This is a genomic window from Salmonella sp. NW645 (assembly GCF_051703725.1).
GTDB classification, from domain to species: domain Bacteria; phylum Pseudomonadota; class Gammaproteobacteria; order Enterobacterales; family Enterobacteriaceae; genus Salmonella; species Salmonella enterica.
In genome coordinates this window covers 460,409-575,751 of sequence record NZ_JAMMKR010000002.1, presented here as the reverse complement: position 1 = coordinate 575,751, position 115,343 = coordinate 460,409, and the positions used below count along the sequence as shown (strand labels likewise).

The window sequence follows — 115,343 nt, the reverse complement described above, 5'->3', positions numbered from 1 at the left end:
ATCCGGCCACCCTGCTCGCGCAGCTTTAATGGTGGCGTCTACTTCAGTCGGATGATGGCCATAGTCATCCACCAGCATCGCCGTCCCGGCTTTACCATTCACCGGCTCAAGCGGGAACTCGCCGAGGAAGTCAAAACGACGCCCGGTCCCCTGGAAGCTTTCCAGCGCGCGCAGGATAGCGTCATCGGCGATGCCTTCTTCGGTCGCTACCGCCACTGCCGCAGCGGCATTCAGGGCATTGTGGCGACCCGGCGCATTCAACGTGACATGCAGATCCGGCATTCCCTGGCGCAACAGCGTAAAGTGCCCCTGCGGCCCTATCTGCTGATAATCTTCTACACGGACGTCAGCATCCTCGCTAAAGCCATACGTCGTGGTCTGACGCCCCACCCGCGGCAGCAGCTCGCGGATGACCGGATCGTCGACGCACATTACCGCGCGACCGTAGAACGGCAGGTTATGCAGGAAGTTAATAAACGTCTGCTTTAAATTTTCAAAGTCGCCATGATAGGTATCCATATGGTCGGCTTCGATGTTGGTGACGATCGCGACCATCGGCTGCAAATGCAGGAAGGATGCGTCGCTCTCATCTGCCTCGGCAATCAGGTAACGACTATGGCCCAGACGCGCATGAACGCCTGCGGCTTTCACCAGTCCGCCATTCACGAAAGTCGGGTCCAGCCCCGCTTCGGCATAAATACTGGACACCATCGCGGTCGTTGTGGTTTTTCCGTGCGTCCCGGCAATGGCGATGCCGTGGCGAAAACGCATCAGTTCCGCCAGCATTTCCGCACGGCGAATAACCGGAATACGCGCTTCATGCGCCGCGACAATTTCCGGGTTATCCGCGGAAATTGCGCTGGAAACGACGACCACGCTGGCATCACGCACATTTTCCGGACGATGATTAAAGAAAATCGTCGCCCCCAGGCTCGTCAACTGCTGGGTCACCGGATTCGGCGCTAAATCGGAACCACTGATCTGATACCCTTCATTGGCCAGAACTTCGGCAATACCGCCCATACCAGCACCACCGATGCCGACAAAGTGAATGTGCCGAACGCGACGCATTTCGGGCACGATGGAACGCAGTTTTGCCAGTTGTTGTGTATTCATTCTTTACGCCATTAACTCCAATACCCGCCATACTTCAAATTGCAGATGCGTTGGCTTGCCTGCAACCCAAATTATTGAGGGTAGAAAAACCCTGCGATGCAAAAGGCACCGCCACAAATTATGTCCGGGCAACCCGGCTGACTTCACTGGCGACGCGTTCGGTAGCATCCGGAATGGATACCGCGCGGGCACGCTCCGCCATGGTTAACAACGCCTCGCGCGACCACCCCGCCAGGGTGTCGGCGACAGCCTCTACAGTAAACTGCGGCTGCTCAAAAATCTTAGCTGCGCCGGCGTTTTCTAACGGCAGCGCATTCCAGTACTGCTGCCTGTCTTTATGCTGAAACGGCACAAATATCGCCGGTAATCCGGCGGCGGCGATCTCGCTCACCGTTAAAGCGCCGGAACGACATACCACCACATCCGCCCACGCATAGGCGGCGGCCATGTCATCGATAAATTCCGTTACCTTATGCTGCGGTTGTCCCGCCCCGGCATATGCCTGCTCTACCGTGAGCTGCGCGCCTTTTCCGCTTTGATGCCAGATTGTAACCGTATCGCCCAGTCTGGCGGCAACCTGCGGCATCGTCTGGTTCAGGACTCGCGCCCCCTGAGAACCGCCGACCACCAACACGCGAATCGGGCCGTCACGACCGGCCAGACGCACCTGCGGCAACGGCAACGCCAGTACGTCGGTACGCACCGGGTTACCCACCACTTCCGCGTTCGGGAACGCACCGGGAAACGCCTGCATCACCGTGGTCGCGATTTTGGCCAGCCACTGATTGGTTAGTCCGGCGATACCGTTTTGCTCATGCAAAACGACCGGAATACCCAATGACCAAGCAGCAAGACCGCCGGGGCCGGAAACATAACCGCCCATTCCCAGTACGACATCCGGCTTAAACCGCTTCATGATCGCCCTCGCCTGCCGCCAGGCGTTAAAAATCCGCAGCGGCGCCGCCAGAAGCGCTTTTACGCCTTTACCGCGCAGACCGGAGATCCGAATAAAGTCAATGTCGATGCCATGCTTCGGCACTAAATCCGCTTCCATACGATCGGCGGTACCCAGCCAGCGAACCTGCCAGCCCTGGGCCATTAAATGATGCGCAACGGCCAGTCCCGGGAACACGTGCCCGCCGGTACCGCCCGCCATCACCATTAACCGCTTCGGTTGACCACTCATCGAGAACCTCGTGTAAACGCCTGCGCTTTTTCCAGACGCGTTTCATAATCAATACGTAATAAAAACATAATGGCCGTCGACATAATCAACAGACTCGACCCGCCATAACTGATCAGCGGCAGCGTAAGACCTTTGGTCGGCAGCATCCCCGCGGCCGCGCCAACGTTTACCAGCGCCTGGAAACTAAACCAAATACCGATAGAACACGCTAAAAATCCGGAAAAACGGTGGTCAATCTCCAATGCCTTACGGCCAATCGACATCGCGCGAAAAGCGACGAAGAATACCATTAAAAGCGCCAATACCACACCGATATAACCCAGTTCTTCCCCAATAATGGCGAAGATGAAATCGGTGTGCGCCTCCGGCAAATACTCCAGTTTCTGCACCGAATTCCCCAGCCCTTGCCCCCATATCTCACCGCGACCAAAAGCCATCAGCGACTGCGTCAGCTGATAACCGCTGCCGAACGGATCTTCCCAGGGATTCCAGAACGAGGTAACGCGGCGAATACGATACGGTTCGGCGAGGATTAACAGAATCACCGCCGAGATGCCCATCCCGATAATGGCGATGAACTGCCATAATTTCGCCCCGGCGAGAAACAGCATCGCCAGCGTGGTGACAAACAGTACGACCACCGTCCCGAGGTCAGGTTGCGCCAGCAGTAACACCGCCAGCACCAGAATCACGCCCATTGGTTTTAAAAAGCCGCGCAGGTTATTTCGCACCTCATCAACCTTACGCACCAGATAGTTCGCGAGGTAGCAGAACAGCGACAGCTTGGTAAACTCCGCAGGCTGAATACGCAGCGGCCCCAGCGCAATCCAGCGCGACGCCCCGTTGACCGAGCTCCCGACGACCAGCACGATAAGCAGCATAATGATCGACGCTATCAGCATCGTCGTGCTGTATTTTTGCCAGAAGGTCATGGGCAAACGTAGCGTGACCATCGCCAGACAAAATGCCAGGAAGATATAGAGCGCATCACGTTTGGCAAACAAAAACGGATCGTTCGCCAGGCGCTGCCCGACTGGCATGGAGGCCGACGTCACCATGACAAAACCAATCGCCGCCAGCCCGAAGGTCAGCCATAGCAGCGTGCGGTCATACATGATCAGACTGTCGGCGTCTTTATCGCGCGAAGCCATCACCCAGCCTTTAAGCGCCGCAAACAGCCAGGCCAGGAGGCCAAAGCCTGGTACGCGCGGCATTCTCAGACGGGGGAGAGATAAACGCATCAACCTAACTCCTTCGCCAGACGGGTAAAGACATCGCCCCGTTGCTCAAAATTTTTAAACTGATCGAGGCTGGCGCAGGCGGGCGACAACAGCACCATATCACCCGGCTGAACGCGCGGCGCCAGCAAACGCATCGCCTCTTCCATCGTCTCAGTCTGTTGGGCGATTTCCGGACGCAGTGCGGCAAGCTGCGCGCCATCGCGCCCAAAGCAATACAGGCGGATACGATCGCCGGTCAGATAGCGCGCCAGCGGAGAAAAGTCTGCCGACTTACCGTCGCCGCCCAGCAGCAGATGTAGCGTACCGTCCACATGCAAACCGTTTAGCGCCGCTTCGGTACTGCCGACGTTGGTCGCTTTCGAGTCATTGATCCAACGTACGCCGTTATGCTCCAACGCCAGCTGGAAGCGATGCGCCAGACCGGTAAATGTCGTCAACGCCTTCAAACTGCTGGCGCGCGGCAGACCTACGGCATCCGCCAGCGCCAGCGCCGCTAACGCATTGGTATAGTTATGCTGACCGGAAAGCTTCATCTCTTTCACGTTCAGCACCTTCTCGCCTTTGACTCGCAGCCAGGTTTCGCCCTGCTGACGATTAAGGTGATAATCACCCATATTGACGCCAAAGCTGACGCATCGTTCATCGGCCCCGCGAACCGGCATCGTCAACGCGTCATCGGCATTCACTACGCACACTTTCGCCTTCTCGTAGACGCGCAGTTTCGCCGCCCGGTACTGTTGCAAACCAAACGGATACCGGTCCATATGATCTTCAGTGACGTTGAGCACCGTTGCCGCCGCCGCTTGCAAACTTGAGGTAGTTTCCAGTTGGAAACTGGATAATTCCAGCACGTACAATTCGCGATCGGCATCCAGCAGCATCAGCGCCGGAAGACCGATATTGCCGCCAACACCGACATTGACGCCCGCCGCCTTCGCCATCTCGCCCACTAAGGTGGTCACGGTGCTTTTGCCGTTCGAGCCGGTGATGGCCACAATCGGCGCTTGCGCTTCGCGGCAAAACAGTTCGATATCGCCAACAATTTCCACTCCAGCGCTGGCGGCAGCGCTAAGAGAGGGATGCGCCAGAGCAATACCAGGGCTGGCGACGATTAAATCCGCCGCTAAGAGCCACTCGTCGTTCAGGCCGCCAACGTGACGCTCAACCTCTTGCGGCAGCTTATCCAGACCCGGCGGCGTCACGCGAGTATCCATCACCCGCGGCGTGACGCCGCGGGCAAGGAAAAAGTCCACGCAAGAGAGTCCGGTTAAGCCCAGACCAATAATGACGACGTTTTTGTCCTGGTAATCAGCCATGATTAACGTACCTTCAGCGTTGCCAGGCCAATCAGCACCAGCATCAGCGAAATAATCCAGAAGCGCACAATCACGCGCGGTTCCGGCCAGCCTTTCAGTTCATAGTGGTGATGGATAGGCGCCATACGGAAAATACGCTGTCCGCGTAGTTTAAAGGAACCCACCTGCAGGATGACCGACAGAGTTTCCACCACAAAGACGCCGCCCATGATCACCAGCAGAAATTCCTGACGCAGCAGCACGGCGATAATGCCCAACGCGCCGCCCAACGCCAGCGATCCGACATCGCCCATAAAAACCTGCGCCGGATAGGTGTTAAACCACAAGAATCCTAATCCCGCGCCGACAATCGCCGTACAGACAATCACCAGCTCCCCCGCATGGCGTAAATACGGAATATGCAGGTAATTGGCGAAGTTCATGTTCCCGGTCGCCCAGGCCACCAGCGCAAAGCCGGCGGCAACGAAAACAGTCGGCATAATCGCCAGACCATCAAGCCCGTCGGTCAGGTTTACGGCGTTACCCGTACCGACGATGACAAAGTAGGACAGCAAAATGTAAAACAGCCCCAATTGCGGCATAACATCTTTAAAGAACGGCACCACCAGTTGGGTCGCGGGCGTGTCTTTCCCGACGAGATAAAGCGCAAAGGCCACGCCGAGCGCGATAACCGACATCCAGAAATATTTCCAGCGCGCAATCAGCCCTTTGGTATCTTTCCGCACCACTTTGCGATAGTCATCGACAAAACCGATAATGCCGTAGCCGATCAATACCACCAGCACGCACCAGACGTACGGGTTAGACGGGTAAGCCCATAACAGAACGGAAATCACAATCGCCGTAAGGATCATGATGCCGCCCATCGTCGGCGTACCGCGTTTACTGAAGTGCGATTCCGGGCCATCGTTACGTACCACCTGGCCAAAAGAGAGTTTTTGCAGACGAGCGATCATACGCGGGCCCATCCATAAAGAGATGAACAGCGCGGTCAACAGGCTGACGATGGCGCGAAACGTCAGATAAGAAAAGACGTTAAAGCCGGAATAATATTTGACCAAATGCTCGGCCAGCCAAACTAACATGAACCTTTCTCCTGTAACGCATGAACCACATCTTCCATCGCGGCGCTGCGTGATCCTTTCACTAAAATAGTCATCATTGGTTGCTCCTGAAGCAGAGCGTGTAAACGCGCAATGAGCGCGGCTTTATCGGCAAAATGTTCGCCGACGCCGCTGGCGTGGCTGATAGCCTGACTGAGTTTTCCGGTGCTTAACACGCGATCAATACCCGCCGCTTTTGCGGCCTCGCCAACCTGGAGGTGGCACGCTTCGCTTTCTGCGCCCAGCTCGGCCATATCGCCTACCACCAGCACGCGGTAGCCGGGCATTTCAGAAAGGACCTGCACAGCGGCGGTCATCGAACCGACGTTGGCGTTATAAGCGTCATCCAGTACCAGTTGGTTTTCACTTAGCTGAATCGGGAACAGACGCCCGGGTACAGCTTTTAACGCCGCCAGCCCTGCTTTAACCGCCGTCAGCGTCGCCCCCACCGCCATTGATAAAGCAGCGGCCGCCAGCGCGTTGGCAATATTGTGCCGCCCCGGCAACGGCAGCAGCACATCAATGCTGCCCATCGGCGTTTGCAGGGTAAATTCGGTACCGTGTGACGTCACGTGGATATTCGCAGCGGTAAAGTCGCTGTTTGCCGCATTCGGCGAAAAGCGCCACACCTGACGATCGCCAATAATGCTTTGCCAGTTCAGCCAGTCATTATTATCGGCATTCATAATCGCGATACCGTTCTCAGGCAAACCGGTATAGATTTCGCCTTTCGCTTTCGCCACGCCGGCCAACGAGCCGAAACCTTCCAGATGCGCCGCCGCCAGGTTATTGACCAGCGCCGCTTCCGGGCGCGTCAGGCTAACGGTCCAGGCGATTTCTCCCTGGTGATTAGCGCCTAACTCGATTACCGCATAGTCATAATCATGGTTTAAGCGCAGCAGCGTTATCGGCACGCCGATGTCGTTGTTAAAATTGCCTGCGGTATACAAAGTATTTCCGCACTGGCTAAGAATCGCGGCGGTCATCTCTTTGACCGAGGTTTTGCCGGACGAACCGGTTAACGCCACCACCCGCGCCGGTACCTGCATACGTACCCAGGCGGCCAGTTGGCCAAATGCCTGACGCGTGTCTTTTACAATCACCTGCGGAAGATCGATATCCAGAGGACGACTGACCAGCAGGGCGCCAGCGCCGTTCGCTTTTGCTTTATCAGCAAAATCATGCGCATCAAAGCGTTCCCCTTTCAGCGCCACGAACAGGCATCCCGGCGTCACTTTCCGTGTGTCGGTAATGACCGTATCGAGCGTGAGATCCGCCCCGCGGTGTTCGGCGCCAAGGACATCGGCAATTTTGCTGAGCGTTACGCTAATCATGCGATCACCCCCAGCAAACGCGCTGCGGTCACGCGGTCTGAATAATCAAGACGCTGCGTGCCGACAATCTGGTAATCCTCGTGCCCTTTACCTGCAATCAGCACAACGTCATTGTCTTTTGCCTGCATAATGGCATTGGTTACCGCCTCAGCGCGGCCTTCCATTACCCTGACCTGCCCGGCGTCCAGCATTCCGGCCAGAATATCGTTGATAATGGCGCGCGGCTCCTCGGTACGCGGGTTATCGTCAGTCACCACGACGATATCCGCGAATTCTTCGGCAATGGCCCCCATGAGTGGGCGCTTACCTTTGTCACGATCCCCGCCACAGCCAAAGACGCACCACAATTTTCCGGCGCAGTGCAGGCGCGCCGCCTGCAACGCTTTTTCCAGCGCATCCGGCGTGTGCGCGTAATCCACCACCACCGTCGGTTTGCCTGGCGCAGTGAACACTTCCATCCGCCCGCAAACCGGCTGCAAACGCGCGGCGGTTTTCAGCAAATCCGTTAACGGATAGCCCAGCGCCAGTAGCGTCGCCAATGCCAGCAGTAAGTTGCTGACGTTAAACGCGCCCATCAGGCGGCTTTCGATTTCGCCTTCACCCCAGCTTGAAGCAAAACGAATCGTCGCTCCGCGGTCGTGGTACTCCACCGCCTCCGCTTTCAGCCAACGACCGTGACAGTTAGGGTTGATATGCCCTTCCATTGATACCGCGACCGCATCGGGTAGCGACGCCAGCCAGCGGCGTCCAACTTCATCATCGGCGTTGACGATTGCCTGACCGTGATGGTGGGTGGAATAAAGCATCCATTTTGCCGCCTCGTAATGCGCCATATCGCCATGATAGTCGAGATGGTCGCGGCTCAAATTAGTAAACACGGAGGCGGCAAATTTCAGCGCCGCCACGCGATGCTGCACCAGGCCGTGAGAAGAAACTTCCATCGCGCCGAAGGTCGCGCCCTGCGCAACCAGGCTGGCCAGCACATGCTGAACATCCACAGCGGAACCGGTTGTGTTCTCCGTCGGGATCACTTTACCCAACAGTCCGTTACCTACCGTCCCCATCACTGCGCTGGTTTCGCCGAGCAACTGGCTCCACTGCGCCAGTAGTTGGGTGGTGGTGGTCTTGCCATTGGTCCCGGTCACCGCCACCAGACGCATGTTTTCAGATGGCTCATGGTAAAAGCGGCCCGCCAGCGCAGATAAACGCTCATTGAGCTGGCTGAGATAGACGACCGGTACGCCGTGCATTTCGCGAATCTCACCGTCGCTCGCCTCGTCTTTCGCCTCTGCAATAATGGCAGCTACGCCTTGCGCTATCGCCTGCGGGATATATCGACGCCCGTCCGCCTGATGACCCACCACTGCCACAAAGAGATCGCCCGCCGCAGCCACACGGCTGTCGAGCGTCATCTCTCGCAGTTCTCGCGCGGGTAGTCCAGCCACCCACGGAGCAAGAAGGTCGCGCAAATTACGATCTGCCACCTGTTCCCTCGCCTTGATTAATTACGAATTCATTTTTTTCGCCCGTTGTCAGCGCGTCCGGTTCGATGTTCATGGTGCGCAGAACGCCGCCCATGATGGCACCAAATACCGGCGCGGAAACGGCACCGCCGTAGTATTTACCCGCCTGCGGATCGTTGATGACAACCACCAGCGCGAAGCGCGGCTGACTCGCAGGCGCGACGCCTGCTGTGTAAGCAATGTATTTGTTGATGTAGCGACCGTCCGGCCCCACTTTTTTCGCCGTACCGGTTTTAATCGCGATACGGTAGCCTTTAATTGCCGCCTTCACGCCGCCGCCGCCCGGCAGCGCCACGCTTTCCATCATATGCACCACGGTGCGTACGGTGGATTCAGGGAAGATGCGTTCGCCGGGTACAGGCGGATCAACTTTGGTAATCGACAGCGGGCGATAAATGCCATAGCTGCCGATCGTTGCATAGACTCGCGCTAACTGTAACGGCGTTACCATTAGCCCGTAGCCGAAAGAGAAGGTGGCCCTCTCTATGTCGGACCACCGTTGTTTTTGAGGATATAAGCCACTGCGTTCTCCGACCAACCCCAAATTGGTCGCCTTTCCTAGCCCAAAACGTGAGTAAGTATCTACTAACGCTGAGGACGGCATCGCTAACGCCAGTTTGGATACACCGACGTTACTCGACTTCTGCAGAACCCCGGTCAGGGTTAATTCGCTGTAGCGCGCCACGTCTTTAATTTCGTGGCCGTTAATTCGGTATGGAACGGTATTCAACACCGTATTTTCGTTGACGATACCGCGCTGAAGCGCGGTCATCACCACCATCGGCTTAACCGTAGAACCCGGTTCAAACACGTCGGTGATGGTACGGTTACGCATCGCGTCTTTCGGCGTACCGGCAAGGTTGTTGGGGTTATAGGAAGGGCTATTCGCCATCGCCAGTACTTCACCGGTATTGACATCGACCAGCACCGCGCTACCGGATTCCGCCTTGTTAAACGCCACCGCGTTGTTCAGTTCGCGGTAAACCAGCGCCTGTAAGCGTTCATCAATGCTTAACGCCAGGTTGTGCGCTGCCTGACTGTCAGTGGAGGAGATATCCTCAATCACGCGACCATAGCGGTCTTTACGCACGATTCGCTCGCCAGGCTGGCCGGTAAGCCACTTATCAAAGCTCTTTTCAACGCCTTCAATCCCCTGACTGTCGACGTTGGTAAAACCGATGAGGTGAGCGGTTACTTCTCCTGACGGGTAGTAGCGGCGGGACTCTTCACGCAAATGAATCCCCGGCAGTTTGAGTTTTTTGATGTAGTCCGCCATGTCAGGATTTACCTGGCGCGCCAGATAAATAAAACGCCCTTTCGGGTTGGCGTTGATACGGGCAGAGAGCTGATCGAGCGGAATATTGAGCGCAGTAGAAAGCGCTTTCCAGCGATCGCCGACGCTGATGCCGCCGGCGTCATGAACTTCTTTCGGGTCGGCCCAGATCGCCTTAACCGGTACGCTGACCGCCAGTGGACGCCCGGAACGGTCGGTAATCATACCGCGTGAGGTGGAGACTTCCTGAACACGCAGCGAACGCATATCGCCCTGACGCACCAGCATATCCGGGGCGATAATCTGTAGCCACGCCGCGCGTCCAAGTAAAAAAACCAGCGCCAATAAAATACAGCCGCACAGCAACGCAAAACGCCAACTGATGAAGTTGGTCTGTTCTTCCTGGCGCTTCGATTTTTGCGTTTTTGCCGCTGCTTTCATGCGTCGCGTTTATCCTTATTTTTGCACTACGATATTTTCTTGGGACGGATCAACATGCTGCATTTGCAGCTTTTCCGTTGCGATCCGCTCCACCCGGCTGTGATCGCCGAGCGCATTTTCTTCAAGGATCAGGTTGCGCCATTCAATGTCCAATGCATCGCGCTCCAGAACCAGTTGTTCACGCTGCGCGGTGAGTAAACGAGTATGGTGCGCCGTCGTGACCACCGTCACCGCCGTTAAAATGATGCAAATGAACAAGCAGAGTGGCAGCTTCCCGAACCGCAAAAGATCGTCACCGATCACGCCAGGCAAGGCATGGCGCTCGTTGCTTCCTATCGATCCCTTCACTTTGCTTAGGGCTTCTGTCACTCTGCTGATCATGCGTTCGTCCTCTCTGCGATACGCAGAACTGAACTACGGGCCCGAGGATTTTCAGCTACCTCTTTTTCACCCGGCATCAACTTGCCTAACGCTCGTAACTCACGACCGCCCAGTTTTTTGAGCTGCGCTTCCGTCATCGGTAATCCCGCCGGTACCTGCGGACCGCGGCTTTGCTCACGCATAAAGCGTTTCACAATACGGTCTTCCAGCGAGTGGAAACTGATGATTGAAAGCCGCCCGCCTGGGGCCAGTACGCTGAGCGAGCTTTTTAGCGCCTGCTCTATCTCCTCCAGTTCACTGTTTACCCAGATGCGCACCGCCTGGAAGGTACGGGTCGCGGGATGTTTGAATTTGTCTTTTACCGGGGTCGCCGCCGCAACCACTTCCGCCAGATCTTTGGTGCGGGTCATCGGCTGTTCGCGATTGCGCTCAACAATGGCGCGAGCAATACGTTTGGCAAAACGCTCCTCGCCGAATGTTTTCAGCACCCAGGCGATATCCGCCTCCTCCGCCGTTTGTAACCACTCGGCGGCAGACTGGCCGCGCGTCGGGTCCATTCGCATATCCAGCGGACCGTCGCGCATAAATGAAAAACCGCGCTCCGCATCGTCAAGCTGCGGAGAAGAGACGCCAAGATCGAGAAGGATCCCGTCAATCTTGCCGGTAAGCTCGCGCTCGGCTACATAATCAGCCAGCGCGGAAAAAGGTCCATGAATGATGGAGAAGCGAGGATCATTAATGGTCTGCGCAACGGCGATCGCCTGCGGATCGCGATCGATCGCCAGCAAGCGCCCCTCTTCGCCCAGTTGCGAGAGGATCAGGCGCGAGTGGCCGCCGCGACCAAATGTGCCATCAATATAGATACCATCCGGACGAATATTCAGCCCATTAACGGCTTCATCCAACAGTACCGTAGTGTGTTTAAAATTTTCCATCATCTTATAGAGACAAGTCCTGCAGCCGCTCCGATAACGTTTCGGTAGCTGACTGTTCAGCGTCGATATCTTCCTTGACCTGTTGATACCAGGTCGTTTCATCCCACAGCTCAAATTTGTTGAACTGTCCAACCAGCATCACTTCTTTCGTCAGTCCGGCATGTTGCCGCAGAACTGGCGCGATCAGTAATCGACCTGCACCATCCATCTGACATTCGCTGGCATGGCCCAACAGTAAACGCTGTACGCGACGTTCTACCGGGTTCATGCTCGACAGACGAGATAACTTTTGCTCAATAATTTCCCATTCAGGCAGGGGGTAAAGCAGCAGGCATGGGTGATGGATGTCAATGGTACATACCATTTGACCGGTAGCGCTCTCGATCAGTTGCTCCCGATAACGGGTCGGCACGGTCAGGCGCCCTTTACTGTCGAGATTGACTAACGTTGCCCCCCGGAACATGCCAGTCTCACCCCTTCTTACCACTTTATCCCACAAATTCCCACTCGAAGGAGTTTACGGAGCGGAGGAAAAGCTTGTCAAGCAAGTCACAACGCTTACCGAAGTAAAAAAGCCAATGTTTACGGCGAATATCTGCGTTGATTAATTTCCACCCAGCGTGCAAGTCAAATTAACGTTATGAATATTTGTAAGAAAAAAACCAAAGACCCACCGCCGTTTAAAACGGACTCAATATAATCCGAGAAAAATATAAAGTGTCAGTTTGCGACGCGAGCGGCATTTTAGGACATATTGCTCCGTGTTAACAGTGCCTGTTTAACGTGTGCAGCGCCTGCTATACCAGCGCCTACGAGCGACTGTCGCGCCAAAGACAAAAAGTGGCTGTTAATTCGACGATTTCTTGCCTGCTTGTAACAAAACAAGACAAAAGAAAAGACTCGTTACGTCTTAATTAGTGGAATATGGACGATTTCGGACAAAAGAAAGGTAATAAAAAAGAATTTTCGGATAATTTTAAGGAATAATCTTAATTATTTGAGGGATATTTTTACTGATACGCATTTGTTTGACGGCGGCAGAAGAGAGAGTCTTTCACCGCCGGTCCTTTAGCTACGGCTCAGAATGCCGCGACGATACAGGTTTCGCCGAATACGCGTTAAGCCGGGTTTCGGTTTACGCGGTTCATCAAGACTTGCCAGCACAATCTCCAGCACGCGTTCCGCGACATCACGATGACGCTGCGCCACCGCCAGTACCGGGCATTGCAGAAAATCCAGCAGCTCATGATCGCCGAAGGTCGCAATCGCTAAATCCGAGGGCAGTTTTCCATCGCGCCGCAGCGTAACGTCCATCACGCCCTGTAATAGCGCGAACGATGTCGTAAAGAGCGCCTGCGGCATAGGATGCGTTTCCAGCCATTTCTCAAACAACTGCGCGGCGGCTTCGCGCTCATAGCTGTTGGCATATAAGAAATTCACCTCCCGCGGATCGTCTTTCCATGCGGTGCGGAACCCCTGCTCGCGCAGGAAACTGACAGACAACTCCGGCAGCGCGCCCAAATAAAGCACCGTTTCCGCCGGGAATTTACGCAGCTCTTCCGCCAACATCTCGGCATCATCCTGATCGGCGCCGACCACGCTGGTGAAATGTTCGCGATCCAGCGCGCGGTCGAGCGCGACGATGGGGAACGGATCGTTGGCCCAGCGCTGATAGAAGGGATGCTCCGGCGGTAACGAAGTTGAAACAATGATTGCATCCACCTGGCGTTGCAAAAGGTGCTCAATGCAGCGCATTTCGTTATCCGGCTGATCTTCAGAACAGGCGATCAGCAGTTGGTAGCCACGCTGGCGTGCCTGGCGCTCAAGATAGTTTGCGATACGGGTGTAGCTCGTGTTTTCAAGGTCCGGGATCACCAGACCAATGGAACGTGTGCGTCCAGCACGCAGCCCGGCAGCCACAGCGTTAGGATGGTAATTGTGCTCACGCACTACCGCCATGACTTTTTCTACGGTTTTGTCGCTCACGCGGTATTGCTTTGCTTTACCGTTTATAACGTAGCTTGCAGTTGTGCGCGAGACACCGGCCAGCCGAGCGATTTCATCCAGTTTCACAATTGCCCCTTGTGTAAATTGTACAAACCATAACCTTTATGTCGGCATGGGTTAAAATCGTTAACATCTAAGCGCAGTTTGATCACTCCGGCAACCGCTTTTATTCCGGGTTACCACGGATTTCGCAAAAAAAAGCCCAACCGGTGATATTGGGTTGGGCGATAATTCCTGTTGGCTGATATCCGGCAAACCTGCCAGATGGCGTTACGCTTATCGGACCTGGGCCAGATATCAGCCTGTTGGCCGGATAAAATGCAATCGCGTCGTCATCCGGCGAATCTGCTCAGCGCATAATCTTATCGCCGCGCGAAAGCCCGACGACGCCTGAACGCGCCACTTCAACAATTTTCGCCACGTCGCGCAGCGAGGCCAGAAAAGCATCCAGTTTATCGCTGGTACCCGCCAGTTGAACGGTATACAGCGTTGGCGTAACGTCAATAATCTGACCACGGAAAATTTCCGTATTACGCTTCACCTCTTCCCGTCCGTAGCCGCTGGCCTGGATTTTCACCAGCATGATTTCCCGCTCAACGTGCGCTCCCTGTCCCAGCTCGCTGACGCGCAGCACATCAACCAGCTTGTGCAGTTGCTTTTCAATTTGCTCAAGCACTTTTTCATCGCCTACCGTCTGGATAGTCATGCGCGACAACGTCGGATCGTCCGTCGGCGCGACGGTCAGGCTTTCAATATTATATCCGCGTTGCGAAAAGAGGCCGATAACCCGCGATAACGCCCCAGATTCGTTTTCCAGTAATACCGATAAAATCCGGCGCATCATCAGGTCCTCTCCGTTTTGCTTAACCACATTTCGTCCATCCCGCCCCCGCGAATCTGCATCGGATAGACATGCTCGCTGCCATCAACGGTGACATCGACGAACACCAGTCGGTTATTACGCACATGCTCAAGGGCTTCGCTGAGTTTACTTTCCAGCTCATCCGGACGGTTAATCTGCAGCCCAACATGGCCATATGCTTCCGCCAGGCGCACAAAATCCGGTAACGACTGCATATAAGACTGAGAATGGCGACCGGAATAGATCATATCCTGCCACTGTTTCACCATCCCCAGATAACGGTTGTTCAGGTTCAGAACCAGTACCGGCAGTTCATACTGTAAGGCTGTCGACAGCTCCTGAATGTTCATCTGTATACTGCCATCGCCGGTCACGCAGACCACCATTTCTTTCGGCAGGGCCATTTTAACGCCCAGCGCAGCCGGTAGGCCAAAACCCATCGTGCCGAGCCCGCCGGAATTAATCCAGCGACGTGGTTTATCGAACGGGTAGTAGAGGGCGGCAAACATCTGGTGTTGTCCTACATCGGACGTCACGTAAGCGTCGCCCTTCGTCAGACGCCAGAGGGTTTCAATCACCGCCTGGGGTTTAATGCTTTCGCTTTCCGCGTCATATTTCAGGCACTGACGGGCGCGCCAGATCTCTATCTGCTGCCACCAGTCACGAATATCATCCTGCGGCTGAGACGGCGCATCCTGCGCCAGTAGCTCCAGCATTTGTTCCAGTACCAGGCGGGCATCGCCCACCACCGGGATATCAGCGTTAACCGTTTTGGATATGGACGTCGGGTCAATGTCGATGTGTAATACCGTCGCGTTCGGACAATATTTAGCGAGATTATTCGTCGTGCGGTCGTCAAATCGAACGCCAACAGCGAAAATCACGTCGGCGTTATGCATGGTCATATTGGCTTCATAAGTGCCATGCATTCCCAGCATTCCTAACGACTGGCGATGAGTAGCAGGAAACGCGCCCAGTCCCATTAATGAAGAGACCACCGGCAGGTTAAAGGTTTCAATGATGTGGCGCAGCGGCGCATAGCAGGCCGCGCTTATCGCCCCTCCCCCAACATAGACCACCGGTTTTTTTGCCGACGCCAGCGTTTGCAAGGCACGCTTAATTTGTCCTTTATGTCCTGATGTTGTGGGATTGTAAGAGCGCATACTGACCGTTTCCGGCCAGACATACGGCATTTTTTTCGCCGGATTCAAAATATCTTTCGGCAAATCCACGACCACCGGCCCAGGACGTCCGCTTGCCGCCAGCCAGAAGGCCTTTTTAAGCACCAGGGGAATATCTTCCGTCTGTTTGACCAGGAAGCTATGTTTGACCACCGGTCGGGAAATCCCCACCATGTCGCACTCCTGAAAGGCATCATAGCCAATCAATGAGGTGGCGACCTGGCCGGAAAGAATCACCAGCGGAATGGAATCCATATAGGCCGTAGCAATCCCGGTAATCGCATTGGTCGCTCCCGGTCCGGAAGTCACCAGCACCACGCCAACGTCGCCAGTGGCTCGCGCCAGGCCATCCGCCATATGCACCGCGGCCTGCTCATGACGCACCAGCACATGATCGATCCCTCCAACGGTATGTAGCGCATCATAAATATCAAGCACTGCGCCTCCAGGATAGCCGAACACCTGCTTTACGCCTTGATCGATAAGCGATCGGACGACCATCTCGGCTCCAGACAACATCTCCACGGCTTGCCTCCACTTTATACCTGTCATCACGGTTTGACGGACACCTTAACCGCTCGCTATCACGCCTGGCAATTGGGTGGAATGACGTAAAGATGGGGAAGGTTAGAATAATCAGGAGGCAAGAAGAGAAGAAATGGAGAAATACTCCGTCTGAATCACACCAGGTAATAAATAATCGCTTATAAATGCAGACTTACAGCAATTCATCTATTTTTCACAGCGACGAAAAGAATCGCTCACCGTTAATTCAGCATAAAATTTTTGATATACGATAAAAAGCAGAATAAACCAGAATTTGTTTCTGATTTATTCTGCCCGGTTTTATCGCTTACAAACAGAAACTAATAAATCTTCCATCCATTGGTGCCCTTTATCACGCCCAGCCGCTTCATGCCAGGAAAGGTAGCATGTCCGGCTATTCAGTTTTAAAGGCAACGGCAATATTTGCAGATCCAGCGATTCCGCAAACTCTTCCGCCAGCCAGCGCGGGGCAATAGCGACCAAATGCGTCTGCGAAACCACGTTCAGAACGCTGATAAGCGCCATGCCCTGATAAGCCACGCTCGACTGTTTATCCGCCGTGTCATACCACGGCTGACTAAATGACGCATAACGATCGAGAGAAACAACCGCATGTTGTTCATTATAAACATCGCCTTCCAGTAGCGGGCCGCTAATACGCGGGTGTTTACGGCTGGCGACTAAAACCATTTCATCTTTAAATAGCGGTACGCTGGTAAACTCAGGGCGACGGAATTCTTCATAACTAATAACGAACTCGGTTTCCTGATAGCGTAACTGATGCTCAGTATTCTGATTCAACGACGCTTTAAAAACGACATGAATATTTGGCGCAATTTTTTCTACACGATTATAAATCTGTGACGTCAGGATATTATCCAGCGGACTGCACACGCAAAGATTGAATACACGTTCGCTGCTGGTCGGCTCAAACCCCGATCCCGGCAATTCATTTTGCACCAATTGCAACGCCTGACGGACTGAACCAAATAACTGAAATGCACGGGCAGTCGGCTGAATTCCTCGTCCATATCGAACAAAAAGTTCGTCATTAAACATAACCTTCAGACGCGCTACGGCGTTACTAACCGCAGGCTGCGACATTCCCAGCGTGTGGGCGGCGCGCGTAATATTCTGCTCTTGCATTACCGCATCGAACACGGTCAATAGGTTCAAATCAACCATGCGAAGCTGTGGTTTGCCCATATCTAAAAGATGCGGCTTTTCGGTTTTGACCTCTGGCATATTTAACTCCACTGTCACGCTTAACTCCCTTTTTCTGGCTGAAGGCAGAAATAATTCCTGAAAATATGATTTACCATGCATATAAAATAAGAAAAAGGGAAAGCGTTAAAATTCGGAAAACATAAAGACGCTGACAGAGACAAATAGAATGCCAGCGCAAGCGTAATGTGTCCTGAGTCACACCATTGCGATTCATAATGTTTAAATTACGCAAGCAATATAACCATAACTATGGCGAATACACAATCATACACCAAGTGAATGATCATTTAAGTTTCAATTAAATGTTTATATTATTAATAGCTAAAAAGTTAACATTAATTTATCAATAACTTTATCCTTATCCATTAAGTAAACAAGGTTATTTATTAAAATATAAAATAAATCAAAAAGATAAACCAAACCTTTAGCATACCTTTAACAGGCCATTCCCCTAACCAATTTGCAAACAAAAATGCCTAAATATTTCAAACAATGAAAAGTATGAATGTCCACTCGTTCTTTTATCCTTTATTGGACGCGCAGCCCAGCACAATTAGCTAAAGTACGTATCCGGATATGGTCAACAAAATGCAATGGCGACAGAAATCAGAGTTGACATTAAACGGCATATCCAGTACCACTAAAAGCATATCGCATTCGCTGGAGCTGAATTAATGTCACATATCGTTCGTTTCACTGGGCTACTACTACTCAACGCATTTATTGTGCGCGGTAGACCGGTGGGCGGCATTCAACATTAAGTCAGCTCGAAGTCAAACAAAACCCGCGCCGTTGCGCGGGTTTTTTTATGCCTGACGCAAGGCGCCCCTGGAGACAAGGACCACATCATGAGCCAGCAAGTCATTATTTTTGATACGACCTTACGCGACGGCGAACAAGCGTTACAGGCCAGCCTGAGCGCGAAAGAGAAGCTGCAGATTGCCCTGGCCCTTGAGCGCATGGGTGTTGATGTCATGGAAGTGGGCTTCCCGGTCTCTTCTCCGGGTGATTTTGAATCTGTCCAAACCATCGCCCGCACCATTAAAAACAGCCGCGTTTGCGCCCTGGCGCGTTGTGTAGAAAAAGACATCGACGTCGCGGCACAGGCGCTGAAGGTCGCCGACGCGTTTCGCATCCATACTTTTATCGCCACCTCGCCAATGCACATCGCCACCAAGCTGCGCAGCACGCTGGATGAGGTCATCGAACGCGCGGTATACATGGTTAAGCGGGCGCGTAATTACACTGATGACGTGGAGTTCTCCTGCGAAGATGCTGGCCGGACGCCTGTTGACGATCTGGCGCGCGTGGTGGAAGCCGCTATAAACGCCGGCGCGAGAACCATTAATATTCCCGATACCGTGGGCTATACCATGCCGTTTGAGTTCGCGGGAATCATTTCCGGCCTGTATGAACGTGTCCCCAATATCGACAAAGCTATCATCTCCGTTCATACCCACGACGATTTAGGGATAGCAGTAGGCAACTCGCTGGCGGCAGTACATGCGGGCGCGCGTCAGGTTGAAGGCGCGATGAACGGTATCGGAGAACGTGCCGGTAACTGCGCACTGGAAGAAGTGATCATGGCGATTAAAGTGCGCAAAGACATCATGAACGTACACACCAACATCAATCACCACGAAATCTGGCGCACCAGCCAGACCGTCAGCCAGATCTGTAACATGCCGATCCCGGCCAACAAAGCGATTGTCGGCAGCGGCGCTTTCGCCCACTCTTCCGGCATCCACCAGGATGGCGTCCTCAAGAACCGCGAAAACTATGAAATCATGACGCCAGAGTCCATCGGTCTGAACCAGATACAGCTGAACCTGACCTCCCGCTCTGGCCGTGCCGCCGTGAAACATCGCATGGAAGAGATGGGTTACAAGGACACAGACTACAACATGGACCACCTGTACGACGCGTTCCTGAAGCTGGCGGACAAAAAAGGCCAGGTGTTCGACTATGACCTGGAAGCGCTGGCGTTTATTAATAAACAGCAAGAAGAACCAGAGCATTTCCGTCTGGATTACTTCAGCGTGCAGTCCGGCTCCAGCGATATCGCCACTGCTTCCGTGAAGCTGGCCTGTGGTGAAGAGATCAAGGCCGAAGCGGCGAACGGCAACGGCCCGGTCGACGCCATCTATCAGGCGATTAACCGCATCACTGGCTACGACGTTGAGTTGGTTAAATACGACCTGAACGCCAAAGGCCAGGGCAAAGACGCGCTGGGTCAGGTCGATATCGTCGTGAACCATCATGGTCGCCGCTTCCACGGCGTCGGGCTGGCGACGGATATCGTCGAATCCTCCGCCAAAGCGATGGTGCACGTACTGAACAATATCTGGCGCGCAGCCGAAGTTGAAAAAGAATTGCAACGCAAAGCTCAAAATAAAGAGAACAACAAGGAAACCGTGTAATGTCGAAGAACTATCATATTGCCGTACTGCCGGGCGACGGTATCGGCCCGGAAGTCATGGCGCAAGCCCTGAAAGTTATGGATGCGGTACGCAGCCGTTTTGATATGCGTATCACCACCAGCCACTATGACGTCGGCGGTATTGCTATCGACAATCATGGTCATCCACTGCCGAAAGCCACCGTTGAAGGGTGCGAGCAGGCGGATGCCATTCTGTTTGGCTCCGTCGGCGGCCCGAAATGGGAAAATTTGCCCCCGGAAAGCCAGCCGGAGCGCGGCGCCCTGCTGCCGCTGCGCAAACATTTCAAATTATTCAGTAATCTGCGTCCGGCGAAACTGTATCAGGGACTGGAAGCATTTTGCCCGTTGCGCGCCGATATCGCCGCTAACGGTTTCGATATCCTGTGCGTGCGCGAGCTGACCGGCGGGATCTATTTCGGACAGCCAAAAGGCCGTGAAGGCAGCGGTCAGTACGAAAAAGCCTTTGATACCGAAGTTTATCACCGCTTTGAGATCGAGCGCATTGCCCGTATCGCCTTTGAATCGGCGCGTAAACGCCGCCGTAAAGTCACCTCTATTGATAAAGCCAACGTACTGCAAAGCTCTATCCTGTGGCGTGAAATCGTCAATGATGTCGCGAAAACGTATCCCGATGTGGAACTCGCGCACATGTATATCGATAACGCCACCATGCAGTTGATTAAAGACCCGTCGCAGTTTGACGTACTGCTGTGCTCTAACCTGTTCGGCGACATTCTGTCCGACGAATGCGCCATGATCACCGGCTCAATGGGGATGTTGCCCTCCGCCAGCCTGAACGAGCAAGGGTTTGGCCTGTATGAACCGGCTGGCGGCTCCGCGCCGGATATCGCCGGGAAAAATATCGCCAATCCAATTGCGCAGATCCTGTCGCTGGCGCTGCTGCTGCGCTACAGCCTGGATGCCAACGATGCGGCAACGGCCATTGAACAGGCGATCAATCGCGCATTAGAAGAGGGTGTTCGCACCGGCGATTTAGCCAGGGGCGCTGCCGCAGTCAGTACCGATGAGATGGGCGATATTATCGCCCGCTATGTCGCAGAAGGGGTGTAATCATGGCCAAAACGTTATACGAAAAATTATTTGATGCCCACGTGGTCTTTGAGGCGCCAAACGAAACGCCGCTGCTGTACATCGACCGCCACCTGGTGCATGAAGTCACCTCTCCGCAGGCGTTTGACGGTCTGCGCGCGCACCATCGTCCGGTACGTCAGCCAGGGAAAACCTTCGCCACGATGGATCACAACGTCTCGACGCAGACTAAAGACATTAATGCTTCTGGTGAAATGGCGCGTATCCAGATGCAGGAGCTGATTAAGAACTGTAACGAGTTCGGCGTCGAGCTGTATGACCTGAATCACCCGTATCAGGGCATCGTCCATGTGATGGGGCCGGAACAGGGCGTCACCCTGCCGGGCATGACCATCGTCTGCGGCGACTCCCACACCGCCACCCACGGCGCGTTTGGTGCGCTGGCCTTCGGCATCGGCACTTCTGAGGTAGAACATGTACTGGCGACGCAAACTCTGAAACAGGGGCGCGCTAAAACCATGAAGATTGAAGTCACGGGCAACGCCGCACCGGGCATTACCGCCAAAGACATCGTGCTGGCGATCATCGGTAAAACCGGCAGCGCCGGCGGCACCGGGCACGTGGTTGAATTTTGCGGCGACGCTATCCGCGCGCTGAGTATGGAAGGCCGCATGACGCTGTGCAATATGGCGATTGAGATGGGCGCCAAAGCCGGTCTGGTCGCCCCGGATGAAACCACTTTTAACTACGTAAAAGGGCGTTTGCACGCGCCGAAGGGCCGCGATTTTGACGAAGCCGTCGAGTACTGGAAAACGCTGAAAACCGATGACGGCGCGACCTTTGATACTGTCGTCACCCTGCGAGCAGAAGAGATCGCGCCGCAGGTGACCTGGGGCACGAATCCGGGCCAGGTGATTTCCGTCACCGACATCATCCCCGATCCCGCCTCTTTTAGCGATCCGGTTGAGCGCGCCAGCGCCGAAAAAGCGCTGGCTTATATGGGCTTACAGCCGGGCGTACCGTTAACGGACGTTGCTATTGATAAAGTCTTTATCGGCTCTTGTACCAATTCGCGTATTGAAGATTTGCGCGCGGCGGCGGAAGTCGCCAAAGGGCGCAAAGTCGCGCCTGGCGTGCAGGCGCTGGTGGTGCCGGGTTCAGGTCCGGTGAAAGCGCAGGCGGAAGCGGAAGGTCTGGACAAGATCTTTATCGAAGCAGGATTTGAATGGCGCTTACCGGGCTGTTCCATGTGCCTGGCCATGAATAATGACCGCCTGAACCCGGGCGAGCGCTGCGCATCCACCAGCAACCGTAACTTTGAAGGCCGTCAGGGCCGCGGGGGTCGCACGCATTTAGTCAGCCCGGCGATGGCCGCCGCTGCCGCCGTTACCGGCCACTTCGCCGACATTCGCAGCATCAAATAAGGAAACTACCATGGCAGAGAAATTTACCCAGCATACCGGCCTGGTTGTCCCACTGGATGCCGCCAACGTCGATACCGATGCAATTATCCCTAAACAGTTTTTGCAAAAGGTTACGCGCACCGGTTTTGGCGCCCATCTGTTTAACGACTGGCGTTTCCTGGACGAAAAGGGCCAACAGCCAAATCCGGAATTCGTGTTGAACTTTCCGGAATATCAAGGCGCGTCGATACTGCTGGCGCGGGAAAACTTTGGCTGCGGCTCGTCACGCGAGCACGCGCCGTGGGCGTTGACCGATTACGGCTTTAAAGTGGTGATCGCGCCAAGCTTCGCCGACATCTTCTACGGCAACAGTTTCAATAATCAACTGCTGCCGGTAACCCTGAGCGACGTACAGGTCGATGAGCTGTTTGCCCTGGTGAAAGCCAATCCGGGCATTAAATTTGAAGTGGATCTGGAAGCACAGGTGGTGAAAGCAGGCGATAAGACCTACAGCTTTAAAATCGACGACTTCCGCCGCCACTGCATGTTGAACGGTCTGGACAGCATTGGGCTGACGCTACAGCACGAAGACGCGATTGCCGCCTACGAAAATAAACAACCGGCATTTATGCGGTAACCCTTCACGCCTTACCGGGCCTACAGGTTATGCAATATCACCCGGTTGCCATTATATTCTGTAGGCCTGATAAGCGTAGCGCCATCAAGCTCCGGGTTACTCATCAGTCGCTCATGCCGGGGATATTCCGGCATTTTTTATACGATTTTTACTCGCCCGGTCACCACCTGCGTGACCACAGAAACAGCCGAAATAAAAAAAGCCAGCAGGTATTATCTGCTGGCGGGTGATTTTAGGCTATCGCCTACACCAATACTCAGTCACACATGATGTCTGCAATTGGCTTCAATCGGTCGCCTCCCACTGCATCAGTTCCGCGAGCATTTTTAAGCGCTGCGGCGCGCTCAGGCAAGCCAGCCAGGACGTTTTTTCCGTCGCGGCAAAATATCTCAACCAGAACTGGTGCATAGTGACCTCTTCCTCTTGCTTCATCGAAAGATATTATTGGCCTAATATAGGGATAATAAAATTGCTGAGTTTTTCATCGGAGTTCCCCTTTTATGCCCTCAGGTCGCCTGCAACAACAATTTATCCGTCTCTGGCAATGTTGTGACGGTAAAACGCAAGACACCACGCTTAATGAGCTGGCGGATCTGCTGAACTGTTCGCGTCGCCATATGCGTACGCTGCTAAATACGATGCAGGCGCGCGGTTGGCTAACATGGGAAGCCGAAGTTGGACGCGGAAAGCGTTCGCGTCTGACGTTCCTGTATACCGGACTGGCGCTGCAACAGCAGCGGGCGGAAGACCTGCTGGAACAAGATCGAATCGATCAACTGGTACAACTGGTCGGCGATAAAAGCGCTGTCAGGCAAATGCTGATTTCCCATCTGGGACGCAGCTTCCGCCAGGGGCGGCATATTCTGCGGGTTCTTTACTATCGTCCGATGCACAATCTCCTGCCGGGAACCGCATTACGTCGCTCGGAAACTCATATTGCCCGGCAAATTTTCAGTTCGCTCACGCGGGTAAATGAGGAAAACGGGGAACTGGAAGCGGACATTGCGCACCACTGGCAGCAAATTTCCCCTTTACTGTGGCGCTTCTACCTGCGCCCCGGCATTCATTTTCATCATGGCCGCGAGCTGGAGATGGAAGATGTCATCGCCTCGCTGACGCGTATCAATACGCTTCCGCTTTACTCGCACATCACAAAAATAGATTCCCCTACCGCGTGGACGCTGGATATTCATCTTTCCCAGCCGGATCGCTGGTTGCCGTGGCTGCTGGGCCAGGTCCCGGCGATGATTTTGCCGCGGGAGTGGGAAACGCTGGCTAATTTCGCCAGCCACCCAATCGGCACCGGGCCTTATGCCGTGCGGCGTAATACGCCGAACCAGCTCAAGATACTCGCCTTTGATGACTACTTCGGCTATCGGGCGTTGATAGACGAAGTGAACGTCTGGGTACTGCCGGATATCAGTGAAGAACCGGCCTGCGGCTTGATGCTGGAAGGGCCGATACAAGGCGGTGAAAAAGCGATAGAAAGCCGACTGGAAGAGGGGTGCTATTACCTGCTATTCGACGCCAGAACGCCGCGCGGCGCGCATCCGCAGGTCAGAGAATGGGTAAGCCACGTCCTCTCCCCCACCAATTTACTCTATCATGCCGATGAACCGCTACAGCAGCTCTGGTTCCCGGCCTATGGGCTTTTACCGCGCTGGCATCACGCCCGTCCAGGCCCGGGCGAAAAACCCGCCGGTCTGGAAACCCTCACGCTGACCTTCTATCGCGAACACATTGAGCACCGGGTTATCGCCCGTATCATGAGCGCGCTTCTGGCTGAACATCAGGTGCATTTGCATATTCAGGAGATCGACTACGATCAATGGCACGCCGGCGAGATCGAAAGCGATATCTGGCTCAATAGCGCTAACTTTACGCTGCCGCTGGATTTCTCGCTGTTCGCGCACCTGTGCGAAGTACCGCTCTTGCAGAACTGCATTCCGCGCGACTGGCAGGACGACGCCGCGCAGTGGCGCGCTGGCGAGATGAACCTGGCGAACTGGTGCCAGCAACTGCTGGCCAACAAAGCGATTGTGCCGCTGATCCACCACTGGCTGATTATCCAGGGACAGCGCAGTATGCGCGGGCTGCGCATGAATACCCTCGGCTGGTTTGATTTTAAATCGGCGTGGTTTGCGCCGCCGGACCCTTAAAAGCCAGCTCTTAATTGCTGCCCGGCAACAAAATCACTACACTAACGCCGAACTCAACGGGGTGCCGCGCTCATGCGCGCGCTGAGAAAATACCCGTCGAACCTGATCCGGATAATGCCGGCGAAGGGATTTGAGGCTACCTCTCAAGTCCTTTGCCACTCTTTAACTGAGGTGCAAAGTGTTAAAAAAATATCTTCCGCTTTTACTCCTGTGCGCGGCGCCTGCTTTCGCCAAACCCGTTCTCACCGTCTATACCTACGACTCGTTCGCCGCCGACTGGGGGCCAAGCCCGGCGGTGAAAAAAGCGTTTGAAGCCGATTGCAACTGCGAGCTGAAACTGGTGGCGCTGGAGGATGGCGTTTCGCTGCTCAACCGCCTGCGGATGGAGGGGAAGAACAGCAAAGCCGATGTGGTGTTGGGGCTGGACAATAATCTGCTGGAAGCGGCCACGCAAACTAAACTTTTTGCCAAAAGCGGCGTGGCGAATGAAGCGGTCAAGGTGCCCGGCGGCTGGAAAAACGACACATTTGTGCCGTTCGATTACGGCTATTTCGCCTTTGTCTACGATAAAAGCAAGCTGAAAAATCCGCCGAAAAGCCTGAAAGAACTGGTCGAGAGCGATCAAAAATGGCGGGTGATTTATCAGGATCCGCGTACCAGTACGCCAGGGCTGGGGCTGTTACTGTGGATGCGCAAAGTCTATGGCGATAACGCGCCGCAGGCCTGGCAAAAACTGACGGCCAAAACGGTGACGGTGACGAAAGGCTGGAGCGAGGCCTACGGTTTATTTCTGAAAGGTGAAAGCGATTTGGTGCTCAGTTACACCACCTCTCCGGCGTATCACATTATTGAAGAGAAGAAGGACAATTACGCCGCCGCGAACTTCAGCGAAGGCCATTACTTACAGGTAGAAGTCGCGGCGCGTACCGTCGCCAGTAAGCAGCCGGAACTGGCGGAGAAATTCCTCAAATTTATGGTTTCTCCGGCGTTTCAGAACGCCATACCCACCGGCAACTGGATGTACCCGGTAGCGGACGTCGCCTTACCCGCAGGGTTTGAATCATTGGCCAAACCCGCCACAACGCTGGAATTCACGCCGCAACAAGTGGCAGCACAACGCCAGGCATGGATTAGCGAATGGCAACGCGCCGTCAGCCATTAATTCCCGGCTGGCTGATTCCGGGGCTGTGCGCCGCCGCGCTGATGATAACCGTCGCGCTGGCGGCCTTTCTGGCGCTTTGGCTGAACGCGCCGGCGGGCGCGTGGTCGACAATCTGGCGGGATAGCTACCTGTGGCATGTGGTGCGCTTCTCATTCTGGCAGGCGTTTCTGTCCGCAGTGCTGTCTGTGGTCCCGGCGGTTTTTCTCGCCCGCGCGCTTTATCGACGCCGTTTTCCTGGGCGTCTGGCGCTGCTGCGTCTGTGCGCCATGACGCTGATTCTGCCGGTACTGGTTGCCGTGTTCGGCATTCTTAGCGTGTATGGCCGTCAGGGCTGGCTGGCCTCGCTGTGGCAAATGCTGGGGCTTCAGTGGACATTCTCCCCCTACGGCTTGCAGGGTATTTTACTGGCGCACGTCTTTTTTAACCTGCCAATGGCGAGCCGTTTGTTGCTGCAATCGTTGGAAAGCATTCCCGGCGAGCAGCGCCAGCTCGCCGCCCAGCTCGGTATGCGCGGCTGGCATTTTTTCCGTTTTGTCGAATGGCCGTGGCTGCGCCGCCAAATTCCGCCCGTCGCGGCGCTGATTTTTATGCTCTGCTTCGCCAGTTTCGCAACGGTTCTGTCGCTCGGCGGCGGTCCGCAGGCCACCACTATCGAACTGGCTATCTTTCAGGCGCTTAGTTATGACTACGATCCCGCCCGCGCGGCGATGCTGGCATTAATCCAGATGGTCTGCTGCCTGGCGCTGGTACTGCTAAGCCAACGGCTGAGCAAAGCGATTGCGCCGGGGATGACGCTGACGCAGGGTTGGCGCGATCCTGACGATCGTCTCCACAGCCGTCTGACGGACGCCTTATTAATCGTGCTGGCGCTGCTGCTGCTGCTTCCGCCGCTGGTCGCCGTGGTGATCGATGGCGTCAACCGCAGCCTGCCGGAGGTGCTGGCGCAACCCATTCTGTGGCAGGCTGTCTGGACATCGCTACGCATTGCGCTGGCGGCGGGCGTTCTGTGTGTGGTGCTGACCATGATGCTGCTGTGGAGTAGCCGCGAGCTACGCCAACGCCAGCAACTATTCGCCGGACAAACGCTGGAACTCAGCGGGATGTTGATCCTCGCGATGCCGGGGATCGTGCTGGCGACAGGCTTCTTTTTACTGCTCAATAACAGCGTTGGCTTACCGGAATCCGCCGACGGCATCGTGATTTTCACCAATGCGCTGATGGCAATCCCCTACGCGCTAAAAGTCCTGGAAAACCCAATGCGCGATATTACCGCCCGTTATGGAATGCTGTGCCAGTCATTAGGAATTGAAGGCTGGTCGCGGTTAAAGGTCGTGGAACTGCGGGCGCTGAAACGTCCGCTGGCGCAGGCGCTGGCGTTTGCCTGCGTACTTTCTATCGGTGATTTTGGCGTCGTCGCGCTTTTCGGCAATGACAATTTCCGCACGCTGCCGTTTTATCTGTATCAGCAGATCGGCTCCTACCGCAGCCAGGACGGCGCGGTGACCGCGCTGATACTGCTGCTGCTCTGCTTTACGTTATTTACCCTCATAGAGAAACTACCGGGCCGACATGCTAAAACTGATTGATATCACCTGGCTTTACCATCATTTGCCGATGCGTTTTACGCTGGCGGTAGAACGCGGCGAGCAGGTGGCGATTCTTGGCCCCAGCGGCGCGGGGAAAAGCACGTTGTTGAATTTAATTGCCGGTTTTCTTGCGCCTGCCAGCGGTACGCTACTGATTGCCGGCGACGATCATACGCTTACGCCGCCCTCACGCCGTCCGGTCTCAATGCTGTTTCAGGAGAATAATTTATTCAGCCACCTGAATGTACAGCAAAATATCGGTCTGGGGCTAAACCCCGGGTTAACGCTCAACGCCAGCCAGCGGGAAAAACGGGACGCTATCGCACGTCAGATGGGCATTGAGAGTCTGATGGCGCGTTTGCCGGGCGAGCTGTCCGGCGGCCAGCGTCAGCGGGTAGCGCTGGCGCGCTGCCTGGTACGTGAACAGCCAGTACTGCTGCTGGATGAACCGTTCTCCGCGCTCGATCCCGCACTGCGTCAGGAGATGCTGACGTTGGTCAGCGATATCTGCCGCGAGCGACAGCTCACGCTGTTGATGGTCTCGCACAGCGTGGAAGATGCGGCGCGAATTGCGCCCCGGTCAATCGTCGTGGCCGACGGACGCATTGCGTGGCAAGGCAAAACAGACGAGCTACTAAGCGGTCAAGCCAGCGCCTCAGCGCTATTGGGCATCAAATCCTATATTTTGTAGGCCGGATAAGGCGAAGCCGCCATCCGGCAAAGGAATCGTTAGTAACCCACAACTTTGCGCAGAATATCGATATATACCGGCATCAGCGGGTGGCGAATCAGCACCACCAGCGCGACCACGCCGATCCCGAGCGTCAACGGCGCCAGATACAGCAAACGGCTGCGGGGGAGATACGCGGTTAAACGATCGACTGCCGCTTTGCCGCTGCGCCACAGCCGCCAGCATAGCCAGCCTCCGACCCACAGCAGCAACGCCGTCGCCAGCAGCAGCCATTTGAAATCTCCGCTCTGCATATCGGAAGGAATATCGATTGCCGCTCCCGCCAGAATACCCGGCAGGAAATAAAACGGCGGCCACAGCAAACAGCCAATCAAGTTCGGCCCAATAAATTTCGCCACGGGAAGATCCAGCATCCCTGCCACCATCGGCACCAGCGGCCTCGTCGGGCCGACAAAACGTCCGACCAGGATCGTGAACATACTGTGCTGATGCAGCGCGTGTTCGGTTTTATCCAGCAGCGACTTGTTCTTTTTCATAAAAGACCAGCGGTGTAGCGGCTTTTTAAAGCGCCACCCCAGCCAGAACGAAATCCAGTCGCCCATCAGACAGCCGATAATACCCACCAGCCAGGCATGCCAAAAATTGAGCTCGCCGCTGCCGATAAGCGCGCCCAGCCCCGCCATCAGTACCGTACCGGGTAAAATCAACCCCACCAGCGCCAGCGATTCCAGGAAGGCGACCAGCAACACGGCGATAAGCGAATACAGAGTGGATTGGGTGATAAAGTGTTCCAGCAGTGCTTGCATAGTGTGTCCGTCAGCGTGATGAAGCAGGGATTCTGCTTACCCCGCCCCCCTTCGTCAAGCCGTCAATTATCCGAATAGTTACGGCTTATGACATCTTTGTGGACACATCATTCACTTTTTATTCACATCCGGCCCTGAACTCGCTAGGACTTGCCCCGGTGCATTTTTTAAATACCCGCGAAAAATAGAGCTGATCGTCAAATCCAACATTGCGCCCAACGGTCGCTATCGGCATTCGCGTGGTGCTAAGCAGGAGTTTCGCCTGGCTGATACGCTGATCTTCGCGCCAACTCAATACGCTAATGCCTAACTGCTGGCGAAACAGATGCGATAACCGGGAGGGCGACAGGCAGACATGCTGGGCGACGCTGGCGATATCAAAATGGCTGTCCGCCAGATGGTCGCTGATATACTGGCAGGCATCGCGCACACGGCTATCCATCGGCGGATGCAACGACTCATTAATTACCGCCATACGTCTGAGCAACAACTGCTCCAGCAGATTGATCGCCAGTAGCTCAGAATAGCGGCCTTCCCCTTGCCCGGCGCTGATGATCTGCCCGAACAGTTCGCTGAAATGCGGCTGGCGCGCCTCGTCCGGGCGGAAAAATCCTGTCTGGGCAAAGATTGTCGGCCAGGTCAGCCACTCCTGCCAGTAGGCGCGGGGTCGGAAGTAAACCCACTGGTGATACCACTCGCTGGCGTCCGGATGCCGTCCATAGTGATGAATCTCGCCCGGCGGAAACAATAATATATCGCCAGGCCGACAGACAAACTGCTCGCCATTATTATTAATGACGCCTTCTCCGCGGATGGTCAGGTTAAGAATATATCCCTTCATGCCCAACGGACGATCGATAAAAAAATCCAGATATCCATTCGCTTCAATCGGCGTCAGCCCGGCGACCAGATGGGCATTAAATGAATATCCCGGCAATAGCGGATCATTTTGCGTTTCAGCCATGATTTATCTACCCCCCGATGTTCAGAGAAGAAACAAATTGTCCATATTGACCAGGACGACAGTGCTTACGTCTCCGCAAGACTTTGCGCTTGATGAAAGCACGTATCAACCCCGCTTGTGAAAAGCGCTTTGTAACAAAAGCGGACAGTTCAGGCGATAAAATTAAGTAACAGAAGTGTCTATAACTATGGCTGGAATGTCCACATTGAATATTTGCACAGCGTCACACTTTGCAAAGCATTAGCATTTTTGTCCATAAGATTAGCGAATCCTGCCTGACGGTTTTTGCCGCGACTCTCTACTGTTTCTCCATACCTGTTTTTCTGGATGGAGTAAGACGATGGCAATTGCAATTGGCCTCGATTTTGGCAGTGATTCAGTGCGCGCTCTGGCAGTGGACTGCGCCACCGGCGACGAGATCGCCACCAGCGTAGAGTGGTATCCGCGCTGGCAAGAAGGCCGTTATTGCGACGGCCCGAACAACCAGTTCCGTCATCATCCGCGCGACTACATGGAGTCAATGGAGGCCGCGCTGAAAGCCGTTCTGGCACAATTAAGCTCCGCGCAACGCGCAAATGTCGTTGGCATTGGCGTTGACAGCACCGGTTCTACGCCAGCGCCGATTGACGCCGACGGTAACGTCCTGGCGCTGCGTCCGGAGTTCGCCGAGAACCCGAATGCGATGTTTGTGCTGTGGAAAGATCACACCGCCGTGGAAGAGGCCGACGAAATCACCCGTCTGTGCCATAAGCCTGGTAAGGTCGACTACTCCCGCTATATTGGCGGCATTTACTCCAGCGAATGGTTCTGGGCGAAGATTCTGCACGTCACCCGTCAGGATAGCGCCGTCGCGCAGGCCGCCGTCTCGTGGATTGAGCTGTGTGACTGGGTGCCGGCGCTGCTTTCCGGCACCACTCGCCCGCAGGATATCCGCCGTGGCCGCTGCAGCGCCGGGCACAAAACGCTGTGGCATGAAAGCTGGGGCGGCCTGCCACCCGCGAGCTTCTTTGATGAACTCGATCCGTGCATTAACCGTCATCTGCGCTACCCGTTATTTAGCGAAACCTTCACCGCCGATCTGCCCGTGGGCACCCTGTGCGCCGAATGGGCGCAGCGCCTCGGCTTGCCGGAAAGCGTAGTGATTTCCGGCGGCGCGTTCGACTGTCACATGGGCGCGGTCGGCGCGGGCGCGCAGCCCAATACGCTGGTAAAAGTCATCGGCACGTCTACCTGCGACATTCTGATTGCGGATAAACAGAGCGTCGGGGATCGCGCCGTGAAAGGCATTTGCGGTCAGGTTGATGGCAGCGTGGTGCCGAACTTTATCGGTCTGGAAGCGGGCCAGTCCGCTTTCGGCGACATCTACGCCTGGTTTAGCCGCGTGTTGAGCTGGCCGCTGGAACAACTTGCCGCGCAGCACCCGGAACTGAAAACCCAGATTAACGCCAGCCAGAAGCAGCTACTGCCAGCGCTCACCGACGCCTGGGCGAAAAATCCGTCCCTGGATCACCTGCCGGTGGTGCTCGACTGGTTTAACGGTCGCCGCACGCCAAACGCTAATCAGCGTCTGAAAGGCGTCATTACCGATCTCAATCTCGCCACCGACGCGCCAGCGCTGTTTGGCGGTCTGGTCGCTTCAACCGCCTTCGGCGCGCGCGCCATTCAGGAGTGTTTTACCGATCAGGGTATCGCGGTCAATAACGTGATGGCGCTTGGCGGCATCGCCCGTAAAAATCAGGTCATTATGCAGGTCTGCTGCGACGTACTGAATCGTCCGTTGCAGATCGTCGCTTCCGACCAGTGCTGCGCATTAGGCGCCGCTATCTTTGCCGCCGTCGCTGCGAAAGTCCATGCCGATATTCCTGCCGCCCAGCAAAGCATGGCGAGCGCGGTAGAACGCACTCTGCGCCCCCGCCCTGAACAGGCTCAACGCTTCGAACAGCTTTACCGCCGCTACCAGCAGTGGGCGCTAAGTGCAGAACAACATTATCTTCCGACTGCCGCGCCGGCGCCAACGACCCCGGCCAATCAGGCAATCCTGACTCATTAAGGACACGACAATGACGATTTTTGATAATTATGAAGTATGGTTTGTGATTGGCAGCCAGCATTTGTATGGCGCAGAAACCCTGCGTCAGGTCACCCAACATGCCGAGCATGTGGTCAACGCACTGAATACCGAAGCCAAACTGCCATGTAAGCTGGTATTAAAACCGCTGGGCACCTCGCCGGATGAGATTACCGCTATTTGTCGTGACGCCAATTATGACGATCGCTGCGCGGGGCTGGTGGTCTGGCTGCACACCTTCTCCCCGGCCAAAATGTGGATCAACGGGCTGAGTATCCTTAACAAACCACTACTGCAATTCCATACCCAATTTAACGCCGCCCTGCCGTGGGACAGCATCGATATGGACTTTATGAACCTGAACCAGACTGCGCACGGCGGCCGCGAGTTCGGCTTCATCGGTGCGCGGATGCGCCAGCAGCACGCGGTCGTCACTGGCCACTGGCAGGATAAAGAGGCCCATACGCGTATCGGCGCCTGGATGCGCCAGGCGGTCTCTAAACAGGATACTCGCCAGCTAAAAGTCTGCCGCTTCGGCGACAATATGCGTGAAGTCGCAGTGACTGACGGTGATAAAGTGGCCGCGCAAATCAAATTTGGCTTTTCGGTCAATACCTGGGCGGTCGGCGATCTGGTGCAGGTGGTGAACGCAATTAGTGACGGCGATATCAACGCTCTGATTGACGAGTATGAAAGCAGCTATACCCTGACGCCCGCCACCCGGATCCACGGCGATAAACGCCAGAACGTGCGGGAAGCGGCGCGTATTGAACTCGGTATGAAGCGTTTCCTGGAACAGGGCGGCTTCCACGCATTCACTACTACCTTTGAAGATTTACACGGTCTGAAACAACTCCCGGGTCTGGCCGTACAGCGTCTTATGCAACAGGGCTACGGCTTTGCGGGCGAAGGCGACTGGAAAACCGCCGCTCTGCTTCGCATTATGAAAGTGATGTCAACCGGTCTGCAGGGCGGCACCTCATTTATGGAGGATTACACCTACCACTTCGAGAAAGGCAACGATCTGGTGCTCGGCTCGCACATGCTGGAGGTGTGTCCCTCCATCGCGGTGGAAGAGAAACCGATCCTCGACGTCCAGCACCTCGGCATTGGCGGTAAGGAAGATCCGGCGCGTTTGATTTTCAATACCCAAACCGGCCCGGCGATCGTCGCCAGCCTGATCGACCTCGGCGATCGTTATCGCCTGCTGGTCAACTGCATTGACACCGTAAAAACGCCGCACTCCCTGCCGAAACTGCCGGTGGCTAACGCGCTGTGGAAGGCGCAGCCGGATCTGCCGACCGCCTCCGAAGCGTGGATTCTGGCTGGCGGCGCGCACCATACCGTCTTCAGCCACGCGCTGGATCTGAACGATATGCGCCAGTTCGCAGAAATACACGATATAGAAATCGCGGTAATTGATAACGATACCCGTCTGCCGGCCTTTAAGGACGCGCTGCGCTGGAACGAGGTGTATTACGGTTTAAAACGCTAAAAGTGAAGTCTGAATGCCCGGTGGCACTGCGTTTACCGGGCCTACGGTCCTGTAGGCCGAATAAGGCATTTGTGTCGCCATCCGGCACACCGTCGCTCGTAGGCCGGATAAGCGAAGCGCCATCCGGCAGGGAGAAAACAATGTTAGAAGATCTCAAACGCCAGGTACTGGAAGCCAATCTGGCGCTGCCAAAACACAACCTGGTCACCCTCACCTGGGGTAACGTCAGCGCCGTCGATCGCGAACGCGGCGTACTGGTGATTAAGCCGTCCGGCGTCGATTATAGCGTCATGACCGCTGACGATATGGTGGTGGTCAGCCTGGAGACCGGTGAAGTCGTTGAAGGTCATAAGAAACCGTCGTCCGATACGCCAACCCACCGTTTGTTATATCAGGCATTTCCGACTATCGGCGGCATCGTACACACCCATTCGCGCCACGCGACTATCTGGGCGCAGGCGGGTCAGCCGATTCCGGCGACGGGAACCACCCATGCCGACTATTTCTACGGTACGATTCCCTGCACTCGCAAAATGACCGAAGCGGAAATTAATGGCGAGTATGAATGGGAAACGGGCAATGTCATTGTTGAAACCTTTGAAAAACAAGGTATTGACGCCGCTCAAATGCCCGGCGTGCTTGTCCATTCGCACGGCCCGTTTGCCTGGGGTAAAAATGCCGAGGATGCAGTGCATAACGCCATCGTGCTGGAAGAAGTGGCCTATATGGGGATCTTCTGCCGCCAGCTTGCGCCGCAGTTGCCCGACATGCAGCAATCCCTGCTGGATAAACACTATCTACGCAAACACGGCGCAAAAGCCTATTACGGGCAGTAATGCCTCTAAAAACGCGTCCCATTGGGGGCGCGTTGATGAGTCTGGTCGGTGATATATTCAGCAAATGCGCTTTGATAGACGTAATTATCAGAACTCACATATTCAATAATATTATCATAATGTCCCTGCAACACTTTTCCTTCCAGCGCATGGAAGAAAATATAATCTTCGATTGTTGACTGCCAGCGTTGCCCATTTAACAGATAGTTAATAATGGTATCCCGATGTCCGTTTTTTCTGTCGTGTCCTTGCCAGTGAAAAAAAGCATTGCCGTTTTCAATAATTTCGGTACGCCAAATCTGATCTGTCCATGTTTTATACTCAAAAAATCGACTCACGGTTTTTATGGAAGGGTTAGCGCGTTGAGTATTGACGAAAAGATAACGTGCGTTCCCTACCGGACACGCCTGCATATTCACATTCATAAAAGATAATTCCCGAATACCACACATTTTGATAAAAACACCCGCACCTGAAAGTCAAAATAAAATTATATTCTAAAATAAAAATTAAATTATGCAGAGAGTTCCCGACGAATTCGCACTGTAATCCATTTTTATTTAACCATAGCGGCCAATTGGAATATTATATTTCTACCTGACGGTGCGGATGTTTCAAATAAAATTCTTACACTTTTCATTAATTAAAACAAACAAAAAATATCGCTTTTTTGTTAATCCGAGAAATAAGTAACAAATTCGAGCAAGCACTATTCTGAAAAATACTTAATGTATGGAAACAGACTTGACACAAAACAGCCAACCTATGGATAAAAATTGTAAATAAACATGATTCAAAATTAGCAGTTATAGGATAATTATATCAGCTGTCTACACCGACATCATTATATTGATAAATACACGTCAGCAAAAATATCTGACGCTAAAAGTTCTTTTATCGTTAAAATATTCATTACACCCGTCACGGGGAACGAACTCATTCATGAAATATCGCTACATCACCAGAATCGCGGCAGGCATAATTCTCATTATGGCCACGGTGTTTATCAATAACGCTATCGCTATTTATCAGTTCAGTCAGCAAGACCAGACGCGCGTAGCTGACTGCGCGATTGTCGCAGGAGCAGGCGTTAGCGGAAAAACGCCTTCTCCCGTTTTTCAGGCCAGACTGGATCATGCCATCTGGCTTTACCAACAACACATTGTCCGCGCGTTGGTATTAACCGGCGGCTACGGCGCTGGCGCAACGGTTTCCGACGCGGCGATAGCCCGTCAATACGTTCTGGAAAAAGGCATTCCGGCTAAGGCGATTTTTATTGAAGAGCGCTCTACCGTGACGCGCGAAAATATTCGTTACGCAAAACAGATACAGCGGCAACAACAATGGCGCACAGCGTTACTGGTCAGCGATCCGCTGCATATGCTGCGTCTGAAAACTATCGCTCAGGATAATGGTATCGATAGCCGCTCATCACCCACGCGATCCACCCGCTATAAATCCTGGTGGGCGAAAATCCGCTTCTTACTGCGAGAAACTTTTTATTACAGCGGATATCGGCTTTTACGTTATATGCCTGTACAAAATAACAGTATTACCCCCTAAAACAGGTTATAATTAGCGTGAATTTTTTAGACAGGTAATCATCGTGGCGCAGGCAGGTTTCATTTTAACCCGGCACTGGCGGGATACGCCGCAAGGAACGGAGGTCTCTTTCTGGCTGGCGACAGACAACGGCCCTGTGCAGGCGACGCTGGCGCCGCAAGAGTCCGTGGCGTTTATTCCGACCAGCCAGACCTCCCGCGCCGCCTCGCTGCTACAGGCGGAAAAAGACTATCGCCTGACGCCGCTCCAGCTGCGAGACTTTCATCGTCAGCCGGTCTCCGGTCTGTATTGCCGTACTCACCGCCAGCTTATGCGGATGGAGAAACTGCTGCGCGAAAACGGCGTCACCGTTTATGAAACGGATGTACGCCCGCCGGAACGTTACCTGATGGAGCGTTTTATTACGTCGCCCGTTTGGGTAGACGGCGAGATGCGCAACGGCGTTATCCGCAATGCGCGTCTTAAACCCCACCCCGACTATCGACCGCCGCTAAAATGGGTCTCGCTGGATATCGAAACCACGCGACACGGCGAACTGTATTGCATTGGTCTGGAAGGCTGCGGCCAGCGTACCGTTTATATGCTGGGCCCGGCGAATGGCGATGACCGCCAACTGGACTTCGAGCTTGTGTATGTCGCCAGCCGCCCGCAGCTGCTGGAAAAACTCAACGCCTGGTTTGCCGAACATGATCCCGACGTCATCATCGGCTGGAACGTGGTGCAGTTCGACCTGCGTATGCTGCAAAAACATGCCGAACGCTACCGTATCCCTTTACGGCTGGGGCGAGACAATAGCGAACTGGAGTGGCGCGAACATGGCTTCAAAAACGGCGTTTTTTTCGCCCAGGCCAGAGGGCGAGTCATTATCGATGGTATCGACGCGCTTAAATCCGCGTTCTGGAATTTTTCGTCTTTTTCGCTGGAAGCCGTCTCGCAGGAACTGCTCGGCGAAGGAAAATCCATTGATAATCCCTGGGATCGTATGGATGAGATCGATCGCCGCTTTGCCCAGGATAAACCCGCCCTCGCCACCTACAACCTGAAAGACTGCGAGCTGGTCACGCGCATTTTCCATAAAACCGAGATCATGCCGTTTTTGCTGGAACGCGCGACGATCAACGGCCTGCCGGTCGATCGCCACGGCGGTTCGGTCGCCGCATTCGGGCATCTTTACTTTCCGCGAATGCACCGCGCTGGCTATGTCGCGCCCAATCTCGGCGAAGTGCCGCCGCTGGCAAGTCCCGGCGGCTACGTAATGGATTCACAACCCGGATTATACGATTCAGTACTGGTGCTGGATTATAAAAGCCTGTACCCGTCGATTATCCGCACGTTTTTGATTGATCCCGTCGGGCTGGTCGAAGGCATGGCGCAGCCGGATCCGGAACACAGTACCGAAGGTTTCCTTGACGCCTGGTTTTCACGAGAAAAGCACTGCCTGCCGGAAATTGTTAGCCAAATCTGGCACGGGCGCGATGAAGCCAAACGTCAGGGCAATAAACCGCTCTCGCAGGCGCTTAAAATCATTATGAACGCCTTTTATGGCGTACTCGGCACCACGGCCTGTCGCTTTTTCGATCCCCGTCTGGCGTCGTCAATCACCATGCGCGGCCATGCGATTATGCGCCAGACCAAAGCGCTGATTGAGGCGCAGGGTTATAACGTAATTTATGGCGATACCGATTCCACTTTCGTCTGGCTCCGGCGCGCGCATTCAGAAGCCGACGCGGCGGAAATCGGGCACAGGCTGGTGCGTCACGTGAACGAATGGTGGGCGCAGACGTTACAACAGCAAAATTTGACCAGCGCGCTGGAGCTGGAGTTTGAAACCCACTTTTGCCGTTTTCTGATGCCGACCATCCGCGGCGCGGATACTGGCAGTAAAAAACGCTACGCGGGCCTGATTCAGGAAGGCGACAGCCAGCGCATGGTATTTAAAGGTCTGGAAACGGTGCGGACCGACTGGACGCCGCTGGCGCAGCGCTTTCAACAGGAGCTGTATCTGCGCGTTTTTCGCAATGAACCTTATCAAGACTATGTGCGCGAGACTATTGATAAACTGATGGCGGGCGAGCTGGACGCGCAGCTGGTTTATCGTAAGCGTCTGCGTCGCCCTTTACATGAGTACCAACGTAACATCCCGCCGCACGTTCGCGCCGCCCGGTTGGCGGATGAACAAAACCTGAAGCAGGGTCGTCCGGCGCAGTATCAGAATCGCGGCGCCATAAAATATGTCTGGACTGTTAACGGCCCCGAGCCCGTGGATTACCAGCAGTCGCCGCTGGATTACGAACACTATCTTACCCGCCAGCTACAACCCGTGGCGGAAGGAATTCTTCCCTTCGTTGAAGATAATTTTGCTACACTACTGACCGGGCAACTGGGGTTATTTTGACGCGTGACGAAAGCGCCGCCTTCCAGTACCATAGCGCCCTTTCCATTCCTGGACCTAATTAACGCCACTACCACATTAGCCTGGTAGCGGGGTCGTATACTCGCAATTATCCAGTGCTGTCGCCTGGGAATGGCGAGTAATGCCTGCAATTAAAGATATAGAGCCGAACACATATGCCTTTTACACTTGGTCAACGCTGGATCAGCGATACAGAAAGCGAGCTGGGACTTGGAACCGTTGTTGCGATGGATGCGCGAACCGTCACCTTACTTTTCCCGTCCACGGGGGAAAACCGCCTGTATGCGCGTAGTGATTCTCCCGTGACCCGCGTCATGTTCAACCCTGGCGATACGATTACAAGCCATGAAGGCTGGCAGCTACATATCGATGAAGTAAAAGAAGAAAATGGCCTGCTTGTTTATGTCGGCACCCGCCTGGATACCGAAGAGACCAATGTGACGCTGCGCGAAGTTCTGCTCGACAGCAAGTTGGTTTTCAGTAAGCCCCAGGATCGTCTGTTCGCCGGTCAAATCGATCGAATGGATCGGTTCGCGCTGCGCTATCGCGCCCGTAAATTTCAGAGCGAGCAGTACCGGATGCCATACAGCGGCCTGCGCGGTCAGCGGACCAACCTGATCCCGCATCAGCTTAATATCGCTCATGATGTGGGTCGTCGCCATGCGCCGCGCGTACTGCTGGCGGATGAAGTGGGCTTAGGTAAAACCATTGAAGCCGGGATGATTCTGCATCAACAGTTATTATCCGGCGCGGCGGAACGCGTATTGATCATCGTTCCGGAAACCCTGCAACACCAGTGGCTGGTAGAAATGCTGCGCCGTTTCAACCTGCGCTTCGCGCTGTTCGATGACGAACGCTATACCGAAGCGCAGCACGACGCGTATAACCCGTTTGAAACCGAACAACTGGTGATCTGCTCGCTGGATTTCGCCCGCCGTAATAAGCAGCGTCTGGAACATTTGTGCGACGCCGAGTGGGATTTGCTGGTGGTCGACGAAGCGCATCATCTGGTGTGGAGCACCGATGCGCCGAGCCGTGAATATATGGCCATCGAACAATTAGCTGAACGCGTACCGGGCGTGCTGCTGCTGACCGCCACGCCAGAACAGCTGGGGATGGAAAGCCATTTCGCCCGTCTGCGCCTGCTCGATCCGAACCGTTTCCACGATTTCGAACAGTTTGTCGAAGAACAGAAAAACTACCGCCCTGTCGCCGATGCGGTGGCCATGCTGCTGGCGGGCAATAAACTCAGCAACGACGAACTGAACAGGCTGGGCGATCTGATCGGCGAACAGGATATTGAACCGCTGTTGCAGGCCGCTAATAGCGATCGCGACGACGCGCAGGCCGCCCGTGATGAGCTGGTGTCGATGCTGATGGATCGCCACGGCACCAGCCGCGTTTTGTTCCGCAACACCCGTAACGGCGTCAAGGGGTTCCCGAAACGTGAACTGCATACGGTAAAACTGCCGCTGCCGACCCAGTATCAGACCGCCATTAAGGTCTCCGGCATTATGGGCGCGCGTAAAAGCGCGGAAGATCGCGCCCGCGATATGCTCTATCCGGAACAAATTTATCAGGAGTTCGAAGGCGATACCGGCACCTGGTGGAACTTCGACCCACGCGTTGAGTGGCTAATGGGCTATCTGACCAGCCATCGTTCGCAAAAAGTGCTGGTGATCTGCGCTAAGGCGACCACCGCGTTACAGCTGGAGCAGGTGCTGCGCGAACGCGAAGGCATCCGCGCCGCCGTGTTCCATGAGGGCATGTCGATTATCGAACGCGACCGCGCCGCCGCCTGGTTCGCCGAAGAAGATACCGGCGCGCAGGTGCTGTTATGTTCTGAAATCGGCTCCGAAGGACGTAACTTCCAGTTTGCCAGCAATCTGGTGATGTTCGACTTGCCGTTTAACCCGGATCTGCTGGAACAGCGTATTGGTCGTCTGGATCGTATCGGCCAGGCGCATGATATCCAGATCCACGTTCCGTACCTGGAAAAAACCGCCCAGTCGGTGCTGGTTCGCTGGTATCACGAAGGGCTGGACGCCTTTGAGCACACCTGCCCGACCGGTCGCGCAATTTATGATTCAGCCTACGCCAGTCTGATTAACTATCTGGCCGCGCCTGAAGAAACCGACGGGTTTGACGATCTGATCAAATCCTGCCGCGAACAGCATGAAGCGCTAAAAGCCCAGTTAGAACAGGGCCGCGACCGCCTGCTGGAGATCCACTCCAACGGCGGAGAAAAAGCCCAACAGCTCGCACAACGCATTGAAGAACAGGACGACGACACCAACCTGATCGCGTTCGCCATGAACCTGTTCGATATCGTCGGCATTAACCAGGACGATCGCGGCGACAACCTGATCGTGCTGACGCCGTCCGACCACATGTTGGTGCCGGATTTCCCCGGCCTGCCGGAAGACGGCTGTACTATCACGTTTGAACGTGACGTAGCCCTGTCTCGCGAAGATGCGCAGTTTATTACCTGGGAACATCCGCTCATCCGTAACGGACTGGATCTGATCCTCTCCGGCGATACCGGCAGCAGCACCATTTCGCTGTTGAAAAATAAAGCGCTGCCCGTCGGCACGCTGCTGGTCGAACTGGTTTACGTCGTGGAAGCGCAGGCGCCGAAACAGCTACAACTGAACCGCTTCCTGCCGCCGACGCCGGTACGTATGCTGTTAGATAAAAACGGCAACAATCTGGCCGCCCAGGTCGAGTTTGAAACCTTCAACCGCCAGCTCAGCGCCGTGAATCGCCACACCGGCAGCAAACTGGTGAACGCCGTGCAACAGGACGTCCACGCCATTTTGCAACTGGGTGAGACGCAGATTGAAAAGTCCGCCAGAGCGCTGATTGATAACGCGCGTCGCGAGGCGGATGAAAAACTGTCCGGGGAACTGTCGCGTCTGGAAGCGCTGCGCGCCGTCAACCCGAACATTCGCGACGACGAACTTGCCGCTATCGACAGTAACCGTCAGCAGGTGCTGGAAAGCCTGAATCAGGCAGGCTGGCGTCTGGACGCGCTGCGTCTTATCGTCGTCACGCACCAATAACGGAGCCGTACATGGGGATGGAAAACTACAATCCGCCGCAGGAACCCTGGCTGGTTATCCTGTATCAGGATGAGCACATTATGGTGGTCAATAAGCCCAGCGGCCTGTTGTCCGTGCCGGGGCGTCTGGAAGCGCACAAAGACAGCATTATGACGCGTATCCAGCGCGACTACCCGCAGGCAGAGTCGGTGCATCGTCTGGATATGGCCACCAGCGGCGTGATTGTAGTGGCGCTGACCAAAGCCGCGGAGCGGGAGCTAAAACGCCAGTTCCGCGAACGTGAGCCGAAAAAGCAGTATGTGGCGCGCGTATGGGGGCATCCCTCCCCGGCGGAAGGACTGGTCGACTTACCGCTCATCTGCGACTGGCCGAACCGGCCAAAGCAGAAAGTGTGTTATGAAACCGGCAAACCGGCGCAAACGGAATATAACGTGGTGGAGTTTGCGGCGGATAATACCGCCCGCGTGGTGCTAAAACCGATCACCGGACGTTCGCATCAGCTTCGTGTGCATATGCTGGCGTTAGGCCACCCGATTTTAGGCGATCGGTTTTACGCCTCGCCGGAAGCGTTGTCGCTGGCGCCGCGTTTGCAGTTACACGCCGAAATGCTGACCATTACCCATCCCGCTTACGGTAACAGCATGACGTTTAAAGTCCCGGCAGATTTTTAAATTCTGAGCCAATTTATGCCGGAGCGCTTCGCTTGCCCGGCCTACATTCATTAACGTAGGCCGGATAAGGCGCTAGCCGCATCCGGCAATTCAATCACTTGAAGCCTTTCTGTTCTTTGATTAGCTCATACGCTTTCTGAATTTCCTGCGCTTTTTGCTTCGCCATTTCCATCATTTCCGGCGGTAAACCTTTCGCGACCAGTTTGTCCGGATGATGCTCGCTCATCAGTTTGCGATAAGCGCGTTTAATGGTGGTTGCATCGTCGGTGGTTTTAACCCCCAGCACATTACAGGCATCTTCCAGCGTCGGGCCGCGCTGCGCCTGCTGCCAGCCGCCGCCGGACTGTTGATGATAACCGCCGCCAAACTGCGCGCCGCCCTGCATCATGCGCAGAAACTGATCGAACTGTACGCGGGAAATACCTAGCTCTTCCGCAATCACATACAGCACTTCCCGCTCATTAGGGTGTAGCGAGCCATCGGCAAACGCCGCCTGGATCTGAATTTCCAGAAACATCCGGATCAGATCAAAACGCCCGAAGCAGACGCTACGAAACTGCCGCATCTTTTCACGTAATGGGTAATTATCCGCTTTTCCGACCCGAAAGGCGTTCTGCGCGGCTGTACGTGAATCGCCGTGTAAATTCATACGATCCATCAACTGACTGGCGATATGAATATCCGCTTCCGTCACCCGTCCTTTTGATTTGGTTAAGTGGCCCATCACCTCAAAGGTGGTGGCAAAAAACAGCGCCTGCCGTTCCCGCTGGTTGGCAAACCACGCCATTTTTCGGCTGCGGGCTTTGTCGAACATATGGCCCACCAGCAGACCCAGGACCACGCCCCAAAAGCCGCCGCCCATCATCAGGGCTACGGCGACGCCAATTATCTTTCCCCAGTACTGCATAGACTCCCCAAAACGTTACGCTATCGGTGAGGCTATCTCCCACAAAATAAGGTGCTTTTCTGCGAATGAAGGCTACGGTCAATTGTGGGACATCGCCTATAATTTGCATTATCATACCTGTCATTCAATGCCGTGCCTAACACCACAGACGCTAAACGGCAGGATTAACACTGGCGCAGCGAAGATGAGTAAGTTAGGCTGTGACCGTTTGTCACGCGCAACGCTACCGATGATGGAACAATAAATACAACGTATGAAAAAACGTATTCCCACTCTTCTGGCCACCATGATCGCCAGCGCCCTTTATAGTCATCAGGGGCTGGCAGCCGATCTCGCCTCACAGTGTATGTTGGGCGTGCCGAGCTACGATCGTCCTCTGGTAAAAGGCGATACCAACGATCTGCCGGTTACTATCAATGCCGATAACGCTAAAGGTAACTACCCGGACGATGCCGTTTTTACCGGCAACGTGGACATTATGCAGGGGAATAGCCGCCTGCAAGCGGATGAAGTGCAGCTTCATCAGAAGCAGGCGGAAGGTCAGCCGGAACCTGTACGCACCGTCGATGCGCTGGGTAATGTGCATTATGATGACAATCAGGTCATCCTTAAAGGGCCGAAGGGCTGGGCGAACCTGAACACCAAAGACACGAACGTCTGGGAAGGCGATTACCAGATGGTGGGCCGTCAGGGACGCGGTAAAGCCGATCTCATGAAGCAGCGCGGCGAAAACCGCTATACCATTCTGGAAAACGGCAGCTTTACCTCCTGTCTGCCTGGCTCCGATACCTGGAGCGTGGTGGGGAGTGAAGTCATCCATGACCGTGAAGAACAGGTTGCGGAGATCTGGAACGCCCGGTTTAAAGTAGGTCCGGTTCCGATCTTTTATAGCCCCTATTTACAGCTCCCCGTCGGTGACAAACGTCGCTCAGGTTTCCTGATCCCGAACGCGAAATACACGACCAAGAACTATTTCGAGTTCTACTTACCGTATTACTGGAACATCGCGCCCAATATGGACGCCACCATCACCCCGCACTATATGCACCGCCGCGGCAATATTATGTGGGAGAACGAATTCCGTTATCTCACGCAGGCAGGCGCCGGGTTGATGGAATTAGATTATCTGCCTTCTGATAAAGTCTACGAGGACGAACATCCCAAAGAGGGCGATAAGCACCGCTGGTTATTCTACTGGCAGCACTCAGGCGTGATGGATCAGGTGTGGCGTTTTAACGTCGATTACACCAAAGTCAGCGACTCCAGCTATTTTAATGATTTCGACAGTAAGTACGGTTCCAGTACCGACGGCTACGCAACGCAGAAATTCAGCGTCGGCTACGCCGTACAAAACTTTGACGCTACGGTGTCGACCAAACAATTCCAGGTGTTTAACGATCAGAACACCAGCAGCTACTCTGCGGAGCCGCAGTTAGACGTTAACTACTACCATAACGATCTCGGGCCGTTTGATACCCGGATTTACGGCCAGGCGGTACATTTCGTCAACACCAAAGACAATATGCCGGAAGCGACCCGCGTCCACCTGGAGCCAACCATTAATTTGCCGCTATCCAACCGCTGGGGCAGCCTGAACACCGAAGCGAAGCTGATGGCGACGCACTATCAGCAAACGAATCTGGACTGGTACAACGCCAATAACAGCAAAAAACTGGAAGATTCGGTTAACCGCGTCATGCCGCAGTTTAAAGTCGACGGTAAGCTCGTCTTCGAACGCGATATGGCGATGCTGGCGCCGGGGTATACCCAGACGCTGGAACCACGCGTGCAGTACCTGTATGTGCCGTACCGCGACCAGAGCGGCATCTATAACTACGATTCTTCTTTGCTGCAATCCGACTATAACGGCCTGTTCCGCGACCGCACTTATGGTGGTCTCGACCGTATTGCTTCCGCCAACCAGGTCACGACCGGTGTCACAACACGCGTTTATGATGATGCCGCCGTTGAACGTTTTAACGTTTCTGTTGGTCAAATCTACTATTTCACGGAGTCTCGCACCGGCGATGACAACATTAAATGGGAGAATGACGACAAAACCGGTTCGCTGGTTTGGGCAGGCGACACTTACTGGCGTATTTCAGAACGCTGGGGGCTGCGTAGCGGAGTGCAGTACGATACCCGTCTGGATAGCGTCGCTACCAGCAGCAGCAGCCTCGAATACCGTCGGGATCAGGATCGTCTGGTACAGTTGAACTACCGCTATGCCAGCCCGGAATATATTCAGGCTACGTTGCCTTCGTATTATTCCACGGCAGAGCAGTATAAAAACGGCATCAACCAGGTGGGCGCGGTGGCAAGTTGGCCGATTGCCGATCGCTGGTCGATTGTCGGCGCGTACTACTTCGATACCAATTCGAGCAAACCTGCAGACCAGATGCTCGGCTTGCAGTACAACTCTTGCTGCTATGCGATCCGCGTCGGATACGAACGTAAGCTGAACGGTTGGGATAACGATAAACAACACGCGATTTATGATAACGCGATTGGCTTCAACATTGAGCTGCGCGGTTTGAGCTCTAACTACGGCCTCGGCACGCAAGAAATGTTGCGTTCGAACATTCTGCCGTACCAAAGCTCTATGTAATCTGATTGATTTACAACGTAATCCGCATTGCGGTTAATTGAAATGGAAAAAGTATGAAGAACTGGAAAACGCTGCTTCTCGGTATCGCCATGATCGCGAATACCAGTTTCGCTGCCCCCCAGGTAGTCGATAAAGTCGCAGCCGTCGTCAATAATGGCGTCGTGCTGGAAAGCGACGTTGATGGCTTAATGCAATCAGTCAAACTCAACGCGGGTCAGGCAGGTCAGCAGCTTCCGGACGACGCCACGCTGCGTCACCAGATCCTGGAACGTTTGATTATGGATCAAATTATCCTGCAAATGGGTCAGAAGATGGGGGTGAAGATCACGGATGAGCAGTTGGATCAGGCCATCGCCAACATCGCCAAACAAAACAATATGACGATGGATCAGATGCGCAGCCGTCTGGCTTACGATGGGCTGAACTATTCAACCTACCGTAACCAGATTCGTAAAGAGATGATTATCTCTGAAGTGCGCAACAACGAGGTTCGTCGCCGTATCACCGTTTTGCCGCAAGAAGTTGACGCGCTGGCAAAACAGATTGGCACCCAAAACGACGCCAGCACCGAGCTGAACCTGAGCCATATCCTGATTGCTCTGCCGGAAAACCCAACCTCCGAGCAGGTTAACGACGCGCAGCGCCAGGCGGAAAGCATTGTTGAAGAAGCGCGTAACGGCGCAGATTTCGGCAAACTGGCGATTACCTACTCTGCCGACCAGCAGGCGCTAAAAGGCGGTCAGATGGGCTGGGGCCGTATCCAGGAGCTGCCGGGGATTTTCGCCCAGGCGCTGAGCACCGCGAAGAAAGGCGACATTGTCGGCCCGATTCGCTCCGGCGTCGGCTTCCACATTCTGAAAGTAAACGACCTGCGCGGTCAGAGCCAGAGTATCTCCGTGACCGAAGTTCACGCTCGTCACATTCTGCTTAAGCCGTCGCCGATCATGAACGATCAGCAGGCGCGCCTGAAGCTGGAAGAAATCGCGGCTGACATTAAGAGTGGTAAAACCACATTTGCCGCTGCGGCGAAAGAGTACTCTCAGGACCCGGGCTCCGCTAACCAGGGCGGTGATTTGGGTTGGGCTACGCCAGATATTTTCGATCCGGCGTTCCGCGACGCGCTGACGAAGCTGCATAAAGGCCAAATAAGCGCGCCGGTACACTCCTCTTTCGGCTGGCATCTGATCGAATTGCTGGATACGCGTAAGGTAGACAAAACCGATGCGGCGCAGAAAGATCGCGCTTATCGTATGCTGATGAACCGTAAATTCTCAGAAGAAGCGGCGACCTGGATGCAAGAACAGCGCGCCAGCGCTTACGTTAAGATTTTGAGTAACTAATGAGCAGTGCGCAACGCGTTGTTATCACTCCCGGCGAACCCGCCGGGATTGGCCCCGATCTTGTTGTCCAACTGGCGCAACGCGCGTGGCCGATTGAACTGGTCGTCTGTGCGGACGGCGCGCTCCTGACGGAGCGGGCCGCCATGCTCGGCCTGCCCCTCTCGCTTCTCCCTTACTCGCCTGATGTCCCCGCTGCGCCGCAGCCCGCGGGAACGCTGACCCTATTGCCGGTCTCGCTGCGCGCACCTGCCATCCCCGGTCAGTTGACGGTAGAAAATGGCCCCTATGTGGTAGAGACGCTGGCGCGAGCGTGTGATGGCTGTCTGAACGGTGAATTTGCCGTGCTGATCACAGGCCCCGTGCACAAAGGCGTTATTAACGACGCAGGCATTCCGTTTACCGGTCATACCGAGTTTTTCGAAGAGCGTTCGCAGGCGAAAAAAGTCGTGATGATGCTGGCAACCGAAGAACTTCGCGTGGCGCTGGCGACCACGCATCTGCCGCTACGGGCGATTGCAGACGCCATCACCCCTGCGCTTTTGCACGAAGTGATTGCTATTTTGCATCACGATTTGCGGACCAAATTTGGTATTGCCGAACCGCGCATTCTTGTCTGTGGCCTGAATCCGCACGCGGGCGAAGGCGGTCATATGGGCACGGAAGAGATAGACACCATCATTCCGGTGCTCGACGAGCTGCGGGCGCAGGGGATGAAACTCAACGGGCCGCTACCTGCTGATACGCTGTTTCAGCCCAAATATCTCGATAATGCCGACGCGGTGCTGGCGATGTACCACGATCAGGGCCTGCCCGTGCTAAAATACCAGGGATTCGGTCGGGGAGTGAATATTACGCTCGGCCTACCTTTTATTCGAACCTCCGTTGACCACGGCACCGCGCTTGAACTGGCAGGTCGTGGAAAAGCGGATGTCGGCAGTTTTATTACGGCGCTTAATCTCGCCATCAAAATGATTGTTAATACCCAATGAATAATCGAGTCCATCAGGGCCATTTAGCCCGTAAACGCTTCGGGCAAAACTTTCTCAACGATCGGTTTGTGATCGACAGTATTGTTTCTGCTATTAATCCGCAAAAAGGCCAGGCGATGGTTGAAATCGGCCCCGGTCTGGCGGCGCTGACGGAGCCGGTCGGCGAACGACTGGATAAGCTCACGGTCATTGAACTTGACCGCGATCTGGCGGCGCGTTTGCAAACCCATCCGTTCTTAGGGCCGAAGCTGACTATTTATCAGCAGGACGCCATGACCATGAACTTTGGCGAACTGTCTGCGCAGTTGGGCCAACCGCTGCGTGTGTTCGGCAATCTGCCCTATAATATCTCCACCCCGCTGATGTTCCATCTCTTTAGCTATACTGATGCCATTGCCGACATGCACTTTATGTTGCAAAAAGAAGTGGTAAATCGTCTGGTTGCAGGGCCGAACAGCAAAGCGTATGGTCGTTTAAGCGTGATGGCGCAATATTACTGTCAGGTGATCCCTGTGCTTGAAGTGCCGCCATCCGCCTTCACGCCGCCGCCCAAAGTGGACTCCGCCGTGGTGCGTCTGGTTCCACACGCAACAATGCCTTACCCGGTTAAAGATATTCGCGTGTTGAGCCGTATTACCACCGAGGCCTTTAACCAGCGCCGTAAAACGATCCGTAACAGTCTCGGCAATCTTTTTAGCGTTGAGACGTTGACGGAAATGGGTATTGACCCGGCAATGCGCGCGGAAAATATCTCTGTCGCGCAGTACTGCCAGATGGCCAATTATCTGTCGGAAAACGCGCCTTTGAAGGAGAGTTAAACATGATCAATTCGCCCAGAGTGTGTATTCAGGTGCAAAGCGTCTACATTGAGGCGCAATCCTCACCTGACGATGAACGTTACGTTTTTGCCTATACCGTAACCATCCGCAATCTGGGCCGGGCGCCAGTGCAGCTATTGGGCCGCTACTGGCTGATTACCAATGGTCATGGCCGTGAAACCGAAGTCCAGGGCGAAGGTGTGGTTGGCGTCCAGCCGCGCATTGCGCCTGGCGAAGAGTATCAGTACACCAGCGGCGCGGTAATTGAAACGCCGCTGGGCACCATGCAGGGTCATTACGAAATGATCGATGAAAATGGCGACGCCTTTACCATCGACATTCCCGTGTTTCGACTCGCCGTCCCTACACTCATTCACTAAAATTATAACAATGGCAACTTATCTCATCGGCGACGTTCACGGTTGCTACGACGAACTGATCGCCTTATTACAGCAAGTGGAATTTACGCCAGACACAGACACTCTGTGGCTGACTGGCGATTTGGTCGCCCGCGGTCCCGGTTCGCTGGACGTGTTACGCTACGTCAAATCGCTTGGCAATAGCGTGCGTTTGGTGCTGGGGAATCACGATTTACACCTGTTGGCCGTATTCGCCGGGATTAGCCGCAACAAACCTAAAGACCGGCTGACCCCGCTTCTTGAAGCGCCGGACGCCGATGAGCTGTTGAATTGGTTACGCCGTCAGCCGCTGTTGCAGGTAGATGAAGAGAAAAAGCTGGTCATGGCGCATGCGGGTATTACCCCGCAGTGGGATTTGCAGACGGCAAAAGAGTGCGCCCGCGATGTTGAAGCGGTGCTGTCGAGCGACTCGTACCCCTTTTTCCTCGACGCGATGTATGGCGATATGCCAAATAACTGGTCGCCGGAGTTAAGCGGTCTGGCGCGGCTACGCTTTATTACTAATGCCTTTACCCGTATGCGTTACTGCTTTCCTAACGGTCAACTGGATATGTACAGTAAAGCGTCGCCGGAAAATGCCCCTGCGCCGCTGAAGCCGTGGTTCGCCATTCCGGGGCCGGTGAGCGAGGCTTACAGTATTGCGTTCGGGCACTGGGCGTCGCTGGAAGGGAAAGGGACGCCGGAAGGTATTTACGCGCTGGATACCGGCTGCTGCTGGGGCGGGGAGTTGACCTGTTTACGCTGGGAAGATAAACAGTATTTTGTGCAGCCGTCAAACCGCCAGATGGATATGGGCGAAGGCGAAGCGGTCAACGCCTGATAGGTTTATGCCTGATGGCGCTACGCTTATCAGGCCTACATCTGGCTCAAGAATTGGTTTATGCCTGATGACGCTACGCTTTTCAGGCCTACATCTGGCTCAAGGATTGGTTTATGCCTGATGGCACTACGCTTCTCAGGCCTACATCTGTCTACATCTGGCTCAAGAGTAGGCCGGATAAGGCGTTTCGCCGCCATCCGGCACTACAGTATTAACGACGTTCCAGAATCTCGAAACAATAGCTGTGAGAATTCTGCGCGTCGGCATCGTGAAACTCACTGAATACCGATTCCCAGTCATCCGGTTCATAATCCGGAAAATGGGTATCGCCTTCGACTTCCGCATCAATATGCGTCAGATAAAGCTTCTGCGCCTTTGGCAGGAACTGCTCGTACACGCGCCCGCCGCCAATGACCATAATTTCCGGCGCATCGCCGCAAGCGGCAATCGCCTCATCGACAGACTTCACCCACTGCACGCGATCGTCGGTGCCCGGCTGGCTGCTGATAACAATATTTTTACGTCCCGGTAAGGGGCGTCCGATGGATTCCCAGGTGTGACGTCCCATAACGACAGGTTTATTTAACGTGTTACGTTTAAACCAGGCGAGATCGGCAGGCAGGTTCCACGGCATGGCGTTTTCCATACCGATGACGCGATCCACCGCTAACGCCGCAATCAGACTGATCATTAATTATTTCCTGATACAAAAAAAATTGCCGCCACTATACGTAAAGCGCAATCTTTCGTCGACTGACGAAAAGAGGATGAGCACGAAAATTTTTCGTTCTGCTGGCGACGCCACTCATTTGATGTGGAGCGCCAGCATTACAGTAGTTCAAAAACAGCCAATTAGCAGTAAAGTTTGCAGAACATCACATTTTTTACTTTAGATTGACGGTTTGACCTCGGGTTCATCAGCGGCCTCCCCGGAATGTTTGCCCCCAGCCGTTCCCTGCCAGCCGTGGCGCTGAATCAACGACAGATGCTCCCGGTCCTCGGTAATAATTTCGCTCAACATCGCGCTGGTACGTTTATAGGCGGCGGCGCGAGATAACGGATCGTTTTCCCCTTTCGCCATATCTTCCACCATCCGGGTATTAAAATGGCGGAACAGATCCGCGCGCTCGCGGGCTTCATAACGCCCCAGCCCCAGCGCTTCCAGCGCCTGTCGCCCGCTTTTGAGCGCGCCTTCGAAGGTTTCACGTTCGGGCATCGCCACACCTGCCTGGCGCAGGCGGATGTAATGATCGACATCACGGGCGCGGGCGATAATCTGCAGATGCGGGAAATGCGACCTCACCAGTTCACTCAGTTGCAAATTGGTTTGCGGATCGTCAATGGCGTTAATCAATACCTCCGCCTTCGCCGCTCCGGCAGATTCCAGCAAATCCATACGCGTCGCGTCGCCATAAAAAACCTTCATGCCGAATTTACGCAGCGTTTCGATATGATCGGGATCGTGATCGAGCACCACCATCTTCACCCCGCTCGACAGCAGCAAACGCCCGGCTATCTGCCCAAATCGTCCAAACCCGGCCACAATAACCCGCGGCTGCTCTTCGTCGATTTCATCCGCCTCGCGCGCTTCACCCGTCGCGGTCTTCTCCATGCGCGTCAGCAGCACCAGAAAAATCGGCGTTGCCGCCATCGACAGCGCGACCGCCAGCGTCAGCGCTTTTGCCCATTCCGGCTCAAGTACACCCGCCATTTGCGCCGCGCCAAAAACCACAAACGCAAACTCACTTCCCTGGCCTAATAAGACGGCAAACCAGCGACGCTGTTTTGCCGGTACACCCAGGGGCCTCGCGACCAGCCACAGCATGACGATTTTGATTGCCAGAAAACCGGCCAGCAACAGCAGAATGCGCAGCGGATTCTCCACCAGCGTGCCGAAATCAATCGACATGCCGACGCCAATAAAGAACAGCCCCAGCAGCAACCCCTTAAAGGGTTCAATATCGCTTTCCAGCGCATGACGATATTCCGAACTCGCCAGCAGAACGCCCGCCAGGAACGCGCCCATCGCCATTGACAGCCCAACCTCTTCCAGCAACAGGCCGAAACCAAACACCAGAAATAGCGCCACGGCGCTGAACACTTCCCGCAAACCAGAACGCGCGACAAAGCGCAGCGCCGGGCGCGTGACGTAGCGTCCCAGCAGCACCACCAGCGCCAACGCGCCTGCGACTTTCAACGCCGATAGCGCAAACGCGCCAAGCGTGGTGGATGCGCCGCTGGCGGCCAGCAGCGGAATCATCGCCACCAGCGGGATCGCCGCGATATCCTGGAACAAGAGCACTGCGAATGCGCTACGTCCTACTTGTGAAACGGTCAGGTTACGCTCATTCATTGCCTGCATGGCGATAGCCGTGGACGAAAGCGCCAGCGTCATGCCAATCAGTTCCGCCACCTGCCAACGCAGGCCAAGAAACATACAGAACAGACCAATCAGTCCGCCGCAGACCACCATCTGTAACGCGCCGCCGCCAAATACCGAGGCGCGCAGCTTCCATAACCGTTGCGGGTCCAGCTCAAGCCCAATAACAAACAACATCAGCACGACGCCGATTTCCGCAAAATGCAGAATAGATTCGGCGTCCGTCACCAGCCGTAGTCCCCAGGGGCCGATAATACACCCCGCAATCAGATACCCCAGCACCGCTCCTAAGCCCAAACGTACCGCAATCGGCACAATCAACGCCGCCGAACCAAGATAGATCAGCGCCTGCAGTAGAGTATGGCTATCCATGATTCACCTCCTGCCATGCCAGTAAACGCTGTTTATACTGACGCGCCTGCGCCTGTAAGGTGTCATCATCACAAATGAACGTGCAGTGCATGGCAAACGGCGGCAGCCATTTGAGGCCGCAATAGAGCGCCGTCGCCTGTAGCGGCTGAGAAAGGACGTCAAATCCCGGATGGGAGCCGATAGCAAAGTGATTTTCACCGCCGCCGGTCGTTACCGCCCACAGCAGATGTTTACCGTGTAATGCCGTACCGCCATGACCGTAAGCCCAGCCGTGGGTGAGGACTTTATCCATCCATAATTTGAGTAAAGGAGGGACGCTGTACCACTGCATCGGATGCTGCCAGACGATAAGACTCGCGCGCGACAGCGCCTCCTGCTCGGCGGCAACGTCAATATTGAAATCGGGATAGAGGTGATAAAGCGAACGTATTTCGACGTTTTCCAGCGTCCCTGCCTGTTCAAGCATCCGTTTATTCGCATGAGAATGATGCGGATACGGATGCGCATAAATAATGAGGATCATGATTAGCCTGTGATGATCTGTTTTTTATTACAAAGTGTAGTGACAAATTCGCCAGGCTAATAGTGAATATTATTGAGCGGCTAACCAGAAAAAATTGAATTAACGCCAGCAAGGGTTGACGCCATCCTGCCCCCGGAAGACGCTCTCGAAGGGCCGCAGGCGTTTGCGGAAAAGCGCGATCCGGTGTGGAAAGGTCGGTGATGATAGCAGCCTTAAATCGCTGACCAATCGGTTTAAGGCCTTCTTGTCGGGCGGCGCTGCGCTAAATTTGCCTGTAATGACTGTAATATCAATCCATTACATGATGACACAGGCCCAATAAGCGCAGCGCCAACAGCATCTGAACCTCCAGACACGCTGGATGCCAGATCGCCGACGCATAAATTAACCTAATGGGTCAGGTACTTAGAGCCTGGCCCACCAGGCGTAATTGTTGAAGCCAGTTTGGGGCCGACCAGCGCGCAGAAACCGGAGCGTACACGTAGTACGTGAGGATTTTGAGCACTGCCCGGTCCCAAAATGGCGAATAAAATAGCCTAATGGCCAGGCTCTTAATCTTTCGCCATGCGGTTAAACTGCTCAATAGTAAGATCCCACGGCTCATGGGCCGCATCCGGCATAAAACTGCCGTCATCCACGCCAATTTCGTCCTTGATAATTTTATTCAGTTTTTCATTCATCGTAAGAATGAGATCCTGATATTTCTGTTTATCAGCAGCAAGGTTATGGTTCTCATCGGGATCATTTTTAAGATCGTAAAGTTCAAGATCGTTGTACTTAATAAGATCCTCCCAGGTTTCCGGCGTATTATGCTCCCTTAGCGAGAAATAGCGTGCAAACTTATAACGGCCATCGTTAATCATCCGCGTCCCTGAACGATGGCTGAAATCAGGATGCAAATGGGATATTTCCTGCTTGATTTGCGCCACCGTTTTTTGTTTATCCCTTTGTAGCGCGATAACGCGGTGGAGATAATGGGCATCGGTATACAAGATCATGCCATAGCAATATAAGCTGGCATTTCTCACCGCATTAACCGCAACGCCCTCCGGGTTTTTTAGCAATCCGCTAAAATTAACGCCTTTGCGGTTGCCTAACGCCTGGTACTGTTTTTCTTCCGGCAAACCGGTCAGCCCAACTAATGTCGGCGCGATATCAAGATGACAGGTCAACGCCTGACATTTCTTATTACCGGGGTACGCCGGGTGGGAAATAATCATCGGTACATGGATCTGTTCTTTATAAACGGAAGCGCCTTTACCGTGCATCTGATGGCTTCCGCCTAATTCGCCATGATCGGCAGTAAATACAACAATCGTTTTATCAGTTAACTTGAGGGCATCAAGTTCATTTAATATCCGGTCAAGGTGAGTATCACAATCGCGGATACAGTTGAAATAGTAGTCAAGCAGTTTACGCCAACGACGATCTTCATCAGGAAACTGCCCTTCCAGCGCAGCGCGCGCCGTCTGGTATTCAAGATGCGCCGGCGGTCTTCCCTGCTCATTGAATGATTGATGCCTGTTTGCCGGCAGCGGATAGTTCGGCCAGCTTGCCTGATAAAGCTCGTTTTCCGGCGGCTGCGTGGGCGCCAGGGTATTATCATCCTGATCCAACTCGCCACGCCACTGTACCTTTTCTCCCTCTTTATCGGTATCAATAAACATGACGTCATGAGGATTAACGAGGTTAACGGCCAGGAACCAGGGCTTGTGTTGGTCATTCAAGGGCTGCCCCTTGCATCTTAACCAATTTATAGTCTGAGCCGTGGTGGTTGAATCATAAAAATAGCCGCCTTTACTATGGCCAATAATATCGCCGATGCCGTGATAGTCAGCAAAACCATATTTTTCCATAATTTTATGTAATTCTGGTTCAGGAATATCCCCGACATCAATATCCTCATCTTTTTCGTCAGGCAAAGGCTTCTCCAGTTTTTCTGTAAGATGCCACTTACCTTTATAGGCCGTATAGTATCCCAGTTCCCGCATCATATGGCCTGTGGTTCCAAGAGCGGGGTCAAGGTCATAAGGCATCCAGGGCAATCCCAGATTATCAAACATCTTTGTCTGGGGCATATGTAAGCCGGTATACAATACGGAGCGGGAAGGCGTGCAGACATTACTGGTATTCTGATGATTACAGAATGTCACCCCCGTTTTCATAAGCCGCTCTCTGCCGGGTACCGGGAAAGGAAACGTAGGAAAAAAACGCTCCTGGTCGGTCACGACTAACAGAATATTATATCCTTCTGGCAATTTTTCCGGGATTTCGCCAGTAAACGGTTTATCCCACGCCGGTTTCGCCTTGACGGCGCATTTTTCATCAGCCTTTACCGCGCCGGATAGCATACCGCCGGCGGCAAGAATACCGGCACTGGTTAACAGTTTCCTACGCGTAAGATCCGTCTCTTCTGTGGACAGATTTTTTTTATTACTCATATTATTATACCTGTAGTCAGTAACTTTATCACATATTCATTTATTACTGTACGAGGAAGCGTGGATATGTATCAATGCCTTCCGGGTAAGAATATGTGTTATAAATTGATTTGTATTTCAAATTAGAAATATATTAATAAACAACCATAATTCACTGAAAAATTATTTAGATGAAAAGCTCATTATTTTTATTTTAGAGATACAACTGCAGACATTACTTCATAAAAAAATACATTATTAAACATACTCTATAGCGCTGTGTTCGTGCCTTTTCCCTTCAGCTACGGTGATTACCCTATGCCGCTACAAGAAAATCTCCCCGAAAGAAACACTATCAGTAACAGGCCGCGTAACCATAGACATACAACCGGTAATATCACTCTGGGAAATTAAAACATAACTCAATTCTGTTATGTTGCTTATGAATAAAACTAGCGTATTGCCGCGTCATTCAATAAAAATTACGCCATTAAAAGAAATAATATAAAAACTATTATTTACAGGGGGTTAAGTTTCTTTTTAGCTGGCAGCGCATTATTTTACATTGACAACAACATAAAGAGGTGACTATAACAAGATATAAGACGGTCACACCAAATAAGGCTATTTTCAGATAATCAACCGAGGTTATTACCCAAAATAATTCGAGTTGCTTAAAGGCGGCAAGGGAGTGAGTCCCCAGGAGCATAGATAATTATGTGACTGAGGTGAGCGACAAATCTGCCGGGAGCAGATTTGAACGTCGCGTGCGACGGCCCGTCAGGGCGAGTCCCATAGGTGGGCCGAGTAATCCGTAGCCAACCCATAAGCAACCTGAAGTATGAAGGGTATAAATAATTTCGTTACGGATTACTGATATTGCGCAAACCTTATCATCAATGCAACAGGAACAGAACCATGAAAAAACGCATTATTGCCGCCGCATTACTGGCGACGGTTGCTTCATTCAGCACGCTTGCGGCAGAGCAGGTCTCTAAGCAAGAAATCAGCCACTTCAAACTGGTTAAGGTCGGCACCATAAATGTGTCCCAGAGTGGCGGACAGATTTCCTCACCCTCTGATCTACGCGAAAAACTGTCAGAATTAGCCGATGCGAAAGGCGGAAAATATTATCATATTATCGCTGCACGTGAGCATGGTCCGAATTTTGAAGCCGTTGCCGAAGTTTATAACGATGCGGCGAAATAAAGCTCTGATTGCGCCATAACGAGGGCACAGGCATGAAATAATAAGAGAGCGCCAGCAAGGTGCCATGTTACGTCACAATCCACTCAGGGCCGTCTGGAAACAGATGCTGGCCCTCTTTTTTATCAACAGTTCATCCGGGGCAGGCAAGTCGGTAGAATGTATGCGCGCAGGCAGTAAGCCCTTCGTGAATAAGACGGTTTTGCGGGCTGTTTTAAGATGATGTTTAGTGCGCTTTTACCTGCCTGAACCAATAATTTTCCATTTTCGTTATCCATTTCCCCTTTTTATTTTTCGGTATTACGCCAGCCCAAAGTAATTGCAGCTGTCGGTTATAGGTTCCAATAGCGTGTCCACCATACGCCCCTTCAAATGCTATCACCATGGGTCCCTGCCCTTTTACCCCCTCTTGTCCTTCATGGCAATAAAGCGCGTTGCGGTGAGTCACGTCAAGTTCATACTGCACGTTCAGTTTCACACATTTTTCCCCGCAGCCTTCTACTGGCGGCAATATTGTCATGGTATAAGGCGGGTTATCTGCCGTGGTTTTCCATGTTCCGATCAGGTCTTTGCAGGCGTTTATCTCCGTAGCCCCGGAGGCGGCAGAAAATAGCGCGAGCAAATAAAAAGGTATTAGTTTCAGTTTCATTACAGACTCCTGTTCCTTATACCTCATCATTTATACCTCATCATAAGGATAAATGCCCTGCGATATGTTTTTTTCCGGGAAATGTTGAGCCGCTGTTCAGAGAAATGTTGATGAGTGTAACCTCATGTAAGCGGACAGCGCGGTGGGGAAAGCGGGAACACGGGCGAATGGTCTAACGTATTTCGACGTTTTCCGGCGTCCCTGCCTGTTCAGGCATCCGTTTATTCGCATGGGAATAAATGGATGCGCATAAAGAGAGAATATTATTGAGCGGCTAATCAGAAAAAATTGAATTAATTATCCAGCTCGCTCATATTTTTCAGCTGATCGCGGTTAATCTGTTCGGTTTTCCCGGTGGCGGCGTTTTTGTAAGACACCATACCGGTATCGTTATCGACCTCGGGTTTCCCGTCGGTGACAATAGTTTTGCCATCCGTGGTTTCAACCGCCTGGTTAGAAGAGCATCCTGCGACGGTGAATAGTGTTGCTGCGGTAAACAGTGCGGTCATAAGACGTTTTTGCATGGTGTTCTCCCTGCTTTTCAGTTGTTTTAGCATGTGACTGTTAACTGTAGCGTTATTGGCGAAAAGTAGGGAGAAATGCAGAACACTCTTAACGAGGGTTATCCGATGGCGTTCCGCGCAAAGTCATGTTTCCGGTCTGTGTTAGCGTCAAGCCGCGAGTTTCCGGGGCAAACATCACCGATACGCCAAGCCCGACTAACGAAATCAACGCGCCAATCAGCATGACGTTATTAATGCCGTAACGAGTAATAAAAATCGGTAATGCCCAGGTGGAGACAATGGTTCCGATGCGGCTTAATGACATGATGACCCCCACGGCCGAAGCGCGAATATCCGTCGGGAAGAGTTCATTAGGATAAAGCCATTGCAGTATGCCCGGCCCGCCGGAAAAGAAGGCGTATACCGCAAACGCCACCACGACCAGTATGATGCCCAGATTTGACACCAGCCCCAGCAGCGCCAGCGCGATAGTCATCATGGCGAAGCTGCCAATAAGCAGAGGGCGACGGCCAATACTGTTTAGCCAGAACATCGCCGGTATACAGCCCAGCATAAAAAAGAGGCTAATCACCACATTGCCGAGCGCCGCGTTGCGCCCCTGCTCCCAGCCGAGTAACCCGACGATCTGCGGCCCAAAGGTATAGATAGCGAACATCGGGATTACCTGACAGGTCCAGATAGCCGCAACGAACAGTACAAACGGGAAATGACGGCGATTAAACAGTTGCAGGAAGCGGGTCTCCTGCGGCGGCTCATCGTCAAAGCAGACCGGTTCGCCGAACAGTTTGATCATCATTTGTTCGCACTCTTTTACCCGTCCTTTTCGCAATAGCCAGCGTGGTGATTCCGGCAGGTCAAATCGGCCAATCAAAATGATTAAGCACGGGATAAAGGCGCTGCCAAGCATCCAGCGCCAGCCGCCTTCCATGTCATACAGCCAGTAACCCACCAGGTTGGCGCAGGTCGCGCCGACGTACCACATCGCGGCGATAAAACCGATGGAGAACGCGCGCTGGCGGGTGTTGGAAAACTCCGTAATCATGGAAGTGGCGATAGGGTAATCCGCGCCGATAACAATGCCAATTAAAACGCGCATCACCAGCAATTCAAGCGGCGTGGAAACAAACATGGTCGCCACGGAGATAACGCCGATAGCGATAATATCAAGCAGGAACATTTTACGCCGCCCGACTTTATCGCAAATATAGCCAAACAACGAGGTGCCGATAAACAGTCCGGCAAGCGTAGCCGCGCCGAGCGCGCCAATCCATTCAGCATCAAGGTGCAATAGCGGCGTCAGTTGTTCCAGCGCCACGCCAATGATCACCAGCACGTAGCCATCAAGGAACGGGCCGCCGCTTCCCCACAGCATAATTCTGCGATGGATGGAGGAGAATTTAAGGTCGTCAAAGTTCCTGGGCTGCGGCATGGTGATGTCCTGTTTCAACACGGGCAAAGCGTCATCTGTTGGCCGGATAAGGCGTTTCCGCCGCCATCCGGCATTGGCGCCACATGATTGCCGGATGGCGACGCTACCGCATCTTATCCGGCCAACGGGGGCACAACTTCGTACTTATTAGCCGTAGCGGAACTCCACGCCAAACGTCCCGCGCGGGTATTCCCATTTTTCCAGCGCCGTATCAAGGCCGAGGATCCGGCACGTTCCGCACTCCAGGCACCCGGCGTAATCAAAACGAACGCTGCCGTCGTCCTGCTTTTTATACAGTCCCGCCGGACAGGCCTTAATCAGCACCTCCAGCGCCTGTTTATCAGGATCGGTTTTGAGAATGATGTGCGGGCTGTCTTCATCCACATTGAACTTATTGACGCCCAGTTTGACGTCCACATTAACGGGAGATGTCATAATACGGTCACTCCTTTCAGGCCATCTTTCATCAGGTTGATGAAGCCCACTTTCTTCGCATGGCGCAGGATTTTTTTACGCATGGGCACCGGCGCGGAGCCATCCACGGTGAACAGGTCGCGCGCGATATTGACCGCCATTTCGGGATAAGCGGTAAACATGCGGGGATTATCAAGAAAAGCCGGTAGTTTCTGATACATGCGCATATCGCGCATCGGGCCTTCGTCCAGATGCTGACGGTATTCATCCAGCGACTGCTTGCTAAAATCGTCGCGCTTCATCGCCGAAAGCACCGTCTTCGCCGCCGCTTCGCCTGCGGATATGGCGAGATCCATACCCCGGATGGTAAAGCCGAGGTTCATACACATGCCGGCAGCATCCCCGGCAATCAGTACGCCATCGCCCACCAGTTCAGGCTGCATATTCATTCCCGCCTCGGGTACAACGTGTGCGGCATATTCCACCAGCTTGCCACCGGCGATCAGCGGCGCAACTGCCGGATGCTGTTTGAAATCTTCCAGCATTTGCGGGACCGATTTTTTCGCGTCTTTCAGATGATGAAGTCCACAGACCAGCCCCAGGGAAAGGGTTGTTTCATTCGTATACAGGAAGCCACCGCCCATCAGACCATCGGTTGGCGCCCCGGCAAACAGACAGGCGGCACCTTCGTTGCCCTGTAACTGGAAACGATCTTCAATGACCGACTTCGGCAGTTCGATCAGTTCCTTCACGCCGACAGCAACATGCGATGCCTCAACGCGTTTGGCCATGCCCAGCTTTTCAGCCAGCAGAGAATTCACCCCGTCAGCGAGGATTACGACTTTGGCTTCCAGAATATCGCCATCGGCTTCCACGCCCACGACGTTGCCATCACGCTGAACGACGTTATCGACGCGAATACCGGTGATCAGTTGCGCCCCCGCCTCTTCGGCCTGCTCCATCAGCCAGGCGTCAAATTTACTGCGCAAAACGGAATAAGAAACTTGCGACGATGCGGCGTCCTCGCCGTTGCAATAATCCATCGTCATCGCCCCTTTGTCGGTCATAAAGGCGAGTTTTTCGTGGGTGATCATGCGTTCAATGGGGGCCTGATCCGCAAAGCCGGGAATGATGCGTTCCAGGCTATGTGCATACAAACGCCCACCGGTGACATTCTTCGCGCCAGCAGAATTGCCGCGCTCGATAACCAGCACCTGTGCACCTTCGCGAGCAAGCACCAGCGCCGCAACCGAACCGGCCAGACCTGCACCCACGATGATGGCATCAAAGATATCTTCGGACATACGTACTCCTGTCAGCGGCAGGATACCTTCGCATCCTGCCCGAAATGGTTTATCGCGCTAAGGCAGCCGTCAGCGCAGGCAGGATCTTCAGCGCATCGCCAACGATGCCAAAATCCGCATACTGGAAGATTGGCGCGTTTTTATCTTTGTTGATGGCGAAAATCGTCTGCGCGCCGTTGGCGCCGACCATGTGTTGGATCTGCCCGGAGATCCCCACCGCCAGATACAGTTCAGGCTTGAGCATCAGGTTGGAGATACCGACGTAGCGCTCGTGCTCCATCCACTTCTCGTTTTCCGCCACCGGGCGAGAACAGGCCAGCTCGGCGCCAATCGTCTGGCACAGCGCTTCGGCCAGCGAGATATTCTCTTTGCTGCCGATGCCGCGTCCCACGCTGACCACCAGACGCGCTTTGTCGAGGTCAACGCTGTTGCTCTGACGCGCCTGGGTTGCGGTGCGGGTCACGGTAATGGCCGGAGCCTGCCACTGCACGGTATGCATCTCGCCGCTGCGGGAAGCATCCGGTTGTTGTGCGTCAAACGTTCCGCTGCTGAGTGTGATCACGGCAAACGGCGAAGCGATGGTCTCTGCCCCTATCGCCAGACCGCCGTAGACCATATGTTTAACCGCCGCTTTTCCATCCTGCAGGGCGACGTCGCTGGCGTCGTTGGAAACCGCAGCCGACAAGCGATAGCCCAGCTTTGCCGCCAACAGCTTGCCCCGACGCGTATTCGGCAGCAGCACCGCGCCGCCCTCGCTATGCTGACGAATAGTCTCAGCCATCGCAGCAGCGTAGTCTTCGATCATGCGGTCTTCTGGTTTGCCGCTGAGCAGCCAGACATGATCCGCGCCCAAATGACATGCTGTCGCGCTGTCCGCTTCGTTCAGTACGAACGCGTTAACTTTTTCACCTACAGCCTGCGCGCCACTCATCAGTTCGGGCAGACGAGAAGGGGTATCGCTGAATACCCAGACACTGGAAAATTTGTTCATAACATCCCCTGATAATTAAATGATTTTGCGCAGATTCTCGACAAACGCGGCGATTTGTTCTTCACCGTCACCTTCAATCACCACACGCTGACGCTCGCGCTGCTTCGGTACGGTAACCTGTTGTGCGGAATACGCGGGTACGCTGTTCAGCCCGATATCCGCAGGCGACCAGACCTGAACCGGTTTTTTCGCCGCGCCAAGAATGGCTTTCATCGAAGGGATTTGTGGGGTGTTAATGTCGGTGGAAACCGCGATCACCGCCGGGAGCGGGATGCTCAGCGTTTCAACTTCATCTTCCAGTTCGCGTTCTACCGTCAATGTGCTGTCGGTAAGAGAGAGGATCTTACTCACGCCGTTAATCGCCGGAATGTTCAACGCTTCGCCCACCAGCAAACCAACCTGCTGAGCATAAAGATCGGAAGAACCGTCGCCGCAGATAAGCAGATCGAAACCTGATTTTTGCGCGGCAGCGGCCAGCGCGGTAGCGGTGTGTTGCGGCAGCGCCTGCTCAAATTGATCGTCAATGACCACAATCAGTTCATCAGGGCCACGAGAGAGGACATCTTTGCGCCCTTTTGCATTAGTCAGCGCTTTGCCGCCAACGCTCATGGCGACAACCTGAGCGTCTCCCAACTGCTGTTTTAACTGGCAAGCAGCTTCAATTGCATTCAGATCATATTGGCTGATTTTGCTATCCGCTTTGCTGAAATCGAGTGTTCCGTCAGCATTATTAATCGCAATATCCTGCTCATCAGGTACGCATTTGTAGCAAGTAATTATCTTCATTGCATCTCCAGAAATCATGAAGGAAACGTATTTATATCGGCGGTGTTAAATACAGATATCACGCTCTTTAATTCGGAAATAAAACCTTAATCACCAATATTGAAAATGTCACACATTGATATTCGTAACTTTCAATAGTGTTACGCACCTCACCAATATTGAAAGAAATATGCCAAATATGAAAATTTTCAATATTGTTTGCTGGCTCAACAATATTGAACGTCAGATACTTAAAAAAGTTAAAAAACCACAACCAACAAATTGATAAATAAAGCAAAAATCAAAATTTAGACACAAAATAATCAACGCAAAAAAGTGTGACGAAGATAACAGAATCACCCGAAGTGAATACCCATCATGAGTTACTCATTGAGGCGTCCCAGAGGTTAAAAACTTATCAACAAATCATTAATAATAAATAAACAAACGTTCATGGACTGGCACGCTAAATAAATTTCGTTTTCACACTGGAATTCACTTATGAAAAATGAAAAGAAAAAATCGGGAATTGAACCGAAGGTTTTTTTTCCGCCATTAATAATTGTCGGAATACTTTGCTGGCTAACAGTCAGAGATCTTGATGCCGCTAACGTCGTTATTAATGCGGTATTCAGTTATGTCACCAACGTCTGGGGTTGGGCATTTGAATGGTATATGGTCGTCATGCTCTTCGGCTGGTTCTGGCTGGTTTTTGGCCCCTATGCCAAAAAGAGATTAGGTGACGAAAAACCGGAGTTTAGCACCGCCAGCTGGATTTTCATGATGTTCGCCTCCTGTACATCCGCTGCAGTTCTGTTCTGGGGCTCTATTGAGATCTACTACTATATCTCCACCCCGCCGTTCGGCCTGGAACCCAATTCCACCGGCGCGAAAGAGATAGGTCTGGCGTACAGCCTGTTCCACTGGGGGCCGCTACCGTGGGCAACCTATAGCTTCCTTTCCGTGGCCTTCGCCTACTTCTTCTTTGTACGCAAGATGGATGTCATCCGCCCCAGCTCCACGCTAGTACCGCTCGTCGGTGAAAAGCATGCGAAAGGGTTGTTCGGTACCATCGTCGATAACTTCTACCTGGTGGCGCTGATCTTCGCGATGGGCACCAGCCTCGGTCTGGCTACCCCGCTGGTCACCGAGTGTATGCAATGGCTGTTCGGTATTCCGCATACGCTGCAATTGGATGCCATCATCATTACCTGCTGGATCATTCTGAACGCGATTTGCGTGGCCTGCGGCCTGCAAAAAGGGGTCAGAATCGCCAGCGATGTGCGTAGCTACCTGAGCTTCCTGATGCTCGGCTGGGTGTTTATCGTCAGCGGCGCCAGCTTCATCATGAACTACTTCACCGACTCCGTCGGGATGCTGTTAATGCACCTGCCACGGATGCTGTTCTATACCGACGCCATCGGTAAAGGCGGCTTCCCACAGGGCTGGACTGTTTTCTACTGGGCGTGGTGGGTTATTTACGCCATCCAGATGAGTATCTTCCTGGCCCGTATTTCCCGTGGTCGTACCGTACGTGAACTGTGCTTCGGGATGGTGATGGGTCTGACCGCGTCTACCTGGATCCTGTGGACAGTGCTGGGCAGTAACACGCTGCTGCTGATGGATAAAAACATCCTCAACATCCCGCAACTCATTGAGCAACACGGCGTGGCGCGCGCCATTATCGAAACCTGGGCTGCCTTGCCGCTCAGCACCGCCACCATGTGGGGCTTCTTCATCCTCTGCTTTATTGCCACCGTCACGCTGATTAACGCCTGCTCTTACACCCTGGCGATGTCGACCTGTCGTGAAGTTCGCGATGGTGAAGAGCCGCCTCTGTTAGTGCGTATCGGCTGGTCGGTGCTGGTCGGCATCATCGGTATCGTTCTGCTGGCGCTGGGTGGGTTGAAGCCGATTCAGACCGCGATTATCGCCGGAGGATGCCCGCTGTTCTTCGTCAACATTATGGTGACGCTGTCCTTTATTAAAGACGCCAAAGTGCACTGGAAAGACAAGTAATTCTTATTAACCCAATTGATCAAGAGGCTGAAAGATGGATTTCAACTTAAATGACGAACAGGAGCTGTTTGTCGCCGGTATTCGCGAACTGATGGCCAGTGAGAACTGGGAAGCTTATTTTGCCGAGTGCGATCGTGACAGCGTCTACCCTGAGCGTTTTGTAAAAGCGCTGGCGGATATGGGTATTGATAGCCTGCTGATCCCGGAAGAACACGGCGGTCTGGAAGCGGGTTTTGTTACCGTCGCTGCCGTCTGGATGGAGCTGGGACGTCTTGGCGCGCCAACTTACGTGTTGTACCAATTGCCGGGAGGTTTTAACACTTTCCTGCGTGAAGGAACTCAGGAGCAAATTGATAAAATCATGGCCTTCCGGGGCACCGGTAAGCAGATGTGGAACTCTGCTATCACCGAACCGGGAGCGGGATCGGATGTTGGTAGTCTGAAAACCACTTATACACGCAAAAATGGTAAGGTTTATCTCAATGGCAGTAAGTGCTTTATCACCAGTAGCGCCTATACCCCGTACATCGTGGTCATGGCGAGAGACGGTGCATCGCCGGATAAACCGGTTTACACCGAGTGGTTTGTGGACATGAGCAAAGCAGGTATCAAGGTCAACAAACTGGAGAAACTCGGTCTGCGCATGGATAGCTGCTGTGAAATCACCTTTGACGACGTTGAACTGGACGAGAAAGACATGTTCGGTCGGGAAGGTAACGGCTTCAATCGCGTGAAAGAAGAGTTTGACCATGAGCGCTTCCTCGTCGCGCTGACCAACTACGGTACTGCAATGTGCGCTTTTGAAGACGCTGCGCGTTACGCTAATCAGCGCGTGCAGTTTGGTGAAGCTATTGGTCGTTTCCAGCTGATTCAGGAGAAGTTTGCGCATATGGCGATCAAACTGAACTCCATGAAAAATATGCTGCTGGAAGCCGCGTGGAAAGCGGATAACGGCACGATTACCTCCGGCGACGCGGCAATGTGCAAATACTTCTGCGCCAACGCCGCGTTTGAAGTGGTAGACACCGCCATGCAGGTACTGGGAGGTGTTGGTATCGCGGGCAACCACCGCATCACGCGTTTCTGGCGTGACCTGCGCGTTGACCGTGTTTCTGGTGGTTCTGATGAAATGCAGATCCTGACGTTGGGTCGTGCGGTACTTAAGCAATACCGCTAATCGATCCCTTGTAGGCCTGATAAGACGCGGGGCGTCGCCATCAGGCAATCATGCCGGATGGCGCTGTGCTTATCCGGCCTACATACCGCAAAAAATGCCAGGAGAAAAATGATGAATCATTTACCAATGCCAACCTTTGGCCCGCTTGCTGGGGTACGCGTTGTTTTTTCAGGAATCGAAATCGCCGGTCCATTCGCCGGACAGATGTTCGCCGAATGGGGCGCCGAGGTTATCTGGATTGAAAACGTCGCATGGGCCGATACCATCCGCGTACAGCCTAACTACCCGCAGCTCTCACGCCGCAACCTGCACGCCCTGTCGCTGAATATTTTCAAAGATGAAGGTCGGGAAGCGTTTCTGAAACTGATGGAAACCACCGATATTTTCATTGAAGCCAGTAAAGGCCCGGCCTTTGCCCGCCGTGGTATTACTGATGAAGTGCTGTGGGAACATAACCCGAAACTGGTCATTGCCCACCTTTCCGGCTTCGGCCAGTATGGTACCGAGGAGTACACCAATCTTCCGGCGTATAACACCATCGCGCAGGCATTCAGTGGTTATCTGATCCAAAACGGCGACGTTGATCAGCCGATGCCAGCCTTCCCGTATACCGCCGATTACTTCTCCGGGATGACCGCGACGACAGCCGCGCTGGCAGCTCTGCACAAAGTACGCGAAACGGGTAAAGGTGAAAGCATCGATATCGCCATGTACGAAGTGATGCTGCGCATGGGTCAGTACTTCATGATGGACTACTTCAACGGCGGCGAAATCTGTCCACGTATGACGAAAGGGAAAGACCCCTACTACGCCGGTTGCGGCCTGTATAAATGCGCCGATGGTTACATCGTCATGGAGTTGGTCGGCATCACGCAAATCAACGAGTGTTTTAAAGATATTGGCCTGGCCCACATTCTCGGTACGCCGGAAGTTCCGGAAGGCACGCAGCTCATCCATCGCGTGGAATGCCCTTACGGCCCGCTCGTCGAAGAGAAACTGGACGCCTGGCTGGCAACACACACTATCGCCGACGTTCAGGCGCGCTTTGCTGAGCTGAATATCGCCTGTGCGAAGGTGCTCACCATTCCGGAACTGGAAGGTAATCCGCAGTACGTTGCCCGCGAATCGATTACTCAGTGGCAAACAATGGACGGTCGCACCTGTAAGGGGCCGAACATCATGCCGAAATTTAAAAACAACCCGGGGAAAATCTGGCGTGGCATGCCGTCACACGGCATGGATACCGCCGCCATTCTGAAAAACATTGGTTATAGCGAAGCAGATATTAAGGAACTGGTCGGCAAAGGCCTGGCCAAAGTTGAGGATTAAACGCGATGCGCTAATCGGTTTTCCGGTTAGCGCTCACGCCTGATTTCAGTGGATAAAGCAATATGGATATCGTTGGCGGACAAAACTTACGTCAGATGTGGGACGACCTGGCCGGGGTGTACGGAGATAAAACGGCGTTAATTTTCGAATCCTGTGAGGGAATCGTTCGGCAGTTTAGCTATGCTTCGCTCAATGAAGAGATTAACCGCACGGCGAACCTTTTTTACTCCTTAGGGATCCGCAAGGGTGATAGGGTCGCGCTGCATCTGGATAACTGTCCGGAATTCATCTTTTGCTGGTTTGGACTGGCAAAAATCGGCGCCATTATGGTGCCGATTAATGCCCGCTTACTGGGCGAAGAAAGCGCCTGGATCCTGCAAAACAGCCAGGTGAGTCTGCTGGTTACCAGCGCCCAGTTTTATCCTATGTACCGTGAAATACGCCAGGACAATAGCACTCCGCTTAATCATATCTGTCTGATTGGCGAGCAGCTTCCGGCTGACGACGGCGTGAGTCACTTTACCCAACTGCAATCCCGCCAGTCCACCACGCTGAGCTATACGCCCGCGTTATCCACTGACGATACGGCGGAAATTCTGTTTACCTCAGGCACCACCTCACGGCCTAAAGGGGTGGTAATTACCCACTACAACCTGCGTTTTGCAGGCTACTACTCTGCCTGGCAAATCGCCCTGCGCGATGATGACGTGTACATGACGGTGATGCCCGCGTTTCATATCGACTGCCAGTGTACCGCCGCAATGCCAGCCTTTTCCGCCGGCAGCACCTTTGTGCTCCTGGAAAAGTACAGCGCCAGGGCATTCTGGGATCAGGTACGTAAATATCAGGCGACGGTGACCGAGTGCATTCCGATGATGATCCGCACGCTGATGGTCCAGCCCGCCGCGCCAACGGACAGGCAGCATCATCTGCGCGAAGTGATGTTCTATCTCAATCTATCCGCGCAGGAAAAAGACGCCTTTACCGAACGCTTTGGCGTCAGGCTGCTGACCTCTTATGGTATGACTGAAACCATTGTCGGAATTATTGGCGACCGTCCCGGAGACAAACGGCGCTGGCCTTCCATTGGTCGCGTGGGTTTTAGCTATGAAGCTGAAATTCGCGACGATCAAAATCGCCCGCTGCCCGCCGGAGAAATTGGCGAAATCTGTATTAAAGGCATCCCCGGCAAGACTATCTTCAAAGAGTATTACATGCAGCCGGAGGCAACCGCCAGGGCGCTGGAGCCAGAGGGCTGGTTACATACCGGTGATTCGGGCTACCAGGATGAGGATGGCTATTTCTATTTTGTCGACAGACGCTGCAACATGATTAAACGCGGCGGGGAAAATGTCTCCTGCGTCGAGCTGGAAAATATTATTTCTGCGCATCCGAAAATTCAGGACATTGTGGTGGTTGGTATTAAAGACGCGATCCGTGATGAAGCCATTAAAGCGTTTATTGTCCTTAATGAAGGTGAAACATTAAGCGAAGCCGAGTTTTTCAGCTTCTGCGAAAACAATATGGCGAAGTTCAAGGTTCCCTCTTTTATGGAGATCAGAACCGACCTGCCACGCAACTGTTCAGGAAAAATAATCAAAAAAAATCTGAAATAAACCTTCCGGCAGGAATCCCTCCCGCCGGGAAACTATTTATCTGGAGATGAACTATGAGTGAGTCATTACATCTGACCCGTAACGGCCCGATCCTGGAAATTACCCTCGACCGACCTAAAGCGAATGCCATTGACGCCAAAACCAGCTTTGCAATGGGTGAAGCTTTTCTTAATTTCCGTGACGATCCGGAATTACGCGTAGCAATCATTACCGGCGGCGGGGAGAAATTCTTTTCTGCTGGCTGGGACTTAAAAGCGGCAGCGGAAGGTGAAGCGCCGGATGCCGATTTTGGTCCCGGCGGCTTTGCCGGTTTAACCGAAATATTTGACCTCGATAAGCCGGTCATCGCCGCGGTGAACGGCTACGCGTTTGGCGGCGGTTTTGAGCTGGCGCTGGCGGCGGACTTTATTGTCTGCGCCGAAAACGCCAGCTTCGCGCTGCCGGAAGCAAAGCTCGGCATCGTGCCTGACAGCGGCGGCGTATTGCGTCTGCCTAAGCTGCTGCCACCGGCTATCGTCAACGAAATGGTGATGACCGGCAGACGAATGAGCGCCGAAGAAGCGCTGCGTTGGGGAGTCGTGAACCGCGTTGTCAGCCAGAGCGAACTGATGGATAGCGCGCGCGAACTGGCGCAACAACTGGTCAATAGCGCCCCGCTGGCTATCGCGGCGCTGAAAGAGATTTATCGCGCGACCAGCGAAATGCCGGTAGAAGAAGGCTACCGCTACATCCGCAGCGGCGTACTGAAACATTATCCGTCGGTACTGCATTCAGAAGATGCGCTCGAAGGACCGCAGGCATTTGCCGAAAAACGCGATCCGGTGTGGAAAGGTCGTTAATGTGACTATGCCGGATGGCGCTTCGCTCATCCGGCCTACAGCACATGCGCAACCGTAGGCCGGATAAGGTGTTTACGCCGCCATCCGGCAAAAAACCGAGGTACAACTATGAGCTATTACGCCTTTGAAGGACTGATCCCGGTGGTGCATCCGGACGCGTTTGTCCATCCCAGCGCCGTGCTGATTGGCGATGTCATCGTGGGCGCCGGTGTTTATATCGGCCCACTCGCGTCATTGCGTGGGGATTATGGTCGCCTGATCCTGGAGGCAGGATCTAATCTGCAGGATGGCTGCATTATGCATGGCTACTGCGATACCGATACCATCGTGCATGAAAACGGCCATATCGGCCACGGCGCTATTCTACATGGCTGCGTAGTGGGACGGGACGCCCTGGTCGGCATGAATAGCGTCATTATGGACGGCGCAGTGATTGGCGAAGAGAGCATTGTCGCCGCCATGAGTTTTGTCAAAGCCGGATTTCAGGGTGAGGCAAGGCAACTGCTGGTGGGTTCACCGGCGCGCGTACTACGCCAGGTTACGGATCAGGAGCTGCACTGGAAACGCCTCAACACCAAAGAATATCAGGATCTTGCGGTCCGCTGTCGAACGGGGTTATCTGAAACGAAGCCGTTAACGCAGGTCGAAGAAAACCGACCGCGCCTGAAAGGCACGACGGACGTGAAGCCAAAATCAGCACAGTAATTGATGCCGGATGCGCTCACGCTTATCCGGCCTACGCGTCAATTACCGTTTACCCCGCCAGCAGGTAAACAGACAATTATCGACGCATACTCTTGGAGAGCATCATCTGCCATTTCTGCTCACGGTTTAGCTCTGTGGGGGGAACGGCAGACAGTCGCGGCGCTTTCGCCACGCTCACTTTTCTTTCCTGCAAATTATGATTCAATCGGCGATAGAGTTGAGAGTCGATACTCACGACTTTCACCAGACGCTGGCACTGGCAGCCTCGTCCTGCAATCTGGTTAGGGATCATCTTCACTTCACAAACAATTTCTCCCACTTCTGACAGAATATAGGAGAGCGTATTAATTGCTTTGCAGTGTTCAATATCAAATTGACGGGAAATCTCCCTGGCCGTGATCCATCGGCTCTCAGCCATCATCCAGTCAGCAATTAACAAATAAAGCGGTCTTTCAACATATTTTTCACACATAAGCACACCATTTCACAAATTAAAAATCTGGCTACGGCCTGTCCAAACTAATAAAAACTAAGCCATATTAAAATTGTGGATATGCAAGATAGTATGCGACTTAAATATTGATTAGTGTGAGCAATATCGTGCTTATTACATAGAAAATGTGGTTACGGAAACGGACTTCTCCAGGAATGACCTTACGCAAGATAAAAAAAGGGTTTCTTTACAGAAACCCTTTCAGAATTATATTACAGGTCCGGTTAGAGCAATATCCACCGGCCCCTTTATTTACGACTTTTTGATCTGCGCGTGCATTTCCTGCACCGAGGTTACCTTCTCGGTGGCATCGGCATTGAGCGCCATCGTCGTGGCAAAACCGCCGTTCAGCGTGGTGTCATAATGCACTTTATACTGCAGCGCGCTACGACGAATCACCCTGGAGTCTTCAATCGCGCGGCGGCCTGCGGTGGTATTGATGATATAGGTATATTCGCCATTCTTGATGCGGTCCTGAATGTGCGGACGACCTTCATGCACCTTATTCACCAGACGCGGGTTGATACCGGCTTCGCCCAGCACAATCGCCGTACCGTGAGTGGCATCCAGCTCAAAGCCCTGTTTCAGCAGCTTGGCGGCCAGGTCCACCACGCGCTCTTTGTCGCCTTCGCGAACCGAGAGCAGCGCACGGCCCTGTTTCTTCATCGTGGAGTTACTGCCCAACTGTGCCTTGGCGAACGCTTCCGCGAAGGTACGGCCCACGCCCATCACTTCCCCGGTGGAGCGCATTTCTGGCCCTAACAGCGGGTCAACGCCGGGGAATTTGTTGAACGGCAGCACCACTTCTTTCACCGAGTAGTACGGCGGGATAATTTCTTGGGTCACGCCCTGCTCGGTCAGCGATTTGCCGGCCATCACGCGCGCCGCCACTTTCGCCAGCGGCACGCCGGTGGCTTTGGAGACGAACGGTACGGTACGCGCCGCGCGCGGGTTGACCTCAATCAGGTAGACTTCGTTGTCCTTGACCGCAAACTGTACGTTCATCAGGCCGCGCACCTGCAACTCGAAAGCCAGCTTCTGCACCTGCTGGCGCATCACGTCCTGAATTTCCTGGCTCAGCGTGTAGGCCGGCAGGGAACAGGCGGAGTCGCCGGAGTGTACGCCAGCCTGCTCGATGTGCTCCATGATGCCGCCAATCAGCACCATTTCGCCGTCGCAGATAGCGTCCACGTCCACTTCAACCGCATCATCAAGGAAGCGGTCCAGCAGTACCGGCGCATCGTTAGAGACGCTGACTGCGGTCTGGAAGTAGCGACGCAGGTCGGCTTCGTCGTAGACAATTTCCATCGCCCGACCGCCCAGCACGTAAGAAGGACGTACCACCAGCGGGTAGCCAATTTCTTTCGCCTTCTCAACCGCTTGTTCAATGGCGGTGACGGTGGCGTTGGCCGGTTGCTTCAGCTTCAGACGGTCAACCGCATGCTGGAAGCGTTCACGGTCTTCCGCGCGGTCGATGGCGTCCGGGCTGGTGCCGATAACCGGCACGCCTGCCGCTTCCAGCGCGCGCGCCAACTTCAGTGGGGTCTGGCCGCCGTACTGTACGATCACACCTTTCGGCTTCTCGATGCGCACGATTTCCAGCACGTCTTCCAGCGTCACCGGCTCGAAGTACAGGCGGTCGGAGGTGTCGTAGTCGGTGGAGACGGTTTCCGGGTTACAGTTGACCATAATGGTTTCGTAACCGTCTTCGCGCAGCGCCAGCGAGGCGTGTACGCAGCAGTAGTCAAATTCGATGCCCTGGCCGATACGGTTCGGGCCGCCGCCGAGGACCATGATTTTATCGCGATCAACGGACGGGTTCGCTTCGCACTCATCTTCATAAGTGGAGTACATATAGGCGGTATCGGTGGCGAATTCCGCCGCGCAGGTATCCACACGCTTGTAGACCGGGTGCAGGTCATACTGGTCGCGTAGCTTGCGGATTTCCGCCTCGCGCACGCCCGCCAGTTTCGCCAGACGCGCATCGGCAAACCCTTTGCGCTTGAGCTGACGCAGGAAGTCGGCGTTGAGGCCAGTAATCCCGACTTCAGCCACTTTCTCTTCCAGACGCACCAGCTCTTCAATTTGCACCAGGAACCAGCGGTCGATGTTGGTTAGGTTAAAGACGCCATCCACAGACAAGCCCGCGCGGAAAGCATCGGCGATGTACCAGATACGCTCGGCGCCCGCGTCTTTCAGCTCGCGGCGGATTTTGGTCAGCGCTTCCGGGTCGTCGAGGCTGACTTTCGGGTCGAAGCCGGTAGCGCCCACTTCCAGGCCGCGCAGCGCTTTTTGCAGGGATTCCTGCTGCGTGCGGCCAATCGCCATCACTTCCCCGACCGATTTCATCTGGGTGGTCAGACGGTCGTTGGCACCGGCGAATTTCTCGAAGTTAAAGCGCGGAATTTTGGTGACAACGTAGTCAATAGACGGCTCAAACGACGCCGGTGTACGGCCACCGGTGATGTCGTTCATCAGCTCGTCGAGGGTATAACCCACCGCCAGTTTGGCGGCCACTTTGGCAATCGGGAAGCCGGTGGCTTTCGACGCCAGCGCCGAGGAACGGGATACGCGCGGGTTCATTTCGATAACGATCAGACGGCCGTTTTTCGGGTTCACTGCGAACTGGACGTTAGAACCGCCGGTTTCGACGCCGATTTCACGCAGTACCGCCATCGAGGCGTTACGCATGATTTGGTATTCTTTGTCGGTCAGCGTCTGTGCCGGGGCCACGGTGATCGAGTCCCCAGTATGGATACCCATTGCGTCGAAGTTTTCGATAGAGCAGACGATGATGCAGTTGTCGTTTTTATCACGCACCACTTCCATCTCGTACTCTTTCCAGCCGATCAGCGATTCATCAATCAGCAGCTCGTTGGTTGGCGAGAGGTCCAGACCGCGTTCGCAGATTTCTTCGAACTCTTCACGGTTGTAAGCGATACCGCCACCGGTGCCGCCCATGGTAAAGGACGGACGGATGATGCACGGGAAGCCCACATCAGCGGCAACCGCCAGCGCTTCTTCCATAGTGTGCGCGATACCGGAACGCGCGGTGTCGAGACCAATTTTCTTCATCGCGATATCGAAGCGACGACGGTCTTCGGCTTTATCAATGGCGTCGGCGGTGGCGCCAATCATGGTGACGCCGAACTCTTCGAGCACGCCCTGCCGCTCCAGCTCCAGCGCGCAGTTCAGCGCCGTCTGGCCGCCCATGGTCGGCAGCACCGCATCCGGACGCTCTTTTTCAATGATTTTGCGCACCACTTCCCAGTGAATCGGCTCGATGTAGGTGGCATCGGCCATTTCCGGGTCGGTCATGATGGTGGCCGGGTTGGAGTTCACCAGAATGACGCGGTAACCCTCTTCGCGCAGCGCTTTACACGCCTGAGCGCCGGAGTAGTCAAACTCACACGCCTGACCGATAACAATCGGGCCCGCGCCCAGAATCAGGATGCTTTTTATATCTGTACGTTTTGGCATGGCTCTTATTACTCCTGATTATTTCGCGGACTGACGGTATTGCTCAATAAGCTCGATAAAGTGGTCGAACAGCGGTGCAGCATCGTGCGGGCCGGGGCTGGCTTCCGGGTGGCCCTGGAAGCTGAACGCCGGTTTATCGGTACGGTGAATGCCCTGCAGGGTGCCGTCGAACAGCGACTTGTGGGTCACGCGCAGGTTGGCTGGCAGCGAGTCTTCATCCACCGCAAAGCCGTGGTTCTGCGCGGTGATCATCACCACGTTTCGGTCCATATCTTTTACCGGATGGTTGCCGCCGTGATGGCCGAACTTCATCTTAACGGTCTTCGCACCGCTCGCCAGCGCCAGTAGCTGATGGCCGAGGCAGATGCCGAACACAGGAATGTCGGTTTCGAGGAATTTCTGGATAGCAGTAATCGCGTAGTCGCACGGGGCCGGGTCGCCAGGGCCGTTTGACAGGAAGATGCCGTCCGGATTCATTTCCAGCACCTCTTCAGCAGAGGTCTGCGCTGGCACCACCGTCAGGCGGCAGCCGCGATCCACCAGCATACGTAGAATGTTGCGTTTGGCGCCAAAATCGTAGGCCACCACGTGGAACGGCAGGTCATCCTCAGATTTCGCTTCCGGTAAACCGTCTTTCAGCGTCCAGCTACCCTGCGTCCAGCGGTAAGTTTCCGCCGTGGTCACTTCTTTCGCCAGATCCATACCGTTCAGTCCAGGAAATGCTTTCGCTTTTTCCAGCGCCAGCTTCGCATCCGGGCTATCGCCTGCAATGATGCAGCCGTTCTGTGCACCTTTCTCACGCAGCAGACGCGTCAGCTTGCGGGTATCGATATCAGCAATCGCCACAATGTTATGCCGTTTGAGGTAAGAAGAGAGGTCTTCGGTGTTACGGAAGTTGCTGGCAATCAGCGGCAGGTCGCGAATTACCAGACCTTGTGCATGTACCTGAGAAGATTCTTCATCGGCTTCATTGGTGCCGACATTACCAATATGGGGATAAGTAAGAGTGACGATTTGGCGGGAATAGGAAGGATCAGTGAGGATTTCTTGATAACCGGTCATTGAAGTATTGAAAACGACTTCCCCAACCGCCGAACCCGTTGCCCCAATGGCCCGACCGTGAAACTGGGTTCCGTCTTCCAGAACCAATAGCGCTGACTTAATCAAAACACCCTCCAGAGAATATTCACTCACTTTATTTGCATATTAATTCATTCAGTCAGTATGAAGCAATGCAAATTTGCTTACCCGTGGATTTCTGGCAAACGGCGGCATTCTGAAGTTAAGCCGGATAAAAGTCAACTTAAAGAGGGTGTTTTTTATGTTATTTTGCACATTATAAGGAAGTTATCCTATTTAATAGGCAAAAAGATCAACTAAGTGACGATAGAAAACGCTTGCGCTTCCTTGAGTTCGAAAAAAGCTGACTGGAACGATAAAAAGTGGACCAAATGGTCAAATTTCACATTAAAACAACGAAAAACAACGATAAAAATTAATTTAATAACCACCAATACCATTAAATGAATAAAAATTCAAAATAAAGCAAATTAACGATAAAAATAATTTAAAAATCAATCACTTGTTAAAATAAAAAACAAACCAAACACATCAAAAAATCGACAAAAACAGCAAATTAAGATAATGTAATGAGAATCAAAATCGCGCTATAAAGGTCTAACTTCTTTTTCTTTAAGACTAGCGCATACGATTGAACCACAACCAGCCTCACTACAGCATAAAAAAGCTAACCTATTGAAACAAAAGAGATAAAACGCCCCCGAGGAACAGCGCTAACCCCACGATGGATATCAGTCTTATCAGTCTGGTCGAGGTGCCTTTTGCATACGGTAAGCCACTGCGGCTGAATATGACTAACATCAGTTCAGGCAGTATTTTTCCCGTTGAACGTAATGGCCCGTACCGATGCGCCTGAAGGACTAATTAACCGCATTTATCGTAATGGCAATTACGTCACGCAAATGGATGCCGTTGGCCCGGATGTCTTTAAACTGACTATTCTTAACGCGAAAACAACGGCAGAACATATCGTGGGCGAAGAAACTGTCGAAACATGAATGGTGAAAGGCGTTATTTATCTGACCGAATAACCGGGGGGCAAAAAACAAAAGGGCAATAATATATTGCCCTTTGTAATCAATTAATCTTGATTACCACAACCACATCACGAAGGTATTTAGTCGTTATAGTACATCCAGTCCCAGCACATCCCGCATGTCAAATAGCCCATTTTTCTTCGTTTTTAGCCATAATGCCGATCGCAACGCGCCATTTGCAAACGTCATGCGGCTGGAAGCTTTATGCGTAATCTCTACGCGCTCGCCAATATCGGCAAACATCGCGGTATGTTCGCCGACGATGTCGCCCGCCCGAACGGTTGCAAAGCCAATCGTTCCCGGTACGCGCTCGCCGGTATAACCTTCACGCGAGTAGACCGCGCAGTCCTTCAGATCTTTATCCAGCGCCCCGGCGATTGCCTCGCCCATTGCCAGCGCCGTACCCGACGGTGCATCCACTTTATGGCGGTGGTGCGCTTCAATAATTTCAATATCGGTGTAGTCGCCCATTACCTTCGCGGCTTTCTCCAGCAGCTTGAGCATGACGTTAACGCCGACGCTAAAGTTTGCGGCGAAAACGATCGCAATCTCTTGCGACGCCTCGCGAATGGCCTGTTTACCGGCGTCGTCAAAGCCGGTAGTACCAATCACCATCCCTTTACCATGTTTACGGCAGAATGCCAGATGCGCCAGTGTGCCTTCAGGACGGGTAAAATCGACCAGAACATCGAAATCATCTTTGACCGACGCCAGATCGCTTTGAATGATGACGTCCGTTTTCCCCACGCCTGCCAGTTCGCCCGCATCGCTACCCAGCAATGAAGAGCCTTCGCGCTCCAGCGCGGCACCCAACTGAACACCTTCCATCGCCATGGCGGCCTGGATTAACTGCCGTCCCATGCGGCCACCGGCGCCGACAATCGCAACGCGGATCTGTGCTTCATGCATAGCTATTCTCTTTTGTAAAAATTGCGTAAACCGTTTTCAGAGTAACCAGCGCGCCCGGAGGCCGCCATCTAAAATCGCCGATAATTAGAAATTAATGATAAACAGGGAGCGATATCAGTAAAAGACATGATTCATCCCGCAGGATGAATCATTGCTGGAGAGAATGAAAGAAGAGAAACTTACTCAGGATAGAGGGAACCGGCAGGAAAATGACTTAAAAACCAGGTCACTGCCAGTAAATCCGCGCTACCGCCAGGGCTTAAGTTACGCAGGATGAGTTCATCATCGAGGGACTGCATCGCTTCAATGCCCCCCTCAACCAATACGCCCCCTTGCCACAACAATTTTTGTGCCTGCTGCTGCACGTAGTAAAGCCCTTCCAGGCCTCCCCGTGACACCAGATTGGTATCATCATTCCACGCCATCAGATGCAACAATGTTTGCAGCAGGGCAAGATGGGTATCGTCATGCTCCTGCACGACCCGGTTAAACACCGGCAAAGCCTGCGTTCTGACGGTTCGAAAACCGCTTTCCGCTTCTCCCCGCGCACCCGACAGGCCATAGCACTGGAAATGGGTTTCACTCTTTGTCAGTTTTCCCGCTTTTTTTGCTGAGAGCTCGTGGGCAACAATATTCCGACTCAGGCGGGCAACCTGGTCGCAGATACGATTTTGCTCCAACGGTTCTCCCCGCGCGAGAAGTCGGCCAATCGCTGCGCTCAGCAGGCCAAAAGCGAAAATCGCCCCGCGATGGGTATTCACACCATTGGTCGCCTGTAGCATATCGTTCTCACAGGCCATCCCCAGCGGACGCAGCATCACCAGGACATTTTCTGCCGCCACCGCCGCCGTGTTGTTGCCCATGATAAAAAACTTTTCCATCCATGGAGCAATGGCGGTAGTGCTACGTTCAAATGCCGCCAGATCCATATCCCTATGCGCTCCCGAATTACGAATATCGACCAGACCGGGTTTTGGTGTCAGCCTGGCTTCCGCCAGCAGCGCTCTTGCAACCAACCCATTAAGTTCGCCAGCCGCCAGCGATGAGTACGCTGGCGTACGCCGTTCAGTCACAACGCTCACGTTCATAGCATTCAATCCTTCGTGCAATTTCATCCAACAAAAGGTCAAGGGTGTGATGCTTGCCCCGGGCACAGAGATGAGCATCCTGCTGGCATATCAAACATGGCCGGGCAGGATGCCCGAGTTCACGGCGTGATAGCGACTTACCGTCGCTATCAATAATGTCGATGTCCCAAAGCCGCCCTAACGGATGGCTCATCTCTAGTGTCGACATGTGCTGTTTCAACGCCATTGCCGGCGCACAGACCGCTGCCATCCATTCCGGGCCGCTGCGTTCATTCACCTGCATTTCCCAGACGTTGACCCACTCCTTCTGTTCGCAAAGCGCCAGTATTTCGGCAATTGCATAATCGGCGACACGCCGCCAGACCGCTGAGTTTTTAACGGCGCCCGGTGCAACCAGCGTGAGGGAAATCAACGGTAGCCGATAGCAGTTCAACGCCTGACGCTGCCTGGCGGCACGTTTATCGCGCGCTTGTAGCATCTCCTCCAGCGTAACTGCCTGGCCCTGGTACAGCAGGTCTGTGCCCTTCATCAGCCTTTAACCTGGCGAATCACGTCAATCACTGAACCGTCGCGATAACGCACCACAGCCACCACCCGATCGGTAAACTCAATCGGCTGCGGTTTACCGGTCAGTTGCTCAGCGCGCTGTTGCAGTTGTTCGATGGTCATCAGCGCCACGCCCGCAGCACGCAGGTTATCAAGCAGATCCTGACGCGCAGGGTTCACTGCAATACCATGGTCGGTAACCAGCACATCAACACTTGCCCCAGGCGTGACGGTAGTCAGCACTTTTTCCACCACGCATGGGATTCGGCCACGGACCAGCGGTGCGGTAATAATGGTGAGATCGGCCCCTGCTGCCGTATCGCTATGGCCGCCCGATGCGCCACGCAGTACGCCGTTTGAACCGGTCATCACGTTAACGTTGAAATTCACGTCAATTTCCAGTGCGCTCAGCATCACCACGTTCAGGCGTTCGCATGCCGCGCCTTTAGAGGCGGGGTTCGCGTATTGATTGGTTGAGATTTCAATATGATGTGGATTCTGCGCCAGCGAACGGGCTGCATCGCCATCGAATGATTGCGTATCCAGCAGCGCTTTGATCAACCCTTTCTCATGCAGATCCACCATGGTGCCGGTGATCCCGCCCAGGCCAAAACTCGCCGTAATGTTGTGGCGACGCATTTTGTCTTCCAGGAAACGGGTGACCGCCAGAGAAGCGCCACCGGTGCCGGTTTGCAGCGAGAAACCGTCACAAAAATAACCGGAGTGTTCGATCACATTGGCCGCCTGCCGGGCGATCAACAGTTCACGCGGGTTGCTGGACAGACGAATCGCGCCCGCGGTAATTTTTTCCGGATCCCCTACCTCATCCACCTGCACGATCAAATCAACCTGATCCTGCGCGATACTGGCCGGATAATTGGGGAATTCGACCCACTCTTCAGTCAGGAGCACCACACATTTAGCGTACTGCGCATCAACCTGCGCATACCCCAAAGAGCCGCAGCGTGACTTGCCGCTAAAACCGTTCGCATTACCAAATTCGTCGCAGCACGGCACGCCGAGGAAAGCGACATCAATATTCAGCTCACCGCTCTGAATCAGTTTTACGCGGCCACCGTGAGAGTGGATCTGTACCGGGTTTTCCATCAGGCCAGCGGAGATCTCTTCCCCTAACTTGCCGCGCAGCCCGGAGGTGTAAATCTGCCGCACCACGCCATTTTTAATGTGTTCGATAAGCGGCCAGTGGGCATCAATTAATGAGCTGGAGGCAAGCGTCAGATCGCGGAATCCCATTTCCGCCAGCTTCGCCATCACCATATTGACGACTTTGTCGCCACCACGAAACGCATGGTGGAAGGATATCGTCATGCCATTTTTAAGCCCGGAACGACGGATAGCCTCTTCAAGCGAGTCACAAATTTTACGCCGACGCTTTTCCGTTTCGCTGGCAAGCCACGGGCTGTTCGCTGTTACCCCCTGGTAGGGCTGTAATCCTTCCGGTACGACATATTGCTGGTTGAGCATGGTTACAGTCTCTTTCATGGTTCCTTCCTTAATCACGAATACCGGAAGCCGACAGCGCCACCACTTTGCGCGCGTGGTCGATAATCGGGCCGTCAATCATTTTGCCGTTGAGTGAAACGACGCCCAGACCGCGAGACTCAGCCTCTTCAGCGGCGGCAATCACCTCATACGCATGCTCAACTTCTTTACGTGTCGGAGAATAAGCCTGATGTAACAGCTCAATCTGACGTGGATTCACTAAGGACTTACCGTTAAAACCAAGTCCTTTCGCCAACTGCACTTCCTTCAGGAAGCCTTCTTCATTATTGATATCCGACCAAACAACATCATAGGCGGCAATACCCGCAACACGCGCCGCGTGCAGCACTGCGCAGCGGGCGTAGAACAGCTCGGTGCCATCGCCCCGGCTGGTGCCCATATCCATCACGTAATCAAATGCCGCCAGCGCAATTGCCACCATGCGCGGGCTGGAGGTGGCGATGTCGACGGCATTGACCACGCCTTTCGCTGATTCGATCGCCGCCATCAGCCTGGTACTGCCGACCTCACGTCCACATTCACGTTCGATCCGTTCGACCTGCGCTTCCAGCTCCAGCACATCGTTTTTGCTGTCGGTTTTCGGTAGACGCACAATATCCGCGCCACCACGCACGACGGCCTCAAGATCGGCCAGACCAAACGGCGTGTTCAGTGGATTAATGCGCACCACTTTTTCAACATCCTGATAGAACGGATGTTGAAGCGCGTGATGGACTAAAAGACGGGCGGTATCTTTCTCACGTAACGCTACGGCGTCTTCTAAGTCGAACATCACCGCGTCCGCACCGTAGACAAACGAGGTGCTCAACATGGCCGCATTTGCGCCGGGGATAAACAACATACTGCGACGTGGTCTCATAACGCACTCCATTGAATTTCCGTTTGTTCTGCAGCGCGCAGCGCCGCCGCCTGCACTCGGGCGCGTAAAATACACTCCAGCGCGCCTTTGTCATCGACGCTAACCAGCGCGCGTTCAACGCCCAGCTTCGCCAGCGTTTCGCGCACGACTTGCTCAATCGCCGCGCCAAACTGCTGCTTCACCAGACTCTCTAGCTCCAGCCGAATTCCTGGCTCGCTGGATGGACCAATCCTGATCATCACATCGCTGGATTCCAGCGTGCCTGCCAGGGCATCTTTAATGATTTTCATTAGTTATGTTCCTTGTTAACGGTGTTACGTCATATGGTTTCAGTGTGTCTGGCGGCATGCCGCTGCAGATATGCCAGGGTACCAGCAGGCACCAGCGCGCTTATCGCCGGCCAATTACGTTCGCTATACAGTTTTCTGACGCGAGAGGCGGAAATAGCCGTGCCGTTTTTCTCCACCCGCGCCAGCTCGACGACCTCAATAACCGGGCCGCTACGCTTCGGATCGTGTAAAATGTCGTGCATTCGCTGGTTATAGGCACAGGTCAGAGGACAAAACGGTTCACTGCCGACAAAACGATGGGTAATCCCCAGCGCTGGAGCCAAATGTTCACGGAAGAGTTGCAGATCGATCTGGCAATGGCAGTCGTCCACAACCCCTTTTTCTTTGAGGAAATAGCCGGGAAACGTCGCACGCGAGATCATATAAGCGGAGCCGGAATGCAACGTGACGTTGTCAATGCCCGCGATTCCTTGTTCGATCAGCGCCCAACGGTCGGTATAGGAAAAAAATGAAGCATCTTCTTTGACCACAAACAGATGCAGCCAGTCACAGGCCGCAGCCGCTTGCTCCACCAGATAACGGTGGCCCAAGGTAAACGGATTGGCGTTCATGACGATGGCGCCGATCGTTTTTCCCGGTTGACGATAAAGCGCCAGTTGGCGACAAAAGCGCGCTAACCGTTCACTGCTGTTCTCCATTAACACCGCCAGCTGACCTGCCTGCGCAATGGGCCAAAACCCCGCGCCAGAAAACAGCAACCGATTTTGCGGCTTAGTGAACAGGAAAAGCTCGCTGCGGTTTAACTCGTAGGCCAATGTAAGCAACTCAGTCAGCAGTTTGAGGCTGAGCCCTTCCCCTTGTAAAACCGGGGAAACAGCGATGCATTTCAGTACGTTCCCGGCCAGCGAGCCGCATCCAACTATCTCACCCTGCCAATATGCGCATACCGCGATTTCACAATCGTCTTCCAGAGCGAGTCCCTCGCCCTCCAGAAACATGGCGACCGACTCGCGACGCAATACATCCTTTTGCAAATAAATGCGTTTAAATATCAGATTCACTCTATTCAGCATCCGTCAGCAAATAACGCCGCATATTTCGCCAGTGTTTATATTATTCGTCTGGAATAGACATCACACTTTCCCCGCTGCCTTTATGACCTTTATAGTTTTTATTTCCTTAATTAATCAGAGTTAATAAAAACAATTAAATTAATTAAAAACACAACCATTCAGTGAAGATAGTCACATCTCACGGTTCATTGAATTTATTAGTATGCGCAGGTCTTGTTACCCATCAATACACAGGAAAATGTTTATGACCAACATGACCCAGGCTTCGGCTACGGAGAGAAAGGGGGCTAGCGATTTACTCAGATTCAAAATCTTTGGTATGCCGCTACCGCTTTATGCTTTTGCATTAATTACTTTATTACTTTCTCATTTTTATAATGCTATACCTACTGACTTAGTCGGTGGTTTTGCCCTTATGTTTGTGATGGGGGCCATTTTTGGTGAAATCGGCAAACGTTTACCGATCTTCAATAAATATATTGGCGGCGCACCGGTTATGATATTTCTGGTTGCAGCTTATTTTGTCTATGCTGGCATATTTACGCAGAAAGAAATTGATGCGATCAGCAACGTAATGGATAAAAGCAACTTCCTTAACCTGTTTATCGCGGTGTTGATCACAGGCGCTATCCTGTCGGTAAACCGTAAGCTGCTATTAAAATCACTGCCGGGCTATATCCCAACCATCCTCGCCGGGATCGTCGGCGCGTCCCTTTTCGGTATCGTCATTGGTCTGTGCTTCGGTATCCCGGTCGACCGTATCATGATGCTGTACGTTCTGCCGATTATGGGCGGTGGTAACGGCGCGGGCGCCGTGCCTCTGTCTGAAATTTATCACTCGGTTACCGGACGTTCTCGCGAAGAGTACTACTCAACGGCTATCGCCATTCTGACCATCGCAAACATCTTCGCCATTATTTTCGCTGCACTCCTCGATATGGTCGGTAAAAAATACACCTGGCTTAGCGGTGAAGGCGAGTTGGTTCGTAAGGCCTCCTTCAAAACTGAAGATGATGAAAAAGCCGGTCAGATTACCCATCGTGAAACGGCGATTGGTATGGTGTTGTCTACCACCTGCTTCCTGCTGGCCTATGTTGTTGCCAAGAAAATTCTGCCAAGCATCGGCGGCGTCTCTATTCACTACTTCGCCTGGATGGTACTGATTGTTGCTGCTCTGAACGCATCAGGTCTTTGCTCTCCGGAGATTAAAGCCGGGGCAAAACGTCTTTCTGACTTCTTCTCCAAACAACTGCTGTGGGTGTTGATGGTAGGTGTGGGTGTTTGCTACACCGATCTGCAAGAGATCATCGACGCCCTGACGTTCGCCAACGTCGTTATCGCCGCGATCATTGTGGTCGGCGCTGTCGTTGGCGCAGCTATCGGGGGCTGGTTGATTGGCTTCTACCCGATTGAATCATCCATTACTGCGGGTCTTTGTATGGCCAACCGCGGCGGCTCCGGCGATCTGGAAGTGCTCTCCGCCTGTAACCGTATGAACCTCATTTCATATGCACAAATTTCCTCTCGTCTGGGCGGCGGTATTGTGCTGGTTATCGCTAGCATCGTGTTCAGCATGATGGTGTAAAAAAACGCACGGCGGTGTCTTTGCCGCAAACGACCTGGAGAAAAGTAGAGGCCAAAGCCAGAGGTGGCCAAGGGAAATCCACTCTACTCCTTAGCCGGATTCACCAGGAAGGTTGTCGTCAAGGCCACCGTCGTGCCTCTCATTATGGAAAATGATTCATGAATGAAGCTGTACTACTGGGTGAAGGTTTCACCCTGATGTTTTTAGGGATGGGGTTCGTACTGAGCTTTCTGTTCCTGCTGATTTTCGCCATTCGCGGCATGTCTGCCGTGATTACTCGCTTCTTCCCGGAGCCCGTCGCCGCGCCCGCACCGCGCGCCGTTCCCGCCGTGGACGACTTCACCCGCTTAAAGCCGGTGATTGCCGCCGCCATTCACCATCACCGTCTTAACGCTTAATTCCCGGAGGGATCCATGACTATTGCCATTACCGATGTCGTCCTGCGCGACGCTCACCAGTCCCTGTTCGCCACCCGTCTGCGTCTTGATGATATGCTGCCGATTGCCGCCGCGCTCGATGACGTGGGCTACGGCTCCCTCGAATGCTGGGGCGGCGCCACCTTTGACGCCTGCATCCGTTTCCTCGGCGAGGACCCGTGGCTGCGCCTGCGCGAGCTGAAAAAAGCCATGCCCAAAACCCCGCTGCAGATGCTGCTGCGCGGCCAGAACCTGCTCGGCTACCGCCACTACGCCGATGACGTGGTGGAACGCTTCGTCGAACGCGCGGTGAAAAACGGCATGGACGTCTTCCGCGTCTTCGATGCCATGAACGACCCGCGCAATATGAAAGCCGCCCTGCAGGCGGTGCGCAGCCACGGGGCACATGCCCAGGGGACCCTGAGTTACACCACCAGCCCGGCGCACACCCTGCAGACCTGGCTGGACTTAACCGAACAGTTGTTAGAGACCGGCGTTGACTCGATTGCCATCAAGGATATGTCCGGCATCCTGACGCCGATGGCGGCGTATGAACTGGTCAGCGAAATCAAAAAACGTTTTGAGGTGCGCCTGCACCTGCACTGTCACGCCACCACCGGGATGGCGGAGATGGCCCTGCTGAAGGCTATCGAGGCGGGCGTTGACGGCGTGGACACGGCGATTTCCTCCATGAGCGCCACCTACGGCCACCCGGCCACCGAGGCGCTGGTCGCCACGCTTGCCGGCACAAAATATGACACCGGGCTGGATATCCTGAAGCTGGAAAACATCGCCGCCTACTTCCGCGAGGTGCGCAAAAAGTACCACGCCTTTGAAGGCCAGCTGAAAGGCTACGACAGCCGCATCCTTGTGGCGCAGGTACCGGGCGGAATGCTGACCAACCTCGAAAGCCAGCTGAAGCAGCAGAACGCGGCGGACAGGCTGGACCAGGTGCTGGCGGAAATCCCCCGCGTGCGCGAGGACCTTGGCTTTATCCCGCTGGTGACCCCCACCTCGCAGATTGTCGGCACCCAGGCGGTGCTCAACGTGCTGACCGGCGAACGCTACAAGACCATCGCGAAGGAAACCGCCGGTATTCTGAAAGGCGAATACGGCCACACCCCGGTGCCGGTGAATGCCGGGTTACAGGCCCGCGTGCTGGAAGGGGGCGCTCCGGTGACCTGCCGTCCGGCGGATTTACTCAAACCGGAACTGGCTGAACTGGAAGCGGACGTCAGGCGCCAGGCGCAGGAGAAGGGCATCACTCTGGCGGGAAACGCCATCGACGACGTGCTCACCGTGGCGCTGTTCCCGCAAATCGGCCTCAAATTCCTCGAAAACCGCCACAACCCGGCGGCGTTTGAGCCACTGCCGCAGGCGGAAGCCGCGCAGCCGGTGGCAAAAGCAGAGAAGCCTGCCGCTTCCGGTATCTACACCGTGGAAGTGGAAGGCAAAGCCTTTGTGGTGAAGGTCAGCGACGGCGGCGATATCAGCCAGCTCACTGCGGCTGCACCTGCTGCCTCTTCTGCTCCTGCCACCGCCCCGGCAGGCGCCGGCACCCCGGTCACCGCCCCGCTGGCGGGGAATATCTGGAAGGTGATTGCCGCCGAGGGCCAGACGGTGGCCGAAGGCGACGTGCTGCTGATTCTGGAAGCCATGAAGATGGAAACCGAAATCCGCGCTGCGCAGGCCGGCACCGTGCGCGGTATCGCGGTGAAGTCCGGGGACGCGGTTTCCGTCGGCGACACCCTGATGACGCTGGCGTAAGGACGAGGAGCGGAAATGGAAAGTCTGAACGCCCTGCTTCAGGGCATGGGGCTGATGCACCTTGGCGCAGGCCAGGCCATCATGCTGCTGGTCAGCCTGCTGTTGCTGTGGCTGGCGATTGCGAAGAAGTTCGAGCCGTTACTGCTGCTGCCGATTGGCTTCGGCGGCCTGCTCTCCAACATCCCGGAAGCGGGCATGGCGCTGACCGCGCTGGAAAGCCTGCTGGCACATCACGACGCCGGGCAGCTGGCGGTGATTGCCGCGAAGCTTAACTGCGCGCCGGACGTGCACGCCATCAAGGAGGCGTTAGCGCTGGCGCTGCCGTCGGTGCAGGGCCAGATGGAGAACCTGGCGGTGGACATGGGCTACACGCCGGGGGTACTGGCGCTGTTCTATAAAGTGGCGATTGGCTCCGGTGTCGCGCCGCTGGTCATCTTTATGGGCGTGGGCGCGATGACCGACTTCGGCCCGCTGCTGGCGAATCCGCGCACCCTGCTGCTGGGGGCGGCGGCGCAGTTCGGTATCTTCGCCACGGTGCTGGGGGCGCTGACGCTGAACTACTTCGGCCTTATCAGCTTCACCCTGCCGCAGGCGGCGGCCATCGGCATTATCGGCGGCGCGGACGGCCCGACGGCGATTTATCTGTCGGGCAAACTGGCGCCGGAGCTGCTGGGGGCCATCGCGGTGGCGGCGTACTCGTATATGGCGCTGGTGCCGTTAATCCAGCCGCCGATTATGAAGGCGCTGACCACGGAGACGGAGCGCAAAATCCGCATGGTGCAGCTGCGCACGGTGAGTAAGCGGGAAAAAATCCTCTTCCCGGTGGTGCTGTTACTACTGGTGGCGCTGCTGCTGCCGGACGCCGCGCCGCTGCTGGGGATGTTCTGCTTTGGCAATCTGATGCGTGAAAGCGGCGTGGTGGAGCGTCTGAGCGACACGGTACAGAACGGGCTGATTAATATCGTCACCATCTTCCTCGGGTTGTCGGTGGGCGCGAAGCTGGTGGCGGACAAGTTCCTGCAGCCGCAGACGCTGGGCATTCTGCTGCTGGGTGTGATTGCCTTTGGTATCGGGACGGCGGCCGGGGTGCTGATGGCGAAGCTGCTGAACCTGTGCAGCAAGAACAAAATCAATCCGCTGATAGGTTCAGCCGGAGTGTCGGCGGTGCCGATGGCAGCCCGCGTATCGAACAAAGTGGGGCTGGAATCGGACCCGCAGAACTTCCTGCTGATGCATGCGATGGGCCCGAACGTGGCGGGTGTTATTGGCTCGGCGATAGCCGCCGGCGTGATGCTGAAATACGTGCTGGCGATGTAATAGTGGATGGGATACGCATGTCGTATCCCATTTTCATCCAAATTTTTTCTGAAAGAAAAGTAAGTATGAACTGGTTCAGGTTCCGGTGATGCCGAATGCAAGAAAATACCGTAATTAAATATCTAAATACCAATATGTTTATACGGGAAATTACACACTGGTTTGCCAGACGCTCGTTTCAAAACCGGATATTTCTACTGATCCTGTTTACATCCACCATCGTGATGCTGGCAATCACCTGGTATCTGACCGATATCACGAAAGAGCGCCTGCATTATCAGGTGGGCCAACGTGCGCTTATTCAGGCAATGCAAATATCCGCTATGCCAGAATTAGTTGAAGCCGTAGAGGCGCATGATTTGCCACGCATCAAAGCGCTGATTGACCCAATGCGCTCGTTTTCGGATGCGACTTACATTACCGTTGGCAACGAAAAAGGTCAGCGACTGTATCACGTCAACCCGAATGAGATCGGCAAATATATGGAGGGCGGCGATAGCGACGACGCGCTGTATAACGCTAAAAGCTACGTATCGGTGCGTAAAGGTTCATTAGGCTCTTCCTTACGTGGTAAATCCCCGATTCAGGACAGTACCGGTAAAGTCATCGGTATTGTTTCCGTCGGCTATACTCTGGAACAGTTGGAGAGCTGGCTTAACTTACAAATCAGCTCGTTGCTGTTCCCGATGGCGATACTGTTGCTGGTGCTGTTGTACTGCGCCCGCCGCTTCTCGCTGCATATTAAAAAGCAGATGCTTAACATGGAGCCGCAGCAGCTTTCACAACTATTAATTCAGCAAAGCGTGTTATTTGAGTCGGTATTTGAAGGGTTGATCGCCATTGACTCCCATCACCGTATTACCGCCATTAACCAAACGGCTCGCCGCTTACTGAATCTGAGCCAACCGGAGTCTGAACTCATTGGCTATGCAATCCACCATATCGTGTTGCCGGAGGCTTTTTTTTACGATGCGCCGCAAAAAAACAAAAAAGATGAGATCGTCACCTTTAACCAAATGAAAGTCATCGCCAGTCGCATGGCGGTCATTATTGACAACCAGCCTCAGGGCTGGGTTATTAGCTTTCGCAACAAAGACGATATCAATACACTCAGCCTGCAGTTAAGTCAGGTGCGGCAATACGCCGATAACCTGCGCGCCGTGCAGCATGAGCATCGCAACCTTATTTCCACCATTGCCGGACTGCTGTTCCTGAAGCGCTACGATAATGCGCTGGCGCTGATTCAGCAGCAGTCGGAAAGCCACCAGAAAGTACTCGATTTTATTTCCCATAATTTCCGCGACCACCACCTTGCGGGGCTATTAATCGGTAAATATTATCGGGCAAAAGAGCTGGGGCTGGAGCTGATTTTCGATCCTTCAAGCTTTGTTGAACACCTGCCGTCATCGCTCTCGCATAATGAATGGATTTCGATTGTTGGCAATTTATTGGACAACGCCTATAACGCCACCCTGCTCAATCGCGAAGGCTCGCGACAGATTGAGTGCCTGATCAACAGCGAAGGTAATGAAGTCATTATTGAAGTTGCCGATCAGGGATGTGGTATTGACGAAAATATCCGCCAGCATATTTTCGAGCGTGGAGTGACCACCCACAACAACGGCGATCACGGAATTGGATTATGGTTGGTGCACAGCTACGTCAAGCAGGCCAATGGTGACATTATCGTCGATAACAATAATCCTTTTGGCACCATTTTTACCCTCTATATCCCTTTTACCAGAGAAGAATAACATGGATAGCATTACGACACTCATCGTTGAAGACGAACCGATGCTAGCGGAAATCCTGGTGGACACCATCAAGCTTTTTCCCCAGTTTTCAATCGTCGGCATCGCAGACAAACTGGAAAGTGCAAAGAAGCAAATACGCCTCTATCAACCACAGTTAATTCTATTGGATAATTTTTTACCCGATGGCAAAGGGATCGATTTAATTCGTCATACCATCAGCACCAACTACACGGGGCGAATTATTTTCATTACCGCCGACAATCATATGGATACCATCAGCGATGCCTTACGCATGGGCGTATTCGATTATCTGATTAAGCCGGTACATTATCAGCGCCTGCAGCATACCCTGGAGCGGTTCACCCGTTACCGCAGTTCGTTACGTTCCAGTGAGCAGGCAAACCAGACGCACGTTGATGCCTTATTTAATATCCAGGCCAAAGAACAAACCGCAGAACCGAATAGCGGACTGCGGGGAATTGATGAAAACACCTTCAACCGGGTACGACAAATATTCGCCGACCCGCAGGCAGTACATACAGCAGACACTCTGGCACAAATTCTGGGCAGCAGTAAAACCACTGCCCGACGCTATCTGGAACAAGGCGTGAAAAATAACTTTCTCGAAGCGGAGATCAGCTACGGGAAAGTGGGCAGGCCGGAGAGACTCTATCGCGGCAAAGTATGAGATTATGGCGCCAACATGTAATTACGGCGCACAGGCAAACACCTCAGCCACCCACTGACGAAAACCGTCCACATCCAGCGCCAGCGCCACCTGCGCGTTGGCGGGCTGCCCCAAACGCCCTTCAATATCCACCACCGTGGTACCGGCGGTATATTGCCCCTGCGTTTCTACGGCCACAAAACAGGATTGCAGGGTAAAAAGCTCCGGACGCACCAGCCAGGCGATCGCGCAGAGATCGTGCATCCGCAGACCGCTTTGCATACTGCCGCTGCGGTAATGGCTGAACAATGCATGCAGCATGCCGCCGGTTTTATTAAGCGCAGGAAGCGTAGCCAGATACTCCGGCGTCAACACGGCCTGATTGGTGACGTCCAGCCCACACATCACAATCTCAATGCCGCTACGAAATACGTGGGCGGCGGCTTCCGGATCGACAGCAATGTTAAATTCAGCATTAGGCGTAAAATTGCCGCGCCCTGCGGAACCGCCCATAATCACCAGCCGGTGAATGTTGAAGCGGCACTCCGGATAGTGCATCAGTAGCAACGCAATATTGGTCAATGGCCCTATCGCCACCAATGTCATGGGCTCCGGGGCGTTCATCAGCACATCCCGGATAGCGATAAACGCTGGCTTCGCCAACGGTTGGCGCTGATGGTCGACAAAATCATAGCCTTCCATGCCGGATTCGCCGTGGACGTATGCCGCATCGCGTAACGGACGCAGCAGCGGCGTCGCGGCTCCCTGGGCAAGTGGCACATCGGCGTCCCAGAAATGCAGGAGCTGTAAGCCGTTACGGGTGGTTTTTTCGACCGAAACGTTGCCGGCAACGGTGGTCATCAGTTGCAGATCCAGCTCGGGGGCAAACAGCGCAGCGGCAATCGCGGCGGCGTCATCAATGCCTGGATCGGTATCAAGAATAATGTGTAGGGATGCTGCCATTAACGCTCTCCTGACCTATTGTTTTATATCTTCATACTCAGCGCGACTGATACAGGTATCAGGCACATCGTCATCCGTCACCAGACGCGGACTTAGCTTATTACCTTCGACAAACGGAACTAATGGGCAAAAACGCCCTGGCGATGCTTTGTTTTCCTGCCACTGAATCTCAAGCGATTCGGGCTCAGCGCCGGGTTTTTCTGCCTGAATCACGGTACGAACATTACCGGTTAGCCAAAAAGGTTGACACGTCTCATCAAGGCTAAAAGGCGGCGTCAAATGACCATTTTTACGTACTAGCGGATAAATAATACGCCCATCAGCGTAGGAAGGTATCATGTAGCAGTTATACATTTTGCCTTTACTGATCACAGGCTGAAAATAGCTTTCACCGCGATCGATCAGTTCAATCGTTTTTCCTTTCCAGCGATACACATTGACGCCATGACTGCAGCAACCACCGCGCCAATAGCTAACAATCTGTTTATGTTCAGCATCGATCTCTGGTGAAGTGATTTCCTGATAAGACGCTGGCGCATCAACATAACGCTGTTTGGCGGGGTCATAGAGCCATGTTTGTTCTGGAGCATTCGGCCCTGCAAGTAGCTCTGTTACAATCGACAGATCCGGGTAGCCATCAAAATTGACATCCCCCCATTGAGGCATAAACGGGCTACAAGTGCCCACCGAGGCGGTATCTAAGGTCTGTATGAGTTTACCATCACGGTATAATTTTATCGCCGAAATGGCCGGCGTATTGCCGCAATCAATCTCTTTGGAAGGGTCGTAACCCCCTGCATCATTCGTGTTCGTGACCAGCACAATATCAGGGGAGTTTTTAGGTTTGAGGTAGATAAGGGCAACAGGAAAATGTCGTTTTTTATCTGCGGAAGTCCATTCGCCTTTAATCTCACTGCTGGAGATTTCCGCATTCCAGTAACCCGAAAGCGCCTTTACGCGTTCTTCAAGATGCACCTCTTTATCCTGGAGTGAGCCGCGTAGAGCAATCGCTGCCTTGTGCTGATTGCAAGGTTCATAGCAGTAATACCCATAAAGCGTGTTACCAAATCGCGTGATATTAACGTTTACCGGTTTCCCCGCGATAGTTCCGGTATAGTTTCGCTCCCAGGCGGGTAGCTCCAGCACCGTGGCGCTTGTCGCGTCCATCCAAAAGCCGATGGCGAGTAACGTTGCCAATCCATATTTTATTTTGCCCATTTCCCTTATCCCTGTAGGCATTACACCCCAAAAACCAGCAACGATTGTGCTGGTTTTTCAGATGAATAGCAAAAAGGTGGGGCATTAGCAACGGATGACGACTACGCCTTATTCTTCCTGTCGCCCATTGAATATCAAAAGAAATTCTTAAGATCTGGTCAACGTAACGTCATCAGGCAGATTTCTGAATTATGAAATCTTATTCGACCTCACGAACATCCACACGCAGCTCTTTCGGCACTTCGAAAACAATATTTTCTTCGCGCCCCTCAAGCGTGACAGCTTCGCCGCCGCCAAACTCGCGCAGACGCGCAATAACATTCTGCACCAGAATATCCGGCGCGGAAGCGCCAGCGGTGACGCCAACGCAGGCGGCTTCTTTCACCCACGCCTCCTGGATATCCGCCGCATCGTCGATAAGAAACGCGGTTCTTCCCATCCGTTGGGCCAGTTCCGCCAGCCGGTTAGAGTTAGAAGAGTTTTTCGAGCCGACCACCAGCACCACGTCAGCCTGCTCCGCCAGCGCCCGCACCGCTTCCTGACGATTAGTAGTGGCATAGCAAATATCGTCTTTGCGCGGGCCGACGATTTTCGGAAAGCGTTTACGCAACGCATCAATCACATCGGACGTATCGTCCACGGAAAGCGTGGTTTGCGTCATGAAGGAGAGCTTGCCTTCATTTTTGACATTCAGCGTCCAGACGTCCTCTGGCGACTCAACCAGGTACATCCCCCCTTCCGGGTTGCTGTACTGGCCCATGGTGCCTTCCACTTCCGGGTGCCCGGCGTGGCCGATGAGAATAGACTCTTCACCGCGACGGCTGGCGCGCGCCACTTCCATATGGACTTTCGTCACCAGCGGGCAGGTGGCGTCAAAAACGGTAAGATCGCGGCTTTTCGCCTCGTTACGCACCGCCTGGGAAACCCCATGAGCGGAGAAGATCAGAATGGCGCCATCCGGCACTTCGCTAATTTGTTCTATAAAGATCGCCCCGCGCTTGCGCAGGCTGTCCACTACATAGCGGTTATGCACGACTTCGTGCCGAACGTAAATTGGCGCGCCGTAAATGGCGAGCGCATTTTCAACAATGCTGATAGCGCGGTCTACCCCGGCGCAAAAACCGCGTGGGTTGGCCAACAGGATCTGCATGTTTATGCCTCCAGCGCCGGATCGATTTCCAGCACTTCAATATCAAAGTGAACGGTATGCCCGGCCAGCGGATGGTTAAAATCAACGGTAATCGAGTCGCCGTTGATTTCGCGAATCACGCCAGGCATTTCGCTGCCATCCATTGCGGTAAAAAGCATAATCGCCCCGACTTCCGGTTCGCCCGCCGCCATAAACTCACGGCGCGAGAAATACTGGATCAAGTCCGGACTGGGGACGCCAAACGCGGCGTCAGGCTCCAGCGAAAACGCTTTCTTTTCCCCTTCTTTCAACCCCAGAAGCTGCTGCTCCAGACCTTCGGAAAGCGAGGTATCGCCAAGACGGAACAGGGCTGGCTTGCCGTTATTGCGGGTAGATTCCGCCGTTGAGCCATCATCCAGTTTCAGGGTGAAGTGCACCAGCACCGCGCTATTGCTTTGAATCGAGTTAGACATGCAGGGACAGCCTTTTATCTTACGACGTTGGAATGACGATTATTGTTATACGTTTGGCGTAACGATTGCCCGGTGGCGCTAGCTTACCGGGCCTACAACGGATTGTAGGCCGGATAAGCGTAGCGCCATCCGGCATTATCTTACGCCTGCTTTTTCGGCAGGAAACCTTCCAGCACGATAAGCGCCGCGCCGATACAGATCGCGCTATCGGCAAGGTTGAACGTTGCGAAATGCCAGTCGCCGACGTAAAAATCGATCATATCGACAACGAAGCCGTGCCACAGACGATCGAACAAATTCCCCAGCGCGCCGCCGATGATTAACGCATAAGCGATGTTATTCAGCTTCTGCGTTGCTTTCGAGCGATACATCATCACCAAAAGAATTACGCAGATCCCTATCGCAATCCCGGCAAAGAACCAGCGCTGCCAGCCGCCGCTATCCGCCAGGAAGCTAAAAGCCGCGCCGTAGTTACGCGCATAATGCAGATTAAGCGACGGGAACAGCCCTACCGTATCCCCCAGAGCGAAATTCTGGAGGATCAGGTATTTGCTGCCCAAATCGATAATCAGCACGACTACTACCAGCCATAGCCAGCGTAGTCCTGTTGAACAGAGTGGTTTACTCATCAGGCAAATTTACGTTGTTCGCCGTTACCGGCGATGTTGCTGACACAGCGTCCGCAGATATCTGCATGTTCCGCCACCTTGCCGACATCAGTAGTGTAGTGCCAGCAGCGCGGACACTTATCACCCTCGGCACGCGTTACCACTGCCTGAACTGTCGTATTACCAGCATTGTACTGAATATTTTCATCATCAATACCCCCCGCTTGCTCAGAAATCACGAACTGGGAAGTAATGAAGATAAATCTGACCTCTTCACCCAACAGCTTCAGCTTCTTAATCGTACCGTTAGCATCGTCAGCATATTTCAGCGTCACTTTTGCTTCCAGGTTCGATTTGATGCCATTGGCTTTCTGATTTTCCAGTTCTTTGTTGACCTGGTCCTTGATATAGCGGACATCGTCCCAGAATGCGTCATTAAATTCTTCATTCTCTTCCAGGCCAAACAACCCGTCGTACCATTCGCCGGTGAAGACATATTTTTCACGCTCGCCCGGCAGGTAGCCCCAGATTTCATCAGCCGTGAAGGACATGATCGGCGCCATCCAGCGAACCAGCGCCTCTGCGATATGATACAGCGCAGTCTGGCAGCTACGACGCGCGACGCTATCGGCCTTCGCGGTGTACTGGCGGTCTTTGATGATGTCGAGGTAGAACGAGCCCATTTCAACGGAGCAGAAGCGCATCAGGCGCTGTACCACTTCATGGAAGTCGTAAGCTTCGTATGCCTTCAGAATCTCTTGCTGCGCCGTTTTCGCGCAGCCCACCGCCCACCTGTCCAGCACCACCATCTCTTCCGGTTTGACCATATCGGTGGCCGGATTGAAGCCATTGAGGTTCGCCAGCAGGAAGCGCGCGGTATTACGGATACGACGATAGCTGTCGGCGGCGCGTTTGAGGATCTCGTCAGAGACCGCCATTTCGCCGGTATAGTCAGTAGACGCCACCCACAGACGCAGGATATCCGCGCCCAGTTTATTCATCACATCCTGCGGCGATACGGTGTTACCGATGGACTTGGACATTTTGCGCCCCTGACCATCGACGGTGAAGCCGTGAGTCAGTACCTGGCGGTATGGCGCTTTGCCTTTCATCGCCACGCTAATCATCAGGGAGGACATAAACCAGCCGCGATGCTGGTCAGAGCCTTCCAGATACATATCGGCAGCGTGACCGGCGAATTCCGGACGTGCGTCAACCACGGAGTAACTGGTGGAACCGGAATCAAACCAAACGTCCAACGTATCCGGAACTTTCTCGTATTGATCAGCATCTTCGCCGAGGATCTCTTTCGGGTCGAGATCCCACCATGCCTGGATACCGTCAACCTCGACGCGTTTCGCCACCTCTTCCATCGCCGCCAGAGTACGCTCAATCGGCAGCAGCTCCTGCGTTTCTTTATGCACGAACAGCGACATCGGTACGCCCCAGGTACGCTGACGTGAGATACACCAGTCAGGACGGTTAGCGACCATTGATTCAATACGCGCCTGACCCCAGTCCGGGATCCACTGAACGCCTTTGATCTCTTTCAGGGACTGTTGACGAAGCCCTTCTTTATCCATGCTGACGAACCACTGCGGGGTCGCGCGGAAAATGATCGGCGTTTTGTGACGCCAACAGCACGGATAGCTGTGCTGCATTTTTTCGACATGCAGTAGCGCGCCTTTTTCTTTCAGCAGTTCAATAACGATATCGTTCGCTTTGAAGACGTTAACACCGTCAAGCGTTGGATATGTGCCTGGCAGGTAAGCGCCGTCCGGCCCAACCGGGTTAGCCGTTTCCAGGCCATACTTTTGACCGATCACGTAGTCATCCGGGCCGTGACCAGGGGCGGTATGTACCGCGCCGGTACCTGCGTCCAGGGTGACGTGATCGCCGAGGATCGCCGGCACGTCAAAGCCCATAAACGGATGGGTAAAGCGCAGCAGTTCCAGCTCCGCGCCTTTTACGGTACCGAGAATGGTGTATTCAGCCGCGCCAATACGCTGCATGACGCTTTCAACCAGATCTTTCGCCAGAATCACCGCCTGTCCGTCAATCTGCACCAGCGCATAATCAAAGTCCGGCGCCAGGGAGATGGCGCGGTTAGCCGGCAGAGTCCACGGCGTGGTGGTCCAGATGACCAACGAGATCGGGCCGCTCACGCCCGGCAAACCAAACTTCGCTTTCACCGCATCCTGATCGACGGCGCGGAACGCCACGTCGATAGACGGCGACGTTTTGTCGTAATATTCAACTTCCGCTTCCGCCAGCGCGGAACGGCAGTCAACGCACCAGTGCACCGGCTTAGCGCCTTTGTGCAGATGACCGTTTTTGATAATTCTGCCCAGCGCGCGGATGATGTTAGCTTCGGTTTTGAAGTCCATGGTCAGGTACGGATGCGACCAGTCGCCCAACACGCCCAGACGAATGAAGTCTTTACGCTGGCCGTCAACCTGCGTAGCGGCATATTCGCGGCACTTGGCGCGGAATTCAGCGGCAGTGAATTTCTCGCCCGGCTTACCGAACTCCTGCTCGACTTTCAGCTCGATAGGCAGACCGTGACAGTCCCAGCCCGGCACGTAAGGCGAGTCAAATCCCGACAGTCCTTTGGACTTCACGATAATGTCTTTCAGAATCTTGTTAACTGAGTGACCAATATGAATGCTGCCATTCGCATATGGAGGGCCATCATGCAGAATGAAGGTTTTTTTGCCTTTTTTGGCCGCACGAATGATGCCGTACAGATCATCATCGGTCCAACGCGCCAGCATTCCCGGTTCACGCTTGGCGAGGTCGCCGCGCATCGGGAACCCTGTTTCCGGCAAATTCAGGGTCGATTTATAGTCACTCATCAGATTCTCGGTTCCGTATTTCGGTTTGATAAACACCGTCAGGATTACACCTGCCCGGCTAGCCCAAAAAACTTGCGGGCCGTTAACTCATCGCGTGCGATTTGCGCTTTTAGCTCATCAAGCGACGCAAATCGCTGCTCATTACGTATCTTTTTACGCAGTATTACATCTATATGGCGACCGTAGAGGTCCATTACAACGTCCAGCAGGTGCACTTCCAGTTGTTGACGCACGCCAGCCACCGTTGGACGAGTGCCAATGTTCGCTACGCCGGGTAACGGCTTATCGCCAAGCCCGGTGACTTCCACCGCATAGACCCCTTTTACCGGGGAGACCTGACGGCGCAGCGGTAAGTTCGCCGTCGGGAAGCCAATGGTACGTCCCAGCTCGTCGCCATGAACGACACGCCCGGAAATAGTAAAGGGATGTCCCAGCAGGCTTTCGGCAAGCGCCAGGTTATCTTCCGCCAGCGCCTGTCTCACTGCGGTACTACTGATACGCACGCCGCCTTCACAAAAGGTTTGGGTGCTGGAAACCGCAAAACCATACTCCGCCCCCGCCTTCTGTAATAACAAGAAATCGCCCGCGCGGCTAGCACCAAAGCGGAAATCATCGCCGACGGCAAGAAATTGCACGCCAAGTCGCTCCACCAGCAGTTCGCTGATAAACGTTTGCGCCGTCAAAGCGGCAAAGCGGCGATCGAATTTCACGCACAGCACATAGTCCACGCCGCACTGCGCAAGGTAATGCAGTTTTTCACGCAGGCGCGTCAGGCGAGCGGGCGCTTTATCCGTCGCGAACAGCTCCAGCGGCTGCGGTTCGAAAATCATGACCACCACCGGCAGACCGCGTCTGCGTCCTTCTTCCTGCAAACCCTGCAGTAGAGCGCGATGCCCTCGATGTACGCCGTCGAAATTACCAATGGTCAGCACACACCCATGCGGGGCCTGACTGAGATTATGTATGCCGCGTATCAGCTTCATGTCTGACTCAAAACAGTGAAAATCGCAAGAGTATACCTTGTACAGCGGTCAAGGTTAACCGACTATTGCCCTGAGGAAACATAAAGAAGATGCTTTTCATCGCCATGCGGCAAACTCCGCCCCAAAACCCGCCACTTAATGCAATTTTTCTCATGGAAAGGCTGTATTCACAGCACGCAAGCTGGTAGAATCCTGCGCCATCACTACGCAACGAGTGCTGCAATTTAAACGGCGCTTATTTGCACAAATCCATTGACAAAAGAAGGCTAAAAGGGCATATTCCTCGGCCTTTGAATTGTCCATATAGAACACATTTGGGAGTTGGACCTTGGCTAATATCAAATCAGCTAAGAAGCGCGCCGTTCAGTCTGAAAAGGCTCGTAAGCACAACGCAAGCCGTCGCTCTATGATGCGTACTTTCATCAAGAAAGTATACGCAGCTATCGAAGCTGGCGACAAAGCTGCTGCACTGAAAGCATTTAACGAAATGCAACCGATCGTGGACCGTCAGGCTGCTAAAGGTCTGATCCACAAAAACAAAGCTGCACGTCATAAAGCTAACCTGACTGCACAGATCAACAAACTGGCTTAATCGCCTGCTTGTTATCAGCTTTGTAAAAAAACCCGCGTAAAGCGGGTTTTTTTATGCCTGCTATCTGCCGTTTTTCTCGTCAACCGCTGGCGCCGATCTCACTCGTTAACGCTCTTACTAACCAGCCTCTTTTTTCAGCTACTCCTCCCTTAGCCACGTCACGTAATACTTGAAAGTTATTTTCTTTCACTGTTTTCCTTTTTTTATTTCATTATTAAAAAAACTGTGACCACCTTAGCAAATAGAAACATCGCTCATTCAAAAACTAATAAACGCAATCCTGATGTAAGATTTGATAATTGATTGATGCCGTCGGGTTAACTACTTTTCATGTACACCTTACTTACTCATTTTAATCTGAGGTTAAATTCAAAAACGACATAAAAATAATATTCAAAACTTGCTTAGAAAGTAGAGGTTGTTTTTCTGGGCGTATCGTACCAATATCGGAGTTATCATTATGAGTTCTGTCATTGAGGATACCCAGCCTTCCGGGTCAGCATCATTGTCTTTACTACAGCGTATTAGCTATGGCTCTTTGGATGTGGCGGGTAATCTGCTGTACTGCTTCGGTTCAACGTACATTTTATATTTCTACACAGACGTTGCGGGCATTAGCCTTGCCGTAGCAGGCGTTATCCTGCTGCTGGCGCGTATTATCGATGGCATAGACGCCCCCATATGGGGGATCATCATCGATAAAACGCGTTCACGCTACGGTAAATGTCGTCCCTGGTTTTTATGGTTACCGCTGCCTTTTGCGGTATTCAGCGCGCTGTCATTTTGGTCTCCTGATATCAGTATGACAGGAAAAGCCATCTATGCAGCAATATCTTATATGATTGCCAGCATTCTATTTACCGGACTTAATACACCACTCAGTGCAATATTACCCCTGATGACCTTATCTCCCAAGGAAAGACTGGTTTTAAATTCCTGGCGAATGACCGGTGGGCAAATTGGGGTTTTATTAATGAACGCGACCGCCTTGCCGTTAGTCGCTTTTTTAGGTAACGGTGATGATCACGCTGGTTTTATTTATACGGCAATTACATTTGCCATTATATCCTGCGCGCTAACGCTCTTTGCGTTTAAAAACATTCGTGAAATGGATACGGATAAAATACAGCATGAACCTAAGTTGCCGATGAAAAAAAGTTTCGCGGCGATGAAAGGTAACTGGCCGTGGATCCTGATGGTGCTGGCTAATCTGATCTTCTGGATTGCCCTACAGCAGCGCAACACGACCATTGTCTATTATCTGACCTACAACCTCGACCGTAAAGATCTGGTACCGCTGATTAACAGCCTGGCGACGATTCAGATCCTGTTTATCATCGCTATCCCCTTCTTTAGCAAATACCTGGCTAAAACCTGGATATGGGTAGGCGGTCTGCTGGTCGCCACGTTTGGCGGCGTCATGATGTGGCTGGCAGCGGACAACATTACTTTCCTCATCGCCGCCTGGATACTCGGCAATATCGGCAGCGGTATCGCCTGCTCAATGCCGTTTGCCATGCTGGGCTTCGCCGTCGATTTCGGCGCCTGGAAGACCGGTATTAAGGCTACCGGCATTCTTATCGCCTTCGGCAGCACCTTCTGCATCAAGATGGGTAGTGGCCTCGGCACCGCTTTCGCCGCCTGGATCATGAACAGTTTTGGCTATGTCCCCAACCATGCCCAGAGTGCTGCGGGTCTGGAGGGAATTATCTGGGCCTTTATCTGGGCACCCGCCCTACTCTTCGCGCTCGCAGCGATCCCACTACTTTTCTTTCGCAAATACGAAGCGATGGAAGAGAAGATTCGCCACGATCTGGAAACCATCAACTCATAACGTTCTTTACCTTCACCCTCGAATATGGGAGGCACCACCATGCCATTTATGCAACAAGACCCGCGTCGTCTGGTCTGGCAGCAAAACGATCGCTATTTATGGATTGAACCCTGGGGCGAGAACAGCCTGCGCGTACGCAGCGGCCGTCATCTGCCGGTAATGAGAAATGAAGACTGGGCATTGACTGAGCCAGTCGCAGAAAGTCAGTGCCACATTGATTATGAGCACCACCAGGCAACGCTGACCAACGGCAAAATTATCGCTATCGTCAATCAAAAAGGACAAGTTACCTTTTACCGCCATCCACACAAACCCCTGTTGCAGGAGTTCTGGCGCCTGCGGGGCGAAATTGGCGAGGATGAATCATCTCACGGCCAGTACGTCAGCGCACTCAACCTTGAGGGACGCGAGTTCCGCCCTATTCAGGGTGGGAAATATTCACTGAAAGCCCGCTTCGAAGCCACCGAAGGGGAAAAAATTTATGGTATGGGGCAGTATCAACAGGCCAACCTGGATCTCAAAGGATGCGTGCTTGAGCTGGCGCAACGTAACTCCCAGGCCTCAGTACCGTTTATGCTCTCCAGTCTGGGCTACGGATTTTTATGGAACAACCCGGCAGTCGGACGCGTAACCTTTGCCCAAAACGTTACCGAATGGGAAGCGCAGGTCAGCGAACAGCTGGACTACTGGATCACGGCTGGCGATACCCCGGCAGAAATTAGCCGGGCTTACGCGCTGGCTACCGGCACACCGCCGATGATGCCGGACTACGCCATGGGCTTCTGGCAGTGCAAACTCCGTTATCGCACGCAGGAAGAGCTGCTGGAGGTCGCCCGCGAATATAAGCGTCGCAATCTGCCTATCTCAGTGATCGTTATCGACTTCTTTCACTGGCCGAATCAGGGTGACTGGATGTTCGATGCGCGCGACTGGCCCGATCCTGATGCCATGATTGCCGAGCTGAAATCGCTGGGAATTGAGCTGATGGTCTCCGTCTGGCCGACGGTAGATAACCGTACCGAAAGCTATCGGGAGATGCGCGAAAACGGCTGGCTGGTACAAACGGAACGTGGCTTGCCGATCAATATGGATTTCCTCGGCAATACCACTTACTTTGATGCGACTCATCCGGGCGCGCGCGACTACGTCTGGGGCAAAGCCAAACGCAACTATTACGATAAAGGCGTGAAGCTATTCTGGTTAGATGAAGCCGAACCTGAGTTCAGCGTTTACGACTACGACAACTATCGCTACCACGCCGGGCCAGTACTGGAAGTGGGCAATATCTACCCACGTATGTACGCTAAAACCTTTTTTGACGGCATGAAAGCCGATGGCGAAGACCAGGTTATCAACCTGCTACGCTGCGCCTGGGCCGGCAGTCAGAAGTACGGCGCGCTGGTCTGGTCAGGTGATATTCACTCCTCGTTTAGATCGCTACGCAACCAGTTTGCCGCTGGACTCAATATGGGAATCGCGGGGATACCGTGGTGGACGACGGATATCGGCGGTTTTCATGGCGGTAATATTCACGACCCGAAATTCCATGAATTGCTGATTCGCTGGTTCCAGTGGGGCGTCTTTAGCCCGGTGATGCGTCTGCACGGCAACCGCGATCCGCAAATTTTACCCGCACAACCGTACCGGGATGGTATCGCCCAGTGCCCTACAGGTGCGCCGAACGAAGTCTGGAGCTACGGTGAGGAAGTATGCGACGTACTGACAGGTTGCCTGGCGTTGCGAGAAAAACTCAAGCCCTATATCAAAGCGCTGATGGAGGAAACCCATAAGCACAATACGCCAGTGATGCGCCCCCTGTTCTTTGAATTCCCCGAACAGGAAACAAGTTGGGCAATCACCGACCAGTATTGTTTTGGTCCTGACCTGCTGATCGCCCCCGTCATGCATGAAGGTATGCGCGAACGTGATATCTGGCTGCCGGAAGGGGAAACATGGACGGATCTTGCGACCGGTGAAAGCTATTCAGGAGGGCAAACGCTGCAGTACGCTACGCCACTGAACAGAATTCCGGTGTTTATCCGCGAAGGTGGGCAGTACCGTAGCCTACTGAATTTGTAGAATGATTCCGGCTGCGGGTTAGTACCGCAGCCGGAAGTATTACGGTAGGTATGTCTACTGAAGCTTAAACAATGCCGAGTAGTCCGCATTGCAAATACGCTGCACCGCCGGATGCTGGATCATTCTTTCGGCAAAAATCGCATGATATTCTTCCATGACATTCTCCACGCGCCCAATCTCTATTACCGACTCATCGGCATAAAAATCCAGCGAATAAAGGCTCGGCGCCACAAAAATCGCATCATGCGTCGCGCCAAACGCCTTCATTAAGGCCGCGTCATCAAATTCACCGAGGATCTCAACCTGCAACCCCTGCGAATTAAACCAGTTCAACAACTTACGCCCCAGCATTGAGCGACGTCCCGGCACCAGCAACCGTCGCTCTTCCAGGCAGGCAGGGAACGCTTTTTCAGGAAGCGGATTCGTACACCAGAAACTGACGCTGCATTCGCCGATTTTGACTGAGAATAGCCCCTCCTGCTGCGTGGAATCTATCGGGCAGTCGGAGATAATCATATCCAGCTTGTGCTGGCTGAGCTGTTCGAGCAACATTTCGTGCGTCGACTCAAAGCAACGCAGATGTATGGGTTCGTCCACCACCACCGCCGCATCCAGAACGCTGCTGACCAGACGCTTGGATAAAGCATCGGCGACGCCGACATCAAACAACAGGTTTGATTCTTTGCGGTAATTGACGATATCCAGCATCTCCTGGCTTAGCGTAAACATTTTGTCCGCATAGCGAAAAACCAGCTCGCCCAGTTCGCTGGGCTCAAGACCGCGTCCCTTACGTTTAAATAGCTTCCCCTGTAAACGCTCTTCCAGGGCTTTAATTTGACCAGTAATGGTTTGCGGCGTCAGAAAAAGCGCCTCTGCGGCACCCACGACAGAACCTTCTTTATAGACATGCCAGAAGTAATAAAGATGGTTGTAGTTAATATGAGACATGCTCATTCCTCTCCCTGTTCAATGTCGCAAGGGAGCGATACATCGCTCCCCCTTTCCTTCGTACTGGTTATGCCGGCGCGTTCAAACGCGCGCGCAACCAGCTATACCCCACCACTGCGGAGAGCAATGAACCAATCAAAATGCCCAATTTCGCCCAGTTAATAAGTTCCGGATCGACATTGCCAAATGCCAGGCTGGCGATAAAGATGGACATCGTAAAGCCAATGCCACACAAAATGCCGACCGCCATGATTTGCTGATAAGTGGTCCCCTGCGGCAGATGCGCCAGCTTGAAACGCAGCGCCAGCCAGCAAAACAGGCTAATCCCCAGCGGCTTACCAATCAGCAGACCGGCAATAATTCCCAACGGCAGCATGGAGGTCAGACCGTCAATCGTGACGCCCTGAAGAGAAACGCCGGCATTCGCAAAAGCGAAGAGCGGCAGGATCAGGTACGCGACCCACGGGTGCAGAACATGCTCCAGACGCTTCGCCGGCGAGCGACCGTGTTTTTCTTTCAGCGGAATAAAGAAGCCGACAATGACGCCTGCCAGCGTTGCGTGAACGCCGGACTTCAGTACCGCCGTCCACAGCACTGCCCCGACCAGAATATATACCCCTGTCCGTCTGACGCCGCACAGGTTCAGCAGCGCCAGCACGGCAATCGCGAACGCCGCCACGCCCAGCGAGACGATAGAAAGATCGCTGGTATAAAACAGTGCGATAATAACGATGGCGCCGAGATCATCGATGATCGCCAGCGCCATCAGGAAAATTTTCAGCGCCAGCGGAACCCGGCTGCCCAACAGCGCCAGCACGCCCAGCGCAAAGGCAATATCCGTCGCGGCAGGAATAGCCCAGCCCTCGCGAGTGACCGGATCGGAGTAGTTAAAGGCCAGATAAAGCAATGCCGGTACAATCATCCCGCCGATGGCGGCAATCACCGGAAAAGCGGCCTGGCGCAGACTGGCTAACGAGCCTTGCATCAGTTCGCGCTTAACTTCCAGGCCAATCAACAGGAAAAACACGGCCATCAGCGCATCGTTGATCCACAGCAGCATGTTTTTGTTGATTTCAAGCGCCCCAACCCGTAGCTGAACCGGCGTCTCCAGAAAATCATGATACCATCCACTGGTCGCGCCCATATTGGCCATCAGCATAGCCAGCGCAGCGGCGATGATGAGAATGATGCCCCCAGAGGCATCGCTGCTAAAAAATCGGTGCAGATGTTTCACTTTTTATTCTCTCAATCAGGTGAATTCTTCGAATCTACTATCTTACCTCGCCTGACTCATCGTTAAAATTAGATTATATATGATGAATAGCTCGTTTTTTACGAAATGAAGTCCGACTTACGCCGGACTTTTTTAGTGCAGTCAGTCATTGACGATAGACCGCTACGCGTACAGATCCATTTTATACACCCGGAAACTGGTAATATCGTAGCGATAGCCTTCCCCGTTCGTTTCCGCGTTTTTGTAGTAACCTGACGTCATGGTCGCTTCAAAAAGCACGGTTTTCTCCGTAGGCGCAATCTCCTGTAAAATTAGCAGCCCCATCGCCTCACTGCCCGCCTGCGGATCGATAATATCGCTCTCGCCAGGCTGGCAAGAGATGGCGCGGCCATAAACGGATTAAGAATAATCAACGCATTTTGTACTGTATTACTTTCTGTAATCTGGCTGAGGCTGTGCTCATAAATCGCCGTATGGTTGAGCACCATCGCATTTTGCTTATCAATCCTCTGATTGACGGAAAGACACGGGCCAAGAAGCGTATTCTTTTGATGTTTGAACGGCCCCATGATCTCTCCAGTATATCGTTGTCGTTCCTTGCTGGAACAACGAAATAGATACGCTGGAGAGGGTTGTGCTGATAATCAAAAGCCATCGATTCAGCTCTATCACACGGCATGCGATGCGTTATCCGACCTTACGGGATTGATTATATTCATACTTCAGATAATCCAGCGTTGCCGTCACATTTGCCGGTGACAGACGATTAAGCTGCGCCAAAAAAGGATGCGCATACAGATAATTAATGAACGCCGTCGCGCCTTGTAACGTAGCATAACGTTGCTGGGTAATTTTTTTATTACCGGTGAGATTACACACCGCCATAGCATAATCGCGGGTAGAAAAAGTACGCCAGACATTGTTACGGATACCGCCGCTTAAAAACAGGCGTGGCGGAATATCTTTTTGCAGCGGCGTCGTACCGCGTTCTTTGACAAATGAAATATGGCAACGGCCCTGATGGACATGCGGCATGTTCGCCATCATGCATCCCCCCAGAATAAAGCATTCATGATCGAGGTAATGCTGAACGTTTAAGGAGCGTTCGTCCGTCAGCATCCGCACCAGTTCAAAATGGCGGTAGGCAGGCAACACCGGCTTTACGATCATTCCGGAGTCATTCTTATATAACGAGGCCGGACCGTAATCGATATCAAATAAAGTTTCGCGGCGCGCTGTAATCGCTTCCTTACGTTGCACCATATGCGCCAGTGTTCCCGGAGGTAGCCGTTCTTCATAATACGACTGATACTGCCAGGCTTTATCCAGCGGCTGTGCTGAATAATTTGACGAAATCGCCACCACCCTTCCGCTTTGTTCTTCTGCCGTCACCAGAACATACAGGCTGCTGTCTCCACCGTTATAGTTCACCCGGAAAGCGCGGGTGCTGAGTGCGATATCGAAGGCCGGAAACTGCTGGCATCGCTCCGCAAGGTTTGCATTACGGGATAGTTTAAACAGCGCCCGGTTAAGGCCTGTGCTGTCTAATTTCAGCTGTGAGCGGATCCCGGCAAGCGATGTCCCTTCCTCAATTAGGGTTGCCAGCTCGTCCTGTCGGCAATCGCTTTTTGCCTTTTCGGGGACGATGAACGTTTTCCGACACTGACTACACGCCATGCGGTGTTCTCCCTGAGTCGAGAAGCCGTATTTCTTTAATGAGGTGCTGCCGCAGGCAGGACACTGTTTGACCAGGCCTTTCCATCCCCGGTTTACCGTGTGGCGAAAAAGATTTAACGCCCCAGCGGAAATAACAGGAAACAGGAAACCACATTCCCGACAAAGAACATCTTTTCCCTGGCGGACATAATCCGGACTGTTCAACACGCCCAGATTTTTACATCCCGGCGTTTTACAGCAGTCCACATTAATATTGGCAAACATGCGTTCCTCCTTGAGCATTACTTAAAAAAAACAGACCGGATCTCCGCCGGTGACAGGTTATTTACGTAAAGGGTTTTCATCGCTTTCATCATCGGCGCGGTATGAGAGAAAAAGCACTGATAGCCGGCACAAAGATAGTTTTGCTTCATCGGTCCGCAAGCCGAAGGCAAAAAGCGGTGTTTAGGGCAACCGCCATAACAGGCGAATTGCCACGGGCAGGTATGGCATTCCTGCGCCATCGTGCGGCTTTTATCGAGACCAAACTGCTGGTTTTGCGCGCTATTATTCATCTGACGCAGCGGCGTGTCGTTAATATTGCCGAGCTTATATTGCGGGTAAACGAAATGATCGCAGTTATACACATCGCCATTCATTTCCATTGCAAAAGCGCTACCGCAAACGGGCGCAAAAACGCAAACCTGAGGGGGGAGTCCACACCATGCCGCCAGCGTTTGTTCAAAGAGTTGAATGCCGATATCACCAATATCTTCGCGGATCCAGATATCAAAAATGGCATTCAGGAACTTTCCAAACTGTAATCCGTCCACTGACCAGGGGGTTACTGCGGTTTTCTCGTCCTGCGGATGCGCCAGCATTCCGTCTTTATTTGCCGCTCTTTCCACTAGCGGAATAAACTGCATATAGCGGCTGCCGATAGATTTCAGATACGCATAAACCCGCTGCGGGTGTAGCATATTGCTCTGACTCACCACCGTGAGAGTATTAAATTCAACGCCATGACTCGCCAGGCATTTTATCGCCTGTTCAACTTTATGATGGGTAGGTTGCCCTGCGCGAGTTACCCGCCATTCGTCGTGCAGCGCCGCATCGCCATCAATCGAAATACCAACCAGAAAGTCATGCGCCCTGAAGAATCTTGCCCATTCATCATCAATCAGAATGCCATTGGTCTGAAAAGTATTAACGATGGCTTTTCCATTAGCATAACGTTGCTGGAGCGCTACCGCCTGGCGGTAAAATGGCAGCCCCATCAGCGTCGGTTCCCCACCCTGCCACGCAAAAATCACTTCATCTACGTCCTGCGCCGCAATATGCTGTTGCACAAACAACGCTAGCGTTTCTTCCGTCATCTTGTAATGGTTTTTTCTATCGGGATAGAGCATTTCCTTTTCCAGATAGAAGCAATATTTACAATCAAGATTACACACCGACCCGGTCGGTTTGATCATTACCTGACAGCTTTTCCGTTGCATATTTTCCGTATCCCTAAAATAAAAGAACCTGACTCAGCACGAGGGCGCTGAATCAGGCGGGCAGAGCCCTAAGTGGCATACTTAATTTTTTATAATTATCCTTTTAGCCCCAGGTCACCGGCGTTGGTTTGTCGCCACGGGCTTTCATTAATGAGTCGTTATCGATGTCCTGTTTCATTTTCAGGAACTTGCCATACAGCTGTTTTTCAATTTCAGGCTGTTTGCCAATTTGGTTCAGCGTTTCGAACCGATCTTTTTTCAGGTTATAGAGGTATTTAGGTTTATTTTCACGATCGATGATCATTTTCCAGTCACCGTCGCGGATCGCCCACTCATCGGTCGGATCATCCTGGAACGGCATATCAATACCGAAGATCAGCGGCTTATTACGTTTTAACGTTTTCTGCTCCAACAGCGGAACCAGCGATTGCCCGTCGTATGTACGATCAGTCGGCAGTTTGAAATCCATCATGTTCGCCAGCGTCGGCATCCAGTCCAGACCATACACCGGCGTATCGGTAACGACGCCCTGTGGAATGTGTTTACCGTATTTGATAATTGCCGGAACGCGAATACCGCCTTCCCACAGGTTATCTTTACGTCCGCGCAGACCGTCAGTCTCGCCTGCGAGGTTCAGCTCGTAGACTTTACGCGCTTCACGCGTCACCGGGCCGTTATCACTGGTGAAGATGACAATGGTATTATCTTCTTCCCCCATCGCTTTAATTTTATCCAGTACTTTACCGACTTGCGCATCCATATAGCTGATATTGGCGTAATATTCACCGGTACCGCGCCACGGTTTATCCGCCCAGTCGCCGTAGAACAGATCGGGATGCTGCTTCTGGTATTCGCTCATGTATTGTGAATACATATCGAGGTATTTTTTCGGCGAGGCCAGCGGGCTGTGAACTTCCGTAAAGGCAACGTATAAGAAGAACGGTTTGTCGTCTTTCTTGTTATCTAGCCAGTTCACCACTTCAGAACTGACAAATTCGCCGCTGATGCTATCGGCACGATCAATATGTTTGCCGTTACGCATCCAGCCGGTTGGGTGAACGACGCCGTAACGCGGGCGCTCTTTGGCATTATCCAGCGTAGCATCGGTCACAAAGCCAGCCGGGTTCACCAGCGAGTAATCAAAACCTAACTCTTTCGGCTGCGGCTGATCGGTACGATCGCCCCCGGCGTTGAGATGCAGTTTACCCATCATCGCGGTATCGTAACCCTGCTGTTTCAGCAGATTGGCTATGGTCAATTCGTTACGTCCAATAGAAACATTAGTACCTTCAGGGATCCAGGAGCGTACACCGGTGCGGAAGGGCATACGGCCTGTTAACATCCCGGCGCGGGAAGGAGAACACAAAGGAGCCGGCGCATAGTATTCAGTGAATTTGACCCCTTCTTTCGCCAGGCGGTCAATATTCGGGGTTTTCACTATCTGGTGACCGTAAGTCGCCAAATCACCATAGCCAAGATCATCTGCCACAATAAAAACCAAGTTCGGGCGTTTTTCGGCAGCCGCGTGCACGACAGATATCGTACTTGTCGCACAAAGCGCCAGTCCAATCATGCTGGCAATGACTGTTTTTTTCATTTCAACTCCTTTGATTTTATTTAAAATGAATATCCGACCATATAAATCATCTGGTCTCCATATCCGTCATAACCTAGTTTGTTCGCGAAATAACGATATGTCACAGTAGCTTTCCAGCGGGGATAAAATTTCCATGCCAGTGTTAATCCACCATTTAATCCATTTCGACCGAATTGCTGCTCCGTATAAGCGTCATTTCTATCTAGTTCGATTTCATTCCAGTCAGATAAAACAAAATCTTCACCAAATAAATTAAAATTATAGGCTGCAGTCCAGCCAATAACATAGCCATTCCAGCCGCTTGTCTGCCCATATTTCTGCGAGACATAATCACCAGATTGATTATGCAGACCAATATAGGGTTTGAAGAACCCCCAACTCCCGCTCCAACCTAAATACCCCGCTCCATAAAACATATCGAGGTCATCGCCCCATGAGTTATCCCATTGACCATATATCTTGCCGAAGAAAGTATAATCTGAATCAAAGAGTCGTACATGAGTCATGGCAGAAACAGTATGATTTCTTCCAGCAACAGCGTGATTTAACACGTTGCTTTCAATAAATGAATAGAATTCTGCCTCTTTGAAGTTGACACCAAAGTCAGCAGTTACTTTCCACACCTCCCCACGATGTACATTGACGAATCCACTATTCCAGTCAGCATAACCGGCATTAATTGATCCAAATGAATTCTTATATTCCAGTGCATGTACAGAATGGCTAAAAACAGTAGATATTGTAAGTAAGAGACTAAATAATACTGTTCGCTTTATCAGAGACATTGAATATATTTCCCATAGTTATATTTTATTCATCAATGAATATGTTTTACTCCGGTGTCAAAGTTTAACCAAATCTAGTTATAGAATAGTGATATAAATCTCACATCACGCAGGATAAAAGTATTTAAAAATAATATGTCGAGAAATGTTTTTTTATAAAAAATAACTCAATGTTTATTATTAAATCAACACTTCATCTTTTTAGGTCATACCGCAGATTTAGTGTTGTACTAAGCTTTACCTTTTGGATAACTGATAACAAAGATTGATGTGATTTGCCCCGCTGTTCCGTAACTCAGGGAGGGATCCGAAACGGTCATTTCCCCCTCAGGAGTGCAACTCTATCGCTGTAAGCAATACCTGAAAACCTGCCAGCTCAGCCATCACTACAACGGTGCCCTCCATCACACCATTATTGATATGACGATGATTACCTGATCGGTGATGTTCTAAGTATGTATCCTTTTACTAACGACGTAATGAGCGTGGAAATTAGCGGTAACGCTCTGAAGGCGATGATGTCTCATGCAGCCGATCCGAAGAACGGCATGCAGCATGTGTCGAAAACGGCCAAATTCAAACACTACAACACAAAACCGCTGGTACAGCGTATTGTCAAATTTGATATCAAAGGTAAACAGGTCGCAGACAGTACATTCAGTACCGTCGCACTGGATTCCTTTATCGGTAAAGGCCGTGGCGGATTTGACTTCACGAAAGGTAAAAATGTCAAAGGCATTAAAGGGCTGTAAACCTCGCAGGAAATTGCTGATTATATGGAACATATCAATAATATCGTTCCGGATCACACCATGCGTGTTGACGACATCAATAAATAAAACAACTCTCATGCGGTCGTTATCCGATGGCGGCAGATTGACATTATCTTCGCGGGAACGGTAATTACCGTTGTCAAAAACCAGAAACTCCACGATACCCGGTTCGCTGCTTTCAACTCAGACACCAGGATAAAGGCTTAACGGCGCGGTGCCATAAGGATTAAGGGTAATAACGGCATGTTTATATGTATTGTCCTCACGAATTTGGTCGAGGAGCTGTTGGTATATGGCGTTATGGTTTTGCACCATCGCGTTATCGGTATCAATTTTCTGATTCATCAGCGCTCTTGGTACAGGCATGACGAGTGAGGACTGTTAATTTACGTACATAATGATCTCCAGACTATACGTTATGAGACTTCTGCAATGCAGAGGCAATTTCTCTGCCCGTCCAACGTAATATTCTGAAGATGTGCAGCATAGTCACTACGTATAACGCAATAACAAAAAAATCATAAAAATATTTTATACCGCTATTAACTCATAAAATTTCACCCTGAGAAAGCAAGTCATCATCGAATATTTATTTAGTTCTTTTTACCTATATCCTATAGCATCCATAAGACCGACCAATAGGCCGAAATAAACGTTACACTAGGTAACATAAATTATCATTCAAGCACATAAAAAATGCTTAACCTAAAATCATAGCAACACTTAATAAAATTAAACATAAACGGCAGCAAAATATTATTTTTATGTCCTTTTTTGTGACCAACCGCATTTTCAAATTAATGAATCACAACAGACAATTCTCATCAATTGAATAAAAAATAATGACACACATATTATTTGTCGCTCAAAAAAATGGTTTAAGAATCCTTAAACGACGCGTTATATGCATACCTCATTAAATATTGATAAAACAGGATCAACATGCTTATAAAAAGAACACAAAAACAATAACATTTATTTCACTTAAACAATTTAGCCAATTTAATGACAGTTGATTTCTCAGGCCTGTCGCCCCAACCTATCCTTGCTCATAGCATAGCGGACACGTTGCAACGATGCTGACTATACGGAACAAGTGGGATATCATGGCCTGAAAGCACAAATGGAGTAATCATGAGACAGCATAAAATAAATAATGAGTTTATTTACAATAAATGATTAAGAAAAATCACGTCTTTGAGCAGTAATGCAGCGTTCAAAATAGCATTTATGCGGGCCCGGCGCCTGAGCTATTTAATAGAAAACGCACATCATGAATTGATTATCCGTGAAGGTGTTGCGTACGCCGTTTGGGGGGGACGGGGCAAATTTATCAGCGATACTAACCTGACACAGCCAATTTATCTATTACGCCCCAATCTTAAAAATAGGTTTACAGGAATTACTTATGACCTTACCGAGGCATGGTATAAAAATAAATGAAAAGATCGTTATTGATACAAGCGACCTTCCCCAGCCCTATACCTGTAAAAAACCATACCGACATAAAAATATCATCGCAGTAATCATTTCTATATTTCTGGCGATGCTCGCCTTATTTTATCTTCCAATACGCCTCTAGCGCTGTACGAGAAGATAAGGCGATCACTAAGCGGATATTTTCGGTGGTTATCATCTCTGTTTTTAAGCAACGGAGCACTTAACCACCGTTATTATGCCTCCTTCAGATGTGCATACTATGTTCAGTCATAAATAATCCGCAGCAGCGCCAGCTGTTTGTCCTCATCCAGGTAATGAGGTTCCACCATCGCATACGGTGAAGCGATCGACGTAGTCATATTCTCCACGATAATATGGCGCTCAATACCGTCCTGCCGATGGCAACGCACTTCCAGTACCCCCGTCTCATTCCAGCATCCTGCTTCAACAACCGTTCCCTGAAACCGTATCTGGCTTCCCGCCTGCGCCGCACCGATAACCATGAGCGGCAACCACAACGCGGGCACCACATAGTGTCTGACATGCATAATAAGCCTTCCTGCACTTCTGGTGGCGGTTAATAACGAGAAGCTTTCGCTTCCCGACAAGTGAACACTATCCCTTCGCTTTCTGAATCGCCATTTGCAACATATCCTGAGTCGTGCTTCCCGAGATCACGGTCACCCGTTTTACATCACCGTTTTGCGTCTGAGGCATGACGACAAAAGCAGGCGTGCCGCTAAAATCCATATGCTGCGCCAGTGCCTGGTTAGTGAGGAGCGCATCATGTACTGCACCGCTGCTTTGCGCTTCTTTTACGGCGGCCAACTGCGTCGGCGTTAGATAATGTTGCGCCAGGGTGTAGACATCGTGTTCCGTTAACGCGCCTTCCACCTTCCCTGTGGCATAAAGCGCATTATGCCAGTCGAGATATTTCGCCCCACCCTGGGTAAGCCATACCTGTTCGCCGACTCTTGCCGCCAGTCCGGATACCGGCCAGCGGGAGGAAAAAATAGGAAACTCTTTGAAAATAAACCGGGTATCCGGGTTCGCCTTAATCAGGTTTTCGACCACAGGCGCCATTTTGCTACACCACGAGCACTGGTAATCAAAGAACATCACCACCACCGCTTTTGCCTCGTTGGGCCCAACGGAAGGACTGCTGCTACTGAGCAACTCAGCACGATACTGTAATGCCAGTTGAACATATGCCTGTTGTTGCGCAATCTGCTGACGCTGATGCAATGTCTCGCTGGCGGCGACCAAAAATTCCGGATGTTCGGCCAAATACGTTGCCACCACCTCTCCCACTTTATCCGGATGACTGACGATGTAGGCTTCCGCCGTCGGACCAATTTGCGACGTCGGGGCAGAATCGGCGGCGATTGCCGAGGCGGATACGGCAACGCCTGCCAACGTCAACATCGCCAGTCGGGAAAGTTTTAACGCGTGATAATACATAATAAAAGTCTCGTTCGATAAGATCGGAAAGCCTCCCGCTATCGGGAGACGCCTGAAAAATAGGTTAATGAATACGCGTCAGATCCACGG

General features: G+C 53.1%; 99 protein-coding genes, 4 pseudogenes and 1 riboswitch (2 of these 104 running past the window's edge). Of the genes and pseudogenes, 42 read left to right on the top strand and 61 right to left on the bottom strand.

Features of this window, described 5'->3' with window-relative positions:
* From murC to leuO, 15 genes are all read right to left on the bottom strand, one after another.
* Nucleotides 1-1,116, bottom strand: the 5' portion of a protein-coding gene (gene murC, locus NA389_RS06555) for a UDP-N-acetylmuramate--L-alanine ligase (RefSeq protein WP_001096070.1). It extends 360 nt beyond the left edge of the window; only the first 1,116 of its 1,476 coding nucleotides appear in the window; it begins with the start codon at nucleotides 1,114-1,116; its stop codon lies off the left edge, out of view.
* A 118-nt stretch (nucleotides 1,117-1,234) separates the two neighbouring features.
* Nucleotides 1,235-2,302, bottom strand: coding sequence for an undecaprenyldiphospho-muramoylpentapeptide beta-N-acetylglucosaminyltransferase (gene murG, locus NA389_RS06550; protein WP_000016613.1), 1,068 nt, complete (start codon nucleotides 2,300-2,302; stop codon nucleotides 1,235-1,237).
* Nucleotides 2,299-3,543, bottom strand: coding sequence for a cell division protein FtsW (ftsW, locus tag NA389_RS06545; protein ID WP_001239803.1), 1,245 nt, complete (start codon nucleotides 3,541-3,543; stop codon nucleotides 2,299-2,301). The genes murG and ftsW overlap by 4 nt, the downstream gene beginning before the upstream one ends.
* Complete coding sequence (gene murD / locus NA389_RS06540) at nucleotides 3,543-4,859, bottom strand: UDP-N-acetylmuramoyl-L-alanine--D-glutamate ligase (RefSeq protein WP_000796443.1); 1,317 nt, start codon at nucleotides 4,857-4,859, stop codon at nucleotides 3,543-3,545. The genes ftsW and murD overlap by 1 nt, the downstream gene beginning before the upstream one ends.
* A 2-nt stretch (nucleotides 4,860-4,861) precedes the next feature.
* Nucleotides 4,862-5,944, bottom strand: coding sequence for a phospho-N-acetylmuramoyl-pentapeptide-transferase (gene mraY, locus NA389_RS06535; protein WP_000964138.1), 1,083 nt, complete (start codon nucleotides 5,942-5,944; stop codon nucleotides 4,862-4,864).
* Nucleotides 5,938-7,296 (bottom strand): UDP-N-acetylmuramoyl-tripeptide--D-alanyl-D-alanine ligase, encoded by a 1,359-nt coding sequence (gene murF, locus NA389_RS06530; protein ID WP_000626640.1) that lies wholly within the window; start codon nucleotides 7,294-7,296, stop codon nucleotides 5,938-5,940. Before murF ends, mraY begins: the two co-directional genes overlap by 7 nt.
* Nucleotides 7,293-8,780, bottom strand: coding sequence for a UDP-N-acetylmuramoyl-L-alanyl-D-glutamate--2,6-diaminopimelate ligase (gene murE / locus NA389_RS06525; protein ID WP_000775073.1), 1,488 nt, complete (start codon nucleotides 8,778-8,780; stop codon nucleotides 7,293-7,295). Before murE ends, murF begins: the two co-directional genes overlap by 4 nt.
* A complete protein-coding gene (ftsI, locus tag NA389_RS06520) occupies nucleotides 8,767-10,533 on the bottom strand; it encodes a peptidoglycan glycosyltransferase FtsI (protein WP_000642236.1) in 1,767 nt (588 codons plus the stop codon). The genes murE and ftsI overlap by 14 nt, the downstream gene beginning before the upstream one ends.
* 15 nt (nucleotides 10,534-10,548) lie before the next feature.
* The gene (gene ftsL, locus NA389_RS06515; RefSeq protein ID WP_000625651.1) at nucleotides 10,549-10,914 is read right to left on the bottom strand and encodes a cell division protein FtsL; all 366 of its coding nucleotides are present in this window, start codon (nucleotides 10,912-10,914) and stop codon (nucleotides 10,549-10,551) included.
* Nucleotides 10,911-11,852: a 16S rRNA (cytosine(1402)-N(4))-methyltransferase RsmH gene (gene rsmH, locus NA389_RS06510; protein WP_000970441.1), complete on the bottom strand. Its 942-nt coding sequence runs from the start codon at nucleotides 11,850-11,852 to the stop codon at nucleotides 10,911-10,913. Before rsmH ends, ftsL begins: the two co-directional genes overlap by 4 nt.
* 1 nt (nucleotide 11,853) lies before the next feature.
* Complete coding sequence (gene mraZ, locus NA389_RS06505) at nucleotides 11,854-12,312, bottom strand: division/cell wall cluster transcriptional repressor MraZ (protein ID WP_000488294.1); 459 nt, start codon at nucleotides 12,310-12,312, stop codon at nucleotides 11,854-11,856.
* Nucleotides 12,313-12,917: 605 nt separating this feature from the next.
* Nucleotides 12,918-13,922, bottom strand: coding sequence for a catabolite repressor/activator (cra, locus tag NA389_RS06500; protein WP_000762406.1), 1,005 nt, complete (start codon nucleotides 13,920-13,922; stop codon nucleotides 12,918-12,920).
* A 283-nt stretch (nucleotides 13,923-14,205) separates the two neighbouring features.
* Nucleotides 14,206-14,697, bottom strand: coding sequence for an acetolactate synthase small subunit (ilvN, locus tag NA389_RS06495; protein ID WP_001563086.1), 492 nt, complete (start codon nucleotides 14,695-14,697; stop codon nucleotides 14,206-14,208).
* 2 nt (nucleotides 14,698-14,699) lie between these two features.
* On the bottom strand, nucleotides 14,700-16,424 hold the full coding sequence (ilvI, locus tag NA389_RS06490; RefSeq protein ID WP_000425608.1) for an acetolactate synthase 3 large subunit: 1,725 nt from the start codon (nucleotides 16,422-16,424) through the stop codon (nucleotides 14,700-14,702).
* Nucleotides 16,425-16,745: 321 nt separating this feature from the next.
* Nucleotides 16,746-17,690 carry a transcriptional regulator LeuO gene (gene leuO, locus NA389_RS06485; protein WP_001115418.1) on the bottom strand — a complete coding sequence of 315 codons (945 nt, stop codon included), beginning with the start codon at nucleotides 17,688-17,690 and terminating at the stop codon, nucleotides 16,746-16,748.
* Between the two features lie 656 nt (nucleotides 17,691-18,346).
* Here leuO and leuL point away from each other — a divergent pair.
* From leuL to leuD, 5 genes are all read left to right on the top strand, one after another.
* Complete coding sequence (leuL, locus tag NA389_RS06480) at nucleotides 18,347-18,433, top strand: leu operon leader peptide (RefSeq protein ID WP_001575587.1); 87 nt, start codon at nucleotides 18,347-18,349, stop codon at nucleotides 18,431-18,433.
* A gap of 87 nt (nucleotides 18,434-18,520) precedes the next feature.
* Complete coding sequence (gene leuA, locus NA389_RS06475) at nucleotides 18,521-20,092, top strand: 2-isopropylmalate synthase (RefSeq protein WP_000082819.1); 1,572 nt, start codon at nucleotides 18,521-18,523, stop codon at nucleotides 20,090-20,092.
* Nucleotides 20,092-21,183, top strand: coding sequence for a 3-isopropylmalate dehydrogenase (leuB, locus tag NA389_RS06470; protein ID WP_000042325.1), 1,092 nt, complete (start codon nucleotides 20,092-20,094; stop codon nucleotides 21,181-21,183). The genes leuA and leuB overlap by 1 nt, the downstream gene beginning before the upstream one ends.
* A 2-nt stretch (nucleotides 21,184-21,185) precedes the next feature.
* On the top strand, nucleotides 21,186-22,586 hold the full coding sequence (gene leuC / locus NA389_RS06465; protein WP_001140632.1) for a 3-isopropylmalate dehydratase large subunit: 1,401 nt from the start codon (nucleotides 21,186-21,188) through the stop codon (nucleotides 22,584-22,586).
* A 10-nt stretch (nucleotides 22,587-22,596) separates the two neighbouring features.
* The gene (gene leuD / locus NA389_RS06460) at nucleotides 22,597-23,202 is read left to right on the top strand and encodes a 3-isopropylmalate dehydratase small subunit (protein ID WP_000818271.1); all 606 of its coding nucleotides are present in this window, start codon (nucleotides 22,597-22,599) and stop codon (nucleotides 23,200-23,202) included.
* A 285-nt stretch (nucleotides 23,203-23,487) separates the two neighbouring features.
* Here leuD and sgrT read toward each other — a convergent pair whose 3' ends face one another.
* Nucleotides 23,488-23,610, bottom strand: coding sequence for a glucose uptake inhibitor SgrT (gene sgrT / locus NA389_RS06455; protein ID WP_000553886.1), 123 nt, complete (start codon nucleotides 23,608-23,610; stop codon nucleotides 23,488-23,490).
* A gap of 92 nt (nucleotides 23,611-23,702) precedes the next feature.
* Here sgrT and sgrR point away from each other — a divergent pair, with 92 nt between their 5' ends.
* The 4 genes from sgrR (at nucleotide 23,703) to thiQ (ending at nucleotide 28,800) form a co-directional block, all read left to right on the top strand.
* The gene (gene sgrR, locus NA389_RS06450) at nucleotides 23,703-25,361 is read left to right on the top strand and encodes an HTH-type transcriptional regulator SgrR (RefSeq protein ID WP_001139028.1); all 1,659 of its coding nucleotides are present in this window, start codon (nucleotides 23,703-23,705) and stop codon (nucleotides 25,359-25,361) included.
* A 47-nt stretch (nucleotides 25,362-25,408) separates the two neighbouring features.
* Nucleotides 25,409-25,508: riboswitch (TPP riboswitch) on the top strand.
* Nucleotides 25,509-25,539: 31 nt separating this feature from the next.
* Nucleotides 25,540-26,523 carry a thiamine ABC transporter substrate binding subunit gene (thiB, locus tag NA389_RS06445; protein ID WP_000915334.1) on the top strand — a complete coding sequence of 328 codons (984 nt, stop codon included), beginning with the start codon at nucleotides 25,540-25,542 and terminating at the stop codon, nucleotides 26,521-26,523.
* Entirely contained in the window at nucleotides 26,499-28,109 is a 1,611-nt protein-coding gene (gene thiP / locus NA389_RS06440) for a thiamine/thiamine pyrophosphate ABC transporter permease ThiP (protein WP_000235626.1), read from the top strand. Before thiB ends, thiP begins: the two co-directional genes overlap by 25 nt.
* Nucleotides 28,093-28,800, top strand: a complete 708-nt coding sequence (gene thiQ, locus NA389_RS06435; RefSeq protein WP_000915967.1) for a thiamine ABC transporter ATP-binding protein ThiQ — start codon at nucleotides 28,093-28,095, stop codon at nucleotides 28,798-28,800. The genes thiP and thiQ overlap by 17 nt, the downstream gene beginning before the upstream one ends.
* 38 nt (nucleotides 28,801-28,838) lie before the next feature.
* On the opposite strand, the gene NA389_RS06430 is transcribed toward thiQ, so the two are convergent.
* Nucleotides 28,839-29,606, bottom strand: a complete 768-nt coding sequence (locus tag NA389_RS06430; protein WP_001148370.1) for a DedA family protein — start codon at nucleotides 29,604-29,606, stop codon at nucleotides 28,839-28,841.
* Nucleotides 29,607-29,724: 118 nt separating this feature from the next.
* Nucleotides 29,725-30,570, bottom strand: a complete 846-nt coding sequence (gene araC, locus NA389_RS06425) for an arabinose operon transcriptional regulator AraC (RefSeq protein ID WP_000852387.1) — start codon at nucleotides 30,568-30,570, stop codon at nucleotides 29,725-29,727.
* Nucleotides 30,571-30,910: 340 nt separating this feature from the next.
* Here araC and araB point away from each other — a divergent pair, with 340 nt between their 5' ends.
* The 3 genes from araB to araD all read left to right on the top strand — a co-directional run bounded on the left by araB (nucleotide 30,911) and on the right by araD (nucleotide 34,969).
* Nucleotides 30,911-32,620: a ribulokinase gene (gene araB, locus NA389_RS06420; protein ID WP_000951825.1), complete on the top strand. Its 1,710-nt coding sequence runs from the start codon at nucleotides 30,911-30,913 to the stop codon at nucleotides 32,618-32,620.
* A 10-nt stretch (nucleotides 32,621-32,630) separates the two neighbouring features.
* Nucleotides 32,631-34,133 carry an L-arabinose isomerase gene (gene araA, locus NA389_RS06415; RefSeq protein ID WP_000151689.1) on the top strand — a complete coding sequence of 501 codons (1,503 nt, stop codon included), beginning with the start codon at nucleotides 32,631-32,633 and terminating at the stop codon, nucleotides 34,131-34,133.
* 140 nt (nucleotides 34,134-34,273) lie between these two features.
* Entirely contained in the window at nucleotides 34,274-34,969 is a 696-nt protein-coding gene (gene araD / locus NA389_RS06410; protein WP_000888685.1) for an L-ribulose-5-phosphate 4-epimerase, read from the top strand.
* Nucleotides 34,970-34,974: 5 nt separating this feature from the next.
* Here the strand turns inward: araD and NA389_RS06405 are convergent, their stop codons facing one another.
* On the bottom strand, nucleotides 34,975-35,394 hold the full coding sequence (locus tag NA389_RS06405) for a DUF4751 family protein (protein WP_001102192.1): 420 nt from the start codon (nucleotides 35,392-35,394) through the stop codon (nucleotides 34,975-34,977).
* Nucleotides 35,395-35,911: 517 nt separating this feature from the next.
* Here NA389_RS06405 and NA389_RS06400 point away from each other — a divergent pair.
* From NA389_RS06400 to rluA, 4 genes are all read left to right on the top strand, one after another.
* Nucleotides 35,912-36,532 carry a YdcF family protein gene (locus NA389_RS06400; RefSeq protein ID WP_000877523.1) on the top strand — a complete coding sequence of 207 codons (621 nt, stop codon included), beginning with the start codon at nucleotides 35,912-35,914 and terminating at the stop codon, nucleotides 36,530-36,532.
* 43 nt (nucleotides 36,533-36,575) lie between these two features.
* Complete coding sequence (polB, locus tag NA389_RS06395; RefSeq protein WP_000035724.1) at nucleotides 36,576-38,927, top strand: DNA polymerase II; 2,352 nt, start codon at nucleotides 36,576-36,578, stop codon at nucleotides 38,925-38,927.
* A 173-nt stretch (nucleotides 38,928-39,100) separates the two neighbouring features.
* Entirely contained in the window at nucleotides 39,101-42,007 is a 2,907-nt protein-coding gene (rapA, locus tag NA389_RS06390; protein ID WP_001116965.1) for an RNA polymerase-associated protein RapA, read from the top strand.
* Nucleotides 42,008-42,018: 11 nt separating this feature from the next.
* The gene (gene rluA, locus NA389_RS06385; protein ID WP_000525196.1) at nucleotides 42,019-42,678 is read left to right on the top strand and encodes a bifunctional tRNA pseudouridine(32) synthase/23S rRNA pseudouridine(746) synthase RluA; all 660 of its coding nucleotides are present in this window, start codon (nucleotides 42,019-42,021) and stop codon (nucleotides 42,676-42,678) included.
* Nucleotides 42,679-42,772: 94 nt separating this feature from the next.
* Here rluA and djlA read toward each other — a convergent pair whose 3' ends face one another.
* Nucleotides 42,773-43,585, bottom strand: a complete 813-nt coding sequence (djlA, locus tag NA389_RS06380) for a co-chaperone DjlA (protein WP_001200595.1) — start codon at nucleotides 43,583-43,585, stop codon at nucleotides 42,773-42,775.
* A 253-nt stretch (nucleotides 43,586-43,838) separates the two neighbouring features.
* Here djlA and lptD point away from each other — a divergent pair, with 253 nt between their 5' ends.
* From lptD to apaH, 6 genes are read left to right on the top strand one after another with little or no spacing between them, the layout of a single operon-like run.
* Nucleotides 43,839-46,193, top strand: coding sequence for an LPS assembly protein LptD (lptD, locus tag NA389_RS06375; protein ID WP_000746121.1), 2,355 nt, complete (start codon nucleotides 43,839-43,841; stop codon nucleotides 46,191-46,193).
* 53 nt (nucleotides 46,194-46,246) lie between these two features.
* The gene (gene surA, locus NA389_RS06370) at nucleotides 46,247-47,533 is read left to right on the top strand and encodes a peptidylprolyl isomerase SurA (RefSeq protein WP_000800482.1); all 1,287 of its coding nucleotides are present in this window, start codon (nucleotides 46,247-46,249) and stop codon (nucleotides 47,531-47,533) included.
* Nucleotides 47,533-48,522 carry a 4-hydroxythreonine-4-phosphate dehydrogenase PdxA gene (gene pdxA / locus NA389_RS06365; RefSeq protein ID WP_000093008.1) on the top strand — a complete coding sequence of 330 codons (990 nt, stop codon included), beginning with the start codon at nucleotides 47,533-47,535 and terminating at the stop codon, nucleotides 48,520-48,522. The genes surA and pdxA overlap by 1 nt, the downstream gene beginning before the upstream one ends.
* On the top strand, nucleotides 48,519-49,340 hold the full coding sequence (gene rsmA / locus NA389_RS06360; protein WP_001065397.1) for a 16S rRNA (adenine(1518)-N(6)/adenine(1519)-N(6))-dimethyltransferase RsmA: 822 nt from the start codon (nucleotides 48,519-48,521) through the stop codon (nucleotides 49,338-49,340). Before pdxA ends, rsmA begins: the two co-directional genes overlap by 4 nt.
* Before the next feature lie 2 nt (nucleotides 49,341-49,342).
* Nucleotides 49,343-49,720 carry a Co2+/Mg2+ efflux protein ApaG gene (apaG, locus tag NA389_RS06355; protein ID WP_000610894.1) on the top strand — a complete coding sequence of 126 codons (378 nt, stop codon included), beginning with the start codon at nucleotides 49,343-49,345 and terminating at the stop codon, nucleotides 49,718-49,720.
* A 10-nt stretch (nucleotides 49,721-49,730) separates the two neighbouring features.
* A complete protein-coding gene (gene apaH / locus NA389_RS06350) occupies nucleotides 49,731-50,579 on the top strand; it encodes a bis(5'-nucleosyl)-tetraphosphatase (symmetrical) ApaH (RefSeq protein ID WP_000257211.1) in 849 nt (282 codons plus the stop codon).
* Between the two features lie 211 nt (nucleotides 50,580-50,790).
* Here the strand turns inward: apaH and folA are convergent, their stop codons facing one another.
* The 3 genes from folA to kefF form a co-directional block, all read right to left on the bottom strand.
* Nucleotides 50,791-51,270 carry a type 3 dihydrofolate reductase gene (folA, locus tag NA389_RS06345; RefSeq protein WP_000624379.1) on the bottom strand — a complete coding sequence of 160 codons (480 nt, stop codon included), beginning with the start codon at nucleotides 51,268-51,270 and terminating at the stop codon, nucleotides 50,791-50,793.
* A gap of 198 nt (nucleotides 51,271-51,468) precedes the next feature.
* Complete coding sequence (kefC, locus tag NA389_RS06340) at nucleotides 51,469-53,331, bottom strand: glutathione-regulated potassium-efflux system protein KefC (protein WP_000377152.1); 1,863 nt, start codon at nucleotides 53,329-53,331, stop codon at nucleotides 51,469-51,471.
* On the bottom strand, nucleotides 53,324-53,854 hold the full coding sequence (gene kefF / locus NA389_RS06335) for a glutathione-regulated potassium-efflux system oxidoreductase KefF (protein WP_000600706.1): 531 nt from the start codon (nucleotides 53,852-53,854) through the stop codon (nucleotides 53,324-53,326). The genes kefC and kefF overlap by 8 nt, the downstream gene beginning before the upstream one ends.
* A gap of 120 nt (nucleotides 53,855-53,974) precedes the next feature.
* Between kefF and NA389_RS06330 the strand changes: the two are divergent.
* Nucleotides 53,975-54,055 (top strand): annotated as a pseudogene (locus NA389_RS06330) (hypothetical protein); the annotation flags it as partial.
* Between the two features lie 350 nt (nucleotides 54,056-54,405).
* Here NA389_RS06330 and NA389_RS06325 read toward each other — a convergent pair.
* Nucleotides 54,406-56,295, bottom strand: a complete 1,890-nt coding sequence (locus tag NA389_RS06325; protein WP_000066329.1) for a sulfatase-like hydrolase/transferase — start codon at nucleotides 56,293-56,295, stop codon at nucleotides 54,406-54,408.
* A gap of 897 nt (nucleotides 56,296-57,192) precedes the next feature.
* On the opposite strand from NA389_RS06325, the gene srfN reads away from it, so the two are divergent.
* A complete protein-coding gene (gene srfN / locus NA389_RS06320) occupies nucleotides 57,193-57,483 on the top strand; it encodes a DUF1471 family virulence protein SrfN (protein WP_000745960.1) in 291 nt (96 codons plus the stop codon).
* Between the two features lie 223 nt (nucleotides 57,484-57,706).
* On the opposite strand, the gene NA389_RS06315 is transcribed toward srfN, so the two are convergent.
* From NA389_RS06315 to NA389_RS06285, 7 genes are all read right to left on the bottom strand, one after another.
* Complete coding sequence (locus NA389_RS06315; protein WP_000767274.1) at nucleotides 57,707-58,123, bottom strand: hypothetical protein; 417 nt, start codon at nucleotides 58,121-58,123, stop codon at nucleotides 57,707-57,709.
* A gap of 299 nt (nucleotides 58,124-58,422) precedes the next feature.
* Nucleotides 58,423-58,653, bottom strand: coding sequence for a YgdI/YgdR family lipoprotein (locus tag NA389_RS06310; protein WP_001172089.1), 231 nt, complete (start codon nucleotides 58,651-58,653; stop codon nucleotides 58,423-58,425).
* A gap of 88 nt (nucleotides 58,654-58,741) precedes the next feature.
* Nucleotides 58,742-60,082 carry an MFS transporter gene (locus NA389_RS06305; protein ID WP_001136169.1) on the bottom strand — a complete coding sequence of 447 codons (1,341 nt, stop codon included), beginning with the start codon at nucleotides 60,080-60,082 and terminating at the stop codon, nucleotides 58,742-58,744.
* 147 nt (nucleotides 60,083-60,229) lie between these two features.
* Nucleotides 60,230-60,517 (bottom strand): ferredoxin-like protein FixX, encoded by a 288-nt coding sequence (fixX, locus tag NA389_RS06300; RefSeq protein ID WP_000203736.1) that lies wholly within the window; start codon nucleotides 60,515-60,517, stop codon nucleotides 60,230-60,232.
* Nucleotides 60,514-61,800 carry an FAD-dependent oxidoreductase gene (locus tag NA389_RS06295; protein ID WP_001287762.1) on the bottom strand — a complete coding sequence of 429 codons (1,287 nt, stop codon included), beginning with the start codon at nucleotides 61,798-61,800 and terminating at the stop codon, nucleotides 60,514-60,516. The genes fixX and NA389_RS06295 overlap by 4 nt, the downstream gene beginning before the upstream one ends.
* Before the next feature lie 49 nt (nucleotides 61,801-61,849).
* Nucleotides 61,850-62,791, bottom strand: a complete 942-nt coding sequence (locus NA389_RS06290) for an electron transfer flavoprotein subunit alpha/FixB family protein (RefSeq protein WP_001032187.1) — start codon at nucleotides 62,789-62,791, stop codon at nucleotides 61,850-61,852.
* 15 nt (nucleotides 62,792-62,806) lie between these two features.
* Nucleotides 62,807-63,577, bottom strand: coding sequence for an electron transfer flavoprotein FixA (locus tag NA389_RS06285; RefSeq protein ID WP_000692186.1), 771 nt, complete (start codon nucleotides 63,575-63,577; stop codon nucleotides 62,807-62,809).
* A gap of 480 nt (nucleotides 63,578-64,057) precedes the next feature.
* On the opposite strand from NA389_RS06285, the gene caiT reads away from it, so the two are divergent.
* The 6 genes from caiT (at nucleotide 64,058) to caiE (ending at nucleotide 71,241) form a co-directional block, all read left to right on the top strand.
* Complete coding sequence (gene caiT, locus NA389_RS06280) at nucleotides 64,058-65,575, top strand: L-carnitine/gamma-butyrobetaine antiporter (protein WP_000787073.1); 1,518 nt, start codon at nucleotides 64,058-64,060, stop codon at nucleotides 65,573-65,575.
* Between the two features lie 34 nt (nucleotides 65,576-65,609).
* Nucleotides 65,610-66,752, top strand: a complete 1,143-nt coding sequence (caiA, locus tag NA389_RS06275; RefSeq protein ID WP_000347134.1) for a crotonobetainyl-CoA dehydrogenase — start codon at nucleotides 65,610-65,612, stop codon at nucleotides 66,750-66,752.
* A 111-nt stretch (nucleotides 66,753-66,863) separates the two neighbouring features.
* A complete protein-coding gene (gene caiB, locus NA389_RS06270; RefSeq protein ID WP_001016212.1) occupies nucleotides 66,864-68,081 on the top strand; it encodes an L-carnitine CoA-transferase in 1,218 nt (405 codons plus the stop codon).
* Nucleotides 68,082-68,143: 62 nt separating this feature from the next.
* Complete coding sequence (gene caiC / locus NA389_RS06265) at nucleotides 68,144-69,697, top strand: crotonobetaine/carnitine-CoA ligase (protein WP_000355810.1); 1,554 nt, start codon at nucleotides 68,144-68,146, stop codon at nucleotides 69,695-69,697.
* A gap of 53 nt (nucleotides 69,698-69,750) precedes the next feature.
* Nucleotides 69,751-70,536 carry a crotonobetainyl-CoA hydratase gene (caiD, locus tag NA389_RS06260; RefSeq protein ID WP_000004383.1) on the top strand — a complete coding sequence of 262 codons (786 nt, stop codon included), beginning with the start codon at nucleotides 69,751-69,753 and terminating at the stop codon, nucleotides 70,534-70,536.
* A 108-nt stretch (nucleotides 70,537-70,644) separates the two neighbouring features.
* Nucleotides 70,645-71,241: a carnitine operon protein CaiE gene (caiE, locus tag NA389_RS06255; protein WP_000122864.1), complete on the top strand. Its 597-nt coding sequence runs from the start codon at nucleotides 70,645-70,647 to the stop codon at nucleotides 71,239-71,241.
* A 76-nt stretch (nucleotides 71,242-71,317) separates the two neighbouring features.
* Here the strand turns inward: caiE and caiF are convergent, their stop codons facing one another.
* From caiF to carA, 3 genes are all read right to left on the bottom strand, one after another.
* Nucleotides 71,318-71,713 (bottom strand): carnitine metabolism transcriptional regulator CaiF, encoded by a 396-nt coding sequence (gene caiF, locus NA389_RS06250; protein ID WP_000333328.1) that lies wholly within the window; start codon nucleotides 71,711-71,713, stop codon nucleotides 71,318-71,320.
* A gap of 273 nt (nucleotides 71,714-71,986) precedes the next feature.
* The gene (gene carB, locus NA389_RS06245) at nucleotides 71,987-75,214 is read right to left on the bottom strand and encodes a carbamoyl-phosphate synthase large subunit (protein ID WP_001126323.1); all 3,228 of its coding nucleotides are present in this window, start codon (nucleotides 75,212-75,214) and stop codon (nucleotides 71,987-71,989) included.
* An 18-nt stretch (nucleotides 75,215-75,232) separates the two neighbouring features.
* A complete protein-coding gene (carA, locus tag NA389_RS06240) occupies nucleotides 75,233-76,381 on the bottom strand; it encodes a glutamine-hydrolyzing carbamoyl-phosphate synthase small subunit (RefSeq protein ID WP_000597270.1) in 1,149 nt (382 codons plus the stop codon).
* Nucleotides 76,382-77,127: 746 nt separating this feature from the next.
* On the opposite strand from carA, the gene NA389_RS06235 reads away from it, so the two are divergent.
* On the top strand, nucleotides 77,128-77,292 hold the full coding sequence (locus tag NA389_RS06235; protein WP_001529894.1) for a hypothetical protein: 165 nt from the start codon (nucleotides 77,128-77,130) through the stop codon (nucleotides 77,290-77,292).
* Between the two features lie 126 nt (nucleotides 77,293-77,418).
* On the opposite strand, the gene dapB is transcribed toward NA389_RS06235, so the two are convergent.
* The 7 genes from dapB to citC form a co-directional block, all read right to left on the bottom strand.
* Nucleotides 77,419-78,240, bottom strand: coding sequence for a 4-hydroxy-tetrahydrodipicolinate reductase (gene dapB, locus NA389_RS06230; protein ID WP_000544044.1), 822 nt, complete (start codon nucleotides 78,238-78,240; stop codon nucleotides 77,419-77,421).
* A 179-nt stretch (nucleotides 78,241-78,419) separates the two neighbouring features.
* A complete protein-coding gene (gene citG / locus NA389_RS06225) occupies nucleotides 78,420-79,328 on the bottom strand; it encodes a triphosphoribosyl-dephospho-CoA synthase CitG (RefSeq protein ID WP_001103235.1) in 909 nt (302 codons plus the stop codon).
* Nucleotides 79,306-79,857: a citrate lyase holo-[acyl-carrier protein] synthase gene (gene citX, locus NA389_RS06220; protein WP_000679050.1), complete on the bottom strand. Its 552-nt coding sequence runs from the start codon at nucleotides 79,855-79,857 to the stop codon at nucleotides 79,306-79,308. Before citX ends, citG begins: the two co-directional genes overlap by 23 nt.
* Entirely contained in the window at nucleotides 79,857-81,377 is a 1,521-nt protein-coding gene (gene citF, locus NA389_RS06215) for a citrate lyase subunit alpha (RefSeq protein ID WP_000665573.1), read from the bottom strand. The genes citX and citF overlap by 1 nt, the downstream gene beginning before the upstream one ends.
* A 10-nt stretch (nucleotides 81,378-81,387) precedes the next feature.
* The gene (gene citE, locus NA389_RS06210; protein WP_001247811.1) at nucleotides 81,388-82,257 is read right to left on the bottom strand and encodes a citrate (pro-3S)-lyase subunit beta; all 870 of its coding nucleotides are present in this window, start codon (nucleotides 82,255-82,257) and stop codon (nucleotides 81,388-81,390) included.
* On the bottom strand, nucleotides 82,254-82,547 hold the full coding sequence (gene citD / locus NA389_RS06205; protein WP_000691461.1) for a citrate lyase acyl carrier protein: 294 nt from the start codon (nucleotides 82,545-82,547) through the stop codon (nucleotides 82,254-82,256). The genes citE and citD overlap by 4 nt, the downstream gene beginning before the upstream one ends.
* A 29-nt stretch (nucleotides 82,548-82,576) precedes the next feature.
* Nucleotides 82,577-83,620 carry a [citrate (pro-3S)-lyase] ligase gene (gene citC, locus NA389_RS06200; RefSeq protein WP_000934789.1) on the bottom strand — a complete coding sequence of 348 codons (1,044 nt, stop codon included), beginning with the start codon at nucleotides 83,618-83,620 and terminating at the stop codon, nucleotides 82,577-82,579.
* Nucleotides 83,621-83,864: 244 nt separating this feature from the next.
* On the opposite strand from citC, the gene citS reads away from it, so the two are divergent.
* From citS to citB, 6 genes are all read left to right on the top strand, one after another.
* Nucleotides 83,865-85,205 carry a citrate/sodium symporter CitS gene (gene citS / locus NA389_RS06195; protein WP_079917091.1) on the top strand — a complete coding sequence of 447 codons (1,341 nt, stop codon included), beginning with the start codon at nucleotides 83,865-83,867 and terminating at the stop codon, nucleotides 85,203-85,205.
* A gap of 158 nt (nucleotides 85,206-85,363) precedes the next feature.
* Nucleotides 85,364-85,603: an oxaloacetate decarboxylase subunit gamma gene (locus NA389_RS06190; protein ID WP_001001151.1), complete on the top strand. Its 240-nt coding sequence runs from the start codon at nucleotides 85,364-85,366 to the stop codon at nucleotides 85,601-85,603.
* Nucleotides 85,604-85,618: 15 nt separating this feature from the next.
* The gene (gene oadA / locus NA389_RS06185) at nucleotides 85,619-87,388 is read left to right on the top strand and encodes a sodium-extruding oxaloacetate decarboxylase subunit alpha (protein ID WP_000150427.1); all 1,770 of its coding nucleotides are present in this window, start codon (nucleotides 85,619-85,621) and stop codon (nucleotides 87,386-87,388) included.
* 15 nt (nucleotides 87,389-87,403) lie between these two features.
* The gene (locus NA389_RS06180) at nucleotides 87,404-88,705 is read left to right on the top strand and encodes an oxalacetate decarboxylase subunit beta (protein ID WP_000444829.1); all 1,302 of its coding nucleotides are present in this window, start codon (nucleotides 87,404-87,406) and stop codon (nucleotides 88,703-88,705) included.
* A 134-nt stretch (nucleotides 88,706-88,839) separates the two neighbouring features.
* Entirely contained in the window at nucleotides 88,840-90,459 is a 1,620-nt protein-coding gene (gene citA, locus NA389_RS06175; RefSeq protein ID WP_001563099.1) for a citrate sensor histidine kinase CitA, read from the top strand.
* 1 nt (nucleotide 90,460) lies between these two features.
* Entirely contained in the window at nucleotides 90,461-91,147 is a 687-nt protein-coding gene (gene citB / locus NA389_RS06170; RefSeq protein ID WP_000377415.1) for a citrate response regulator transcription factor CitB, read from the top strand.
* A gap of 21 nt (nucleotides 91,148-91,168) precedes the next feature.
* On the opposite strand, the gene rihC is transcribed toward citB, so the two are convergent.
* The 8 genes from rihC to NA389_RS06130 all read right to left on the bottom strand — a co-directional run bounded on the left by rihC (nucleotide 91,169) and on the right by NA389_RS06130 (nucleotide 99,578).
* Entirely contained in the window at nucleotides 91,169-92,089 is a 921-nt protein-coding gene (rihC, locus tag NA389_RS06165; RefSeq protein ID WP_000741408.1) for a ribonucleoside hydrolase RihC, read from the bottom strand.
* 15 nt (nucleotides 92,090-92,104) lie between these two features.
* On the bottom strand, nucleotides 92,105-93,307 hold the full coding sequence (locus NA389_RS06160; RefSeq protein WP_000516311.1) for an XAC2610-related protein: 1,203 nt from the start codon (nucleotides 93,305-93,307) through the stop codon (nucleotides 92,105-92,107).
* Nucleotides 93,308-93,506: 199 nt separating this feature from the next.
* Entirely contained in the window at nucleotides 93,507-94,457 is a 951-nt protein-coding gene (ispH, locus tag NA389_RS06155; RefSeq protein WP_001166422.1) for a 4-hydroxy-3-methylbut-2-enyl diphosphate reductase, read from the bottom strand.
* A gap of 2 nt (nucleotides 94,458-94,459) precedes the next feature.
* The gene (gene fkpB / locus NA389_RS06150) at nucleotides 94,460-94,909 is read right to left on the bottom strand and encodes an FKBP-type peptidyl-prolyl cis-trans isomerase (protein WP_000071522.1); all 450 of its coding nucleotides are present in this window, start codon (nucleotides 94,907-94,909) and stop codon (nucleotides 94,460-94,462) included.
* A gap of 140 nt (nucleotides 94,910-95,049) precedes the next feature.
* A complete protein-coding gene (gene lspA, locus NA389_RS06145) occupies nucleotides 95,050-95,538 on the bottom strand; it encodes a signal peptidase II (protein WP_000042735.1) in 489 nt (162 codons plus the stop codon).
* Nucleotides 95,538-98,372 carry an isoleucine--tRNA ligase gene (gene ileS / locus NA389_RS06140; protein ID WP_001563101.1) on the bottom strand — a complete coding sequence of 945 codons (2,835 nt, stop codon included), beginning with the start codon at nucleotides 98,370-98,372 and terminating at the stop codon, nucleotides 95,538-95,540. Before ileS ends, lspA begins: the two co-directional genes overlap by 1 nt.
* A gap of 44 nt (nucleotides 98,373-98,416) precedes the next feature.
* Complete coding sequence (gene ribF / locus NA389_RS06135) at nucleotides 98,417-99,355, bottom strand: bifunctional riboflavin kinase/FAD synthetase (RefSeq protein WP_000767311.1); 939 nt, start codon at nucleotides 99,353-99,355, stop codon at nucleotides 98,417-98,419.
* A 7-nt stretch (nucleotides 99,356-99,362) separates the two neighbouring features.
* Nucleotides 99,363-99,578, bottom strand: a complete 216-nt coding sequence (locus tag NA389_RS06130) for a DUF2575 family protein (protein WP_001538903.1) — start codon at nucleotides 99,576-99,578, stop codon at nucleotides 99,363-99,365.
* 105 nt (nucleotides 99,579-99,683) lie between these two features.
* Between NA389_RS06130 and rpsT the strand changes: the two genes are divergently transcribed.
* The 3 genes from rpsT to NA389_RS06115 all read left to right on the top strand — a co-directional run bounded on the left by rpsT (nucleotide 99,684) and on the right by NA389_RS06115 (nucleotide 103,860).
* Nucleotides 99,684-99,947, top strand: a complete 264-nt coding sequence (rpsT, locus tag NA389_RS06125; protein WP_001518655.1) for a 30S ribosomal protein S20 — start codon at nucleotides 99,684-99,686, stop codon at nucleotides 99,945-99,947.
* A 460-nt stretch (nucleotides 99,948-100,407) separates the two neighbouring features.
* Complete coding sequence (locus NA389_RS06120) at nucleotides 100,408-101,781, top strand: MFS transporter (RefSeq protein ID WP_000099988.1); 1,374 nt, start codon at nucleotides 100,408-100,410, stop codon at nucleotides 101,779-101,781.
* A 39-nt stretch (nucleotides 101,782-101,820) separates the two neighbouring features.
* Nucleotides 101,821-103,860 (top strand): glycoside hydrolase family 31 protein, encoded by a 2,040-nt coding sequence (locus tag NA389_RS06115; protein WP_001116451.1) that lies wholly within the window; start codon nucleotides 101,821-101,823, stop codon nucleotides 103,858-103,860.
* 54 nt (nucleotides 103,861-103,914) lie between these two features.
* On the opposite strand, the gene nhaR is transcribed toward NA389_RS06115, so the two are convergent.
* The 8 genes and pseudogenes from nhaR to NA389_RS06075 form a co-directional block, all read right to left on the bottom strand.
* Nucleotides 103,915-104,814, bottom strand: coding sequence for a transcriptional activator NhaR (nhaR, locus tag NA389_RS06110; RefSeq protein WP_000062872.1), 900 nt, complete (start codon nucleotides 104,812-104,814; stop codon nucleotides 103,915-103,917).
* A gap of 61 nt (nucleotides 104,815-104,875) precedes the next feature.
* Complete coding sequence (nhaA, locus tag NA389_RS06105) at nucleotides 104,876-106,042, bottom strand: Na+/H+ antiporter NhaA (protein ID WP_000681340.1); 1,167 nt, start codon at nucleotides 106,040-106,042, stop codon at nucleotides 104,876-104,878.
* Between the two features lie 162 nt (nucleotides 106,043-106,204).
* Nucleotides 106,205-106,432: pseudogene (locus NA389_RS06100) on the bottom strand (aryl-sulfate sulfotransferase); the annotation flags it as partial.
* On the bottom strand, nucleotides 106,354-106,611 hold the full coding sequence (locus NA389_RS06095; protein WP_000528980.1) for a hypothetical protein: 258 nt from the start codon (nucleotides 106,609-106,611) through the stop codon (nucleotides 106,354-106,356). The gene NA389_RS06095 and the pseudogene NA389_RS06100, both read right to left, overlap by 79 nt.
* A 118-nt stretch (nucleotides 106,612-106,729) precedes the next feature.
* Nucleotides 106,730-107,983 carry an IS1/IS1595 family N-terminal zinc-binding domain-containing protein gene (locus NA389_RS06090; RefSeq protein WP_000457885.1) on the bottom strand — a complete coding sequence of 418 codons (1,254 nt, stop codon included), beginning with the start codon at nucleotides 107,981-107,983 and terminating at the stop codon, nucleotides 106,730-106,732.
* A 17-nt stretch (nucleotides 107,984-108,000) separates the two neighbouring features.
* Nucleotides 108,001-109,197: an anaerobic sulfatase maturase gene (locus tag NA389_RS06085; RefSeq protein WP_001189142.1), complete on the bottom strand. Its 1,197-nt coding sequence runs from the start codon at nucleotides 109,195-109,197 to the stop codon at nucleotides 108,001-108,003.
* A 103-nt stretch (nucleotides 109,198-109,300) separates the two neighbouring features.
* Nucleotides 109,301-110,794 (bottom strand): sulfatase family protein, encoded by a 1,494-nt coding sequence (locus NA389_RS06080; protein WP_000754364.1) that lies wholly within the window; start codon nucleotides 110,792-110,794, stop codon nucleotides 109,301-109,303.
* 20 nt (nucleotides 110,795-110,814) lie between these two features.
* Nucleotides 110,815-111,579 (bottom strand): outer membrane protein OmpK, encoded by a 765-nt coding sequence (locus tag NA389_RS06075; RefSeq protein ID WP_000052612.1) that lies wholly within the window; start codon nucleotides 111,577-111,579, stop codon nucleotides 110,815-110,817.
* A 479-nt stretch (nucleotides 111,580-112,058) separates the two neighbouring features.
* On the opposite strand from NA389_RS06075, the gene NA389_RS06070 reads away from it, so the two are divergent.
* Nucleotides 112,059-112,331: a 5'-nucleotidase C-terminal domain-containing protein gene (locus NA389_RS06070; protein WP_001560473.1), complete on the top strand. Its 273-nt coding sequence runs from the start codon at nucleotides 112,059-112,061 to the stop codon at nucleotides 112,329-112,331.
* 207 nt (nucleotides 112,332-112,538) lie between these two features.
* Here NA389_RS06070 and NA389_RS06065 read toward each other — a convergent pair.
* Nucleotides 112,539-112,718, bottom strand: a pseudogene (locus tag NA389_RS06065) (arylsulfatase); the annotation flags it as partial.
* Nucleotides 112,719-113,540: 822 nt separating this feature from the next.
* On the opposite strand from NA389_RS06065, the pseudogene NA389_RS06060 reads away from it, so the two are divergent.
* A pseudogene (locus NA389_RS06060) lies at nucleotides 113,541-113,934 on the top strand (winged helix-turn-helix domain-containing protein).
* A gap of 121 nt (nucleotides 113,935-114,055) precedes the next feature.
* On the opposite strand, the gene NA389_RS06055 reads toward NA389_RS06060, so the two are convergent.
* The 3 genes from NA389_RS06055 to bcfG all read right to left on the bottom strand — a co-directional run.
* Nucleotides 114,056-114,340 (bottom strand): hypothetical protein, encoded by a 285-nt coding sequence (locus tag NA389_RS06055; protein ID WP_000558466.1) that lies wholly within the window; start codon nucleotides 114,338-114,340, stop codon nucleotides 114,056-114,058.
* A gap of 67 nt (nucleotides 114,341-114,407) precedes the next feature.
* Nucleotides 114,408-115,253, bottom strand: a complete 846-nt coding sequence (locus NA389_RS06050) for a DsbA family protein (RefSeq protein ID WP_000291398.1) — start codon at nucleotides 115,251-115,253, stop codon at nucleotides 114,408-114,410.
* Nucleotides 115,254-115,317: 64 nt separating this feature from the next.
* On the bottom strand, nucleotides 115,318-115,343 hold the 3' end of the coding sequence (gene bcfG, locus NA389_RS06045; protein WP_001135025.1) for a fimbrial chaperone BcfG. It continues 706 nt past the right edge of the window; the window shows 26 of its 732 coding nt (coding positions 707-732); its start codon lies off the right edge, out of view; it ends in the stop codon at nucleotides 115,318-115,320.

Coding starts and splice junctions, on each gene's coding strand:
- carB (WP_001126323.1), bottom strand. CDS start 75,214: ATGCCAAAACGTACAGATATAAAAAGCATCCTGATTCTGGGCGCGGGC.
- srfN (WP_000745960.1), top strand. CDS start 57,193: ATGAAAAAACGCATTATTGCCGCCGCATTACTGGCGACGGTTGCTTCA.
- sgrR (WP_001139028.1), top strand. CDS start 23,703: ATGCCCTCAGGTCGCCTGCAACAACAATTTATCCGTCTCTGGCAATGT.
- ileS (WP_001563101.1), bottom strand. CDS start 98,372: ATGAGTGACTATAAATCGACCCTGAATTTGCCGGAAACAGGGTTCCCG.
- NA389_RS06235 (WP_001529894.1), top strand. CDS start 77,128: ATGGCCCGTACCGATGCGCCTGAAGGACTAATTAACCGCATTTATCGT.
- NA389_RS06070 (WP_001560473.1), top strand. CDS start 112,059: ATGAGCGTGGAAATTAGCGGTAACGCTCTGAAGGCGATGATGTCTCAT.
- citS (WP_079917091.1), top strand. CDS start 83,865: ATGACCAACATGACCCAGGCTTCGGCTACGGAGAGAAAGGGGGCTAGC.
- folA (WP_000624379.1), bottom strand. CDS start 51,270: ATGATCAGTCTGATTGCGGCGTTAGCGGTGGATCGCGTCATCGGTATG.
- NA389_RS06055 (WP_000558466.1), bottom strand. CDS start 114,340: ATGCATGTCAGACACTATGTGGTGCCCGCGTTGTGGTTGCCGCTCATG.
- apaG (WP_000610894.1), top strand. CDS start 49,343: ATGATCAATTCGCCCAGAGTGTGTATTCAGGTGCAAAGCGTCTACATT.
- NA389_RS06050 (WP_000291398.1), bottom strand. CDS start 115,253: ATGTATTATCACGCGTTAAAACTTTCCCGACTGGCGATGTTGACGTTG.
- citB (WP_000377415.1), top strand. CDS start 90,461: ATGGATAGCATTACGACACTCATCGTTGAAGACGAACCGATGCTAGCG.
- citG (WP_001103235.1), bottom strand. CDS start 79,328: ATGAACGTGAGCGTTGTGACTGAACGGCGTACGCCAGCGTACTCATCG.
- NA389_RS06115 (WP_001116451.1), top strand. CDS start 101,821: ATGCCATTTATGCAACAAGACCCGCGTCGTCTGGTCTGGCAGCAAAAC.
- ftsI (WP_000642236.1), bottom strand. CDS start 10,533: ATGAAAGCAGCGGCAAAAACGCAAAAATCGAAGCGCCAGGAAGAACAG.
- NA389_RS06285 (WP_000692186.1), bottom strand. CDS start 63,577: ATGAAGATAATTACTTGCTACAAATGCGTACCTGATGAGCAGGATATT.
- caiD (WP_000004383.1), top strand. CDS start 69,751: ATGAGTGAGTCATTACATCTGACCCGTAACGGCCCGATCCTGGAAATT.
- leuL (WP_001575587.1), top strand. CDS start 18,347: ATGTCACATATCGTTCGTTTCACTGGGCTACTACTACTCAACGCATTT.
- citC (WP_000934789.1), bottom strand. CDS start 83,620: ATGCTGAATAGAGTGAATCTGATATTTAAACGCATTTATTTGCAAAAG.
- pdxA (WP_000093008.1), top strand. CDS start 47,533: ATGAGCAGTGCGCAACGCGTTGTTATCACTCCCGGCGAACCCGCCGGG.
- caiT (WP_000787073.1), top strand. CDS start 64,058: ATGAAAAATGAAAAGAAAAAATCGGGAATTGAACCGAAGGTTTTTTTT.
- dapB (WP_000544044.1), bottom strand. CDS start 78,240: ATGCATGAAGCACAGATCCGCGTTGCGATTGTCGGCGCCGGTGGCCGC.
- NA389_RS06290 (WP_001032187.1), bottom strand. CDS start 62,791: ATGAACAAATTTTCCAGTGTCTGGGTATTCAGCGATACCCCTTCTCGT.
- caiF (WP_000333328.1), bottom strand. CDS start 71,713: ATGTGTGAAAAATATGTTGAAAGACCGCTTTATTTGTTAATTGCTGAC.
- rapA (WP_001116965.1), top strand. CDS start 39,101: ATGCCTTTTACACTTGGTCAACGCTGGATCAGCGATACAGAAAGCGAG.
- lptD (WP_000746121.1), top strand. CDS start 43,839: ATGAAAAAACGTATTCCCACTCTTCTGGCCACCATGATCGCCAGCGCC.
- ilvN (WP_001563086.1), bottom strand. CDS start 14,697: ATGCGCCGGATTTTATCGGTATTACTGGAAAACGAATCTGGGGCGTTA.
- sgrT (WP_000553886.1), bottom strand. CDS start 23,610: ATGCACCAGTTCTGGTTGAGATATTTTGCCGCGACGGAAAAAACGTCC.
- NA389_RS06400 (WP_000877523.1), top strand. CDS start 35,912: ATGAAATATCGCTACATCACCAGAATCGCGGCAGGCATAATTCTCATT.
- NA389_RS06430 (WP_001148370.1), bottom strand. CDS start 29,606: ATGCAAGCACTGCTGGAACACTTTATCACCCAATCCACTCTGTATTCG.
- apaH (WP_000257211.1), top strand. CDS start 49,731: ATGGCAACTTATCTCATCGGCGACGTTCACGGTTGCTACGACGAACTG.
- NA389_RS06190 (WP_001001151.1), top strand. CDS start 85,364: ATGAATGAAGCTGTACTACTGGGTGAAGGTTTCACCCTGATGTTTTTA.
- rsmH (WP_000970441.1), bottom strand. CDS start 11,852: ATGATGGAAAATTTTAAACACACTACGGTACTGTTGGATGAAGCCGTT.
- lspA (WP_000042735.1), bottom strand. CDS start 95,538: ATGAGTAAACCACTCTGTTCAACAGGACTACGCTGGCTATGGCTGGTA.
- citD (WP_000691461.1), bottom strand. CDS start 82,547: ATGAAAATCATTAAAGATGCCCTGGCAGGCACGCTGGAATCCAGCGAT.
- nhaR (WP_000062872.1), bottom strand. CDS start 104,814: ATGAGCATGTCTCATATTAACTACAACCATCTTTATTACTTCTGGCAT.
- citA (WP_001563099.1), top strand. CDS start 88,840: ATGTTTATACGGGAAATTACACACTGGTTTGCCAGACGCTCGTTTCAA.
- NA389_RS06310 (WP_001172089.1), bottom strand. CDS start 58,653: ATGCAAAAACGTCTTATGACCGCACTGTTTACCGCAGCAACACTATTC.
- NA389_RS06325 (WP_000066329.1), bottom strand. CDS start 56,295: ATGAGTAATAAAAAAAATCTGTCCACAGAAGAGACGGATCTTACGCGT.
- rihC (WP_000741408.1), bottom strand. CDS start 92,089: ATGGCAGCATCCCTACACATTATTCTTGATACCGATCCAGGCATTGAT.
- caiB (WP_001016212.1), top strand. CDS start 66,864: ATGAATCATTTACCAATGCCAACCTTTGGCCCGCTTGCTGGGGTACGC.
- araD (WP_000888685.1), top strand. CDS start 34,274: ATGTTAGAAGATCTCAAACGCCAGGTACTGGAAGCCAATCTGGCGCTG.
- thiP (WP_000235626.1), top strand. CDS start 26,499: ATGGCAACGCGCCGTCAGCCATTAATTCCCGGCTGGCTGATTCCGGGG.
- leuD (WP_000818271.1), top strand. CDS start 22,597: ATGGCAGAGAAATTTACCCAGCATACCGGCCTGGTTGTCCCACTGGAT.
- NA389_RS06085 (WP_001189142.1), bottom strand. CDS start 109,197: ATGCAACGGAAAAGCTGTCAGGTAATGATCAAACCGACCGGGTCGGTG.
- murD (WP_000796443.1), bottom strand. CDS start 4,859: ATGGCTGATTACCAGGACAAAAACGTCGTCATTATTGGTCTGGGCTTA.
- NA389_RS06305 (WP_001136169.1), bottom strand. CDS start 60,082: ATGCCGCAGCCCAGGAACTTTGACGACCTTAAATTCTCCTCCATCCAT.
- leuO (WP_001115418.1), bottom strand. CDS start 17,690: ATGCCAGAGGTCAAAACCGAAAAGCCGCATCTTTTAGATATGGGCAAA.
- thiQ (WP_000915967.1), top strand. CDS start 28,093: ATGCTAAAACTGATTGATATCACCTGGCTTTACCATCATTTGCCGATG.
- araA (WP_000151689.1), top strand. CDS start 32,631: ATGACGATTTTTGATAATTATGAAGTATGGTTTGTGATTGGCAGCCAG.
- rluA (WP_000525196.1), top strand. CDS start 42,019: ATGGGGATGGAAAACTACAATCCGCCGCAGGAACCCTGGCTGGTTATC.
- NA389_RS06095 (WP_000528980.1), bottom strand. CDS start 106,611: ATGGGGCCGTTCAAACATCAAAAGAATACGCTTCTTGGCCCGTGTCTT.
- mraZ (WP_000488294.1), bottom strand. CDS start 12,312: ATGTTCCGGGGGGCAACGTTAGTCAATCTCGACAGTAAAGGGCGCCTG.
- djlA (WP_001200595.1), bottom strand. CDS start 43,585: ATGCAGTACTGGGGAAAGATAATTGGCGTCGCCGTAGCCCTGATGATG.
- mraY (WP_000964138.1), bottom strand. CDS start 5,944: ATGTTAGTTTGGCTGGCCGAGCATTTGGTCAAATATTATTCCGGCTTT.
- caiA (WP_000347134.1), top strand. CDS start 65,610: ATGGATTTCAACTTAAATGACGAACAGGAGCTGTTTGTCGCCGGTATT.
- NA389_RS06120 (WP_000099988.1), top strand. CDS start 100,408: ATGAGTTCTGTCATTGAGGATACCCAGCCTTCCGGGTCAGCATCATTG.
- citX (WP_000679050.1), bottom strand. CDS start 79,857: ATGAAGGGCACAGACCTGCTGTACCAGGGCCAGGCAGTTACGCTGGAG.
- leuB (WP_000042325.1), top strand. CDS start 20,092: ATGTCGAAGAACTATCATATTGCCGTACTGCCGGGCGACGGTATCGGC.
- NA389_RS06405 (WP_001102192.1), bottom strand. CDS start 35,394: ATGAATGTGAATATGCAGGCGTGTCCGGTAGGGAACGCACGTTATCTT.
- araC (WP_000852387.1), bottom strand. CDS start 30,570: ATGGCTGAAACGCAAAATGATCCGCTATTGCCGGGATATTCATTTAAT.
- caiC (WP_000355810.1), top strand. CDS start 68,144: ATGGATATCGTTGGCGGACAAAACTTACGTCAGATGTGGGACGACCTG.
- murF (WP_000626640.1), bottom strand. CDS start 7,296: ATGATTAGCGTAACGCTCAGCAAAATTGCCGATGTCCTTGGCGCCGAA.
- citF (WP_000665573.1), bottom strand. CDS start 81,377: ATGAAAGAGACTGTAACCATGCTCAACCAGCAATATGTCGTACCGGAA.
- NA389_RS06180 (WP_000444829.1), top strand. CDS start 87,404: ATGGAAAGTCTGAACGCCCTGCTTCAGGGCATGGGGCTGATGCACCTT.
- kefF (WP_000600706.1), bottom strand. CDS start 53,854: ATGATCCTCATTATTTATGCGCATCCGTATCCGCATCATTCTCATGCG.
- NA389_RS06295 (WP_001287762.1), bottom strand. CDS start 61,800: ATGTCCGAAGATATCTTTGATGCCATCATCGTGGGTGCAGGTCTGGCC.
- rsmA (WP_001065397.1), top strand. CDS start 48,519: ATGAATAATCGAGTCCATCAGGGCCATTTAGCCCGTAAACGCTTCGGG.
- oadA (WP_000150427.1), top strand. CDS start 85,619: ATGACTATTGCCATTACCGATGTCGTCCTGCGCGACGCTCACCAGTCC.
- surA (WP_000800482.1), top strand. CDS start 46,247: ATGAAGAACTGGAAAACGCTGCTTCTCGGTATCGCCATGATCGCGAAT.
- leuC (WP_001140632.1), top strand. CDS start 21,186: ATGGCCAAAACGTTATACGAAAAATTATTTGATGCCCACGTGGTCTTT.
- murG (WP_000016613.1), bottom strand. CDS start 2,302: ATGAGTGGTCAACCGAAGCGGTTAATGGTGATGGCGGGCGGTACCGGC.
- caiE (WP_000122864.1), top strand. CDS start 70,645: ATGAGCTATTACGCCTTTGAAGGACTGATCCCGGTGGTGCATCCGGAC.
- NA389_RS06075 (WP_000052612.1), bottom strand. CDS start 111,579: ATGTCTCTGATAAAGCGAACAGTATTATTTAGTCTCTTACTTACAATA.
- kefC (WP_000377152.1), bottom strand. CDS start 53,331: ATGGATAGCCATACTCTACTGCAGGCGCTGATCTATCTTGGTTCGGCG.
- ftsW (WP_001239803.1), bottom strand. CDS start 3,543: ATGCGTTTATCTCTCCCCCGTCTGAGAATGCCGCGCGTACCAGGCTTT.
- citE (WP_001247811.1), bottom strand. CDS start 82,257: ATGAGACCACGTCGCAGTATGTTGTTTATCCCCGGCGCAAATGCGGCC.
- fkpB (WP_000071522.1), bottom strand. CDS start 94,909: ATGTCTAACTCGATTCAAAGCAATAGCGCGGTGCTGGTGCACTTCACC.
- ftsL (WP_000625651.1), bottom strand. CDS start 10,914: ATGATCAGCAGAGTGACAGAAGCCCTAAGCAAAGTGAAGGGATCGATA.
- ispH (WP_001166422.1), bottom strand. CDS start 94,457: ATGCAGATCCTGTTGGCCAACCCACGCGGTTTTTGCGCCGGGGTAGAC.
- ribF (WP_000767311.1), bottom strand. CDS start 99,355: ATGAAGCTGATACGCGGCATACATAATCTCAGTCAGGCCCCGCATGGG.
- leuA (WP_000082819.1), top strand. CDS start 18,521: ATGAGCCAGCAAGTCATTATTTTTGATACGACCTTACGCGACGGCGAA.
- NA389_RS06090 (WP_000457885.1), bottom strand. CDS start 107,983: ATGTTTGCCAATATTAATGTGGACTGCTGTAAAACGCCGGGATGTAAA.
- araB (WP_000951825.1), top strand. CDS start 30,911: ATGGCAATTGCAATTGGCCTCGATTTTGGCAGTGATTCAGTGCGCGCT.
- fixX (WP_000203736.1), bottom strand. CDS start 60,517: ATGACATCTCCCGTTAATGTGGACGTCAAACTGGGCGTCAATAAGTTC.
- NA389_RS06080 (WP_000754364.1), bottom strand. CDS start 110,794: ATGAAAAAAACAGTCATTGCCAGCATGATTGGACTGGCGCTTTGTGCG.
- NA389_RS06160 (WP_000516311.1), bottom strand. CDS start 93,307: ATGGGCAAAATAAAATATGGATTGGCAACGTTACTCGCCATCGGCTTT.